Source organism: Massilia sp. CFBP 13721, from assembly GCF_014842025.1.
GTDB lineage: Bacteria > Pseudomonadota > Gammaproteobacteria > Burkholderiales > Burkholderiaceae_D > Telluria.
The window spans coordinates 1-91,838 of sequence record NZ_JACYUY010000025.1 but is presented as its reverse complement, the minus strand read 5'-3'; the positions used below and the strand labels follow the sequence as shown (position 1 = coordinate 91,838).

General features: G+C 64.6%; 81 protein-coding genes, 4 tRNA genes and 1 riboswitch. Of the genes, 47 read left to right on the top strand and 38 right to left on the bottom strand.

What is annotated here, in order from left to right:
- Positions 1-64 precede the first annotated feature (64 nt).
- From IFT60_RS20890 to petA, 7 genes are all read right to left on the bottom strand, one after another.
- Positions 65-1,141 carry a tyrosine-type recombinase/integrase gene (locus IFT60_RS20890; RefSeq protein ID WP_192055261.1) on the bottom strand — a complete coding sequence of 359 codons (1,077 nt, stop codon included), beginning with the start codon at positions 1,139-1,141 and terminating at the stop codon, positions 65-67.
- Between the two features lie 107 nt (positions 1,142-1,248).
- Positions 1,249-1,324, bottom strand: a tRNA-Thr gene (locus IFT60_RS20885).
- A gap of 27 nt (positions 1,325-1,351) precedes the next feature.
- Positions 1,352-1,837, bottom strand: a complete 486-nt coding sequence (locus IFT60_RS20880; RefSeq protein WP_192055259.1) for a ClpXP protease specificity-enhancing factor — start codon at positions 1,835-1,837, stop codon at positions 1,352-1,354.
- 222 nt (positions 1,838-2,059) lie between these two features.
- Positions 2,060-2,671, bottom strand: a complete 612-nt coding sequence (locus IFT60_RS20875; RefSeq protein ID WP_056342583.1) for a glutathione S-transferase N-terminal domain-containing protein — start codon at positions 2,669-2,671, stop codon at positions 2,060-2,062.
- Between the two features lie 96 nt (positions 2,672-2,767).
- Complete coding sequence (locus tag IFT60_RS20870; RefSeq protein ID WP_192055257.1) at positions 2,768-3,529, bottom strand: cytochrome c1; 762 nt, start codon at positions 3,527-3,529, stop codon at positions 2,768-2,770.
- A 26-nt stretch (positions 3,530-3,555) separates the two neighbouring features.
- The gene (locus IFT60_RS20865; RefSeq protein ID WP_192055254.1) at positions 3,556-4,971 is read right to left on the bottom strand and encodes a cytochrome b; all 1,416 of its coding nucleotides are present in this window, start codon (positions 4,969-4,971) and stop codon (positions 3,556-3,558) included.
- A gap of 1 nt (position 4,972) precedes the next feature.
- Positions 4,973-5,587: a ubiquinol-cytochrome c reductase iron-sulfur subunit gene (gene petA / locus IFT60_RS20860; RefSeq protein WP_192055251.1), complete on the bottom strand. Its 615-nt coding sequence runs from the start codon at positions 5,585-5,587 to the stop codon at positions 4,973-4,975.
- A 305-nt stretch (positions 5,588-5,892) separates the two neighbouring features.
- Between petA and mscL the strand changes: the two genes are divergently transcribed.
- The 4 genes from mscL to IFT60_RS20840 are packed head-to-tail and all read left to right on the top strand — an operon-like array spanning position 5,893 to position 8,630.
- Complete coding sequence (mscL, locus tag IFT60_RS20855; RefSeq protein ID WP_192055277.1) at positions 5,893-6,330, top strand: large conductance mechanosensitive channel protein MscL; 438 nt, start codon at positions 5,893-5,895, stop codon at positions 6,328-6,330.
- A gap of 35 nt (positions 6,331-6,365) precedes the next feature.
- Positions 6,366-7,514, top strand: coding sequence for a Do family serine endopeptidase (locus tag IFT60_RS20850; RefSeq protein WP_307729702.1), 1,149 nt, complete (start codon positions 6,366-6,368; stop codon positions 7,512-7,514).
- A 28-nt stretch (positions 7,515-7,542) separates the two neighbouring features.
- A complete protein-coding gene (locus IFT60_RS20845; protein ID WP_192055249.1) occupies positions 7,543-8,235 on the top strand; it encodes a DUF2461 domain-containing protein in 693 nt (230 codons plus the stop codon).
- A 14-nt stretch (positions 8,236-8,249) separates the two neighbouring features.
- Entirely contained in the window at positions 8,250-8,630 is a 381-nt protein-coding gene (locus IFT60_RS20840; protein ID WP_192055247.1) for a cupin domain-containing protein, read from the top strand.
- A gap of 45 nt (positions 8,631-8,675) precedes the next feature.
- On the opposite strand, the gene IFT60_RS20835 is transcribed toward IFT60_RS20840, so the two are convergent.
- From IFT60_RS20835 to IFT60_RS20815, 5 genes are all read right to left on the bottom strand, one after another.
- Positions 8,676-9,689, bottom strand: coding sequence for an NAD(P)H-dependent glycerol-3-phosphate dehydrogenase (locus IFT60_RS20835; protein ID WP_192055244.1), 1,014 nt, complete (start codon positions 9,687-9,689; stop codon positions 8,676-8,678).
- A gap of 25 nt (positions 9,690-9,714) precedes the next feature.
- A complete protein-coding gene (locus IFT60_RS20830; protein ID WP_192055242.1) occupies positions 9,715-10,170 on the bottom strand; it encodes an SH3 domain-containing protein in 456 nt (151 codons plus the stop codon).
- Between the two features lie 136 nt (positions 10,171-10,306).
- Positions 10,307-10,768 (bottom strand): protein-export chaperone SecB, encoded by a 462-nt coding sequence (secB, locus tag IFT60_RS20825; RefSeq protein WP_056342613.1) that lies wholly within the window; start codon positions 10,766-10,768, stop codon positions 10,307-10,309.
- Between the two features lie 191 nt (positions 10,769-10,959).
- Positions 10,960-11,223, bottom strand: coding sequence for a glutaredoxin 3 (gene grxC / locus IFT60_RS20820; protein WP_192055240.1), 264 nt, complete (start codon positions 11,221-11,223; stop codon positions 10,960-10,962).
- 22 nt (positions 11,224-11,245) lie between these two features.
- Positions 11,246-11,647 carry a rhodanese-like domain-containing protein gene (locus tag IFT60_RS20815; RefSeq protein WP_192055238.1) on the bottom strand — a complete coding sequence of 134 codons (402 nt, stop codon included), beginning with the start codon at positions 11,645-11,647 and terminating at the stop codon, positions 11,246-11,248.
- Between the two features lie 159 nt (positions 11,648-11,806).
- On the opposite strand from IFT60_RS20815, the gene gpmA reads away from it, so the two are divergent.
- The 16 genes from gpmA to IFT60_RS20735 all read left to right on the top strand — a co-directional run bounded on the left by gpmA (position 11,807) and on the right by IFT60_RS20735 (position 27,719).
- On the top strand, positions 11,807-12,553 hold the full coding sequence (gene gpmA / locus IFT60_RS20810) for a 2,3-diphosphoglycerate-dependent phosphoglycerate mutase (RefSeq protein ID WP_192055235.1): 747 nt from the start codon (positions 11,807-11,809) through the stop codon (positions 12,551-12,553).
- Between the two features lie 4 nt (positions 12,554-12,557).
- The gene (locus IFT60_RS20805; protein ID WP_374001228.1) at positions 12,558-13,985 is read left to right on the top strand and encodes a murein hydrolase activator EnvC family protein; all 1,428 of its coding nucleotides are present in this window, start codon (positions 12,558-12,560) and stop codon (positions 13,983-13,985) included.
- Positions 13,986-13,993: 8 nt separating this feature from the next.
- Positions 13,994-15,472 (top strand): S41 family peptidase, encoded by a 1,479-nt coding sequence (locus IFT60_RS20800; RefSeq protein WP_192055233.1) that lies wholly within the window; start codon positions 13,994-13,996, stop codon positions 15,470-15,472.
- A gap of 78 nt (positions 15,473-15,550) precedes the next feature.
- Complete coding sequence (locus IFT60_RS20795) at positions 15,551-16,312, top strand: HesA/MoeB/ThiF family protein (RefSeq protein WP_192055231.1); 762 nt, start codon at positions 15,551-15,553, stop codon at positions 16,310-16,312.
- Positions 16,313-16,427: 115 nt separating this feature from the next.
- Positions 16,428-16,880: a type II secretion system major pseudopilin GspG gene (gene gspG / locus IFT60_RS20790; RefSeq protein WP_192055228.1), complete on the top strand. Its 453-nt coding sequence runs from the start codon at positions 16,428-16,430 to the stop codon at positions 16,878-16,880.
- An 8-nt stretch (positions 16,881-16,888) separates the two neighbouring features.
- The gene (locus tag IFT60_RS20785) at positions 16,889-17,389 is read left to right on the top strand and encodes a GspH/FimT family pseudopilin (RefSeq protein ID WP_192055226.1); all 501 of its coding nucleotides are present in this window, start codon (positions 16,889-16,891) and stop codon (positions 17,387-17,389) included.
- A complete protein-coding gene (gene gspI / locus IFT60_RS20780; RefSeq protein ID WP_374001229.1) occupies positions 17,386-17,778 on the top strand; it encodes a type II secretion system minor pseudopilin GspI in 393 nt (130 codons plus the stop codon). Before IFT60_RS20785 ends, gspI begins: the two co-directional genes overlap by 4 nt.
- Positions 17,775-18,380, top strand: coding sequence for a PulJ/GspJ family protein (locus IFT60_RS20775; protein WP_192055223.1), 606 nt, complete (start codon positions 17,775-17,777; stop codon positions 18,378-18,380). The genes gspI and IFT60_RS20775 overlap by 4 nt, the downstream gene beginning before the upstream one ends.
- The gene (gene gspK, locus IFT60_RS20770; protein WP_192055221.1) at positions 18,380-19,525 is read left to right on the top strand and encodes a type II secretion system minor pseudopilin GspK; all 1,146 of its coding nucleotides are present in this window, start codon (positions 18,380-18,382) and stop codon (positions 19,523-19,525) included. The genes IFT60_RS20775 and gspK overlap by 1 nt, the downstream gene beginning before the upstream one ends.
- 17 nt (positions 19,526-19,542) lie before the next feature.
- Complete coding sequence (gspL, locus tag IFT60_RS20765; RefSeq protein WP_192055219.1) at positions 19,543-20,748, top strand: type II secretion system protein GspL; 1,206 nt, start codon at positions 19,543-19,545, stop codon at positions 20,746-20,748.
- Positions 20,745-21,266 carry a type II secretion system protein M gene (locus IFT60_RS20760; RefSeq protein ID WP_192055217.1) on the top strand — a complete coding sequence of 174 codons (522 nt, stop codon included), beginning with the start codon at positions 20,745-20,747 and terminating at the stop codon, positions 21,264-21,266. Before gspL ends, IFT60_RS20760 begins: the two co-directional genes overlap by 4 nt.
- Entirely contained in the window at positions 21,263-22,036 is a 774-nt protein-coding gene (gspN, locus tag IFT60_RS20755; RefSeq protein ID WP_192055215.1) for a type II secretion system protein N, read from the top strand. The genes IFT60_RS20760 and gspN overlap by 4 nt, the downstream gene beginning before the upstream one ends.
- A complete protein-coding gene (gene gspD, locus IFT60_RS20750; RefSeq protein WP_192055213.1) occupies positions 22,036-24,336 on the top strand; it encodes a type II secretion system secretin GspD in 2,301 nt (766 codons plus the stop codon). The genes gspN and gspD overlap by 1 nt, the downstream gene beginning before the upstream one ends.
- Positions 24,337-24,343: 7 nt before the next feature.
- Positions 24,344-25,789 (top strand): type II secretion system ATPase GspE, encoded by a 1,446-nt coding sequence (gene gspE, locus IFT60_RS20745; RefSeq protein WP_192055211.1) that lies wholly within the window; start codon positions 24,344-24,346, stop codon positions 25,787-25,789.
- A 17-nt stretch (positions 25,790-25,806) separates the two neighbouring features.
- A complete protein-coding gene (gene gspF, locus IFT60_RS20740) occupies positions 25,807-27,027 on the top strand; it encodes a type II secretion system inner membrane protein GspF (RefSeq protein WP_192055208.1) in 1,221 nt (406 codons plus the stop codon).
- Between the two features lie 11 nt (positions 27,028-27,038).
- Positions 27,039-27,719, top strand: coding sequence for a type II secretion system protein N (locus tag IFT60_RS20735; protein WP_192055206.1), 681 nt, complete (start codon positions 27,039-27,041; stop codon positions 27,717-27,719).
- A 151-nt stretch (positions 27,720-27,870) separates the two neighbouring features.
- On the opposite strand, the gene IFT60_RS20730 is transcribed toward IFT60_RS20735, so the two are convergent.
- The gene (locus IFT60_RS20730; protein ID WP_192055203.1) at positions 27,871-28,602 is read right to left on the bottom strand and encodes a helix-turn-helix domain-containing protein; all 732 of its coding nucleotides are present in this window, start codon (positions 28,600-28,602) and stop codon (positions 27,871-27,873) included.
- A gap of 356 nt (positions 28,603-28,958) precedes the next feature.
- On the opposite strand from IFT60_RS20730, the gene IFT60_RS20725 reads away from it, so the two are divergent.
- Complete coding sequence (locus IFT60_RS20725) at positions 28,959-30,596, top strand: hypothetical protein (protein WP_192055201.1); 1,638 nt, start codon at positions 28,959-28,961, stop codon at positions 30,594-30,596.
- A 79-nt stretch (positions 30,597-30,675) separates the two neighbouring features.
- Here IFT60_RS20725 and IFT60_RS20720 read toward each other — a convergent pair whose 3' ends face one another.
- From IFT60_RS20720 to IFT60_RS20675, 10 genes are all read right to left on the bottom strand, one after another.
- Positions 30,676-30,876 (bottom strand): hypothetical protein, encoded by a 201-nt coding sequence (locus IFT60_RS20720; protein ID WP_192055199.1) that lies wholly within the window; start codon positions 30,874-30,876, stop codon positions 30,676-30,678.
- A 30-nt stretch (positions 30,877-30,906) separates the two neighbouring features.
- Positions 30,907-32,244, bottom strand: coding sequence for an ATP-dependent protease ATPase subunit HslU (hslU, locus tag IFT60_RS20715; RefSeq protein WP_192055197.1), 1,338 nt, complete (start codon positions 32,242-32,244; stop codon positions 30,907-30,909).
- Between the two features lie 14 nt (positions 32,245-32,258).
- Positions 32,259-32,795 (bottom strand): ATP-dependent protease subunit HslV, encoded by a 537-nt coding sequence (hslV, locus tag IFT60_RS20710; RefSeq protein WP_192055194.1) that lies wholly within the window; start codon positions 32,793-32,795, stop codon positions 32,259-32,261.
- Between the two features lie 96 nt (positions 32,796-32,891).
- On the bottom strand, positions 32,892-34,223 hold the full coding sequence (locus tag IFT60_RS20705) for a hypothetical protein (RefSeq protein WP_192088044.1): 1,332 nt from the start codon (positions 34,221-34,223) through the stop codon (positions 32,892-32,894).
- A 230-nt stretch (positions 34,224-34,453) separates the two neighbouring features.
- Positions 34,454-34,903 carry an RNA polymerase-binding protein DksA gene (gene dksA, locus IFT60_RS20700; protein ID WP_056342667.1) on the bottom strand — a complete coding sequence of 150 codons (450 nt, stop codon included), beginning with the start codon at positions 34,901-34,903 and terminating at the stop codon, positions 34,454-34,456.
- A gap of 207 nt (positions 34,904-35,110) precedes the next feature.
- On the bottom strand, positions 35,111-36,154 hold the full coding sequence (locus tag IFT60_RS20695; RefSeq protein ID WP_192055190.1) for a CobW family GTP-binding protein: 1,044 nt from the start codon (positions 36,152-36,154) through the stop codon (positions 35,111-35,113).
- A 118-nt stretch (positions 36,155-36,272) separates the two neighbouring features.
- Positions 36,273-37,202: a tyrosine recombinase XerC gene (gene xerC / locus IFT60_RS20690; RefSeq protein ID WP_192055188.1), complete on the bottom strand. Its 930-nt coding sequence runs from the start codon at positions 37,200-37,202 to the stop codon at positions 36,273-36,275.
- Between the two features lies 1 nt (position 37,203).
- On the bottom strand, positions 37,204-37,863 hold the full coding sequence (locus tag IFT60_RS20685; protein ID WP_192055186.1) for a DUF484 family protein: 660 nt from the start codon (positions 37,861-37,863) through the stop codon (positions 37,204-37,206).
- A gap of 109 nt (positions 37,864-37,972) precedes the next feature.
- Positions 37,973-39,253 (bottom strand): porin, encoded by a 1,281-nt coding sequence (locus IFT60_RS20680; RefSeq protein WP_192055184.1) that lies wholly within the window; start codon positions 39,251-39,253, stop codon positions 37,973-37,975.
- A gap of 236 nt (positions 39,254-39,489) precedes the next feature.
- Positions 39,490-40,557: a porin gene (locus IFT60_RS20675; RefSeq protein WP_192055182.1), complete on the bottom strand. Its 1,068-nt coding sequence runs from the start codon at positions 40,555-40,557 to the stop codon at positions 39,490-39,492.
- A 468-nt stretch (positions 40,558-41,025) separates the two neighbouring features.
- On the opposite strand from IFT60_RS20675, the gene IFT60_RS20670 reads away from it, so the two are divergent.
- Complete coding sequence (locus IFT60_RS20670) at positions 41,026-42,753, top strand: tetratricopeptide repeat protein (RefSeq protein ID WP_192055179.1); 1,728 nt, start codon at positions 41,026-41,028, stop codon at positions 42,751-42,753.
- A 94-nt stretch (positions 42,754-42,847) separates the two neighbouring features.
- On the opposite strand, the gene dapF is transcribed toward IFT60_RS20670, so the two are convergent.
- The 3 genes from dapF to IFT60_RS20655 are packed head-to-tail and all read right to left on the bottom strand — an operon-like array spanning position 42,848 to position 45,441.
- Entirely contained in the window at positions 42,848-43,711 is an 864-nt protein-coding gene (dapF, locus tag IFT60_RS20665) for a diaminopimelate epimerase (protein WP_192055177.1), read from the bottom strand.
- A gap of 18 nt (positions 43,712-43,729) precedes the next feature.
- Positions 43,730-44,593 (bottom strand): LpxL/LpxP family acyltransferase, encoded by an 864-nt coding sequence (locus tag IFT60_RS20660; RefSeq protein WP_192055175.1) that lies wholly within the window; start codon positions 44,591-44,593, stop codon positions 43,730-43,732.
- Positions 44,590-45,441, bottom strand: a complete 852-nt coding sequence (locus tag IFT60_RS20655; protein ID WP_192055173.1) for a lysophospholipid acyltransferase family protein — start codon at positions 45,439-45,441, stop codon at positions 44,590-44,592. The genes IFT60_RS20660 and IFT60_RS20655 overlap by 4 nt, the downstream gene beginning before the upstream one ends.
- 188 nt (positions 45,442-45,629) lie before the next feature.
- On the opposite strand from IFT60_RS20655, the gene metK reads away from it, so the two are divergent.
- The 4 genes from metK (at position 45,630) to metF (ending at position 49,926) form a co-directional block, all read left to right on the top strand.
- Positions 45,630-46,796 carry a methionine adenosyltransferase gene (metK, locus tag IFT60_RS20650; RefSeq protein WP_192055170.1) on the top strand — a complete coding sequence of 389 codons (1,167 nt, stop codon included), beginning with the start codon at positions 45,630-45,632 and terminating at the stop codon, positions 46,794-46,796.
- Positions 46,797-47,136: 340 nt separating this feature from the next.
- Positions 47,137-47,209: riboswitch (S-adenosyl-L-homocysteine riboswitch) on the top strand.
- Between the two features lie 28 nt (positions 47,210-47,237).
- A complete protein-coding gene (ahcY, locus tag IFT60_RS20645; RefSeq protein ID WP_192055168.1) occupies positions 47,238-48,665 on the top strand; it encodes an adenosylhomocysteinase in 1,428 nt (475 codons plus the stop codon).
- Between the two features lie 93 nt (positions 48,666-48,758).
- Positions 48,759-49,112 (top strand): phage holin family protein, encoded by a 354-nt coding sequence (locus IFT60_RS20640; RefSeq protein WP_192055165.1) that lies wholly within the window; start codon positions 48,759-48,761, stop codon positions 49,110-49,112.
- Positions 49,099-49,926, top strand: a complete 828-nt coding sequence (gene metF, locus IFT60_RS20635; RefSeq protein ID WP_192055162.1) for a methylenetetrahydrofolate reductase [NAD(P)H] — start codon at positions 49,099-49,101, stop codon at positions 49,924-49,926. Before IFT60_RS20640 ends, metF begins: the two co-directional genes overlap by 14 nt.
- Positions 49,927-49,999: 73 nt before the next feature.
- Here the strand turns inward: metF and IFT60_RS26665 are convergent, their stop codons facing one another.
- Positions 50,000-50,599: a 5-formyltetrahydrofolate cyclo-ligase gene (locus IFT60_RS26665; RefSeq protein WP_374001233.1), complete on the bottom strand. Its 600-nt coding sequence runs from the start codon at positions 50,597-50,599 to the stop codon at positions 50,000-50,002.
- Between the two features lie 188 nt (positions 50,600-50,787).
- Between IFT60_RS26665 and IFT60_RS20625 the strand changes: the two genes are divergently transcribed.
- From IFT60_RS20625 to IFT60_RS20595, 7 genes are all read left to right on the top strand, one after another.
- The gene (locus tag IFT60_RS20625; RefSeq protein WP_192055267.1) at positions 50,788-52,839 is read left to right on the top strand and encodes a lytic transglycosylase domain-containing protein; all 2,052 of its coding nucleotides are present in this window, start codon (positions 50,788-50,790) and stop codon (positions 52,837-52,839) included.
- A gap of 41 nt (positions 52,840-52,880) precedes the next feature.
- Positions 52,881-53,843 (top strand): complex I NDUFA9 subunit family protein, encoded by a 963-nt coding sequence (locus tag IFT60_RS20620; protein ID WP_192055158.1) that lies wholly within the window; start codon positions 52,881-52,883, stop codon positions 53,841-53,843.
- Positions 53,844-53,870: 27 nt separating this feature from the next.
- On the top strand, positions 53,871-54,590 hold the full coding sequence (locus tag IFT60_RS20615) for a glutathione S-transferase family protein (protein WP_192055156.1): 720 nt from the start codon (positions 53,871-53,873) through the stop codon (positions 54,588-54,590).
- Positions 54,591-54,592: 2 nt separating this feature from the next.
- Positions 54,593-55,864 carry a multifunctional CCA addition/repair protein gene (locus IFT60_RS20610; protein ID WP_192055265.1) on the top strand — a complete coding sequence of 424 codons (1,272 nt, stop codon included), beginning with the start codon at positions 54,593-54,595 and terminating at the stop codon, positions 55,862-55,864.
- 325 nt (positions 55,865-56,189) lie between these two features.
- The gene (locus IFT60_RS20605) at positions 56,190-56,933 is read left to right on the top strand and encodes a CPBP family intramembrane glutamic endopeptidase (RefSeq protein WP_192055154.1); all 744 of its coding nucleotides are present in this window, start codon (positions 56,190-56,192) and stop codon (positions 56,931-56,933) included.
- A gap of 76 nt (positions 56,934-57,009) precedes the next feature.
- A complete protein-coding gene (locus IFT60_RS20600) occupies positions 57,010-58,587 on the top strand; it encodes a DAHL domain-containing protein (RefSeq protein ID WP_192055151.1) in 1,578 nt (525 codons plus the stop codon).
- Between the two features lie 73 nt (positions 58,588-58,660).
- A complete protein-coding gene (locus IFT60_RS20595) occupies positions 58,661-59,323 on the top strand; it encodes a GNAT family N-acetyltransferase (protein ID WP_192055142.1) in 663 nt (220 codons plus the stop codon).
- Positions 59,324-59,491: 168 nt separating this feature from the next.
- Here IFT60_RS20595 and IFT60_RS20590 read toward each other — a convergent pair whose 3' ends face one another.
- Entirely contained in the window at positions 59,492-60,004 is a 513-nt protein-coding gene (locus IFT60_RS20590; protein ID WP_192055140.1) for an Lrp/AsnC family transcriptional regulator, read from the bottom strand.
- Positions 60,005-60,233: 229 nt separating this feature from the next.
- On the opposite strand from IFT60_RS20590, the gene IFT60_RS20585 reads away from it, so the two are divergent.
- Both IFT60_RS20585 and IFT60_RS20580 read left to right on the top strand, forming a co-directional pair.
- The gene (locus IFT60_RS20585) at positions 60,234-63,794 is read left to right on the top strand and encodes an indolepyruvate ferredoxin oxidoreductase family protein (RefSeq protein ID WP_192055138.1); all 3,561 of its coding nucleotides are present in this window, start codon (positions 60,234-60,236) and stop codon (positions 63,792-63,794) included.
- A 179-nt stretch (positions 63,795-63,973) separates the two neighbouring features.
- Positions 63,974-65,545 carry a S41 family peptidase gene (locus IFT60_RS20580; protein ID WP_192055136.1) on the top strand — a complete coding sequence of 524 codons (1,572 nt, stop codon included), beginning with the start codon at positions 63,974-63,976 and terminating at the stop codon, positions 65,543-65,545.
- Between the two features lie 32 nt (positions 65,546-65,577).
- Here the strand turns inward: IFT60_RS20580 and IFT60_RS20575 are convergent, their stop codons facing one another.
- Positions 65,578-65,979 carry an MAPEG family protein gene (locus IFT60_RS20575; RefSeq protein WP_192055134.1) on the bottom strand — a complete coding sequence of 134 codons (402 nt, stop codon included), beginning with the start codon at positions 65,977-65,979 and terminating at the stop codon, positions 65,578-65,580.
- A 135-nt stretch (positions 65,980-66,114) separates the two neighbouring features.
- Between IFT60_RS20575 and IFT60_RS20570 the strand changes: the two genes are divergently transcribed.
- A complete protein-coding gene (locus IFT60_RS20570) occupies positions 66,115-67,887 on the top strand; it encodes a M14 family metallopeptidase (RefSeq protein WP_192055132.1) in 1,773 nt (590 codons plus the stop codon).
- Between the two features lie 268 nt (positions 67,888-68,155).
- Here the strand turns inward: IFT60_RS20570 and IFT60_RS20565 are convergent, their stop codons facing one another.
- Both IFT60_RS20565 and IFT60_RS20560 read right to left on the bottom strand, forming a co-directional pair.
- Positions 68,156-68,917, bottom strand: coding sequence for a LytR/AlgR family response regulator transcription factor (locus IFT60_RS20565; protein ID WP_192055130.1), 762 nt, complete (start codon positions 68,915-68,917; stop codon positions 68,156-68,158).
- Between the two features lie 3 nt (positions 68,918-68,920).
- Positions 68,921-70,027: a sensor histidine kinase gene (locus IFT60_RS20560; protein ID WP_192055127.1), complete on the bottom strand. Its 1,107-nt coding sequence runs from the start codon at positions 70,025-70,027 to the stop codon at positions 68,921-68,923.
- A gap of 145 nt (positions 70,028-70,172) precedes the next feature.
- Here IFT60_RS20560 and IFT60_RS20555 point away from each other — a divergent pair, with 145 nt between their 5' ends.
- Positions 70,173-72,260, top strand: a complete 2,088-nt coding sequence (locus tag IFT60_RS20555; protein ID WP_192055125.1) for a TonB-dependent receptor plug domain-containing protein — start codon at positions 70,173-70,175, stop codon at positions 72,258-72,260.
- 10 nt (positions 72,261-72,270) lie between these two features.
- Here IFT60_RS20555 and IFT60_RS20550 read toward each other — a convergent pair whose 3' ends face one another.
- Positions 72,271-72,789, bottom strand: coding sequence for a SixA phosphatase family protein (locus IFT60_RS20550; RefSeq protein ID WP_229511049.1), 519 nt, complete (start codon positions 72,787-72,789; stop codon positions 72,271-72,273).
- A gap of 87 nt (positions 72,790-72,876) precedes the next feature.
- Here IFT60_RS20550 and IFT60_RS20545 point away from each other — a divergent pair, with 87 nt between their 5' ends.
- A complete protein-coding gene (locus IFT60_RS20545; protein ID WP_192055123.1) occupies positions 72,877-74,109 on the top strand; it encodes a YbfB/YjiJ family MFS transporter in 1,233 nt (410 codons plus the stop codon).
- 7 nt (positions 74,110-74,116) lie between these two features.
- Positions 74,117-74,626, top strand: coding sequence for a GNAT family N-acetyltransferase (locus tag IFT60_RS20540; RefSeq protein WP_192055120.1), 510 nt, complete (start codon positions 74,117-74,119; stop codon positions 74,624-74,626).
- A gap of 34 nt (positions 74,627-74,660) precedes the next feature.
- On the opposite strand, the gene IFT60_RS20535 is transcribed toward IFT60_RS20540, so the two are convergent.
- The 5 genes from IFT60_RS20535 to IFT60_RS20515 all read right to left on the bottom strand — a co-directional run bounded on the left by IFT60_RS20535 (position 74,661) and on the right by IFT60_RS20515 (position 81,873).
- The gene (locus IFT60_RS20535) at positions 74,661-77,945 is read right to left on the bottom strand and encodes an efflux RND transporter permease subunit (protein ID WP_192055118.1); all 3,285 of its coding nucleotides are present in this window, start codon (positions 77,943-77,945) and stop codon (positions 74,661-74,663) included.
- 7 nt (positions 77,946-77,952) lie between these two features.
- On the bottom strand, positions 77,953-79,146 hold the full coding sequence (locus IFT60_RS20530) for an efflux RND transporter periplasmic adaptor subunit (protein WP_192055115.1): 1,194 nt from the start codon (positions 79,144-79,146) through the stop codon (positions 77,953-77,955).
- Positions 79,147-79,721: 575 nt separating this feature from the next.
- Entirely contained in the window at positions 79,722-80,645 is a 924-nt protein-coding gene (gene ttcA, locus IFT60_RS20525; RefSeq protein WP_192055113.1) for a tRNA 2-thiocytidine(32) synthetase TtcA, read from the bottom strand.
- Positions 80,642-81,040, bottom strand: a complete 399-nt coding sequence (locus IFT60_RS20520) for a dihydroneopterin aldolase (RefSeq protein ID WP_192055111.1) — start codon at positions 81,038-81,040, stop codon at positions 80,642-80,644. The genes ttcA and IFT60_RS20520 overlap by 4 nt, the downstream gene beginning before the upstream one ends.
- 32 nt (positions 81,041-81,072) lie before the next feature.
- Positions 81,073-81,873, bottom strand: a complete 801-nt coding sequence (locus IFT60_RS20515; RefSeq protein WP_192055109.1) for an SDR family oxidoreductase — start codon at positions 81,871-81,873, stop codon at positions 81,073-81,075.
- 54 nt (positions 81,874-81,927) lie between these two features.
- Between IFT60_RS20515 and IFT60_RS20510 the strand changes: the two genes are divergently transcribed.
- The 4 genes from IFT60_RS20510 (at position 81,928) to IFT60_RS20495 (ending at position 87,765) form a co-directional block, all read left to right on the top strand.
- Positions 81,928-83,076, top strand: a complete 1,149-nt coding sequence (locus IFT60_RS20510; protein WP_192055107.1) for a class I SAM-dependent methyltransferase — start codon at positions 81,928-81,930, stop codon at positions 83,074-83,076.
- Between the two features lie 96 nt (positions 83,077-83,172).
- Complete coding sequence (locus tag IFT60_RS20505) at positions 83,173-84,096, top strand: J domain-containing protein (RefSeq protein WP_192055105.1); 924 nt, start codon at positions 83,173-83,175, stop codon at positions 84,094-84,096.
- Between the two features lie 455 nt (positions 84,097-84,551).
- Complete coding sequence (locus tag IFT60_RS20500) at positions 84,552-86,171, top strand: response regulator (RefSeq protein WP_192055102.1); 1,620 nt, start codon at positions 84,552-84,554, stop codon at positions 86,169-86,171.
- A gap of 49 nt (positions 86,172-86,220) precedes the next feature.
- Positions 86,221-87,765: an HDOD domain-containing protein gene (locus tag IFT60_RS20495; RefSeq protein ID WP_192055100.1), complete on the top strand. Its 1,545-nt coding sequence runs from the start codon at positions 86,221-86,223 to the stop codon at positions 87,763-87,765.
- On the opposite strand, the gene IFT60_RS20490 is transcribed toward IFT60_RS20495, so the two are convergent.
- Entirely contained in the window at positions 87,728-90,979 is a 3,252-nt protein-coding gene (locus IFT60_RS20490) for an EAL domain-containing protein (protein ID WP_192055098.1), read from the bottom strand. The genes IFT60_RS20495 and IFT60_RS20490 overlap by 38 nt on opposite strands.
- Positions 90,980-91,221: 242 nt before the next feature.
- On the opposite strand from IFT60_RS20490, the gene IFT60_RS20485 reads away from it, so the two are divergent.
- The 4 genes from IFT60_RS20485 to IFT60_RS20470 all read left to right on the top strand — a co-directional run.
- A tRNA-Tyr gene (locus IFT60_RS20485) sits at positions 91,222-91,306 on the top strand.
- A 38-nt stretch (positions 91,307-91,344) separates the two neighbouring features.
- A tRNA-Gly gene (locus IFT60_RS20480) sits at positions 91,345-91,418 on the top strand.
- Between the two features lie 36 nt (positions 91,419-91,454).
- Positions 91,455-91,529 (top strand) — tRNA-Thr (locus tag IFT60_RS20475).
- Between the two features lie 77 nt (positions 91,530-91,606).
- The coding region (locus tag IFT60_RS20470) for a GTP-binding protein (protein WP_229439571.1) at positions 91,607-91,838 on the top strand (232 nt) is incomplete at its 3' end.

Here is a 91,838-nt window from a genome sequence, read left to right as displayed (position 1 = left end):
CAGCGTCTATGAACGCACAATGGCAGAGAAAGAACTTATCGTCGTGTCCGAAATTACTTGACCACTACATTGTGCCGTAAACGTCGAATACGACAGCGTGAATCTTCCTTAGTCCGTCGAGCTTTGCCACCAGATCCTCCGCACGCAAGTGAGTGTAACGACGAAGCATTTGCATCGATTTGTGCCCGCTAATCGATGCAACCTCCTGGTCACTTAACCCGCCTTCAACGAGGCGGCTGACCGCTTCGTGTCGCAGGTCGTGAAAATGCAAGTCGGTTATAGCCAGCGTAGTCTTGATATCGCCCCAGATTTTCGCAAACTGATATGGTCGGCGCTCCCCGTCTTTGCCAGGCTCACCGAAAAATACGAGGTCGGTGTTCGGGGGGCGCAACGGGTTGTCGACTGCTTCTTTGAGGACTGCCGTGGCAGCTGCCGTTAGCGGTACTGTCCGGGCAGAATTGTTCTTGGTATCGGACAGGCGGACCACACGGCTACGCAGATCAACGTCCGAGAAGCGCAGGTTAAGGATTTCCGACTGGCGCATGCCGGTTTCGATCGCTAGTCTGACGACCCAGCTCAGCATTGGGTTGCTGTGTTGCCTGACCGCGTCGAGCAAACGCTTCTCTTCGTTGACGTTCAGCCGGCGGTCCCGCCCTTTGCCTGGACTGGGCTTGCGAATGGCCGACACCGGATTATGGGTTAAGCCAAGTCCCCATTCTTGGATAGCGACAGTGAACAGGTTGCTCAGCATTGCCAGCTCGATGCGGACGGTATTATTCGACTTGCCTAATGCCAAACGATGGTCCCGGTAGGAGGCAACAAGCTCGCTACTCAAGGCTGCCATTGAGTATTTGCCTAGGAAGGCCCCTAGGTGCCCTGCAGTGACGTTCTCGCTACGTTGGGTAGTCGGCTTCTTTGTTGGCGTGACTTCTGTCAGGTAGCGCTTTAAGGCTTCCTGCGCGGTCATCCGCTCTGAGCCGCTACGCGAGATATAGACGCCACGAACCATCTCGTCTTCAGTCCTGCGTGCCCAATCCACCGCGTCGCGTTTGAGCCGAAAAGTCTTGGAAGTGGTTGGCCAACCCTTCATGCGCACGAGCGCTTTATAGGTGCCGGAAGGGGTAGGAACGATGGTTGCCATGAAGCCTCTGTAATTGCTGAGTGTACTGAAAGTGTACTTTTCGCCGATCACAAAGACAAATGCCTCACGTGCATCGCACGTAAGGCATTGTTTTCACTACTAATTTCTGGTGCCGGCTGCCGGTTTCGAACTGGCCACCTGATGATTACAAATCAACTGCTCTACCAAATGAGCTAAGCCGGCGTAATCTGTACGGCAGGAATTATAGCGCTATTTGATGCGTGTCAGCGTCGGGCGGCCGCCTTTTTTCGGGGGCTCGTTATCGTCGTCGGGCGAATGCGACACCTCTGCCGCAGGCGTTGCGCTCGTCACATCAGGCACGGCCGACAGCGTCGGCGCGCCTGTGGTGGGCTCGTCCGCCGCTGGCGCGATGTCGGCCGCAGTGGTGCTGACATCGAATGCCATGCCTTGGCCGTTTTCGTTGGCATAGATGGCGAGGACGTTTTGCACCGGCACATAAATTTCGCGCGAGACACCGGCGAAACGGGCGCGGAAGTGGATCGCATCGTTGTCCATCTTCAGCCCGGACGTAGCGCCATAGGCGATGTTCAGGATGATCTCGCCCTTTTTGACGTATTCCATCGGAACCGTCGTGGCCGCGTCGACCTTGACTGCGAGATAAGGCGTAAAACCGCTGTCGGTGCACCATTCATACAGGGCGCGCAGCAAATAAGGCTTGGTGGAAATCTCAGACATGTGCAGATGAAATAAACAATGATCCGTCAATGGACTGGCGAACGGATGCGCCACCGCAGCCACACGTGCTTGCCGCGTTAGTCGACGCCGGCGAACGCGTGTGGAACGTACAAATGCAAGGTGCCAGCTTACTGCGGAATGTCAAACGACGTCGCAACACTGGCGCCAGGAAAAGTGTACCAACGGTGCGTCCGCCAAGCGGAGCACCATTGGCGGTGCGCTTTAACGACGCATGACCTTTTCCGATGGCGTCAGCGCTTCGATGTAGGCAGGACGCGAGAAGATGCGCTCGGCGTACTTCATCAGCGGCGCGGCGGTCTTCGACAGTTCGATGCCGTAATGGTCGAGGCGCCACAGCAGCGGGGCGATCGCCACGTCGAGCATCGAGAATTCGTCGCCCAGCATGTACTTGTTCTTCAGGAACAGCGGCGCCAGCGTCGTCAGGCGGTCGCGGATTTCGGCGCGCGCCTTGTCGTGGGCCTTTTCGTTCGTCTTGTTGCGGTCGCTTTCCAGCACATGCACGTGGACGAACAGTTCCTTCTCGAAGTTGAACAGCATCAGGCGGGCACGGGCGCGCATCAGCGGATCGGCCGGCATCAGCTGCGGGTGCGGGAAGCGCTCGTCGATGTACTCGTTGATGATGTTCGATTCGTACAGGATCAGTTCGCGTTCGACCAGGATCGGGACCTGGCCGTACGGATTCATCGTCGAGATGTCTTCCGGTTTGTTGAACAGGTCGACGTCGCGCACTTCGAAATCCATGCCTTTTTCGAACAGGACAAGGCGGCAACGTTGCGAGAACGGGCACGTGGTGCCGGAGTAGAGAACCATCATGATTGGCGTTCCTTAAGAAACAAAGGGGCGAGCGCCGAGCGACTCACCCCGAATAATAATTGCCCGTATTATAGCCAAGCGGGCAATGAAAACGAATTACTTCAGATCTTTCCAGTAGGACGCGTTCAATCGCCAAGCCAGGAAAGCAAATACTGACAGGAAAATCAGCACGATAGCACCAAGTTTCTTGCGCGTTCCTTGCGCTGGCTCAGCCATCCAGCTGAGATAGGCAACCAGGTCGGCCGTCGCGGTGTCGAAATCGGTCGCCGACATCGTCCCGGGCGCTACTTGCTCCCAACCGGCGAACTTGTGGATCTTCTTGGCGGCGTCGTGCGGATCAGTCTCTTCGACCATTTTGACGGTGCGTACGCCCTGTAACTGCCACATCGCGTGCGGCATCGCCACGTTTGGCACGACCATGTTATTCCAACCGGTCGGGCGCGCGTCGTCTTTATAAAAAGTGCGCAGATAGGTGTACAGGTAGTCGGCGCCGCTGCCCGCCGGCGACGATTTTGCGCGCGCGATCACCGACAGATCCGGTGGCACCGCACCGAACCAGGCCTTGGCATCGTCCGGGCGCATCGCCGTCTTCATTAGTTCGCCCACTTTGTCGGCAGAGAACAACAGATTGGTCTTGATCTGCTCGTCGGACAGGCCGAGATCGCGCAAGCGGTTGTAGCGCATCGACGACGCCGAGTGGCAATTCAGGCAATAGTTGACGAACAGCTTGGCGCCATTTTGCAGCGACGCCATGTCGCTGCGTTCCGGCGCGCGGTCCAAAGGAAAGCCGCCTTCGGCTGCGAATACCAGCCCTGGCACCAGCGCCAGGACTGCAATCAGTTTCTTGGTGAAGTTCATGGTTGTCCTTAAGCTTGAGCCTGCGATCAATGCGGATGGAAAGTCACGCGCGTCGGCACCGGTTTGAACCGGCCGGCGGCGCTCCACCACGGCATCAGGAGGAAAAAGCTGAAGTACAACAGCGTGCACACCTGGGAAATCAAGGTATAGGCCGGCGTCGGCAGCTGGGTGCCGAGGTAGCCGAGCGCCACGAACGACAGGCCGAACAGCGCATACACCCACTTGTGCCAGTCCGGACGGTAGCGGATCGAGCGTACCGGCGAATGATCGAGCCAGGGCAGCAAAGCGATGATCACGACCGACGAGCCGAACAGCACCACGCCCCAGAATTTCGCTTCTAGCACCTGCGGCAGCATGCCGATGATCAAGACCAGCGCGATTGCCGCAATCGCGACCTTGGCCTTGAAGGAGAGGCGCGACTTCATCCAGATGAACACGACGTACAGGGCAATCGCCGCCATCAGCACGTACATGAAGTCGGCGGTGGTCGCACGCAGCACCGAATAGAACGGCGTGAAATACCAGGTCGGTGCGATGTGCGGCGGCGTCTTCATCGAATCGGCCGGAATGAAATTGTTGTACTCGAGGAAGTAACCACCCATTTCCGGGGCGAAGAACACGACCGCCGAGAAAATCAGCAGGAACATCGAGACGCCGAACAAATCCTTGGTCGTGTAGTACGGATGCGACGGAATCGCGTCGAGCGGGTGACCGTCGGGACCGATGTGGTCCTTGATTTCGATGCCGTCAGGGTTGTTCGAGCCGACTTCGTGCAGGGCGATCAGGTGCGCCGCAACCAGGCCCAGCAGCACCAGCGGCAGGGCGATGACGTGGAAGGCGAAGAAGCGGTTGAGGGTAGCGTCGGAAACGACGTAATCGCCGCGGATCCACAGCGACAGGTCGGGGCCGATCACGGGAATCGCGCCGAACAGGTTGACGATCACCTGGGCGCCCCAGTACGACATCTGCCCCCATGGCAGCAGGTAGCCAAAGAAAGCTTCAGCCATCAGGCACAGGAAAATGGCAAAGCCGAAGATCCAGATCAATTCGCGTGGCTTGCGGTAGGAACCGTAGAGCAGGCCACGGGTCATATGCAGGTAGACGACGATGAAGAAGGCCGAGGCGCCGGTCGAGTGCATGTAGCGCACCAGCCAGCCCCAAGGCACTTCACGCATGATGTATTCGACCGAACCGAAGGCAAGATTCGCGTCCGGCTTGTAGTGCATCGTCAAAAAGATGCCGGTCACGATTTGCAGTACCAGGATCAGCATCGCAAGCGAGCCGAACAGGTACCAGATATTGAAGTTTTTCGGGGCATAGTACTTGCCCCATTGGTCGTTCCAGAGTTTCGACAGCGGGAAGCGGTCGTCGACCCAGGCCAGTGCCTTGTGGCCGGCCGGCGCGTTGGCCGGCAGCTTCGTTTCCTTGAATGCGGCGCCCATGTTATGCCTCGCCTTTCTCGTCTTTGCCGATCACGATTTTATTGTCAGCGAGATACATGTACGGAGGGATGTCCATGTTCGTCGGCGCAGGCTTGTTTTTAAAGACGCGGCCGGCGAGGTCGAAGGTCGAGCCGTGGCAAGGGCACAGGAAGCCGCCGTGCCAGTCGTCCGGCAAGTTCGGCTGTGGGCCTTCGCTCAGGCGCGAGGAGGGCGAGCAGCCCAGGTGCGAGCAGATGCCGACGGTGACCAGCACCTCTTTATGTTCGGGACGGGCGCGGAATTCGTTCTTCGCATACTCGGGCATATCGAGCTGGAAGATTTTTTCGGACTTGGGGTCGGCGACGAGCGCGTCGTTCTTCGGCAGGCTGGCAAGCATTTCGGGCGTGCGGCGCAAGATCCACACAGGCTTGCCGCGCCATTCGACGACCTTCATTTCGCCCGGCTTGACGTCCGAGATATCCACTTCGACCGGAGCGCCGGCAGCTTTCGCGCGCTCGGACGGCTGGAAGGTACTGACCAGGGCACCCGCCGTGGCCACACCGACGACGCCGCCCGCTGCGCATGTCGCAACGAGCAAACCGCGCCGGCCTGAATCGACCTGCTTATCATTACTCATACCAACCCCACTCCGTGAAATTACGAATCTTGGAAATCAATGAAGAGCTTGCAGCAACACAAAATTATATGTGAATGGCAATCTTTATTGGAGAAAAAATATTGGCTGTGCGAAGGCACCGAAACAGGCTTGCCTTCCGCTAGCGATCCGGTGCCGCGGTGCGTGCATTATTTGCTTCGCGCCGGGGCAGATGGGCAGTGAGCGGCCTTGTGGCGTGGAGCTGGCAAGGACGTGGTGCGCAACGCATAAAAAGCGCTTGCGGTATCATCGACATGGATAATTCGATCCGCTCACGGGGGAAAATAATGTCGATGATGAATGAATTCAAGCAATTCGCGATGCGCGGCAATGTAGTCGACCTGGCGGTCGGTGTCATCATCGGCGGCGCATTCGGACGCATTGTCGATTCCCTGGTGCAGGACGTCATCATGCCGCCGATCGGGAAGATCTTCGGCGGGCTCGATTTCGCGAATTACTATATACCCTTGAATAACCAGGCAACAGGCCTGGCATTGGCGGAAGCGAAAAAAGCCGGTGCGGTACTTGCCTACGGCAATTTCCTGACGATTTTGCTGAATTTTATTATTCTCGCTTTCATCATCTTTCAGATGGTGCGCCTGATGAACCGCATGCGCGAGCGCCTCGCGCCAGCCGAGGCGGCCAAGGCGCCGGCCACGCCGGAAGACATCCTGCTGCTGCGCGAAATCCGCGATTCCCTGCGTAGTAAAACACCCCCACAGTGAAAAACGACGTCATCACCATCCGCCCGGCCTCGCCGCTGCGCCGGCTGTGGCTGTTGTTCGCCCAGGTGGTGACGGTGGCGCTCGCCCTGTATTTCGTGGTCGCGACCATGCGTCCGGACTGGCTCGGGCGTTCTCCGGTCCAGGTGCCGGTGGCCCCCGGGGCGCGCACGGTGCCGGTGCTGCAAGCCCAGTCCGGCGCCGTGGCCGAGAGCTATCGTGCAGCCGCCGGCAAGGCGATGCCGGCGGTGGTGAACATCCTCACAAGCAAGGCTTCGCGCGAAGCCCATCCGATTTTAAAAGACCCGTTCTTCCGCCGTTTTTTCGGCGACCGCGCGCCGCCCCAGGAGCAAATGTCTAGTTTGGGTTCGGGCGTGATCGTCAGCGGAGAAGGCTACATCATTACCAACTTCCACGTGGTCGAAGGCGCCGACCAGATCGAAGTCGGCCTGGCCGACGGCCGCAAGGCAGCCGCACGCATGGTCGGTACCGATCCGGAGACGGACCTCGCCGTGATCCGCATCAGCGAACGCAATTTACCGGTGATGGTGCTGGGCCAGCCGGACGACGCCCGCGTCGGCGACGTGGTGCTGGCGATCGGCAATCCGTTCGGTGTCGGCCAAACCGTCACCATGGGCATTATTTCGGCGCTGGGGCGGAACAACCTGCACATCAACCATTTCGAGAATTTTATCCAGACCGATGCCGCGATCAACTTCGGCAACTCGGGCGGGGCGCTGGTCGACACCAACGGCAACCTGCTCGGCATTAATTCCGCGATTTATTCGCAAACCGGCGGCTCGATCGGCATCGGTTTCGCCATTCCCGTCTCCACCGCGCGCAACGTGCTCGATTCGATCGTCAAGCATGGGCAAGTGGTGCGCGGCTGGATCGGCATCGAATCGCAAGACATCACCCCGGAACTGGCCAGCAGTTTTGGCCTCGGCCGCCAGAGCGGCGCCATCATCGCCGGCGTCGTGCGCAATGGCCCGGCCGACCGCGCCGGCGTGCGCCCGGGCGATATTTTGCTTGCCGTCGAAGGGCAAAACGTCAGCAATACCGGCGAGATGCTGAACCTGATCGCCCAGCTGGCGCCCGGCGCCAAGGCGCGCTTGAGGCTGATGCGCCAGAACCGCGAAGCGACGGTCGATGTCACCGTCGGCAAGCGGCCCCGTCCCTCTCCATAATTCTTACTTTTACTTTTTCGGATTTTCCATGCATCTGCGTGACTTGACGCAATTTCTAAGCGAGCTCAGCGAAAACAACACCCGTCCCTGGTTCATCATGAACAAGCCGCGCTACGACATCCTGCGCGAAGAGTTCCTGGAAGTGGTCACAGAATTGATTCGTGAGCTATCCACCTTCGACCGCCAGGTCGCCGCCGTCGACCCGAAAAAGGCGATGTTCCGCATCAACCGCGACATCCGCTTTTCGAACGACAAGACCCCGTATAAAACCCGTTTTTCGGCCGGCATCACGCCGAACAACCGACGCCGCCCGAGCGAAGGCGGCGGTTCGACCTATTATTTCCAGATCGATGGCAACGGCACGCTCGGTATCGGCGCCGGCGAATACCTGCCCCCGGCCGCGCGTTTGAAGGCGATCCGCGAACACGTGGTCAACGATGCGACAGGTTTCGCAAAAATATTAAAGAATAAACACCTGCGCGCGACCTATGGCGACCTGCTCGACGAAGACAAACTGCAGCGTCCGCCAAAAGGGTTTGACCCGGCGCACCCGCATATCGAGCACATCAAGCTGAAAAGCTTTTTCGTGTGGACGGAACTGCCACTCAAGGTGAACGATCCGGACGAGCTGGTGCCGCGGCTGGCGCGCGGATTCAAGGATGCGTTCGCGCTGGTGACCTGGCTGCGCGACGTGCCCCACATAACCGAAGAGAGTGATTGAATAAAGGAGGCGACATGGCCTTGCAACACGCAGCATCGGGCGAACGAATCGCCTTGCAACGCGGCGAAGACGACATTGCCAATTTCACGTCGATCGCGCTGGCGAAGACCGAGCACATGGAACTGATCCGGCTGATCGTCCCGAAGGACAAGCCGATGCCAGAACACCGGGTCGAGGGAGAAGTGACCTTGTTGTGCCTGGAAGGCGAGATCATCGTCGACGCGCACGGCAACAGTGTCGTGCTGCGTCCGAACGAGATGCTGTACCTGATCGGCGGCGAACCGCATGGCATCCGTGCCAACGAGGATGCGGTGGTCCTGATGACGATTTTATTGGGGCCGGTACGCACTGGCGGGCCGACCCATACCAATGCCGGAGCAGGGCAGGACAAATAACATCGTGAAGCGGGCTCTCCGAGTCCGCTTCACGAAGCGCATACCTTAAGTCAATTCATTGCGCGGATCGCGTGCCAGCAACTGCTTCGCCATCTCCGCCGCGTCATACCCATCGAACAGCACTGCCGCCACCGCATTCGTGATCGGCATGTCCACGCCCAGCCTCGCCGCCAGGTCGCGCACCGCTTTCGAGCAGGGTACGCCCTCGGCCACGTGCCCGAGTTCGGCCACGATCGTGTCCAGCGGTTTGCCCTGTGCCAGCGCCAGGCCGACGCGGCGGTTGCGCGACAGGTCTCCGGTGCAGGTCAGGATCAAATCTCCCATCCCGGTCAAGCCCATGAAGGTGCTGGCCTGGCCGCCGAGCGCCGTGCCGAGGCGGGTGATCTCGGCCAGGCCGCGCGTGATCAGCGCCGCGCGCGCATTCAGGCCGAGACCAAGGCCGTCGGCGGTGCCGGTGGCGATCGCCAGCACGTTTTTCACCGCACCCCCGACTTCCACGCCGACCACGTCGTCGCAGGCATACACGCGCAGGTTGCCGCCGTGGACGGTGGCGACGACGTTGTCGCGCAGCACGCGCGAAGTCGAGGCCACGGTCAGTGCGCAGGGCAGGCCGCGCGCGACTTCCTGCGCGAACGACGGACCCGACAGGGCCGCGCCCGGCACCGCGTCGCCCAATACCTCGCGCACGACCTGGTGCGGCAGCAAGCCGGTGCCGTATTCAAATCCTTTGCAGAGCCAGACGACATTCGGAATCGCGCGCCCCTTCAATTGCTGGAGCAGGGGCCGCAGGCCGGCCACCGGACAGGCGGCGATCAGCAAGGGCGCCTCCCCGGGCTTGGCATCGAGCACGTGCGCCAGCGCTGCTTCGAAGTCGGCCGTCACGCGCAGGCTGTCCGGCAGCAGCTGGCCGGGTAAATAGGTCGTGTTCTCGCGCGCGGCCGCGGTGGTCGCCATTTGTTCGGCGTTGCGGCCCCACAGCAGCACGTCGTGGCGGGCGGCCACCGCGATGGCAACCGCCGTGCCCCAGGCACCGGCGCCGAGAACGGTAATCTTGGTCATGGTTTGAGTTCTTGCATAGTTGGATTCAGATGCCCCAGACCTCGGCCGCGCGCACGAAACCGGCGATGCCGTCCTCGTGCCGTACCCGCACCCAGGCGCCCGCTTGCGGGTCGCTCAATTCGAGCAGCACGCCCTTGTCGGCGGTCATGAGGATGGCGGCATTCTCATCGGGAGCAGCATGGACTCTGGCCGATGCCGCTTTCACCACGACATTGCGGCGCGCCGACAGCCCGTTCGATTCGGTCCAGGCCAGCTCTCCCTCGGCATCGCGTACCTTGACCCAGGCGCCGTAGCGCGCCACGATCTCGACCGGCATGCCGTGCGGCGCGACATAGCGTCTCATCCCTTTTAACGACGGCGCATCGTACAGCACCACCGAGGGCGCACCGATGGAACGGAAGTCGGCGGCGCATACGTGCGCGCAGGCCAGCGTCGGCAACAGGGCAGCCAAGCAGTGGAAAGCGAATCGGGAAGTGGTCATGGCAAGGCCCGGGCTCGAGCGTACAACCAGACGCCAAGATGGCAGGAAGGGCATCCGCACCGCGCTTTTTTGGCCAAAGGCGCGGCAAGAATGCCCATCACAACAATCCAGCCGGACCAGCCGGACTGACTACAGCTTAGTTTGCCGGTGCGGCTGCGGCGGCTTCAGCCATCGCCTGGCGGCGCTGCTGGTAGAACACTTCGAAGTTGATCTCGGCCAGGTGCACTGGCGGGAAGCCGGCACGGGTGATCACGTCGGCGATGTTCGCGCGCAGGTACGGGTACACGATGTTCGGGCAGCCGATGCCCAGCAGTGGGTCCATCTGGTCGGCAGGGATGTTGCGCGCCTCGAAGATGCCGCCTTGCTTGCCTTCGACCAGGAAAGCGACCTTGTCCTTGACCTTGGCGGTCACGGTGATAGTCACGGTCGACTCATAGATGCCATCGGCGATTGCTTCAGCGCCAACATCCAGCGACACCTCGATGGTCGGGGCTTCCTGCTCGAGGAAGATGGCTGGGGAGTTTGGTTGTTCCAGCGACATGTCTTTCAGATAGACGCGTTGGATTTGGAAGACTGGTTGCAGGTTTTCGTCGGACATGGAACGCTTTCGTTATGAAGTAAGAGGGACGGCAAAGCGCCGCCCCCGTGCGGCTTGGAGTCAACGCAGCGGCAATTGTATCAAAATCAATTTGGATGCAATACTCCCGCGGGGCGCCTTTTTCAAAGGCCTCGGGGAGCTTGGGCACTTGTGCCCAGCGGCAGACGCCTGATCAACCCGCATCCACCGCCTTACTCCCCCTTGAGGAGCGGATCGAGGCGGCCCGCCTGGTCCAGCGCATACAGATCGTCAAAGCCGCCGACGTGGGTCTCGCCCACATAGATTTGCGGCACCGTGCGGCGGCCGGTCTTTTGCATCATGATCTGGCGCTGTTCCGGGTCGAGGTCGACACGGATGCGTTCGATGTCGGTGATGCCCTTGGCTTCGAGCAGGCGCTCGGCGCGGACGCAATATGGGCAGCTGGCAGTGTGATACAGAACAACGTGGGCAGTCATGGTTCTTCCTTCCTGTCTTGATTTATTTGGTAACCGGCAAACCGGCAGCCGTCCAGGCGGTCAGGCCACCTTCTAGGCTGAGGGCATCCTCGAACCCGGCCGCCTTCAACTGGCGCACGGCCTTGTCGGAACGGGCGCCGCTCTGGCAGATGACGACCAGGGTGCGGCCTTTCGACTTTTCCAGTTCGCCGATGCGATTGCCCAAGTCTGCCAGCGGAATGTTTTTCGCGTCGCGCACATGACCAGCGGCAAATTCGTCGGCGCTACGGACGTCGAGAAGCGTCGTCTTGCCACGGTTGATCAACTGGGTAACTTGCAGCGCAGTAGCGCGGCGGCCCTTCGGTGCCAGGGCTGGCCACAGCAGCGCGCCACCGGAAACGACGGCAATGGCGACGATGAAGATATTATCGAGGATGAATTTCACAAGGCTTCCAATGGTTGAACACAATCCGCGCATTATAAAATAGAAGCCGGACAGGAATCTTTTGGCGACCTCGGAATCCGCAGCGCCCTGCGGCACAGCCGCCCGGCGCGCACACCGAGGCCCCTCTCGCAGGTTTTTAATTAAAGTAAAGAAGAGCTTATGTACAAAATCGTATTCATGCGCCATGGCGAATCCACCTGGAACCTGGCCAACCGTTTTACCGGCTGGGTCGACGTCGACCTGACCGAGAAAGGCATCACTGAAGCGAAGAATGCCGGCCGCGCCCTGCGCGAGGCCGGTTTCGCGTTCGACCTGGCCTATACCTCGGTGCTGAAGCGCGCGATCCGCACGCTGTGGCTGGCGCTCGACGAGATGGATCAGATGTACCTGCCGATCAAGAACGATTGGCGCCTGAACGAACGCCACTATGGCGGCCTGCAAGGCCTCGACAAGGGGGAGACCGCGGCCAAGTACGGCGACGAGCAAGTGCTGGTCTGGCGCCGCAGCTATGACACGCCACCGCCTGCGCTGGAAGAAAACGATCCGCGCGTATCGTTCAATGACCCGCGCTATGCCGGCTTGCCGAAAGAGCAGATTCCGTTGACCGAATGTTTAAAAGACACCGTGGCGCGCGTGATGCCGGTGTGGGAAGAAGAGATCGCCCCGGCCATCCGTTCCGGCAAGCAGATCCTGATTTCGGCCCACGGCAACAGCCTGCGCGCGCTGATCAAGATGCTCGACAACATCAGCGACGCCGACATCGTCGGCCTGAACATCCCGAACGGCCAGCCGCTGGTCTACGAACTCGATGAACATCTGAAGCCGATCCGCCATTACTACCTGGGCGACCAGGATGCGATCGCTGCAGCGGTCGCCGCCGTAGCGAACCAAGGGAAGGCAAAGTAAGGTCTTGCGCTTTCCTATCAAGAAGGTAGCCGCCAGCGCATTGCTGGGCGGCTTGCTGGCCTTGAGCGCGGCGGGCGCTGTTGCGGCCGCCAAGCCTACCGAACGCAGCCGCCAGAAGGCGGCGGCGGAGGCCCAGCGCGCCGGTATCCAGCAAAAGCTGACGGCGCTGAAAAAAGAAATCAACCGCACCGAGAGCGAAAAGGAAGACGTCGCCGACAACCTGGCCGAGTCGGAAGAAGCGATCTCGAACGCCAACCGTGCGCTGCGCGACCTGGGCCAGGAAACATTGGAAACCAATGTGCGCCTGCAAGACCTGGCCACCGAGCAGGAACGGCTGGCACAAACAATTGTTCATCAAAAGAAACAATTGTCTGCCCTGCTGCGTGAGCACTATGTGGCGGGCAATGAAGACCGCATCAAGCTGCTGCTGTCGGGCGACAACCCGAACCGCATCAACCGCGATCTGCAGATGATGGCTTACGTGTCGCAGGCGCAGGCAAAACTGCTGGCCTCGCTGAACACGAATTTGGCGCAGGTCGAGCAAAACCGCGAGAAGGTCGAGAACGCCAAGATTGAACTCGAGGAAATCGCCGAGGAACAACGCGACCAGAAAGCCGTGCTGGAAAAGGAAAAGGCGAGACGGGCCGCCTTGCTGGGCGAGCTGTCGAGCAAACTGGTAGTGCAGAGAAAACAGGTCGATAGCCTGCAGCGCGACGAACAGCGCATGAGCGGGTTGGTCGACAAGTTGACGCGCCTGATCGCGGAGCAGGCCGAGGCCGAACGCAAGCGCCAGGAAGCGCTGGCCGCGGCACGCGCCAAGGCCAAGGCCGAAGCCGAAGCCGCCGCCAAGGCGCGGGCACTGGCACGCGCCGCCGCGAAAGCCGAGCGCGACCGCCTGGCGCGCGAAGCGGCGAAAGCCGGCAAGCCGGCGCCAAAACCGTTGCCGCCGGAGCCGGAAGAGCCGAAAGTGGCCGAGCAGCCGAAGCAGGAAGAGCGCACGCTCGACATTTCGCTGGCGCCCGCCGCGCCGGCCGGCGCCTTTGCCGCCATGCGCGGGCGCCTGAACGCCCCGGTCAGCGGCACGGTCGCCGCGCGCTTCGGCGCCAAGCGCGGTGGCGATGGCCCGAGCTGGAAAGGCATGTTCATCAAGGCGCCGGAAGGCACCGAAGTGCGCGCGGTGGCGGTCGGCCGCGTGGTGCACTCGGGCTGGATGCGCGGCTTCGGCAACCTGATCATCGTCGACCATGGCGGCAGCTATTTATCGATCTACGCCAATAACCAGACGCTGCTGAAACGGGCGGGCGACGCGGTGCGCGCGGGCGAGCCGATCGCGAGCGCGGGCAACACCGGCGGTAACGAGGAATCGGGACTATACTTTGAGCTCAGGCATCTCGGTAAAGCCTTCGATCCCGCAAGCTGGGTCAAATTCTAGGGGCAGCGATGGGTAACAAAGTAAAAAGCATGGGGCTGGTCGGCCTCGGTGTGGTAGCCGGCGTGGCGCTGACGGTGCAGGTATCGGCCTGGGCGCAGAAGGGCGAAGCGAGCCCGCTGCCGCTGGACGAACTGCGCCAGCTGGCCGATGTCTTTGGCCTCATCAAAAGCGATTACGTGGTGCCGGTCGAGGACAAGAAACTGCTGTCCGACGCCATCGGCGGCATGGTCGCCGCGCTCGACCCGCATTCGGTCTACCTCGACCAGAAGGCTTACCGCGAGATGCGCGAAAGCGTGCAAGGCAAATTCGTCGGCGTCGGCATCGAAGTCGCGGCCGAAGATGGCTACGTCAAAATTGTCTCGCCGATCGAGGATTCGCCCGCCTACCGCGCCGGCATCAAGGCCGGCGACCTGATCACCCGCATCGACAATGTCCCGGTGAAGGGGCTGTCGATCGACGACGCCGTCAAGAAGATGCGCGGCAAGCCCGGCAGCAAGGTGACGCTGACGATTGCGCGCCGCGGCGAGGACCGCCCCTGGGTAGTGCCGGTCACGCGCGAGGAAATCCGCGTGCTGAGCGTCAAGGCCAAGATGGTCGAGCCCGATTACGCCTGGGTGCGCATCAGCCAGTTCCAGGAAGCCACGCTCGAGGAATTGGCAAGCAAGACGCAAGCGTTGTACGCCACCAATCCGAACATCAAGGGGCTAATCCTTGACCTGCGCAACGACCCGGGTGGCCTGTTGCCGGGCGCGGTCGGCGTGTCGACGGCCTTCCTGCCGAAGGAAGAACTGATCGTCTCGACCAAGGGCCAGTTGCCGGATTCGAACCAGAGTTACTATGGCCGCCGCGAATTCTATGCGCCGCGCGGCGCCGATCCGCTAGCGAAACTGCCGGCAGCCCTGAAAACGGTGCCGATGGTGGTACTGGTCAATGGCGGCTCGGCATCGGCGTCGGAAATTGTCGCCGGCGCCCTGCAGGACTACAAGCGCGCCATCGTGATGGGCAGCCAGACCTTCGGCAAAGGCTCGGTGCAGACCCTGCGCCCCTTGTCCGCCGACACCGCTATTAAACTGACCACGGCGCGCTACTACACGCCCAAGGGACGGCCGATCCAGGCCAGCGGCATCGTGCCCGATTTAAAAGTCGAGGAGACGGCGGAGGGCGATGGCCTGAACGCATTGCGGGTACGCGAAGTCGATTTGCAGCGCCATCTGACGGGAGAAAACGAAAAGCCGGGCGCGGCGGCCGCAAAAGAGGCGCGCGACGGCGCCGAGCAGAAGCAGCGCGCGCTGGCCCTGATGAAAAACCGCCAGCCGCTCGAACTGGGCGGCAAGGACGATTTTCAACTGGCCCAAGCCCTGAACCATTTTAAAGGGTTGCCAGTAAAAATCGCCCAGCCGGAAGCGATCGAAGTCACGCCGCCGGCGCCGAAGGAATTGCCGGGTAGCGAGACGAAACCGCCGGAACTGAAGGGCTCGAAAAAATAATCTGCATGGTGGGACACGTGATGGAGGGCACCGGCCTCCATCACGTGTCCCACGCCCGCCGCATCAAATCCTCTCTCCATGAACGACCAGCAGCTCCTGCGCTACTCGCGCCACATCATGCTCGACGACATCGGCATCGAAGGCCAGGCCCGCCTGCTGGCCGCGCACGTGCTCGTCATCGGCGCGGGCGGTCTCGGTTCGCCGGCGGCGCTGTACCTGGCCGCCAGCGGCGTCGGCCGGATCACCCTGGTCGATGACGACGACGTCGATCTGACCAATCTGCAGCGCCAAGTGATGCACACGACCGGCCGTATTGGTACGCCGAAAGTCGAGTCTGGCCGCGTGGCTTTGCGCGAGATCAATCCCGAGGTCACTGTCACCGCCCTGTGCGAACGCGCCACTGGCGAACGCCTGCGCGAACTGGTACAACAGGCATCGATCGTGCTCGACTGCAGCGACAATTTTGCCACCCGTCACGCCGTCAATCGCGCCTGCGTGGCAGCCGGCGTGCCGCTGGTGGCGGGCGCGGCGATTCGCTTCGACGGGCAATTGTCGGTCTTCGATATGCGGCGCGCCGATTGTCCCTGCTATGCCTGCGTCTTTCCGGAAGATAGTGGTTTCGAAGACGTTGCCTGCAGTACGATGGGGGTGTTCGCACCGCTGGTCGGGATCGTCGGCGCCGTGCAGGCGGCCGAGGCTTTGAAATTGATCGTGGGCATCGGCACACCGCTGGCAGGGCGTTTATTGATGCTCGATGCGCGCGCCATGGAGTGGACCGAGATCCGGGCGGCGCGCAATCCGGCTTGCCCTGTCTGTGCCGAAAGACCTGTACACACTTGATATCGCCTGCGGCTTTGCTCTGCAATACAATGGGGCACGACGGTGAGTGGCCGCTGGCGCCATTCGGCCTTATACTAGTTCGATTGTTTCCGATCCACCTTTTCAAGATTTGACTATGCAGATCGTTTCACACCGCGCAGTTGGCCGCCGTCTCGCACGCGGCTTCACCCTCGTTGAAATCATGGTTGTCGTGGTCATTATCGGTATTCTCGGTGCGCTGGTCGTGCCGAAACTGCTGGGCCGTACCGGCGAGTCGCGCGTGGTCGCGGCCAAGACGGACATCGCCACCCTGATGCAAGCCTTGAAACTCTACAAGCTGGACAACCAGCGCTATCCGACCACCGAGCAGGGCCTGCAAGCCTTGACCACCAAGCCGACTTCGGGCCCGTCCGCGAACGGCTGGAAAGAAGGCGGCTATGTTGAGAAACTGCCGAAGGACCCGTGGGGTAATTCGTACCAGTACCTGTCGCCCGGCCTGCATGGCGAAGTCGACATCTTCTCGTTCGGCGCCGATGGCCAGGCCAGCGGCGAGGGCGAAGACGCCGACGTCGGCTCCTGGCAGCAGTAAGGCCTGTCATGGCTGGCGTCGCGCCGCCGCGCCGGGCCGCGGGCTTCACTTTAGTGGAGATCCTGGTCGTAATGGTCATCATCGGCATCACGCTCGGGATGGCCTCGCTCAATGCGATTCCGAGCCCGCGCCAGGACCTCGAGAACGAAGCGAAGCGCCTGACCTTGCTGTTGCAACTGGCGCGCGACGAAGCCATCGTGCGCAACCGGCAAGTCGCCTTCGAAGCCACCCCTGAGCGCTACCGTTTCCTGGTACGCAACGACACCGGCTGGACCGCGATGAACGAAGACGATTTATTGCGCGAGCGGCCCTTCAAGAATGCGCCGGTGCGCCTGCTGCTCGACCCGCCCGCGGCCGGCGTCGGCGGCGAGACCATGCGCGTCACCTTCGGGCGCGAGCCGGTCGACAAGCCGTTTATTTTGACCCTGGCCAGCGGCAACAACAGTGTCGGCATCCGCGCCGATGGCGTCGGCCATTTTACGGTCATCGAACCGGGAGAGCCGCAGTGACCCGCTCAGCGACCCGCTTCCCATCCTCTACCGGCTTCACCCTGCTCGAAGTGCTGGTAGCGCTCGTCATCGTCGGCACCGCACTCGCCGCCGGCCTGCGCGCCGTCGGCAGCCTGGCCGCGAACGGCGCCGGCCTGCGCGCCTCGATGATGGCGACCTGGTCGGCCGAAAACCGCCTGGTGCAGATCCGCCTGAACCGCGAGTTTCCTGAAGTGGGCAAGCGCAGCTACGCCTGCGGCCAGGGCGACTTAAAGCTGATGTGTACCGACGAAGTGCTGGCCAGCCCGAATCCGCAATTGCGCCGGGTCGAGGTATCGGTGTTCGACATGGACAATCCAAACCGGCGCATTCTGAAACTGGTGCAACTCGTCCTGAGGCCGACGGCATGAAAACGGCGCGCGGGTTCACCCTGGTCGAATTATTGGTAGCGATCGGCATCCTCGCCATGGTCGCCGTGCTCGGCTGGCGCGGGCTGGACGGCATCGTACGCGCCCGCGTCGCCCTCACCGACCAGATGGAAATGACGCGCGGCATGCAGCTCGCGTTTGCCCAAATGCAAAGCGATTGCGAGCACGCGGCCGACGCCACCATGCTCGGACGCCGTCCCTTCCTGCTGCAAGCCGATAACCGGATTACCCTGGTGCGCACCGTGTTCAACGAAAACGAACCGGCCCGCCTGCAAGTGATTGCTTACCGCCTGGTCGACGGCCAGCTAATGCGGCGCGAATCGAATACCACGCGCGACCTGGTCGAACTCGACGCACTGTGGCAAGCCTCGGTCAGCGACACCGACCCGACGCCGCCGGTGACGCTGCAGGGCGGCGTGGCGTCGATGGCGGTACTCGTGTGGCAAAACAATGCCTGGAAAAAGCAGCCGGACATGACGCCGGGCGGCCTTCCTACTGCCCCGATCACCGGCGTGCAGGTGGAACTGGCGGCGCGCAGCTATCCGCAGCCGCTAACCAAGTCTTTTCTGTTGGGCAGCATCTGATGCGGCGCGCTTACCAACCTTTCCGGCGCCAGCGCGGCGTGGCCGTCATCACCGCCTTGCTGCTGACCACGCTGGCGATATCCATCGTCGCCAGCCTGTTCTGGCAGCAGCAGGTGCAGGTGCGCTCGATGGAAAACCAGAGATTGCACCTGCAGACGCGCTGGATCCTGCGTGGCGCACTCGACTGGTCGACGCTGGTGCTGCGCCAGGATGCCTACGACAATCCGAACTACACCGCACTGATCCACGTCTGGGCGACCCCACTGGCGGAAACCCGGCTCGACCAGTACATTGAGCGGGAACGGATCGAAGGCGAAAACTTCGATGCTAGTCTTTCCGGCAACATCGTGGATGCCACCTCGCGTTACAATCTGCGCAACCTGGCGCGCACCACGGCCAGGGGCGGCGCGATCGATGCGGACAACCTGGCGATCTTCCAGCGCCTGTTCACGAACTTGCAGATCAACCCGGCGCTGGCGAAAACCGCAGCCAACCTGATTGCGGGCAGCCAGCCGGCGATCGTCGCGACCGGGACTGTCGATCCGATCACGGGCCAGGAAGTGGGCGGCCAGGAACGCGATCCGAGCGAGGGCGGCAATCCGGATGCAGGCGCCTTGCCGGGCGGAGCCGGCACGGGCGCGCGTGCGGACGCCGCCGGCGGCGACGGTAGCGGCGATGGCGTCGATCCCGAGCTGGCCGGCACGATCCCGGTGGTACGCACCGGCCTGGGCACGCCGATCAAATTCCTCGAAATCGAGGATTTATTGGCGGTGCGCGGGATCACGCCGGACATGCTGGAAAAGCTGCGCCCGTATGTCATCGTGTTGCCGGAACGCACGCCGATCAACGTCAACACGGCGTCGGCCGAAGTGCTGGCGGCGGTAATTCCGAATTATTCGCTGTCGGAGGCGCAATCCCTGCTGGCGCGCCGCCGCAACGTGCCGTGGAACGATCTCGCCAAGTTTCAGACCGAGATCGGTGGGCGCGCGACGGTGGACGATTCGCTCAGCGTGAAAAGCAATTGGTTCCTCGTGAACAGCCGCATCCGCCTCGACCGCGCCACCCTGAATGCGCAGTCGCTGATCCAGCGTAGCGCCAATCCGGTCGGCGGTGGCGTCAAGGTGGTGTGGGTTCGTCAAGACTAACAAGAAAGCGAGACGGTTTGACTACACTTTATATCCGGCATCCGGCGCGCGCAGAAGGAGAGGGCGCGCCATGCCGCTTTGCCGTCGTCGGCGACGGCGGCACCATCGAACAGCAGGGAGAAGGCGCGCTGCGCACGCTCACCGACGTCGTCGCCAACCGCCGCGTGGTGCTGCTGCTGGCCGGCACCGACGTCAACCTGCTGTCGCTGCGGATGCCGCCGCTGACCGGTGCGCGCCTGCGCGCTGCGTTGCCGGGCCTGGTCGAAGAACACATCCTCGGCGACCCGGCCGATTGCGTCCTGGTCGCCGGTCCGCCCACGGGCGAGGGCGTGCGGCCGGTTGCGGTGGTGGCGCGCGACTGGCTCGAGCCGCTGGTGCGGACCCTGCTGGCGCAGGGCGCGCGCGCGGTGACGGCGGTGCCGGCGCAGCTGTGCCTGCCCCTGCAGCCGGGCGGCGTCAGCGCCGCCCTGAACGGCGGCGAATTGCTGCTGCGCCAGGAGCAATTCGGCGGCCTTGGCCTGGCGCTGGACGCCAATCCGGCCAGCGCCCTGCAGACGGCGCGTGCGCTGGCAGGCGACGCGCCGCTGACCTTGTACCTGCCGCGCGAGCAGCTGGGAGAATACGGCGTGCTGCTGGCCGAGGCCGGCCCCGGCACGGTGCTCGAGGCCGATGACTGGGCCCATTGGGTCGCCGGCGCCAGGAGCATCAACTTCGACCTGGTGCCGGGCCTGGGCAGCGCCGGTGCGCGCCAGACCGACTGGCGCCGCTGGCGCGTGCCGATCGCCCTCGCCTTTCTCGCGGTCGTCGTCAACCTGGCCGGCATCAACATCGAATGGCTACGCCTGCGCGGCGAAGCGGCGGCCGTGCGCCAGCAGATGGCGCAAACCTTCCAGTCGGTGTATCCGAACCAGCCGATGGTCGATCCAGTGGCGCAAATGCGCCAAGGCATCGCACGCGCCCAGGCCGGCAGCGGCCAGATCGGCGCCGACGAATTCATCTACCTGGCTGGGGCGCTGGGCGACGCAAGCCGCGAATTGATGCGTCCGCCCGGAATTAACTCAATCGAATACAAGGAACGGACGCTGCGGGTGCGGGTCAAACCGGAAACGGTCGACCCCACCGCGTTGCGCCAGCTGCAAGCGGCGTTGTCCGCGCGCAGTTTGTCACTGGAAGCAGCCGCACCCGATAACTGGCTGGTGCGCAGCACGGGAGCCAAGCCATGAGTCTGGTCAGCAGCTACGGCCGGGTGCGCGAACGCGCCACCGGGTATTGGATCGCACGCACCGAACAGGAACGCCGTTACCTGGGGGCCGGCTTCGCCGTCGTCTTGCTGGCGCTGGTGTACATGGGCCTGGTCGAGCCGGCGGTCGAGGGCCGCGCGCGGCTGCAGCGCTCGCTCCCCGAACTGCGCCAGCAGGCCGCCCAGCTCGCCAGCATGGCCGACCAGGCGCGTGCGCTGGCGGGGCAGGCGCCGGTGCCGGTGTCGCCCATGACGCGCGAAAGCCTGATGGCAAGCCTGGCTGCGCGCAGCATCACCCCCGGGTCGCTCACGCTGACCGGCGAGTTCGCGCGCTTGCAGGTCACCGGGGTGTCGTTCGCCAACCTGGTGTCCTGGCTCGACGCCCAGCGCCGCGAGAATCGCATCGCCGTACAGGAAGGCAGTTTTACCGCGCAAGATCCGGTCGGGCAAGTCGACGCCAACCTGACGCTGCGCCAGGATAACGGGACCGGCGCCCGATGAGGCGCGGTATCGGTTGGCTGGTCGTGGTCGCCCTGGCGATCGCGCTGACGGTGTGCGCCTTCCTGCCCGCGAGCTGGCTCGGCACGATGGTCGAGCGCCAGACCGGCGGTCGTTTGACTCTCGGGGATGCGCAGGGTACGCTCTGGAGCGGCTCAGCCTTTGTGGGCGGGGCGCCGGGCCTGGGCGGCTCGGTGACGCCGCTGTTGCCGGGACGCTTTACGTGGCGATTGTCCCCATTGGTGCTGGTCGGGCGCGTCGACATGGCGCTCGAGAATCCGCTGGCGCTGGCAGGACCGGTACAGGTCACCGGCAGCTGGTCGCAGTGGCAGGTGAGCGAAGGACAATTGCTGTTGCCGGCCGAGGGACTGGCCGGACTGGGCGCACCCCTGAATACGCTGGTGCCGTCGGGCGTGATCCGGCTTTCCTGGAACCGCCTCGACCTGGCGCGCCTGCCCAACAGCGTGGCGGTAACCGGACGCACGACCCTGTCGATGAGCGATATGGGCTCGCGTATGGCGCCCGTCAAGCCGCTGGGCAGCTACGAGATGATGATGGACTGGCGCGGCCAGCAAGCCGACCTGGTGCTGCGCACGGTGCGCGGCGCTTTGCTGTTGTCGGGAAATGGGACGTTGCAAAATGGGCGCCTGCGCTTTTCAGGGCAAGCGTCGGCCGCCGATGGCTACGAGGAAACCTTGGGCAACATGCTCAATCTCCTCGGCCAGCGCCGCATGGTGAACGGTAAAAACATAATCGCATTAGAGTTCAGATAATGAAAACATCCTTCCGTAGCACCTCCGAATTACCTGCTTTGCGCCGCATCGTTGCCGGCGTCATGCTGTGCTGCGCGATGGCGACCACGATGCCGCCCGCCCTGGCCCAGGAAAATTCCGCCGCCCTCAGTTTCGTGAACGCCGACATCGAGTCGGTCATCAAGGCCGTCGGCCATTACACCGGCATGACCTTCATCATCGACCCGCGTGTAAAGGGCACGCTGACCCTGGTGTCGGAAAAGTCGCTGACCAAGAGCCAGGCCTTTGGCTTGCTGACCTCGGCGCTGCGCCTGCAGGGCTTTGCGGTCGTCACCACCGGCGAGGGTTACGCCAAGGTGGTGCCTGAAGCCGAAGCGAAGCTGCAATCCTCGCCGACCCAGGTGGGTAAACGCGGCACCCGCGTACAGGGTGACCAGATCGCCACGCAAATTTTCCACTTGTCGTACGAATCGGCTGCCAACCTGACGGCCGTGCTGCGCCCGCTGATCTCGCCGAACAATTCGATCATGGCCAATCCAGGCAACAATAGCCTGGTCATTACCGACTACGCCGACAACCTGCGCCGCCTGGCGCGCATCATCGCCGCGCTCGACGCGCCGGTGGCGGCCGACCTCGACGTGGTGCCGATCCGGAACGGCATCGCCAGCGACATCGCCACGCTCGTTTCGCGCCTGATGGAACCGGCCGCCGGCGGCGATTCCGGCCGCGTCACCATCCTGGCCGATGCGCGTACCAATTCCGTGGTCGTGCGCGCGCCCTCGCAGGCGCGCGCCAACCTGGCCAAGTCGCTGATCGCCAAGCTCGACCAGGCGACCACGGAGAAGGGCAATATCCACGTTGTCTACCTGAAGAATGCCGACGCCAGCAAGGTGGCGCAGACGCTGCGCGCCGTGGTCTCGCAGGATGCCTCGGCGGTGCCGGTGCAGCAGCAGGGCACGGCCGGCGGCTCGATCCAGGCCGGCTCCCAGGGCGGCGCCAACACCGGCAGCGGCGGTCTCGGCAGCCAGCAGGGCCAGCAAGGCGGGATCGGCGCCGGCGGCAGCAGCAGCAACTACAGCCAGCAAGGCCAGGCGACCGCGGGCGGCGCCGGCGGCGGCGCGGGATCCGGTTTCATCCAGGCCGATGCTTCGACCAATAGCCTGATCATCACCGCGCCGGACGCGATCTACCGCAACCTGCGCGGCGTCATCGACCAGCTCGACGTGCGCCGCGCCCAGGTGTACATCGAGGCGATGGTGGTCGAGATGAACGCAAGCAAGGCGGCCGAATTCGGCGTCCAGTGGCTCGGTTTGTCAGGTAGCGACACCAGCAAATACCGCATCGGCGGCATCCAGTCGTTCAACTCGGGCGCCAGCAACAACATCGTCAACCTGGCCGCCGCCGCGCGTGCCGGCGTCACCGGGGAAAGCGGCGTGCCCTCGCTGCCGGGCCTGACGCTGGGCATCTTTAAACAGATCAACGGCGAGCTGGGCCTGGGCGCGGTCGCCAGCGCCCTTGAAAACGAGGGCGCCGCCAACATCTTGTCGACACCGAACATGATCACCCTCGACAACGAGCTGGCGACCATCAAGGTGGGCCGGAATATCCCGATCCTGACCGGTTCGTTTACGACCGGAACGAATGGCTCGAACAACCCGTTCCAGACGGTCGACCGCAAGGACATCGGCCTGCTGATGAAGGTGCGTCCGCAGATTTCCGAGGGTGGCGTCATTAAACTGTCGATCTACCATGAGAATTCCGACATCGACAACACGCTGGAGCGGCCGGAGGGCATCGTGACCACCTTGCGCGCGATCGAAAGCAATATTCTGGCCGACGACGGCCAGATCATCGTGCTTGGTGGCTTGATTTCAGATAACGAAAACCACCAGCAAGAAAAGGTGCGCGGCCTGGGCGACATCCCGGTCGTCGGCAACCTCTTCAAATACCGTACCCGCACGCGCGAAAAAACCAATTTGATGGTCTTCCTGCGTCCGGTCGTGGTACGCAGCAAGGAGCAGAACAACAGCATCTCGCTCGACCGCTACGAATACATGCGCGCGCTGGGCGCAACCACCCGTCCGCAAGACGACACCGTCCTGCTGCGCAACCTGGGCGCGCCCGAATTGCCGCCCCTGATCAATGGCCAGCCGCCGGCCGGCGGCACCTTTGCGACGATGCCGCCGCCGGCTCCGCCGCCAGTGCGTCCGGGCGCCGCCACCGGCCCCGGTGTCAGCCAGCCGGCCGCGCCGCAATCGACCCAACCGTATCAGGCGCCGGTGCCGGAATTCCGTCCGGTACAGCCGTCGAACCAGAAGTGATCCGATCATGACCAATTTGTTGCCTTATGCCTTCGCCCGCGACCATGGGGTGTTGGCGCGTACCGGCGACGCCGCTGGCCTCAGTACGGGGCAAAGCGCGGGACAAAGCGTGGAAGTGCTGGTGTCGAGTGCGACCAAGCCCGCCGCCATTGCCGAAGTGTCGCGCCGGTTCGGACGCATTGCCCTGCGCCGCATGGAACGTGGCGAGCTCGACGATGCGATTGCAGCCGCCTATGCGTCGGCCGGCGGCGACGCCAACCAGGTCGCCGACGAATTCGACGCCGACCTCGACCTGACGCGCCTGCTGCAGGACGTGCCGGCGATCGAAGACTTGCTCGAATCGTCCGACGATGCCCCAGTGATCCGCATGATCAATGCGCTGCTGACGCAATCGCTGCGCGAAGGGGCATCCGACATCCACATCGAACCTTTCGAGCAAACTTCGGTCGTACGTTTTCGCATCGATGGCGCCCTGCGCGACATCGTGCGGCCCCGTAAAGGCATCCACGCTTCGCTCATCTCGCGTATCAAGATCATGTCGCAACTCGACATCGCCGAAAAACGCCTGCCGCAGGATGGCCGCATCACGCTGCGCGTGGGCGGCAAGCCGGTCGACGTGCGCGTGTCGACCTTGCCGACCGGGCATGGCGAACGCGCCGTGCTGCGTCTGCTCGACAAGGAAGCCGGCCGGCTCGACCTGTCCCATCTCGGCATGAGCCCTGACCTGCTGCCGCAGTTCGACAAATTGATCAACCAGCCGCACGGCATCGTGCTCGTCACCGGCCCGACCGGTTCCGGTAAAACCACGACCCTGTACGCGGCGCTGTCGCGTTTGAATGCCTCGACCACCAACATCATGACGGTGGAAGACCCGGTCGAGTACGACCTGACCGGCGTCGGCCAGACCCAGGTCAATGCGCGCATCGACATGACCTTTGCCAAGGCCCTGCGCGCGATCCTGCGTCAGGACCCGGACGTGATCATGATCGGCGAGATTCGCGACCTGGAAACGGCGCAGATTGCCGTGCAGGCATCGCTCACCGGCCACCTGGTGCTGGCGACGCTGCACACCAACGATGCCGCCGCCGCCGTTACCCGCCTGCTTGACATGGGCATCGAACCGTTCCTGCTGTCCTCATCGCTGCTGGGCGTGATGGCCCAGCGCCTGGTGCGCAAACTGTGTCCGCAATGTAAGAAGAGCGACGGCACGCACTGGCATGCGGTCGGTTGCGAGCGCTGCGGCCATACCGGCTACCAGGGCCGCGTCGGCGTCTACGAACTGCTGGAAACGGACGAGGGTATTCGTGCCCAGATCCACAACCAGGCCTCGGAGGCCGAGATCCGCAAGGCCGCCCAGCACAGCGGCATGCGCACCATGCGTGAAGACGGCGAACGCTGGCTGCGCGACGGCACCACCACGCAAGCAGAATTGCTGCGCGTGACCAAGGATTGAACATGGAGATGAACTAAGTGCCGGCATTCCGTTACGAAGCCGTCGATGCCGGCGGCGCCACCCGTAAAGGCGTGGTCAATGCCGACAGCCCGCGTGCGGCGCGTGCTGACCTGCGCGTGCAGGGACTGACGCCGCTGAACGTCGAGGCCATCGCCGCCCAGGTCGACGCCAGTGGCGCCACCCGCTCGCGCGGTTTCGGCGAACGCCTCTCGTCGGTGGAACTGGCGCTGTTCACGCGCCAGATGGCCAGCTTGCTGGAAGCCGGGCTGCCGCTGGAACAGGCATTCACCGCCTTGCTGGAACAGGCCGAAAAGCCGTATTTGCGCGATTTGATCGCCTCGATCCGCGCCGAAGTCATGGGCGGCATTTCGTTCTCGGATGCACTGTCGCACCATCCACGCGACTTCGACCAGATTTATCGCGGGCTGGTTTCGTCCGGCGAGCAGATCGGCCAGCTGGCCCGTGTACTGTCGCGCCTGGCCGACTACATCGAGCGCCGCAATTCGCTGGTGCAGAAGGTGCGCCTGGCGTTCACGTATCCGGCCATCGTTACCGTGGTCGCGTTCGCCATCGTCATCTTCCTGCTCACCTATGTGGTGCCGCAGATCGTGTCCGTGTTTGCCAACACCAAGCAAAAGCTGCCGCTGCTGACGGTCATGATGCTGGCCGTTTCCGATTTCATGCGCGCCTGGGGCATCCTGCTCGGCGTGGCGCTGGTGGCCGCCTGGTTCGCCTGGCGCCGCGCGCTGTTGAACCCGGCCTTGAAACTGCGCTGGCATACCTGGCTGCTGACGGCGCCCGTGTACGGCAAGTTCGAGCGCAGCCTGAACACGGCGCGCTTTGCCAGCACGCTGGCCATTACCACCGGTTCCGGCGTGCCGATCCTGCGCGCGCTCGACACCAGCCGCGACACCCTGTCGAACGTCGCCATGCGCGACCTGGTCGAACAGGCCACTGCCAGCGTGCGCGAAGGCATCAGCCTGGCGCGCGCGCTGTCCGTGCAAAAACATTTTCCGCCGATGCTGGTGCACATGATCCGCGCCGGAGAAATCACCGGAGAATTGCCGGCGATGCTGGAGCGGGCCGCCAATTCGCAGCAGGCCGACCTCGAACGCCGTACGCTGACCATTGCCGGCCTGCTCGAGCCGGTGCTGATCCTAGCCATGGGCCTGGTGGTGCTGCTGATCGTGCTGGCGGTCCTGATGCCGATCATTGAAATCAACCAGCTGGTGCGCTAACAAGGAAACCGATGAAGCGTCTGCCTCTCCTATTTACCCTGCTTGCCCTGGTGTTCCTGGCGGTCTCCGCTACCTACTGGGGCATGCAGCTGTATAAACCGCAGCAGCGGCCGATCGCCGCCGCCGCGGCCGCCAGCCTGCCCGAACCATCGCCCGATGCCGCCGCCACCCTGTTCGGCGGCCAGCCGGTGGCGAACGTCGCCACCAACTACCAGCTGACCGGCATCGTTGCCGCCGGACGCGACAGCGTCGCGATCATCGTCGCCGACGGCCAGCCGCCGAAAGCGCTGAAGGTGGGCCGTGAACTCGCGCCCGGGGTCAGCATCAGTGAAGTGCATGCGCGCTACGTGATGCTCTCCGAAGGCGGTGTCATGAAGCGCATCGACCTTGCCGCCGACACCAAACCGGCGATTCCCCTGTCGGGCGGTGCCGCGGCGCCGATGGCCATGCCGGCGCAGCAGATGGTCGCCCCGGCCGGCGCCATGCCGCCGGGCGAGCCGCAAACGGCCCCCGGCGCCGTCCAGGCCCAGCCGCCGCCAGGCGAGGTCAACCCGGTAGTGCCGCAAGACCAGGAGCCGCCCCAGGAGAGCCCGCCGCCCGACGCCGCCCCGCCGCCGAACCAGCCGCAAATGCCGCCGCCGACGCGCACCATGGGCAGCCCGGTCAGCGGCGACCAGCCGGTCGCACGCTAGCAGCAATGATGTAGGGTGGTCGGCTCCACCACACCGCGCGAGCTCGACGCGGCACATGCGCCGCCCACGCGTTCAACGTACTCATGCATGACCGGCATCAAGTAGCGGGCACATGCGCCTTGACCCCTGGTGAGCAGCGTTGAGCCGTGTCTTAGCGCCGCAACTTCGTAAACGCCGCAAATTCCCACGACCTGAAGCCCACCAGCAAGGTCATCCCTTCGCGCTCGTCCGCCGGCAGGCGCCGGTCGTTGCGGTGCATCCGCGTCAATTCTCCCGCCAGCTGATGGATTTTCTGCGCCAGCTCGGCCGCGCTGCTGGCGGACAGCCGCGCAGGCAGGCACATCAGTGTTTCGCCGGCGCCATCGAAGCGGCCGGCAAAATAATCCGGCACGATCTGCTCGCGGAAATAATGCTGCACCGGTCCATCCGGCAGCCAGTGAAAAGCGTTCGAGACGCGCAGCGTGTAGCGGTTCAACGGGCGCAGTTCGATGATCCCCAAGCGGTCGAGTTCGGCCAGGCAGCCGATGCATTCAGCGTCGGTCAGGCGATAGGTCTCGACGATCTGCTCCATGTTCCAGTAGCCGAGGCAGCAAATCGCCACCAGCAGCAGGCGCGGCTTGGCGACCAGCGCCGTTTCTTGAGGTAAGGTCAGCGCATCAGGCTGGGCCCGCGCATCGGTCGCGCCGCGCAACACGTCTTCGAAGGCGATGCCGGCGGCCTGGCAGATTTGCGCCAGGCGCGACAGCGGCATGTCCTTCTGGCCGAACATGCGCTTGACGCTCGACTCGCTCATGTCAATGCGTTCGGCCAACGTTTTATAGGTCAAATTGGCTGCACGCAGCTCGGCGCGCAGCACCTCGACGATCAGCTCGGGTGAGCTCATGGAATTCCTGTACTCGACAATGGGCGGCGACCAATGTACAGGCGAATGGTCAAAGCAGCAAGATGGCGCGCATCCGCTACTGCGGCAAACCTCCAATTAACGCTAGGAATACGCCTCAGGCAATGGAATTTCCCCAAGGTCTGCATATTGAAGGTGCTGAGAAAATTCAACCTCCAGCCGCTTTACCCTTCCACAACCGTTTGATGTAAACGAGCTCAGCCGTAAAAAACTTGAATTAGGCTCTCAGAGGTCCGGTTATGGCGAGCTGATCTGTTCAGGTTTCTGCAGAGATGATCCCTTCGCCGACTGGCGCTTCACGGACACCATCGCTTAACGGCGTGTACAAGGAGAGGGTCATGTCAAACAATCAGCTGCAAACACCTGAAAATATTTCCTCGGCCATTCCGGCCGCCTTTGCGGACGCGCGCCATGAGGTGCAGCAAGCCGCGGTACAGCCGCTGTACGGTGCGGCTTCACCCCAGCCCGAACTCAGCGGGACTGGTTTTACTTACCGTCATGACTGGGGGCCGCGCCGTGGCCAGTGGACGCTGCGGCTCAACTGGAGCGACGTCAATCCGCGCTCGCGCGTGTTCGTGTCGATCGCCGAAGGTGTCGGCGGCGGGACGGATGCCGGCAAATTTGTCGGGGGCGCGCGGTTTACCCTCCACAACGTGGCCCCGCGCGCCGGCGGCGTCGATATCTGGGTGAATATCGAATGGGCCGCGGATCTGCCCTTGTACGTCGATTACCTGGTGATCAATCCCGCCGATGCGCCACCGCCGCCGCCGCCAATCCGGACGGTGCAAGTCACCGTGCAGCGCCACAGTACCGTCGCCTTGAGCGATGCCGAGGCCGACCGCATCCTGGGCGACATGGGCACCATCCTCCAGAGCGACGATTCTCCGGCGGACGTGGCGACCCCGGTTCGGTTCGTACGCAACGGGGCCGTCCAACTGCTGCCGGCGAACGTACCGGCGACGATCCAGACCGAGGCCGACTTGCTGGCGCTGCTCAATGCCGGCACGGGGATCAAGATCGTGCAAGCCATTCGCTGGTGCGGTGGTCCCGGCGGCTCGATCATCGGCTGCGCTCCGGTCGGCAGCCCGACGGTCAACCTGGCTGCCGTGCGTTTTACCGCCGCCCAGGAGGGGCTGATCTGGGTGCACGAGTATGGCCACAACACAGGGCTGCCGCACCGCACCGACGACCTCCGGGCCGTCATGTATCCGAGCATCGGCGCCGACCATAACGTGGTTAACGCCGCCGAGTCGGCCAGCTTCCTGGCCGGCCCGCTGGCCGTCAGCGCCGGCGCACCCATGGCATCGAGCTGCGCGCTGGCCATGGCGATCCAGCCACCGAAGGATGTGCGCGAGTTCGTGTCCCAGCACTGGATCGCCGGCGTTCCCTATCAGGCGGCGGCGCAATATACCGAAGCCGACGCCAGGGTGCTGCTGGAATGGCTCATGAACGAACCGGAAAAGCATGACGAATTCCTGCCCGAGATCGTGACCACGCTCGGCTTCATCGGCAGCGAACTGGCGGTCCAGCCGCTGATCGACTTCGTGCACAGCCCGCGTGCCAACCGTACCGTGTTCAATGCCAAGAACGCCGCCCTGATCCACTTGGGCGACCTGATCAACAAGTCGGAAAGCCAGGTTGCCCTCGACTTTTTGACCAAGGTCGCCAGCGACCAGGAAACGGCGAAAACCGTGGCGGTGCCGCGCTCGGCCATTGCGGCGGCCGAGGCGGCGGTGGCCGGCGTCGACGCGCCGAAGCTGGAAACGCTGGCGGCCGAACTGGCCGTGTCGGCGACCTTCGGCCTGGCGCTCGCGGGCAAGGCCGAGGCGGAACAAACCCTGATGGGCTTGATGAAGAACGCGACTGCCTTTGCCCCGGTCAAGGCGGCGGCAATGGAAGCGGCCGCGCTGTCGCAAAAGGTGCGCAGCCAGGGCCAGGCGGCGTATTACAGCAGCAAATGTGAAGGAGGCCAGTAGCCGTAACTGGTCAAGCCGCTCGGCTTGAGGCGGACAAGGGCGGGGCAGGTACCATTCAGAACGGCGCCTGCCCCGTTTATTACTCGTCCTCGGGAACCAGCGGCACCTTTTTCAGCAAGCGTTTACTGGCTTGCCGTTCATTCGAGAGCGGCTTGGCATGCGCACCCGCCGAGCGCGCCTTGGCCAGGGCCGCGATCGGGTTGCGCGGCTTGCCGATCTGCTGGGCCGGCATGGCGCGCAGCATCATTTTTTGGCGCGTTGCGAGTGCCTTGTTTGCCATGGTGCTCTCCTTGCCAATTACAACACCGAATTACAATACATACCGCGACAAGTCTTCGTTGGCCGACAGCACGTCGAGCCGTTCGTTGACATACGCAGCGTCGATCGTGATCGCCTTGTCTTGCGTGTCGCTGGCGTGGAACGAGATTTCCTCGAGCAACTTTTCCATCACCGTATATAAACGGCGCGCGCCGATGTTTTCAGTACGTTCGTTGACGGCATATGCGATCTCGGCCAGGCGGTGGATGCCGTCTTCGGAGAAGGTCAGTTGCACGCCTTCGGTGCCGAGCAAGGCTTCGTACTGGGTCGTCAGGCAGGCGTCGGTGCTGGTCAGAATGCGTTTGAAATCGTCGATCGACAGCGATTCAAGTTCGACCCGGATCGGGAAACGCCCCTGCAGTTCGGGAATCAGGTCCGACGGTTTAGCCAGGTGAAACGCACCGGAAGCAATGAACAGGATGTGGTCGGTCTTGATCATGCCGTACTTCGTGTTCACCGTCGTGCCCTCGACCAGCGGCAGCAGATCGCGCTGCACGCCCGCGCGCGAGACGTCGGCGCCGCCGTGCTCGGAGCGCGTCGCGATCTTGTCGATCTCGTCGAGGAACACGATGCCGTTGTTCTCGACGTTGTGGATCGCCTTCTGCTTCATCTCGTCTTCGTTGATCAGGCGCGCCGCTTCTTCCTCGGCCAGCACCTTCATCGCTTCCCTGATCTTCATCTTGCGCGCCTTCTTGCGCGTGTTGCCGACGCCGGCGAACATCGACTTGATCTGCTCCGTCATTTCTTCCATGCCGGGCGGGGCCATGATTTCCATCTGCGGCGCAGCGTCCGCTACCTCGATTTCAACCTCGCGGTCGTCGAGCGCGCCCTCGCGCAGGCGTTTACGGAACGTCTGACGCGTGCTATCTCCTTCTTTCGCTTCGGCGGCGGCGCTGACGTTGAAACCGAAGTCGCGCGCCGGCGGCACCAGGATGTCGATGATGCGGTCTTCAGCCGCGTCCTCGGCGCGTTGTTTCACCTTTTTCATTTCGCTGGCGCGGGTCTGTTTCACGCCGATGTCGATCAGGTCGCGGATGATGGTGTCGACGTCGCGCCCGACATAGCCGACCTCGGTGAATTTGGTCGCTTCGATTTTAATGAAAGGAGCGTCCGCCAGCTTGGCCAGGCGGCGCGCGATTTCCGTCTTGCCGACGCCGGTCGGGCCGATCATGAGGATGTTTTTCGGGGTGATCTCGTGGCGCAGGGGTTCGTCGACCTGCTGGCGGCGCCAGCGGTTGCGCAGGGCAATGGCGACGGCGCGCTTGGCCTTGCCCTGGCCGACGACGTGCTTGTCCAGTTCCGAGACGATTTCGAGGGGAGTCATGTTCATGGTATGCGCGCCGGTCAGTCCAGCGTTTCGATGATGTGGGACAGATTGGTGTAGATACACAGTTCGCCGGCGATGGTCAGCGCTTTTTTCACGACCTCGCTCGGCGGCAGTTCCGTGTTTTCCTGTAGCGCCTTGGCCGCGGACTGGGCATAGATGCCGCCAGAGCCGATCGCGCCGATGCCGTCTTCGGGTTCGAGCACATCGCCATTGCCCGTGATGATCAAGGTCACTTCCTTGTCGGCTACCAGCAGCATTGCCTCGAGCTTGCTCAGCATGCGGTCGGTGCGCCAATCCTTGGCCAGTTCCACCGAGGAACGCAGCAGGTTGCCCTGGTGCTTTTCCAGTTTCGCTTCGAAGCGGTCGAGCAGGGTAAATGCGTCGGCGGTGGCGCCGGCGAAGCCGCACAGGACTTTGCCTTGATAGAGTTTGCGCACCTTGCGAGCCGAGCCCTTCATGACGACGTTGCCCAGGGTAACCTGACCGTCGCCGCCGAGGGCGACTTTCTCGCCGCGGCGCACGCTCACAATGGTGGTGCCGTGAAATTGTTCCATATCTGCCTCATGATTAACTAGCCCTCCGCAAGTGGGGGTGTTGCACAAAATTGCAAGACAGTGGGGCGGTAACGCGGCAGTAAGGTATGCAGATGCTCAATATTTGTGCGCGTACAGGCGCGCGCAGTCTTGATAGTTCAATAAACGCAGCAGCGCCGTTACCAGGTGGTTCAGTTCGCGCAATTCGATGCGGCGTTCGTCGGCAGCCAGCCGCTGCAAGGTGGTATGTAACTGGCTAGCGGCGCCAAAACCGATGCGCACCAGCCGTGTGCAGTCGAGCACGATTGGCGCGGCGGGATCTGCGGCCGCATACGATGCGATCGCCGCCAGCAAGTTGCCGATATCGCCGTCGACGACGGCGGGGAGCAGGAAGCGCTGGTCGGAGGCCATGGGAACAGCACTCGGCGGCGGCGTGCTGCCGCCTCCGGGCAGGGTTTCGAACGAGGGGGGCGATACCTCGAAGGTGACACAATAATCCATTGCCGTTTCTTCGAAATCCTTTTCGCGTCCTGACAATTGCAGCAGTTCGAGCAGCAGCAGCCAGGGCGCTTCCCCGCCGCTGCGCTCGCCGATGGCCAGCATCGGCCGTAGCAGCCCCAATAAGGTATCGGCGCCCACCAGCACGATTTCGCGCCTGGCCGCGCGCAAGTCTTGCAACGCGGCCAGCAGGGCCGCGCAGCCCTCGCCGGTGATGCCGCTGACGGCGGCGACGTCGATGCGCACCGGCGCGCCGCCGCTTGCGCACAGCGCGTGCAGGCGCAACACGGCGTCGGCGCCGAGGGTGCCGGTCAAACGCGCGGCCGGTGCGACACCAGAGTAGCTACCGTGCGTAGCGCCTTGCGCAGCAGCGGGCGGCGAGCGGTCGACGTAGGCCGGCGGCGAGGTTTCGAAGTGACTCGCGTAATCGATCGCGACGCTGTCGAAGTCGCGCTCGCGGCCTTCGGCCTGGTACAGGTCGAACAGCATCCACCAGGGCTGGCGTTCAGTGCGGCCCAGTTCGCGCAGGCACTCCTGCAACATTTGCTCGGCAAGCGCACCCTGGCCGTTGGCGTACAGGATCGCGCTTTCTTCGACTACCGGGGCGCTGGCCGGCGCCGCGGCGGCATCGGGCTGGTCGGCCAGGGTGGCGAATTCGGCGTCGCCGGGTTTATCATGCGCGGCAGCAGCGCCAGCAGCGCCAGCAGCGGCGGCGGGGGCACGCCGGGTATGGCCCCAGCGCGCTTCGGCGTCATCGAAGAAATCGGTGGTCATCGCCAGTTCGATGGCGTCGATCTTGGCGGCGGTGGCACGCGCGACGTCGCGCTGGCGCGCGCGCTCGGCCTCGCGCTCGGCCTCGGGCGACGGGCGCGCCGCTCCGTCGGGGCGCAGCGGTGCCGCCGGCAGCGCCGCCGGGTCGGGTTTTTTCTTGAGGAAGGAAAATATGCCCACGTCATCCCTGTCAATCATGCGGCGCAGCGGCAGCCGCGGCGCTCAGCCATGACGGTAGCATGGCGCCGCGCGCGGCGTCCTGCGCACACGTGCGCCCGCGCAAAGCCTGTGCGGGTTAGCATCAGTGTATCTCATGGGAAAGTTTCTAACCGCACGGAGGGGGCAACAAGGTAGAAAACAAAAAAGCATGCGACAGGCGCATGCTTTTTGCAGGGAACTAAAAAAGTAAATTAGTCGCCGTAGAGCTTTTGCTTCAGTTCGCGGCGCTGCTGGGCTTCCAGGGACAGCGTGGCGGTCGGGCGTGCGATCAGGCGCGGAATGCCAATCGGCTCGCCGGTTTCTTCGCACCAGCCATAGTCGCCACCGTCGATGGCGGCCAGCGATTGCTGCACTTTTTTGAGCAGCTTGCGTTCGCGGTCGCGGGTGCGCAGTTCGAGGGCGTGTTCTTCCTCGATGGTGGCGCGGTCGGCCGGATCGGGAACCAGCACGGTCTCGCGCAGGTGCTCGGTAGTCTCGCCGGCATTTTTCAGCAGTTCCTTCTCGAGCTGCTGCAGGCGGTCCTTGAAGAACGCGAGCTGGGCCGGGTTCATGTAGTCCTCTTCGCCCATCGCCCGAATTTCTTCTTCCGTCAAGAGTCGGTCTTCGGCCTGAGCGGCATTCGGTTTCGTTGTTTTAGTCATGACTTCACTTACCTTCGATACGACAGAGGTTTTCATTTTATCAGCTAGCTCAGCCGTAGCACCCCGAACTCAAGGGTGCGCGCCCTTGCTGCTGCCATGACGGCCCGTACGATCCGCCGTCCTCGCTGTCCGGGAGGACAGCGGTCCATCATCAATACCTGCCGTGTCTTGCCACGGGCGCGACCGGTACTGCTAAACCGGGATAGTTTATACCAAACATTGTTCCAAACCGCGGATAAATACGTCTTTCGGTAAATTTTTACCAATAAAAACCATTTTGCTGCCACGCGCTTCGTCAAGCCCCCACTTTGCCCCCAGGTCGCTGCCCATGATTTGATGCACGCCCTGGAAGACAACCTTGCGCTCGGCGCCCGCCATCGACAGTACGCCCTTGTAGCGCAGCATGCTCGGTCCAAAGACTTGCACCATGCTGCCGAGGAACTGGTCGAGCCGTTCCGGATCGAAGGCGCGCTCGGATTTGAAGACGAAGGCGGCGATGTCGTCGCTGTGATGGGCGCGATGGTGATCATGGCCGTGATCGTGCTTGCAGGCGTCGGTGTGGACGTGATCGGGATGGTCATGATCATGTTCCTCGGCGAGCAGGAAGTCCGGGTCCAGTTCGAGCTTGTCGTTCAAATTGAAACCGCGCAGGTCGAGCACCTCGGCGATCGGCGCCCGGCCGAAGTCGGAGGTCGAGATCGGCGCGCGCGGGTTAATGCGGCGCAAGCGCATTTTCAGCGTTTCGAGCTGGTCTGCATCGACCAGGTCCAGTTTGGAGAGCAGCATCTTGTCGGCAAAACCGACTTGTCTCTGGGCTTCTTCGTGGCGGTCGAGCTGATCCATCGCATGGCGTGCATCGACCACCGTCACCACGGCGTCGAGCATGTAGTAGGCGCCGACTTCTTCGTCGACAAAGAAGGTCTGGGCCACCGGACCGGGATTGGCCAAGCCCGTCGTTTCGATGACGACGTGGTCGAACTGAAGCTCGCCCGCTTCGCGCTTTTGCGCCAGGTTATTCAGGGCCACGACAAGATCGCCGCGGATGGTGCAGCAAATGCAGCCATTGTTCATTTCGACGATCTGTTCGCCGCTGTCTTGAACCAGGATTTCGTTGTCGATGTTTTCTTCGCCGAATTCGTTCTCGATGACGGCAATGCGCAGGCCGTGCTCCTCGCGCAGGATGCGGTTGAGGAGGGTGGTCTTGCCGGCGCCAAGGAAGCCGGTGAGGATGGTGGTCGGGATCGGTGACATGGTTATGCGCAGTGCGGGCGGCTGCAAGAAGCGTGAAGAAGCCGAAGATTATGCCGTAATTTGCAATCTGCCACCATCAACCGCACCAGCCTTTGCGCCAGCGCAGGCGAACCCTTGTCTACTTCGCTTTCGCGCGCGGATGGGCTCGGTCATACACGGCGGCAAGATGCTGGAAATCGAGCGCGGTATACACCTGGGTCGAGGTGATGCTGGCGTGGCCTAATAGTTCCTGCACGGCGCGCAGGTCGCCCGAGGATTGCAGCAGGTGCGAAGCGAACGAGTGGCGCAGCACGTGCGGGTGCACGTGCACCGGGGAACCGGCCTGCAGCGCATGGGTCTTCAGTCGTTGCTGCACCACGCGCGGGCTGATGCGGGTGCCGCGTTTCGACAGGAACAAGGCGGCACTGCCGTCGGCGGCGGGCGGACGCACCGCCAGCCAGGCGGCCAGCGCCGCGCGCGCGGGGCCGCCGACCGGCACCCGGCGCATTTTATTGCCCTTGCCGGTGACCACGACTTCGGCGGCGGCGGCATCGTACCAGCCCAGGGATGCCTGGCCGTCGGCGTTCGTATACGCCAGGTCGAGCCCGGCCAGTTCCGACACCCGCAACCCGCTCGAATACAGCAGCTCGAACATAGCGCGGTTGCACAGTTCGGCCGGCTCCGGATGACCGTGCTGCTTCGCTTCCAGCAATTGGACGGCGGCATCGACGGCCAGCGCCTTGGGCAGGGTTTTTGGACGGCGCGGGGCGCGCACGCCCTCGACCGGATTGGCGGGCAGTGCCATCTGGCGCGACAGCCATGCATAAAAGCCGCGCCAGCCCGACAGTTTGCGGGCGATCGAGCGCGCTTCCTGGCCGCTGGCGTGCAGGCGCGCGGCGAAGCGGCGCATGTCGGCATGGGTCAGCAGCGGCCAGTCTTCATGGCCGGCCAGTTGGCGCAGTTCGGCCAGGTCGCGCCGGTAGGCGGCAATCGTGTGCGCGGACAGCTGGCGCTGGGTGGCCAATTCTCCCAGGTAGCGTTCGGCCCAGTCCGTGCGCGCCGCGTCCATGCTACGCCCGCAGCGGCGCCAGCGCGGCGCTGGCCGACTGGCCCAATTGAACCAGGAAGTCGGTCGCCATCAGCGCGCTGAAGCGCTCGGCGTCGGGCGAGCCCAGCACCAGCAAGCCGAAGGTGGCGCCATTCGCCGTCAGCGGCAACAGCGCGGTCGAGCGCACCGCGTCTGCGCCGTCGAGCCAGCGCACGGCTTCGAAATCCTTGTTCGGCCCGCAATAGGGTACGCGCAGGCTGGATGCGAACAGGCGCGCATCGCCGGCATCGGCGGCAAACCAGGTGTCGGTATGCTCGGCTTTGACATTCCACAGGCGCAGCGCCGCTTGCGGCACGGCGAGATGTTCCTTCAGGCCGTCGACCAGGTCGCGCGCCATGGCCGCGCCGCCGGCCGATTTCAAGAGCGCCACATGCCAGGCGTGAAAGCGGTTCAGGATGACGGTGTTGTCGGTGGCGGTGCGCAGCAGGTCGGCCATGCGCAGTTCGAGCGCCTTGTACTTGGCGCGCATGACTTCCATCTGGCGCTCCTGCAGCGACACGGTTTTCCCGGTCAGCGTGCTCGACAGTTTGACCTCGCCCAGCAGGGCGGCATGTTCTTCGAAGAAGCGTGGGTGCTCGGCCAGGTAGTGGGCAACGGCGGCGGAGTCCAGGGAAACGGTCATCGGTAATCTTGCAAAAAGTAGGGTGTGCGCAATTTTACCGCAGCACCGATCGGCAACGATGAAAAAGGGCGCCCGCAGGCGCCCTCGTGGCTAGCCGATCCTCGTGCGATCAGAAGCGGTGACGCACGCCGATCTGCATGGCGCGGCCATCTTCGCCCGGGGCGCGGGTGAAGCCGCCCGGCGAACCCGAGATGCCGGGTGTGTATTGCGCCTCGTTGTCGTTCTTGATCACGGAAGCAGCAATGTAGACGTCGGTGCGCTTCGACAGGAAGTGGTCGTAGCCGAGCGCGAACATGTCGGCATCGCTGTTGGACACCGTGCGGTCGTTCTGGTGCGCATACGACGCCATGACGCGGCCGTTGCCGAGCTTGTAATGGGCGCCGACCTGGTAGCTGTTCGCATCCTGCAGCGTGTTGTTGCGCATGATGCCTTCGAAGGTATCGCGCGCGGCGGTACGCACTGCCAGCGGCGCCGCGGCCAGTGCCGGGGCGATGCGCTGGTCCCAGGCGCCCAGGTAATCGGCGATCAGGGCCGAGTTCTGGTTACGCTGGCTATGGAAACCGGCGAAGAATTTGAAGGCGTCCATGGTGTACGAACCGCCGACCGTGGTCGTGCGCAGGCTCGGACGGTCTTGCTGGTCGTAACCGTGGTTGTAGCCGATGCCGATGTCGAAGCCGTTTGCCTTGTAGGTGATGGCGGCGGCGCGGAACTTTTCGTAACGGCCGAGGTAACCCGAGCCGCGTGGGCCGTACATGAGCGAGCCGCCCAGGCCCGACGGATGGGCGATACGGTACTGCACCGCTTCCTGCGAGCGGATGTCCGCGCCCAGCGCAGTAAAGCCGGCGGTGCCGCCGGTGACGTGGCCCCAAGTGCCGACCATGCCCGATTCGAAGGCATCGGCAGCGGCGAACACTTCATAACCCGGGGTGTACATGCGGCCCAGCAGTACGGCGCCGACCGGGGTGATCAGGCCGACCATCGCGGTACGGTCGAACAGCGCGCGCTCCTGGTTGACGGCCGGTGCGCCCGGCTGGTACAGCGCCGCGCGCAGGCCTGGCGCGATCGCCGGGCTGAACCTGTCGAGTGCATTCAGGCCGCGCTCCAGGTACAGGCCGCGGTTGTCGTTGATCAGGGTCGGCTGCTGGGTGCCGGTGTCGAGTTCGACACGTGCTTCCAGGTTAAAGATGGCCTTGAAGCCATTGCCCAGCTCTTCAGTACCTTTGAAACCGATACGCGAGCCGTCGGCACCGCCGCTGACGATCTTGGTCGGGCCGCCCTTTTGAAACAGGACGCCAGCATCGGCCACGCCATAGATCTGGACGCTGGTCTGGGCCAGGGCCGGGATTGCGAAGCACGAGCCGATCAGACCGGCGATCAAACATTTGTTCATTGAATCTCCACTATTGTTCGTTTTCGGAAGCTAAATAATTCCGCAACGCAAATATGCCATCCGTCCTGCGCGCTGTATACACAACTGCCCAAGCATGACGGGGGTAGTGGCAGAAATACAACAGGGGGGGTACAGCTCGAATGCCGCGCCAACGTTGCGGACGTAAAAAAGGCAGGGACCGTTGCCGGATCCTGCCCTATCAGCGTCAAGCGTGGCGGACTTGCGTCCGCGTCAGCTTAGAACGAGTGGTTCACGCCGATCGTGTAGAAATTGACGGTCTCGTCCGGAGCAGCAACGCCGGTGAAGGTGTTGAACGAACGCTGTGGGCCGTCCTTGCGCGATGCATCGACGTACACGTAGGTACGCTTCGACAGGCTGTACTCGTAACCCAGCGACATTTGCTTGGTCTTGATGTAGTTTTCTGGATCTTTCTGGCCATAGCCAGCCAGGAACTTGCCTGCGCCCATGGTGTAGTTGGCGCCCAGGATCCAGGCGTTGGTACGGGTGTTGAAGAAGCGGGTGTTGTCCTGCTCCTGGCGCGATGCCAGTGCCATCAGTTTCAGTTCAGGCGTGACGTTCAGCGAAACGCCGACCGACATGACCTTGCTTTCGATCGCATTGCGCTCGTAGCCGACCATCAGGGCTGCCGGACCGTTGTTGTAGGTACCGGTGACCGAGAACGGGTTGGCGCTGGCTTCCGCGCCGGCAGCGTACTGCGGTGCAGCGGCGGTGCCACGGCCAATGATGGCTGGTGCGCCGTTGTTTTCTTTGGTAGCGATTGCGGTGTTCAGCTGGAAGCCGCTGATGACCGGGCTGTTGTACCAGAAGGCGTTCGCCCAACGGTTGTTCGAGTTGATCGCCGGGTCCAGCGGGGTCGAGGTGTAACCGGCGACGGCCAGGTCGGTGTAGAAACCAGCCTGGTGCGGCAGCGAGTGGAACGGCTCGAAGGCGCCCACGGTTTCCTGGTACGGGGTCAGGCCGCGACCGATGCGGACCATACCGAAATCACCCTGCAGGCCGACGCGGCTCTGGCCCTGGAACAGCGGACGGCCGTTGCTTTCGGTGGTGCCGGTGTCCGGCTCGTAACGGATTTCCAGTTGGAACAGCGCCTTCAGGCCGTTGCCCAGATCTTCCGTACCCTTGAAACCGAGCGTGTTCGATGCACGCTTGCCGATGCTTAGGGTCTGGCCCGAGCGCTTTTGTACGCCTGCATCGATCGTGCCGTAGATTTGAACGGCGGTCTGTGCGTGGGCAACGCCGGCGAACGCGCCGACGAGGGCAACTGCCATCAGAGATTTTTTCATTTATTCGTATCCTTAGAAGTGAATCGGAATCCAAAGAGCGTTGAGACTTTCATTGCTGAACACTCGGACGAGTGAACCTTAAATGCTTAACGCGTCAAGATTGCCGGATTGGTTAATTATGGCGGTTCGAGTTGGTGGAAAGCCAATTTAACCAATCGTGCTGTTGTATTTTCGAAACGCCTGAGCCCGTCTGACGCCCGGTTTTGTGCTTGATGCACTGCAAGGTGGCAGAGTTCCGCATCGTTTTGGGGCGCTTGTGCGATATCAATCTTCGAGCGGTTCGGGACGTTTGGCTCCCCCTGCTGGCTTAGACTTTCCTTAAACCGATGGGTGCGGGCGCGATTCGGGAACTTCTTGTATATTGGCAACTTTGCCTGCGACAGCCTTCTCGTCGCGGTCTTCCGCCGATCCCGCCCCGCAGTAGCACGCCTCCAATGCACGCCCCTAATCAATTGACGAAGACGACCGATGGCTAATCGTGAAGAACTGGCGATCATCCGTGGCGCCCGCAGTGGCCGCGCCGACGCGCAACTCGAATTGGGCAAGCGCTACCTGTTCGGCAGTGCCGGCTTGCCCCGCAGCCTGCCCACGGCGCTGCACTGGCTCGACCGGGCGGCGCGCCAGGATTGTGCTGAATCCTGTGAGCTGATCGGCAGCCATATCCCGCTCGACCTGGCGCGGGTCCACGCGACGCCGCTGGCGCCCTGGTACGAACGCGCCTATGACGGCGGCAACGTGCGCGCCGGGCTGGTGCTGGCCCAGCTGCTGCTCGAGGATGGCCGCGCCGCGCCCGATGCGCTGCGCAACAAGGCCTTGCGCGCGCTCGAGGAAGCGGCGCGTGCCGGCTTCGCGGAAGCGCAGTGGCTGCTGGCGCGGCGGCCCGACATTGCCGCCAGCGTCAGCGCCGCCTGCGCCGCGCAGGGTCCCGCCAAGCAGGAAGCCGTTGCCGCAGTGCGGGGCACCGCGCCCTTACGCGAGCGGGCCGGGCAGGGCGAGCGGCGCACGGCCGGGCGTCCGGGTGCCGGGGCGCTGGACGCACAGCCAGCCCCGGATCAGCCGTGGCTGCGCCGCGCCGCCGACAACGGCCTGGCCGAGGCACAGTTCGCGCTGCTCGAGCAAAGCTGGGCCGCCGCAGCCTGGCAGGATTACCTCGCGCGGGCGCTGCCGCTGGCGCGCGCGCTCGTGGACAGTGGCGGCGGCAAGCAGATCCGGCGCCTGGCGCCGGGCGAGGTCACGCTGCTGTCGCGCACGGCGCGGCTGCTGGCCGACGGCAAAGACGGCGCCGCTGCCGGCGAGGATGTCGGCAATGAAGAGGTGCACGCCTTCTGGGAACTGGCCGCCGCCGAGCACGACCGCCACGCGCAGCTGGCGATCGGCTTGTGGTATGCGCGCATGCAGGTCGACGGCGCCCGGGTGCAGGGCGGTAGCGGGGCGGCGAATTTTAAAAAGGCGATCCGCTGGCTGCTGCTGGCGGGCGAGCAGGGCCTGGCCGAAGCCTGGTATGCCTTGTCGCGCATCTATCTGAAACCCGAGTTCTCGCAACGCAACGTCGCCGATGCCCAGCGCTACCTGGAAAAGGCGGCCGAAATGGGCTACCAGATCGCGCAACTGGAGTGCGGCAACAATGCCTGGCGCGCGCGCCGCGAAAACGAAAGCAACGATGTGCGCGCCGTGTTCTGGCTGCAGCAGGCGGCGGCGCAAGGCAACGCCGAGGCGGCGGCAGCCATCCGCAGGATCGCGCCGCGTCCCGAGGATGCCGCGCACACCGAAACCGGCGCGCTGCTCGGTTGTGTCGGCGACCTGACGGCGCACCCGCTGCTGGCGGCGCGGCTGGAACTGGCCGCGCTGTTCGGCCTGACACGTGCCGAAACCCTGCTGCTCGACGTGGCGGCGGCGGACCAGGGGCATTGCCTGGTGGTCGATATCCGCGCCAGCTATGGTCGCAGCAAGCGCCGTCTGGTCATGGTCGACACGGCGCAGGAGCGGCAAACGCTCGACCGCATCGTGCGCCTGTTCGAGAATGTCGATTGCGGCCCGGGTGGACCGGAAGGAAATTACCGCCAGCGCCTGTACCGGCTGCGCACCCTGATGGCGGATGCGGCGATGGCGGGCAGGCTGCTGGACAGCAGCGATGGCAGGATGGCTCCCGCCGGCAAGCCGGAGCGTGGAAATGCCGCGTATGGCATGGCTGCCTGAGCGCGTCACTGAACAAAGTTGCGTCGCCGTGCAGCACGTTGCCCACGCCTGGCCCAAGCGGTACGGGCAAGATTCACGATCGTGCGAACACGCTTTACAGCGTAATTTCACCCTCGAACACGGTAACGGCCGGGCCGCTCAAATAAACCGGTTCGCCTTCGCCAGCCCAGGCAATCGATAATTCCCCGCCGCGCGCCGAAACCCGTACCGGCGAATCGACCAGCCCGCGCCGGATCCCGGCCACGACAGCGGCGCAGGCGCCGGTGCCGCATGCCAGGGTTTCGCCGGCGCCGCGCTCGAAGACGCGTAGTTTGACGTGGTGGCGGTCGACCACCTGCATGAAGCCGGCGTTGACACGCTTCGGAAAGCGCGGATGATGTTCGATTTGCGGGCCCAGTTCCGCTACCGGGGCGGATTCCGTGTCGTCAACCGTCTGCACCGCATGCGGGTTGCCCATCGAAACCACCGAGATCGGGATGCTGACCGACGCGCCGGCAAGCTGCAGGTTCAACGGCCACAGCGTATCGCGCCCCTGCGGCACGCCCTCCAGCGCCGCGTTGTCGAACGGGACCGCGGCCGGCTCCAGCACCGGGGCACCCATGTCGACCGTCACGCTGCCATCGTTTTCCAGGCGTGGCGCGATGATGCCGGACATGGTCTGGACGCGGATGCTGCGTTCCTTGGTCAATCCCTGGTCGGCGACGAAACGGGCAAAGGCGCGGGCGCCGTTGCCGCATTGTTCGACTTCGCCGCCATCATTGTTAAAAATGCGGTAGCGGAAATCGGCGCCAGGGACGGTCGGGCGTTCCACGATCAGGATCTGGTCGGCGCCGACGCCGAAGCGGCGGTCGGCCAGGCGTTGCCATTGTTCGGTGCTGAAATCGATTTGCTGCGAAATGGCGTCGATGACAACGAAATCGTTGCCTGCGCCCTGCATCTTGGTGAACTTGAGTTTCATAGAATTAACTGTAAGGCCTTAGTCGTAGAGCGAGGGCTCACCCGGCGGGCGGGTTTTGAAGCGTTTATGAGTCCAGAAATATTCGGCCGGCGCTTCGCGCACCCGCTCTTCGATAAACGCGTTCATGCGCCGGGTGGCTTCGAGCATGTCGGTACCAGGATAATTTTCCCAGGCAGGATAGAAGCGCACGCGCCAGCCCTGGTAGTTCGGCAGGTAAGTCGCCACCACCGGAATCACCTTGGCGCCGGTGGTGCCGGCGATCCGGCCCAGCGCCGTCAGCGTGGCCGCCGGTACGCCAAAGAAGGGCACGAACTCGGCATCCTTTTCGCCGAAATCCATGTCGGGCAACATAAAGTAGGGCAGACCGTCGCGCAGCGCGCGCAGGATCGGCTTGATGCCTTCCTTGCGCGTTACCAGGCGCACCGGACCGTAGCGTTCGCGGCCATGGCGCAGCAGCTTGTCGAAGGCGGCGTTTTTTTGCGGCACATACATGCTGCAAACTGGAATCACGCGCGAAGCAACGCCTGCCACGTCGAGGCAAACAAAATGCGGGCACAACAGGATCGTCGGCCCGGCTTCCATCGCCGCCTGCGGCACCGCGCCGTCGACGTGGATCAGTTGACGGACCCGCGCTTCCGGCGCCCACCACAGGATCGAGCGCTCGAAAATGCTGCGCGCGTAGGCGCGGAAGTGTTGACGGGCCAGGTCGCGCCGTGCAGACTCCGACAGTTCCGGCATGCACAGGCGCAGGTTGGTCAGGGTGATGTGGCGGCGCTTGCCGAGGACCAGGAACAGCAGGCTGCCAATGGCTTCGCCGAAGCGCCCGAGCACGGGCAAGGGCAGCCAATGCAGCAGCCACAGGAAAGCGATCAGGATCCTCATGCCACGGCCTCGGCCTGTGGCGCGGCCACCCCCTCGGGTTGTTTATAGCGGTTATAGCTCCAGAAATACTGGGCCGGACAACGTGCGATCAGCGCTTCCATCGCGCGGTTGATGCTGGCCGCCTGCTCGGCAGCGCTGCCCGACAGGTCGCCCTCGAAGGGCACGAAGCGCACGACATAACCGCGCCCCTTCGCCAGCCGTTCGGCATACACCAGCAAGATGTCGGCGCGTCCGAGCTGGGCCAGTTTCGCCGGCAGCGTCATCGTATAGGCCGGCCGGCCGAAGAAGGGCGCCCACACGCCTTCACCTTCCTGCGGAACCTGGTCGGGCAACAAGCCGATCGGCTGACCGCTTTTTAAAGTTTTTGCCAGGATGCGCACGCCCGACAGGTTGGCCGGCGCCAGGTGCAGGTTATGGCGCGCCCGCGCGCCTTCGACCAGTGGTTTCAGCGCGCTTTTCTTGGGCGGGCGGTACATCACCGTGAGCGCCGTGTGCAGCGCGATTTGCTGGGCGGTCATCTCGAAACAGCCCAGGTGTGGCGTCAGGAACACAATGCCGCGGCCGGCGTCGAGCACGCGCTGCACCACCTCCCAGTTTTCCACTGTGGCATGACGGGCAACACGCTCCGGCTTGCCGCACCAGACAAATGCCAGCTCGACGATGGCTTTACCGGCCTCGGCGACGGCGGCGCGGCGCTGGGAACGATAGCCTGCCTGGGCCAGGTTGGCATCGAGACGGCGCCGGTACGAAGGCGACAACCAATACACCAGCCAGCCCAGCATGCTGCCGAGCGCATGCAGCATGCCTAGTGGAAAGACGGACAATACTCTGAATAAAATAACTAGCATGCGCTTGATCGGCATCGATGCACAAAGCGTGCCCCTCAGCCAGAATTTCTTAAAGGAGCGTAAAATACCACTTTACGCAGGATCCGCCGAGTTAATAGACAACTTGCGAAGCGGAATATAAATGTCGCTAAAGCGTCGCAGGCACAGGTTGCTGCGGCAGTTTTTTGATCACAGTAACTGGAGCCTTCATGTCCAACGATTATCTCTTTACTTCCGAATCCGTCTCGGAAGGCCATCCCGACAAAGTCGCCGACCAGATCTCGGACGCGATTCTCGACGCCATCCTCGAGCAAGACCCGCGCGCCCGCGTCGCTGCTGAAACCCTATGCAACACGGGTCTCGTGGTGCTGGCCGGCGAAATCACGACCCACGCCAACGTCGATTATATCGGCGTTGCCCGCGATACCATCAAGCGCATCGGCTACGACAACACCGACTTCGGCATCGACTATAAAGGTTGCGCCGTCATGGTCTGCTACGACCGCCAGTCGCCGGACATCGCTCAGGGCGTCGACGAAGGCGCCGGCCTCGACCTCGACCAGGGTGCGGGCGACCAGGGCTTGATGTTCGGCTATGCCTGCGACGAGACCGCCGAGCTGATGCCAGCCGCGATCCACTACGCGCACCGCCTGGTCGAGCGCCAGTCGCAGCTGCGCAAGGATGGCCGCCTGCCATGGCTGCGTCCGGATGCGAAGAGCCAGGTCACGCTGCGCTACGTCGACGGCCGCCCGGTCTCGGTCGACACCGTCGTGCTCTCGACCCAGCACCATCCCGACGTGTCGCATTCGCAGATCGAGGAAGCGGTGATCGAGGAAATCATCAAGCCGACCCTGCCGCGCGAATGGCTGCAAAACACCAAATACCTGGTGAACCCGACCGGCCGCTTCGTCATCGGCGGCCCGCAAGGCGATTGTGGCCTGACAGGCCGCAAGATCATCGTCGACACCTACGGCGGCGCAGCCCCGCACGGCGGCGGCGCGTTCTCGGGCAAGGATCCTTCGAAGGTCGACCGCTCGGCCGCCTACGCCGCGCGTTACGTGGCGAAAAACATCGTCGCCGCCGGCCTGGCGCGCCAGTGCCAGGTGCAGGTCAGCTACGCCATCGGCGTCGCGCGGCCGATCAACATCACGGTCTACACCGAGGGCACCGGCGTCATTTCGGACGAGAAAATCGCCCAGCTGGTGATGGAACATTTCGACCTGCGCCCGAAAGGCATCGTGCAGATGCTCGACCTGCTGCGCCCGATCTACACCAAGTCGGCCGCCTACGGCCACTTTGGCCGCGAAGAGCCGGAGTTTACGTGGGAGCGCACCGATAAGGCGGCGCTGCTGCGCGCCGAAGCAGGCTTGTCGTAAGGCAGTAAAGCGGCCATCAGTTTAGAAGGCTGATGGCCGCTTTTGTAGGGGCCGTTGAGGTCAATGGCCTCAACGGCGGTTTCACCGGGCTCTGCCCACGCAGTCGTGCTGATGCATTCCGCACATCGTCCGCAAATTGCAGCCGTCGCGTTCCGATAATTTCGCTGCCACTCTTCAAGCGCTGCACCGCGTGGGCAGAGCCCACCCTACGTATCGCGTCACCCATACCGATCAGCCCACGCATACAATCCGGCGCTGCTCCGTTTGTTGCAACCGCACAAATCCCCCTCAGCATGATCTGCGTCCGGTACGACGCCGCGCCAGACGTGCTACACTAGCCCGTTCCGAGGAGCGTTGCGACGAAAAATTCTTTTTCGCCAGGCTCGGATATCTCAACACTGCGCTCACGTTACTTTTTTCTTAACTTGAAAGGAGGGCGTGATGAGCGCCGTACTGAAAACCACCCAAGACTTCCACATTGCCGACATCTCCCTGGCCGCCTGGGGCGAGAAGGAAATCCGCATCGCCGAAACCGAGATGCCGGGCCTGATGGCAATCCAGGAAGAATTCGCCGCCGCGCAGCCATTGAAAGGCGCGCGCATCACCGGCTCGCTGCACATGACCATCCAGACCGCTGTGCTGATCCGCACGCTGGAAGCGCTCGGCGCGCAAGTGCGCTGGGCGTCGTGCAACATCTATTCGACCCAGGACCACGCCGCCGCCGCCATCGCCGCGGTCGGCACGCCAGTGTTCGCCGTCAAGGGCGAAACGCTGGACGAGTACTGGGAATACACGCACCGCATCTTCGAGTGGCCGAACGACGCCGCGGGTAACGCCGTGTACTCGAACATGATCCTCGACGACGGCGGCGACGCCACCCTGCTGCTGCACCTGGGCGCACGCGCCGAGACCGACATCTCGGTACTCGACAAGCCGGGTTCGGAAGAAGAGATCTGCCTGTTCAACGCCATCAAGGGCCGCCTGAAAACCGATCCCCAGTGGTACTCGAAGCGCCTGCCGCAAATCCTCGGCGTGACCGAAGAAACCACCACCGGCGTGCACCGCCTTTACCAGATGCACCAGGAGGGTAAACTGGCCTTCCCGGCGATCAACGTCAACGATTCGGTGACGAAATCGAAGTTCGACAACTTGTACGGCTGCCGCGAATCGCTGGTCGACGGCATCAAGCGCGCAACCGACGTCATGATCGCCGGTAAAGTCGCCGTCATCGCCGGTTACGGTGACGTCGGTAAAGGTTCGGCGCAAGCCATGCGCGCCCTGTCGGCGCAAGTCTGGGTCACCGAAATCGATCCGATCTGCGCGCTGCAGGCGGCGATGGAGGGTTACCGTGTCGTGACGATGGAATATGCGGCCGAGCACGGCGACATCTTCGTTACCTGTACCGGCAACTACCACATCCTGACCGAACAGCACATGCTGCGCATGAAGGACCAGGCAATCGTCTGCAACATCGGCCACTTCGACAACGAGATCGATGTTGCCTCGCTGAAGAAATATCAGTGGGAAAACATCAAGCCGCAAGTTGACCACGTCATCTTCCCGGACGGCAAGCGCATCATCCTGCTGGCCGAAGGCCGCCTGGTGAACCTGGGCTGCGGCACCGGCCACCCGTCGTACGTGATGAGCTCCTCGTTCGCGAACCAGACCATCGCCCAGATCGAGCTGTTCGCCAACACCGAGCAGTACCCGGTCGGCGTCTACACGCTGCCGAAGCACCTGGACGAAAAGGTCGCGCGCCTGCAGCTGAAAAAGCTCAACGCCCAGCTGACGGAGCTGACCGACGAGCAGGCCGCCTACATCTCGGTGAAGAAGGAAGGTCCATACAAGCCGGACCATTATCGTTATTGATTCAACCCTGGTTGAAGCGATAACGCAGGTTGCCCACGGACGCAGGCGTCCGTGGGCCCTCCCTAACAAGAAAACGCACCACGAAAGCTGAACATGCGCCTGCTTCTGACTTGGCTGATCAATGCCGCCGCCTTGATGGCATTGCCTTACCTCATGAATTCCGTGTCCGTCAGCAATGTCGGCACCGCCCTGATCGCCGCCCTCGTGCTGGGCCTGGTCAACACGCTGATCCGGCCCGTGCTGGTGTTGCTGACCTTGCCTGTCACGCTGCTGTCGATGGGGCTGTTCATCCTGGTGATCAACGCCGTCCTGTTCTGGCTGGTATCGCACTGGGTCGACGGGTTCGCGGTGGCGGGGTTCTGGTCGGCTTTCCTGGCAGCCATCTTGTACAGCGTGATTTCGTGGGCGCTTTCGACCTTGCTCCTCAAAAACGATGGAAACGCATAATTTCAGCATCGAGTTTTTCCCGCCCAAGACGCCCGAGGGCGCGGACAAGCTGCGCGTCACGCGCCGCAAACTGGCCGAACTGAACCCGAAGTATTTTTCGGTCACCTTCGGCGCCGGCGGCACCACCCAGCAGGGTACGCTTGACACCGTGCTCGACATCATGGCCGACGGCCACCTGGCCGCGCCCCACCTGTCGTGCATCGGCGCCACCCGCGACTCGATCCGCGCCATCCTCCAGCAATTCCAGGCCCAGGGCATCCGCCGCCTGGTGGCGCTGCGCGGCGATTTACCCAGCGGATATGGTGGCGCCGGCGAGCTGCGTTACGCCAATGAGCTCGTCGAGTTCATCCGCGCCGAAACCGGCGACTGGTTCCATATCGAAGTCGCAGCCTATCCGGAAGTGCACCCGCAGGCGCGCTCGCCGCAGGACGACCTGCTCAACTTCGAGCGCAAGGTCAAGGCCGGGGCGAATGCCGCGATCACCCAGTATTTCTACAATGCCGACGCTTACTTTCAATTCGTCGACAATGCACAAAAACTGGGCATCGATGTGCCGGTCGTGGCCGGTATCATGCCGATCACGAACTACACGCAACTGATGCGTTTTTCGGATATGTGCGGCGCCGAAATCCCGCGTTGGGTGCGCCTGAAACTGGCCAGCTTCGGCGACGACAGCGCCTCGATCAAGGCGTTCGGTCTGGATGTGGTGACTGGCCTGTGCGAACGCTTGCTGGCGGGCGGCGCCCCGGGCTTGCACTTCTACAGTATGAACCAGGCGGTGGCGACCACCGCCATCTGGCAGCGCCTGGTGTAAGCGGGCGGCAGCGGCCGCCAACGATCCCGGCACGCGCAGGCATTGCCGGGATTTTTTTATATCGGCGCGGCCGTTATTGCACGTCCGTCGCTTCGGTCACGACGATATCGAGCGGCACGTCGTGGCTGTCGCCCGCGAACAGCGCCTGCTGGCATGCATAGGCGATGCCCAGCGTGAACGGCCGTGGTGGCGCGGCCAGGGTGCGGTCATAAAAACCGCCGCCATAGCCGAGCCTGTAACCGTGCTCGTTGAAACCGAGGCAGGGCACCAGCAGTGCCGGTGGCCGTGCCACCGTGCGCAGTTCGGCCGGCACCGCGATACCCATCGGATCGAGCGCCATCGGCTCGCCCGGCGTCCAGGCGGCAAAGGCGAGCGCCGCGTGGCGCTGCACTACGACCGGCAAGGCCAGTACGGCACCTTCCTGCGCCAGTTGGAGGTAGGTGTCGTGCAAGTCCGGCTCGCCGCTCAGCGGCCAGTACACCGCCAGCAGGGGCGGGCGGGTGCGGCGCCACCAGGCTAGCACTTGTGCGCCGATGCGCTGGTCGTGCGCGCGCTTGCCGGGACCGTCCAGGCTGGCGCGCGTGGCCTTTAGATGGCGCCGCAGCGCCGCCTTGGCCGCCTTGGCCGCTTTGGCATCCAGGACGGCAGCGCCGGCAACAGTGTCTGCAGCCACGCTTGCCGCTACTGTTTGTTGTTTCCGCGCATCTTCGTGTGCGTGCAGCGGCGCGCCGTCATGATCCGTCGCCGGGGCCTGCGCCACACTCGCAACAAGGGTGCCTGCGGCGTAGCGGGCGCCACCCTGGAGCTCCGTTACGCTAGCCTCTGGTTCTGGTCGCGCAACGGATGCGCATGGTATTCTTGATGTGCCGGTCATGGTTCGATGAAGGGTTGTCATTCGTGTTTTTGCTTCCGAAGAATTTCTTAGCCGGCGCCGTCCTTGCCGCAGCCAGTGCCTCAGTGTTCGCCGAGCCGCAGGCCGAGGCGCCTGCCCCCACGGTAGCGCCAGTACCGGGCGCCACTACCGTTCCCGCAGCCCCCGGGGCCGCTCCCGCCACCGACACCGCGCGCGCCGAGGACGAGACTTTCCTGCTGCTGCGCGAAGCGGCGCGCCAGAACGACAGCGCGCGCGCCACCGCATTGGCTTCGCGCCTGCCGAACTACGTGCTGGCGCCGTATGTCGACTATTATCGTCTCAAACCGCGCCTGCGCGACGCCGGCGCCGACGAAATCCGCACCGTGCTGCAGCGCCACCAGGGCACAGCCGTCGCCGAGCGCCTGCGCACCGACTGGCTGCTCGAACTCGGGCGCGTGCGTGACTGGAACAATTTTGACCGCGAACTGGCTGGGGCGGCGCGCAGCGACGACCTGCAAGTGCGCTGCTATGCGCTGCTGGCGCGCGCCGCCCACGGCGAACGCGTGGTCGACGAGGCGCGCACTTTACTCGTCAATCCTCCCGCCTACGGCGAAGGCTGCGCGGCGCTGATGGCGCAGCTGGCGCAAACCGGTCAATTGAGCCAGGAAGAATTGCTGGCGCAACTGCGCCTGGCCGGCGAAATGGCCGCCACCGGCCCCTCGCGCCGCATCGCGCTGCTGCTGGGTGCTTCCGACACGCGCGCGGCGCAGGCCGTCGACGTGCCGGCGGTCGCCATGGCGCGCGGCATCGGCACCACCCGCGCCGAACGCGAAATTTATTTGGTTGCCCTCGGCCGCATGGCGCGCACCAGCCTGAAACTGGCGACCATCGCGCTCGACAAGAACAGCAGCAAGCTGACGCCGGACGAACGCGCGATCGGCTGGGCCAACGTGGCGCTGGCCGCCTCGATCGTGCTGGCGCCGGAAGCATCCGAATACTGGCGCCGAGCCGAAGGCGCGCCGCTGACCAATTTTCAGCGCGAATGGAAAGCGCGCATGGCCCTGCGCCGCGGCGACTGGCGCCAGGTTTCCGCTACCATCGACGCCATGCCCGCGCCGCTGCGCGACGAATCGGGCTGGGTTTATTGGCTCGGCCGGTCCTATGCGCAGCAGGGACGGCGCGAGGATGCCGATGCCCTGTATCGCCGCATCGCCACCCCGAACAATTTTTACGGCCAGCTGGCGCTGGAAGAACTGGGCCAGCAGATCGCGACGCCCCCCACCGCGCTGCCGGTGACGCCGGACGAAGTGAACCAGGTGGCGCAACTGCCGGCGCTGCGCCAGGCCATGAAATTCTATGAACTGCGCCTGCGCGCCGAGGGCAACCGCGAATGGAACTGGGCCACGCGGGGGATGAGCGAACGCCAGCTGCTGGCCGCGGCCGAGTATGCGCGCCGCAACGAGCTGCTCGACCGCATGGTCGAAACCTCGCTGCGCACCCGTACCGAACTCGATTTCAACCAGCGCTTCCCGGCGCCGCACAATGACATCCTGCAGCCGACCGCGAAAAACCTCTCGCTCGACACGGCCTGGGTATATGGCCTGATCCGCCAGGAATCGCGGTTCATTACCGATGCCCGCTCCGGGGTCGGCGCCTCCGGCCTGATGCAGGTGATGCCGGCCACCGGCAAGTGGGTGGCGGCCAAGATCGGCCTGACCGACTTCGTGCACAGCATGCTGAGCGACCTGCGCACCAACATCACCCTCGGCGCCAACTACATGAACATGGTGCTCGAAAATAACGACGGCTCGCAGGTGCTGGCTACTGCCGCCTACAACGCCGGTCCGGCCCGCTCGCGCACCTGGCGTGGAACGCTCGAGACGCCGATGGAAGGCGCGATCTTCGTGGAGACGATTCCCTTCTCCGAGACGCGAACCTATGTACGCAATGTGATGTCGAACGCTACCAACTACGCGGCCCTGTTCGAGAAGCGCCCGCAGTCGCTCAAGGCGAGATTGGGAACCATCACGCCGCGTACCGGCGGCGCCGGCCTGCCGTGATAGGGCTCCCGACGCGTTCCGTAAGGTAAAAGGAGAGCCCCATGCGCGATCCGAACGTGGTGGTATTCGGCGGTTCCGGTTTCATCGGCAGTCACTTGCTGGCATTGCTGGCGCAAGAAGGCATCCCGGCCCTGGTGCCGGTGCGCCATGCGGCGCGCGTGCGCCACTTGACCACCTTGCCCGGCGTCGACGTGGTGGAGGCGGACATCCACGACGACGCGACGCTGCGCCGCCTGTTGGCAGGGCGCACGGCGGCCTTGAACCTGGTCGGTATCCTGCACGGCAGCCGCGCCCAGCCTTATGGTCCCGAATTCCGGCGTGCCCACGTCGAACTGCCGCAGCGCATCGTCGACGCCTGCCGCGCGAGCGGCGTGCCGCGCTACCTGCACATGAGCGCGCTCGGCGCGAACGTCAACGGGCCGTCGATGTACAGCCGCTCGAAAGCCGATGGCGAGCTGGCCGCGCGCAGCCACCCCGAAGTGGCGGCGACCATTTTCCGGCCGTCGGTCGTGTTCGGTCCGGGCGACCATTTTCTGACCATGTTCGCGAAACTGCAGCGGCGCCTGCCGGTGGTGCCGCTGGCGGGCGCCGCGGCCACCTTCCAACCGGTGTACGTGGGCGACGTCGCCACCGCCTGGCTGCACGCGCTGCGCGATCCGCACGCCGCGCACCAGGTCTACCAGCTGGGCGGTCCCGGTATCTACACGCTGGCCGAGCTGGTGCGCCTGGCCGGACGCTATGCCGGCTGCGAACGGCCGGTGATCGAGCTGCCGGCAACGATGGCGCGGCTGCAGGCGCGCTTCTTCGAGCTGTTGCCGGGCGAGCCGCTCCTCACGCGCGACAACCTCGACTCGATGAAGGTCGATAACGTGCTCGCGCCGGGCATGGGGGACTTGACAGCGGCTTCGCTGGGAATCAAGCTCACCCCGCTCGAAGCGGTCGCGCCGCACTACCTGGCGTCCGGCGAGCCGCTCGACCGCCTGCGCACCCGCGCCGGGCGCTAATTTCGCCACCACCCAATCAGGAACGCCATGCAGACCATCGAACTCGACCCGACCCTCTCGAACACGCTCGACAATGCGCGCAAGCCCGGCCTGACGCTTGTCATCGGCAACAAGAACATCTCGTCGTGGTCGATGCGGCCCTGGGTGGCGGCAGTCGCGTTCAACATCCCGTTCACCGAAGTGCGCCTGCTGCTCGACCAGCCCGACACCGCCGCGAAAATCGCCGCCTATTCGCACGCCGGCCGCGTGCCGGTGCTGCTGGCAGGCGAGATGACGATCTGGGACAGCCTCGCCATCTGCGAATACCTGGCCGAACAGTTCCCGGATAAACACCTATGGCCGCAGGACGTGGCCGCGCGCGCCATGGCGCGCTCGATCACCGCCGAGATGCATTCTGGCTTTGCGTCGCTGCGCAACGACATGTCGATGAACATCCAGGCCCGCTTGCCGGGACGCGGGCGCACGGCCGGCGCCCAGGCCGACATCGGCCGCATCTGCGAAATCTGGGAAGAGTGTTTATCGCGCTTCGGCCACCACGGCTTCCTGTTCGGCGACTTTTCCATCGCCGACGCCTTTTATGCGCCGGTGGTGATGCGCTTTAAAACCTATGGCGTGGCGCTGGCGCCGGCGCTGCAGGGCTATTGCGAGCGCATGCTGGCGCATCCGGCGGTGGCGCGCTGGGTCGCCGAAGCGATGCGCGAAACCGACCTGACCCCGCTGCACGACGCCGACCTGCCGCGCGCATGACGATGCAGATCTACGTTGTCGGCGGCGCCGTGCGCGACGCGCTGCTCGGCTTGCCGGTCCAGGACCGCGACCATGTCGTCGTCGGCGCCACCCCGGAGGCCATGCTGGCAGCGGGATTTCGCCCGGTCGGCAAGGATTTCCCGGTGTTCCTGCACCCCGACACCCAGGAAGAGTACGCGCTGGCGCGCACCGAACGCAAAACCGCGCCCGGCTACCACGGCTTCGTGTTCCACACCGCGCCCGAGGTCACGCTGGAAGACGATCTGGTCCGGCGCGATTTGACCATCAACGCCATGGCGCAGGGCGAGGATGGCGTCATCGTCGACCCCTATGGCGGCCGCAGCGACCTGGACGCACGCGTGTTCCGCCACGTGTCGCCGGCGTTTGCCGAAGACCCGGTACGCATCCTGCGCCTGGCGCGTTTCGCCGCGCGCTTCCCGGAATTCACGGTGGCGCCCGAGACGCTGGCGCTGATGCAAACCATGGTGGAAGCAGGCGAGGTCGATGCCCTGGTGCCCGAGCGCGTCTGGCAGGAGCTGGCGCGCGGGCTGATGGAAAACCACCCGTCGCGCATGCTGGCGGTGCTGCGCGACTGCGGGGCGCTGGCGCGCATCATGCCCGAGCTCGATGCTTTATGGGGCGTGCCGCAGCCGCCTAAACATCATCCGGAAGTGGACACCGGTGTCCACATGATGCTGGTGATCGACGTCGCCGCCGAGGGGCGCCACACGCTGGCGGTGCGCTTCGCCGCCCTCATGCACGACCTCGGCAAGGGCGTCACCCCGGCCGACAAATGGCCATCGCACCACGGCCACGAAGGCATGGGCACCAAACTCATTGCCGCCCTCTGTCAGCGTTTGAAGGTGCCTAACGATTGCCGCGACCTGGCGCTGATCACCGCGCGCGAGCACGGCAACGTCGCGCGCGCCTTTGAGCTGCGCGCGAACACCATGGTCACCCTGTTCGAGCGCTGCGACGCCTTCCGCAAGCCGGAGCGCTTCAATGACATGCTGCTGGCCGCCGAATGCGACGCGCGCGGCCGCGGCGACCCGACGCATCCCATGCGCACGCGCCCCTATCCGCAGCGCCCGTATCTCGAGCGGGCGCTGGCGGTAGCGCGCGCCGTGAATGCCGGCGAAGTCGCGGCCAGTTGCGGCGACAACAAGGCGCAGATCCCCGAAGCGGTGCACCGCGCGCGGGTGACGGCCGTGTCGCAGTGGGTGTACAGCGCAGAGGGCGCGCAGGCGTATGCCGAAGGCCAGCACCCGGGATAATCATCGGCACGAACGCGCGGGCATGCCCGCCCTACGGTGCACCACCACCGGTAGCAAGTTCATGGAACAGTGGCGTAACGTAGGGCGGGCATGCCCGCGTTCCCCCCTCTGCATCGACGCAAAAGTGGTCCCGGCCACCACCCCATGCATGAAAACTGAACGCCACCACCCCTTCGTCCTTTACCCGGGATAATCATCGGCGGGCATGCCCGCGTTCCACCTCCTGCACCGACGCGGCGATGATCCCGGCTACCGCCCATGCATGACAACTGGACAACACCATCCCGTCCTCCTATAGTCGAGCATCCCTAACTCGGCAGACCCCATGCACCGGATCGACGTCAAACCCTCCTGGCAGGCGCTCCCCGTCGGCATCGCCGGCCTGACGCTGGCCTTCGTGCTGGCCTCGTCCGCCGGGCGCGCCGCAGCGATGTTCGGCCCGGCCAGCTGGCGCGGCCTGTTCGCGCTGGTCTGCATCGCCATGGCCGCCTTGCCCTGGCTGGTGCTGGACCGCGAAGGGCGGCGCCAGATCGGCCTGAAAAAGCCGCGCCACGCCGCCTGGCTGCCGCTCGCCTTGCTGCTGGGCGTGCTGGCCGCGAGCGCCTGCTACCTGCTCGGGGTCACCCTGTATGGCGCCAGTGCCGATAACTGGTTCGTCAGCGTCGCCCGCAACTACCAGCTGCAGCCGAGCGCCGGCTGGAGCTTGCTGCGCCTGCACCTGACGTTCACCATCGTCGCCTGCCTGTTCAGCCCGATCGGCGAAGAGATCTTCTTTCGCGGCTTCCTGCAAAAGGTGCTGGAAGACCGCCACGGCCGTACCCGCGCGACCGTCATGGAGGCAAGCCTGTTCGCGCTGGTGCACCTGTGCCACCATGGCATCCTGCTGGGCGCGGCCGGATTCCAGTTGCTGCCCGTGTCCGGCGCCTTGTGGGTAGGGCAGATGTTCCTGCTCGCGCTGCTGTTCGCCTGGCTGCGCCGCGGCAGCGATGCGATCCTGGCGGCGATCCTGGCCCACGCCGCCTTCAACGCCGCCATGAACGGCTGGATCTTCGCCAGGCTGTGGCCCTGAGCATGCCAACACAGCCATAATTGTTACAAGACGTACATAGTCGGTGTGACGAAGGCAGTTTTGCTATGCTCATAGCATGAGCAGATTGTTACAGCAGACGGACAGGGTTTTCGCGGTGCTGATGCACCGTCTCGAGGCGATGGGACCGCGCCAGCGCCTGTGCTACGGCACGCTCGCCGCGCTGGCCCTGGTCGCCTTGCTCGCCTTTCTGTACACGCGCACCACCGGGGTCGACGTCGATACCCAGAACCGCGTGATGTTCGACCTGCACGAACTGCAGCAGGTCGACGCCGAATGGGACACCAACCTGCTGCGCGCCCATATCGGCAGCAACGTCGCCGATGCGCGCCTGGCCGCGCCGCTGCCGCAGATCGACGAATTGAGCGCGCGCCTGGCCGAGGCGCTGCCGATGGCACGCGGCAACGGTGCGCGCCATGCGCATGAAGCGCTGCTGGCCTCGCTGCGCACCAAGACCGAACTCGTGGCGCAATTCCGCACCCTGAATCCGCCATTGCGCGCGGCGCTGCTGTCGCTGCCGCCGGCGCTGGCCGACCTCAAAACGGAACTCGGCGGCATCGAAGGCGCACTGGCGCCGGGCCGGGTCGTGGTGCGGCTCGACGCGCAACTCAACGATTTACTGGCCGATACGCTGCGCTACAACCTGGCCCCGAATCCTGCGTTGGCCGCCCGCATCGCGGGCAACCTGGCCCAGATCGAAGCCCAGAAAGACCGTTTTTCGCTGGCCGTGAACGAGCAGATCGAGGCCCTGGCGCGCGATACCCGCACCATCCTCGCCAACCGCCCGCGCGAAAACGACATCGAAGCGCGCATCGCCGCGCTCGACACCGGCGAAGCGATGGCGCGCCTGGGACGCGAACTCGACCGTTCGTTCCAGGCCGAAGTGCTCGAACGCCAGCGCTACCGCGGCTTCCTGTTCGGCTATTCGATCCTGCTGCTGGCGTTACTGGCCTACGCCGGCTGGCGCCTGCGCCGCAGTTACCGCATCATCAACGACGTCAACCGCCGTCTGAGTGCCGCCAACGACACCCTGGAACACCGCGTCGCCGAACGCACCGCCGAGCTGGAGGCGCAGTCGACCAAGCTGGCGCGCCTGGCCCAGCACGACAGCCTGACCGGCCTGGTCAACTACGGCCAGCTGACGCGCCTGCTGGAGCTGGCGCTGGTGCGCGCGGCGCGGCGCGACAGCGTGGTAGTGGCCATGTTCATCGACCTCGACGGTTTTAAAGGGGTGAACGACACCTGGGGCCACGCCACCGGCGACCTGGTGCTGCAACTGGTGGCGCGCCGCGTGCAAAAAGTGCTGCGCGCCGAAGACATCCTGGCGCGCCTGGGCGGCGACGAATTCGTCGTCATGCTCGAGGGCGTCGGTTCGCCCGACGGCGCGCTGCGCATCGCCCGCCTGGTGCTCGACCAGATCGAAGGCATCGTCGAGGCCGACGGCAACCCGGTGTCGATCTCGGCCAGCATCGGCATCGCCAGCGCACGCGGCCGCGCCGGCGCCGAGTGGGGCGCCGCCGCCTTGCTGGCGGATGCCGACAAGGCGATGTACGCCGCCAAGCAGGCCGGCAAGGGCACGTTCATCATCAGCCCGAACGCGCACTGGGCGGGAGACAGCGCGCCTGGCGTGTCCTGAACTGCGCAACGTCAGGCGGGCATTGACGCTACAATGACGGCATGGTGCAGCGCACAAAAAACGGACCGATTCCATGCCTGACAATTCGATAAGCAACTGGTTTGCCAGCCTGGCCGGCACCAGCGCGCGGCCGTCGGTGCTGGTCAAGGCCTTAAGCAGACGCGACCGCCGCCGCATGCTGAAGCATTTTCTGGCGCTCGACGCCGCCGACCGCCTGCTGCGCTTCGGCACCGTGCTGCCGGACCCGCAAATCCACGCCTACGTCGACAAGATCGATTTCAAGCGAGACATCGTGTTCGGCGTCGTCAGCCGCGGTTTTCAACTAGTCGGCGTCGGCCACCTCGCCTTTGCGCCGCCGGAACCGGGCCGCGCCGGCACCACGGCCAAGCAACGGGTGGCGGAATTCGGCGTGTCGGTCTCGACATCGGCGCGCGGGCAGGGCGTCGGTTCGCGCCTGTTCGAACGTGCGGCGATCCACTGCCGCAACAACGACATCGACACCCTCTACATGCAGTGCTTGTCGAGCAACCGCACGATGATGCACATCGCCAAAAAGGCGGGCATGGAGATCAAGCGCGAGTACGGCGAAGCCGATGCCTATCTGCACCTGCCGCCGCCGAGTCCGGGCAGCGTGATGCGCGAGGCGCTGGAAGAGCAGTTCGCGGTGATCGATTACACCGTCAAAGCCAACGCCCGTGCGGCAGTTAAATGGTTTTTACCAAGAAAGAAAGAATAGACCCGTAGGGTGGGCGGGTTTCCCGCCCACGCGGTGATAGTTATCGGTTCTAATGCCGGGCTCGATGATCTTGCTGCCAACAATCGACGCGTGGGCGGCAAAGCCGCCCACCTTACGGGTCAGCGCGTCTATTGCGGTAGGATCAGTCCGGCAATCAAATAATAATAATTACCGCCCCGACTCCCCAATCGGCAACGCCGTCGTCTCCTTAATCCGCTGCAACGCAAAACTCGACTTCACATCCAGCACCGACGGATGGCGCAATAAAGTCGCCATCATGAAGCGCGAGAAATGGTCCATGTCTTCCACATGCACGCGCAGCAGGAAATCCATCTCGCCGGTCATCGCATAACAAGCCACCACTTCCGGCCAGGCCGCCACCGCCTGGGCGAACTCGAAGCGGGGAGACGTGGCGGGCACGCGCGAATTGGCCGGCCCTTCGCTGTGCTTTTCCAGGCGCACGTTCACATACGCCAAGAGCCCCAGTCCAATCTTGTCCGGGTCGACCAGCGCCACGTATTGGCGAATGACGCCGGCTTCTTCCAGGCGCTTGATGCGGCGCAGGCAGGGGGAGGGCGACAGGTTCACGCGCTCGGCCACATCCTGGTTCGACAGGCGGCCGTCGGCCTGCAAAATCTCCAGGATCTTGCGGTCCGTTTTGTCCAATTCTACCTTTGACATAAATTTCCCTTGTGCTGACCAGAGCCGCAATTTTATTGCGCAACTGGTGAGTTGGGGGGAATTGATTGGTATTTAATGCCGGAGCCACAAGCGTATAGTGTCGCCAATCACGGAGGAGACATCTCCGTCGCCGCGCCAACAACAATAACAAGGCGCCGCACCCATGAAAAATGCATACCGCTGCGAGAAATCTCGCAGCGGTCGTGCACAACATAACGGAGACTCACCAATGAACGCACCCCTCGACCGTTCCCAGCTGCAGCCATCCCAGCCAGGGCACGAGATCACGCTCGACGACAAGTGGACGCTCGAGCGCGGCCGCGCCTTCATGACCGGCACGCAAGCGCTGATCCGCCTGCCAATGCTGCAGCGCGAGCGCGACCTGCAGGCTGGCCTGAACACCGCTGGCTACATCACCGGTTACCGCGGCTCGCCCGTCACCGCCGTCGACCAGACCGCGATGAAGGCGAAAAAACACCTGGAAGCGCACCACGTCAAATTCCATCCGGGCATGAACGAAGACCTGGCGGCGACCGCCGTCTGGGGCACCCAGCAGACGAATCTGTACAAGGATGCGAACTACGACGGCGTGTTCGCCATGTGGTACGGCAAGGGCCCGGGCGTCGACCGTTGCGGCGACGTGTTCAAACACGGTAACAACGCCGGCTCCGCCAAGCACGGCGGCGTACTGGTGCTGGCCGGCGACGACCATGCGGCGAAGTCCTCGTCGACCGCGCACCAGTCCGACCACATCCTGACCCACTGCGGCATCCCGGTGCTGTACCCGTCGTCGGTGCAGGAATACATCGATTTCGGCTTGCATGCCTGGGCCATGAGTCGCTACACCGGCCTGTGGGTGTCGATGAAGTGCGTCACCGACATCATCGAATCCGGCGCCGTGGTCGACCTCGACCCGGACCGCGTGCAGATTCAACTCCCGACTGACTTCGAGCTGCCGGAAGGCGGCTTGAATATCCGCTGGCCGGACGCCGTGCTCGACCAGGAAGTCCGGATGAGCAACTTCAAGTGGTACGCGGCGCTGGCGTATGCGCGTGCGAACAAACTGAACAAGATCATCTGGGACAGCCCGGCACCGAAGATCGGCATCATCACCGCCGGCAAAAGCTATGTCGACACGCGCCAGGCGCTGGCCGACCTCGGCATCGACGAACAGGCGGCGCGCGACATCGGCCTGCGCCTGTACAAGGTCGGCATGACCTGGCCGCTCGAATCGGAAGGCGTGCACGAGTTCGCGCGCGGCCTGGACGAGATCCTGGTGGTCGAAGAAAAGCGGCAAGTGATGGAATACGCGCTGAAGGAAGAGTTATATAACCTGCCGGACGGCGAACGTCCGCGCGTGGTGGGTAAATTCGACGACACCGGCGAGTGGCACAACAAGAACCGCACCGGCCACGGCGACTGGCTGCTGCCGGCGACGTATGAGCTGAACCCGGCGCAGATCGCACGCGCCATCGCCAGCCGCATCTCGCACTACTGCGCCGGCCACCCTGTCGCCGAGCGCGTAAAAGAACGCATCGCCTTCCTCGAAGCGAAAGAGCTGGTCCTCAAGAATATTCCAGCCAAGGCCAATCCGGATACCGACCGCATCCCGTACTTCTGCTCGGGCTGCCCGCACAACAGTTCGACCAAGGTGCCGGAAGGCTCGCGCGCCATGGCCGGCATCGGCTGCCACTACATGGTGCTGTGGATGGACCGCGAAACGTCGACGTTCACGCACATGGGCGCTGAGGGCACGACCTGGATCGGCCAGGCCCCGTTCACCAGCGAAAAGCACGTGTTCGTCAACCTGGGCGACGGTACCTATTTCCACTCGGGCATCCTGGCGATCCGCGCCGCGGTCGCGGCCAAGGTGAACATCACCTACAAGATTCTGTACAACGACGCGGTCGCCATGACCGGAGGCCAGAACGTCGACGGTCCGCTCGACCCGGGCATGATCAGCCGCCAGATCGCGGCCGAAGGCGTGGGCCCGATCATGGTCGTCACCGACGAGCCGGAAAAATACCCGAGCGATTACGCCTGGGCGCCGGGTGTCACCGTGCATCACCGTTCCGAGCTGATGGACGTGCAAAAAGCGCTGCGCGAACTGCCGGGCGTGACCGCCGTCATCTACGACCAGACCTGTGCCTCGGAAAAACGCCGGCGCCGCAAAAAAGGCGAATTCCCCGACCCTGCCAAACGCGCCGTCATCAACGAGGCCGTCTGCGAAGGTTGCGGCGATTGCTCGGTGCAGTCGAATTGCCTGTCGGTCGAGCCGCTGGAAACGGAACTGGGGCGCAAGCGCCAGATCAACCAGTCCTCGTGCAACAAGGATTTCTCGTGCGTCTCCGGCTTTTGCCCATCGTTCGTGACGGTGGAAGGCGGCGGCCTCAAAAAGCCGAAAAAGGCGAGTGTCGCCACCGATAAGGCGCCGCCACCGCTGCCCGAACCAACGATCCCGGCGATCGACAGCCCGTTCGGCATCCTGGTCGCCGGCGTCGGCGGCACCGGTGTCGTCACCGTCGGCCAGATCCTGGCGGTCGCCGCCCACGTCGAAGGCAAGGGCGCGATCGTGCTCGACCAGAGCGGCCTGGCGCAGAAGGGCGGTCCGGTGATGTCGCACGTGCGCCTGGCGCAGCACCAGGCCGATTTGCACTCGACCCGCGTCGGCACCGGCAGCGCCGACCTCGTGATCGGTTGCGACCAGATCGTCGCCGCCAGCCGCGATGCCCTCTCCCGCATGGGCGAAGGCCGCACCTGGGCCGCCGTCAACGGCACCGGCTCCACCACCGCGGCCTTCGTCAAAAACCCGGAGTGGCAATTCCCGGCCGAAGGCTCGCGCGCCGCCATCCAGCTCGCCTGCGGCACGGACAATGTCGATTTCGTCGACGCTGGCCAGATCGCGACCACGCTGATGGGCGACGCGATTGCCACCAACATGTTCATGCTCGGCTACGCCTTCCAGAAGGGCCGCGTGCCACTCACCGAAGCGTCCCTGATGCGCGCGATCGAACTGAATGGCGTCTCGGTGCCATTCAACAAGGCCGCCTTCAACTGGGGCCGCAGCGCCGCGCACGACCTGGCAGCGGTGAAAAAGCTGACGACGCCGGCCAAGGTGGTCGAGTTCAAGCGCACCCAGACCCTCGATGACTTGGTCAAGCGCCGCATGGAACTGTTGACGGCTTACCAGAACGCCGGCTACGCGGCCCAATACAAGGCCTTCGTCGACCAGGTGCGCGCCGAAGAGGCAAAACTCGGACCATCGACGCGCCTGACCGAAGCCGTGGCCCGTTATTTCTACAAGCTGATGGCCTACAAGGACGAATACGAAGTGGCGCGCCTGCACACCGATCCGGCCTTCAAGGAAAAGATCGCCAACATGTTCGAAGGCGACATCACCGTCAAATACCACCTGGCGCCGCCGCTGCTGGCCAAGCACGACAAGGAAGGCCGCGCGATCAAGCAGGAATACGGTCCATGGATGTTGAAAGCCTTTGGCGTGATGGCGAAACTGAAGGGCTTGCGCGGTACCCCGTTCGACGTGTTCGGCTACACGGCCGAGCGCAAGACCGAGCGCGCCCTGATCGGCCAGTACCGTGACACCGTCGCTGCGCTGCTGCCGAAGCTGTCGAGCGAGAACCTGGCGCAAGCCGTGGCGATCGCCAGCATTCCGGAAGACATCCGCGGTTATGGGCACGTGAAGGAACGCCACCTGAAAGCGGCCAAGGCCAAGGAAGCCCAGCTGTTGTCGGCTTTTGACCAACCGGCAGGTCTCAACCACGCAGCCTGATCGTCGTTTCACATTGCCTTTAGCGCCAGGCCCGGCTTCCAGCTGGTCCTGGCGTTGTTGTTTCGCGGCACTAAAACCGCTATTTCAAAAAAAGGCTGGGGTAGCAAACGTACCGCCTTCTCAAAGCGGCAGGCTTGTCTTACTCTTTCCTGACAAATTTGTCCTCCAAACTATTTCCTATGAATTCGCCCACTTTCCAGCACGGCCGCCTGGCCACTTCGCTTCGCCTGATCGGCACCGGCCTGATCGCCGCGCTGACGCTTGCCGCCTGCGGTGGCGGCGGCGGCGGTTCCGTCGGCACCATGACGAGTTCACCGCAGGCCAGCGGCGGGGCCGAACCGGACGTCGCGACCCTGGGCGATGCTTTTAATACCTACTGGAACCTGTGCGCCAAGCCGCGCAGCGGCATCGATCCGTACACCGGCAAAGCCTACCCCGACAAGCAGGGTACCCTGCGCGACGAGCTGACCTTCCTGCGCGCCTGGACTCACCAGAACTACCTCTGGTACAACGAAATCCCGGCCACCATCAGGATGGCCGATTACACCAACCCGATCGACTATTTCAATCGCCTCAAAACGCCGGCCGTGACCGCATCGGGCACGCCCAAGGACCAGTTCCACTTCACCTACGATTCGGCCGATTGGGACAAACGCACCAATTCGGGGATCGAACTCGGCTATGGCATCACCTGGAGCAGCGCCGGTTCGACCGCGCCGCGCACCTGGAACGTCGCCATCGTCGAACCGGGTTCGCCGGCCGCCGCCGCCGGCCTGCGCCGCGGCGACCAGCTGACCCTGGTCGACGGGGTCGACTTCGTCAACGCCAGCGACGCCGCCTCGGTCAACCGGATCAACGACGCCCTGTTCCCCGACACCCCGGGCGAATCGCACAGCTTCAGCCTGCGGCGCGGCGCGGCGAACGTCGCCGTCGTCATGCCGGCGCAGGACGTGACGGCGCTGTCGGTGAAAGGGACCAAGGTGATCGATACCGCGGGCGGCAAGGTCGGCTACCTCAGCTTCGAGAACCACAATGCGGTGGCCGAGCGCCAGCTGATCGACGCTTTTACAACCCTGAAAAACGCGAACGTCAACGGCCTGGTGCTGGACATGCGCTACAACGGCGGCGGCCTGCTGCACGTCGCCGCCGAACTGGGCTACATGATTGCCGGCCCGGTGTCGACGGGCCGGGTGTTCGAGCGCCTGCAATACAACGACAAGACCCCGGTGGACCCGGGCGACACCATCGCGTTCCCGGCGACGGCGGTCGGCTTCAGCGCCGGCCCGGGTACCGTCCCCAAGGGCACGGCGCTGCCGACCCTGGGCCTGAACCGCGTCACCATCTTGACCACCGACGGCACCTGCTCGGCCAGCGAGGCAGTGATCAATGCGCTACGCGGCATCGACGTCCAGGTCGACGTGATCGGCGCCCAGACCTGCGGCAAGCCCTACGGCTTCACCCCGGTGCCGAACTGCGGCACGACCTATTTTTCGATCGAGTTCAAGGGCGTGAACGCCAAGGGTTTCGGCGACTACAGCGACGGCTTCGCGCCCACTTGCGCCGTGGCCGACGACCTGACGCGCGACCTGGGCGATCCGAACGAAGCGCTGCTGTCGACAGCGCTGAGCTACCGTGCCAGCGGCGTCTGCCCGGCGCAAAACCGTACCTCGGCGCAGGCGATGGCGATCACGGTGCGCACCGCGGTGCGGCCGCATGTGTCCCAGATTGCGATTCATAACAGGGCGCGATAGCACGCCGCGTTCGTAGGGTGGACCGGGCCACCCTACGTTTTATTCACCAGCACCGCCGCCAGTACCATCACCAGTCCCACCAGCGACACCCCCCACACCAGCGAGCGCAGCACCGGCACGCCGAACGCGTACAGCGGTAAATAAACCACGCGCGCAAGCAGGTACAGCCAGCAGCCCCACAGCGTCACCGTGCTTTCCTCGTTCGCCACATGCGCGATCAGGACCGCGGCGGCGAACAACGGCAGCGTTTCGAACAGGTTCGCTTGCGCCCGCTGAAGGCGCGCCGTGATCGGGCGCGGCGGCGGCGCCTCGCCGTCGCGCGCGCTCATGTTGTACTGCAGGCCGGTTTCCTGCGTACGCAGCTGCGCCGTCAGCATGATCTGCACCAGCGCCAGCACCAGGGTCCAGGCCAGGATCGTCAATTCGGTCGTCATCGGTATTCCCCTCACGCTTGTCAATACGGCCGAGCATAACAAAGGGCTGGGCCGCAAAGCGCTCGTCTGCACGGGGCCAAACCCGACTATAATTTTCCGCTTTGCCGCCTCCCTTTACCTGCCGGAGCTTCACCGATGATTCGTTCTGCATTATTGCTTGCACTGCTTGCCGCTTCGCCCCTGTCCGCCCATGCCAATACGGCCGCTTCCAACCTGACCACGGTCTCGGAGCGCTCCGGCTTCCAGGCCACCGGCCGCTACGACGAAGTGATTCACCTGTGCGCAGCGTTTGCCAAGGCGTATCCGAAGGAAGTCAAATGCATCGAATTCGGGCGCACCCCCGAAGACCGGCCGATGCTGGCGTTGGTCGCCACCCGCAGCGGCGCCTTTACGCCGCAGGCGGCAAATAAACAGGGCATTCCCGTCACCCTGATCCAGGGCGGCATCCACGCCGGCGAGATCGACGGCAAGGACGCCGGCTTCCTGGCGCTGCGCGAAGTGCTGGAAAATCGCCTGGCAAAAGGCGCCCTCGACAAGCAGGTGCTGCTGTTCGTCCCGGTGTTCAACGTCGACGGCCACGAGCGCTTCCAGCAGTGGAACCGTCCCAACCAGCGCGGTCCGGTCGAAATGGGCTGGCGCACCACCGCCCAGAATTTCAACCTGAACCGCGACTACGTGAAAGCCGACGCGCCCGAGATGCAGGCCATGCTGAACCTGGTGAACGCCTGGGACCCGCTGACCTATGTCGACCTGCACGTGACCGACGGCGCCAAGTTCCAGCACGACGTCTCGATCCAGGTCGAACCGGTCTATTCGGCCGATCCCGAGTTCCGCAAGGCCGGCCTGGCGCTGCGCGCCAACGTCATCGCCGACATCGCGAAACAGGGCTCGACGCCGCAGTCCTACTACATGTCGTTCGCCAAAACCGACGATCCGCAATCGGGGTTTGTCGACGGCGTCTCCGACCCACGCTTCTCGACCGGCTACTTCCCGCTGCGTAACCGCATGGCGATGCTGGTCGAAACCCATTCGTGGAAGGACTATCCGACCCGCGTGCGCATCACCCACAACAGCGTGATCTCGGTGCTGGAGCAGGTGGCGCAGCACGGCAAACAGTGGCAGCTTGCCGCCGCCGCAGCCGATGCCCGCGCCGCGCGCCTGGCCGGCACGCCGGTGGCGCTGACCTATAAGACCACCGAGAAATCGACCATGGTCGATTTCAACGGCTACGCATACACGCGTACGCCGTCCGACGTCTCCGGCATCCTGATGACGCGCTACGACGAAAACAAACCGCAGGTCTGGCGCGTGCCGCTGCGCGACGAGGTCGTGGCCGACCTGCAGGTGGCCGCGCCGCGCGCCGGCTACATCGTCCCCGCTGCGCATGCCGCCATGGTCGCGGCCAAACTGACCCAGCACGGCATTGGCTTTCGCAAGCTCGACAAGCCGCTGGCGCGTTTCGCCGGCGAGACCTTCCGCGCCGACAAGGCGACGTTTGGGACCAAATCGCTGGAATCGCACCAGCGCCTGACGGTGGAAGGCAGCTGGAAGAGCGAAGCGCGCGACGTCGGCCGCGGCGCCCTGTTCGTGCCGATCGCCCAGCCCAAGGCGCGCCTGGTGATGGCGCTGCTGGAGCCGCAGGCGCCCGATTCGCTGCTGGCCTGGGGCTTGTTCAACAATGCCTTCGAGCCGAAGGAATACATGGAAGAGTACGTCGCCGAAGACGTCGCGCGCGAACAGATGGCGGCCGACCCGGCCGTGGCCGCCGAATTCAAGCGCCGCCTCGAGAGCGACCCGGCGTTTGCGAAAAACCCGCACGCCCGCCTCGAATTCTTCGCCCGCCGGCATGCGTCGTGGGACGAGCGTTTGAATTTGTATCCGGTGCTGCGCGCGAACGTTGCGCCGTAATCCGTGGTGCTGCTGACGCCGCGTTGACGCAGGCGGTGATCGGCGGGCATGCCCGCCCTACGGTCGGCGTAAGCCCGCGATGTTGCTGACGCCGCGTTGGCGCACGCGGTGATTGGCGGGCATGCCCGCCCTACGGTCGGCGTAATCCCGCGATGTTGCTGACGCCGCGTTGGCGCATGCGGTGATTGGCGGGCATGCCCGCCCTACGGTCTACGGCGTAACGTAGGGCGGGCATGCCCGCCGGTGGCACCGATGAACATTCGCGCCATCACGCTCCCAGCAGCTCCCGCACTGTCGCGACATACCGCTCGCTGACGGTCACCTCGACCCCGCAGCGCAAGCGCAGCAGATAACTCCCATCTCCCACCACACTCAAGCCCGCCGCCTGCCCACGGCGCACGATCGCACCGCGATGCACCCGCAGGAACTGCGCCGGATCCAGGTGCTCTTCCAGCCGGCTCAGCGCCACCCGGTGCAGCGGCGAGCCCGTCGCCGTATGCAGCGCCACGTAGTTCCCCTGCGCCTCGCACCAGAGGATGTCGGCCACCCGCACCTGGTCGATGCGTCCGACCGAGCGCACGCTGATCTGCGCGAGGTAGGCCGGCCCTTCGGTATAAGCCTGCAAGGCGCGCCCGTAGGCGCCGCGCTGGCGTCCGGCCAGCAGTAGCGCGGCCCGTTCCACCGCCTGCGCCAGGCGCGCATCGTCCAGGGGTTTGAGCAGATAGTCGAGCGCGTGCACGTCGAAGGCGTCGATCGCGTATGTGTTGTGGGCGGTGACAAACACCACCAAGGGCGGCTCGGCCAGGCGACCCAGTTCGCGCGCCAGCAGCAGGCCCGATTCGCGCGGCATCTGGATGTCGAGGAAGAGCAGGTCGATGCGGCAGCGCGCCAGCCCCGTGCGTGCGCGCGCCGCGCTATCGGCCTCGAACACGAGCCGCCAGCCGGGATGGGCCTCCATCGCCAGGCGCAGGTTGTTGCGGCCGGGTTCTTCGTCGTCGACGATCGCGTAGTGAATGGGTGAAGTCTGCATAGGTCAGTCGCGCAGCGCCAGCGGCAGGCTGATCTCGGCGAGGAAGTGGCTACCCTGCTGTTCGGTGCGCAGCGTGGCGCGCGGGTTGGCCAGGGCCAGGCGCGCGCGCGTATTCGCCAAACCGAGGCCGGTGCCGGGATTGGGAGAACTGTAGGCGCTGACCGGGTTCATCACGCGGATCAGGAGTTCGTCGGCGCTGCGCTCGAACGAGAGGCGGATGTCGCCGGCGCCGTCGTGGCAATCGAGGTCGTGGCGCAGCGCGTTCTCGATCAGCGGCTGCAGCAGCAAGGGCGGGCATTCTCCGCGCCGCACCCGCTCGTCGTCGCCGTCGATGCGGATGCGCAGGCGTTCGCCGTAGCGCAGTCGCTGCAGGGCGAGGTAGTCGCGGATAAAACCGAGTTCTTCGTCGATGGTCGCCTGTTCGCGCTGGGTGGCGGACAAGGCATAGCGCAGCAGATCGGACAGGCGGCCGATGCCGGCCAGCGCATCCGCCTTGTCGCCGGCGCGCACCAGGGCGCTGATCGCGTTCAGGGCATTGAAGATGAAATGCGGTTCGAGCTGCGCGCGCAGGGCCAGCATGCGCTGCTGTTCGAGGGCCAGGTGCAGGTTCAAATTTTCCGCCTGGGCCTTGGCGAAGGCTTCGCTGCGGGCACGTGCTTCGCGGTGGTTGCCGATGGCGACCATGGCGATGAAGGTGCCGGTGGTCCAGGCGGTCTCGCCGAACCAGGTCATCTTGCCCATCTGCGTGAATTCGCGCCAGCCGCTGGCCAGGGTCAGCACCTCGCCGCGCAGCAGCACGTCGGCGCAGGCGAGGAACCACCATTCGAGCGGCAGGAACAGTAGCACGATGCCGGCATACACGCGCAGCGTCGTGCGGCGTTCGACGAACAGGGCGGGGCGCCGCACCAGCGCCAGGCTGAGCGCGCTGCTGAGGGCCATGACCGGGATGTGTCCGACCCACCATTCGCGCAAGATAAGGGCATAGATCGCTTCGCGGCCGAGCTGGACGCGGTCGGTGTACACGCCGAGCGCGCCGGCGGCGCACAGCGCAGTCCAGAAGGCGACGTGGTGGGCGATGGTGCGGACAATCTTGCTATGCTGTGGCTGCATGGTGGGCCGAGTATAGCAGCGCCGGCAGGGGCAAAAAACGACGGCCGGCGCCGCTCGTCACGCCCCGGCGGCATTTCGTCACACGGCTGGTACTGTGCATGGGGCAAGCCCTAGAATCGCCGCTCCATTTCACTCGTTCACGTCCATGCATCGCCTGTCCCTGCTCCTGCTGCTGTCCCCGTTACCGTATGCCGCCGCGCAGGAGGCGCTGGCGCGGGTCGAGGTCAAGGGCGCGGTCGATCGGCCCGACACGGCGGCCGCCAGCAAGGTGGTCGGCCGTGCCGAAATCGCCGCCTACGGAGATAACAACCTGGCCGACGTCCTGAAACGCCAGGGCGGTATCTCGGTGGTCGGCAATGAGGTGCGCATGCGCGGCCTCGGCAACGGCTACACGCAGATCCTGGTCGATGGCGAACCGGTGCCGCAGGGTTTTAGCATCGATGCGATCGCCCCCGAACTGGTCGAGCGCATCGAGATCGCGCGCAGCCCGACAGCCGACCGCAGCACACAGGCGGTCGCCGGCAGCATCAACATCGTGTTGCGCAAGCGCAGTGGCGGGCGGCGCGAAGACAAGGTCTCCAGCGGCTACCAGCACGGCGAATGGAGTCCGTCAGCCTCGACGCAAGTGAGCGGCAAGCGCGGCAACCTGGCCTGGTCGGCCGGCGCCGCCTTCGAGCGCACCGTGCGCATCGACAGCGTGCTGACCGACGAGACGGTCGCGGAAGCGGGCGTCACGACCGAAGCGCGCCGCTTCATCGAATCGGGTCTCGCCCGCATCGACCGCCTGAACCTGACGCCGCGCCTGAACTGGACATTCGAGAATGGCGAAACCCTTGGCTGGAATGCCCTGCTTGGCCTGGTGCGCTCGCAGGGCGCGACGGCGGCGGACGAAGCGACGCTGCGCGGCCCGCCGACCGACTACCCCGCCAGCAGCGCCGGCATGGGTTCGCGCGTCGCCAACCTGCGCAGCGACCTGGCCTGGGCCCACCGGTTCACGGGCGCCGGCAAGCTGACCGTGAAAGGCGTCGTCGATACGAGCCGGCGCCGCGGCGACTACCTGTTCCTCGGTACCCGCCCGAGCGGCGAACCGGGCCTGGCGCGGGCGGTGGCTTCGGGCGCCGACGAGCGCACGGCCAGCCTGAACGGCAAATACCTGGCGCCGTTGGGCGCCGCGCACAGCCTGGGCCTCGGCTGGGATGCCAGCCGCACCACGCGCAGCGAGCACCGCAACCAGACCGATACCCTGGGCGGCGTCCCCAACGCGGCGCTGCGCCTGCAGGACTACACGGCGCGGGTCGAGCGCCTGGCGCTGTTCGCCCAGGACGAGTGGACCATCTCGGATGCCTTCGAAGGGTATGCCGGCTTGCGCTGGGAGGGCCTGCGCACCGGGACCGATGGCGCCGACCTGGCGCGCGTGGCCACCAGCAGCAGCGTGGCCAGCCCGATCCTGCAGCTGCTGTGGAAGCTGCCGGATAAAAACCAGCTGCGCCTGGCGCTGGCGCGCACCTACAAAGCGCCCTTGACCAGCAACCTGGTCCCGCGCCGCTACACGATCAACAACAACAACGGCCCCGCCAATCCCGACGCCGAGGGCAATCCGGACCTGCGCCCGGAACTGAGCTGGGGCCTGGACCTGGCCTGGGAGCGCCCGCTCGGCAAGGGCGGCACGGCCACGTTGTCGGGCTACGTAAAACGTGTGAGCGACGTGACGACCGGGCAGCTGTACCGCGACGGCGCCAGCTGGGTGGCGCGGCCCATCAACAATGGGGATGCCGACCTGGCCGGCATCGAGGCCGACCTGAAGTCGCCCGTGAAATTCGGCGCCATGGCCTTCGAGCTGCGCCTGAATGCGGGCCGCAACTGGTCACGCGTGCGCCATGTGCCCGGTCCCGACAACACCCTGGCCGAACAGGTGCCGTTCACGGCGAATGCCGGCATCGACTACCGCGGCGCCGGCTGGGACGCGGGCGCGAACGTGAATCTGCGCGCAAGCGCCCGCAGCCGCTCGAGCGATGGCGTCACCACCTGGGCCGACCGGCTGGCGCTGCTCGACCTGTACTGGACCCGCAAGCTGGATGCGCAGTGGCGCGTGCGCGTGAGCGTGGTCAATGCGCTGGGCCAGGTGCGGCGCGCGGGGACGGTGTACCTCGGCGCCGATGGCAGCAGCGTCACGCGCGCGCTCGCCTGGGATGGCATGGCCAGCATGCGTCTCGGCCTCGAGCGCGCGCTGTAAGGCCCAGGGCTCAGGGCGCCGGGCCGGTCGCCGGCAAGGAGGTGAACACCACCGTGGTCATGGCGTCCGCAGCGGGAATCAGCTGGTAGACGCGGTCGTACTCGTTGTCGGCAATCTCGGCGCCTGGCTGGCCGCCGAACAGACGCACCAGCTCCGATAACGTGTTCGAGTGGCCGACGACCAGCACCGGTCCGGTTAAACCCTTCACCTTCTCGACCAGCGTTTTGGGAGCACGCGGATCGTATTCCTGTACCGGCAAGCCGCGCGCTTGCGCCAGCGGCTGCGCGGTCTGGCGCGTGCGGTTCGTCGGCGTGCTGAAGACGTGGGCGATGCCGGCTTTATTCAGCATCGTGGCGATGTTCTGCGCGCGTTGACGGCCCTGCGCGGTCAGCGCAGGATCCTTTTCGTCGGACGTCTTTTCGCCGTGGCGCACGAGATAGATCATGTCGGGAGCGGCAAGGGCGATGGTGGGCGAGATCATGGACAGGAGGAGCGCAAGGAGGGTCAGCAGGCGTGGCAGGGGGGACATGGGAGCGGCTTTCTCGGATTGAACCAGGATTGTAAACCTGCTACCGGAAAATGCCGGCGGGCCGGGTTTTGAATCTACAATCATGCCATGAGCAGCCATGCGAACAGCGCATCGAACACCTCGCCCGGTCCGGCCTCGCTGGCCGCGCGGCGGCCCTTCATGACGGCCTTTGCCCTGTCGCTCGGCGCCGCCGTCTCGCTGGGACTGACGCGCTTTTCGTATGCGCTCCTGTTGCCGCCCATGCGCGCCGACCTCGACTGGTCTTACTTCCTGGCGGGCGCCATGAATACCGGGAACGCCCTCGGCTATTTTCTCGGCGCCCTGGCCACCCCCGCCCTGATGCGGCGCTACGGCGCGCAAGCGGCACTGGCCGGCGGCGCCGTGCTGGCCAGCCTGTTCATGCTGCTTTCCGGCTTCGTGGTCGACGCCGGGGTGCTGATCGGCCAGCGCGTCCTGGCCGGCATCGCCAGCGCCTTCATCTTCATTTCCGGCGGCCTGCTGGCGGCGCGCCTTGGTTTGCTGCATCCACAGCGCGCCGGCCTGCTGCTCGGGATGTATTACGGCGGCACCGGCCTGGGCATCACTGCCTCTGCCTTGCTGGTGCCCCTGGCCATGGATGCCGCCGCTGCCCAGGGCGCAGAACACGCCTGGCAATGGGCCTGGGTCGCGCTCGCGGCATTGTGCCTGCTGGCGACGCTGGCGATGATTTATCCGGCGCGACACGTCGACGGCGCACCCTCGCCGGCGGGCGCGCAGGGCGGCTTCCGGCTGTCTCCCTTCGGCTTCGGACTGGCGGGCTACCTGATGTTCGGGGTCGGCTATATCGGCTACATGACCTTCGTCATTGCCTTGCTCAAGGAGCAGGGGATGGCAGGCAATATCATCACCCTGTTCTATGCCATGCTGGGCCTGGCCGTGATGGCTTCCTCGCGCATCTGGGCACGCATGCTCGACCGCTTCAAGGGCGGGCAGGCGATGGCGATCCTGAATGCGTTATTAGGCGTGGCAACGCTGCTGCCGGCGCTGACGGCGGTACCAGGCCTGATGTTCGTCTCGGGACTGCTGTTCGGCGGGATTTTCCTATCGGTGGTGGCGTCGACCACCGCCCTGGTGCGCCACAACCTGCCGCAGCACGCCTGGTCGGCCGGCATCAGTGCGTTCACCACCGTGTTCGCGCTGGGGCAGATCGTCGGCCCCTCGATGATCGGCTGGATCGCCGACGGTCCCGGCGGCCTGCAGCGCGGACTGGTGTTGTCGGCGCTGGCGCTGTTCGCCGGCGCATTGCTGGCGTCGCGCCAACGCCCTCTTCAAACCCAATGAGCCTTTGATGATCGTCCTGCAAACCGAACGCCTGCGCCTGCGCCACATGACACCCGGCGATGCCGCATTCATGCTCGGCCTGCTCAACGACCCCGCCTGGCACCGGTTTATCGGCGACCGCGGCATCCGCACCGTCGAAGGCGCGCGCGAGTACATCCTCAACGGACCGATGGCGATGGTGGCCCGTCACGGCTTCGGCTTCCATGTCGTCGAGTTGAAGGAGGGCGGCTGCCCGCTTGGCGTCTGCGGCCTGGCCAAGCGCGATTTCCTCGACGACGTCGACATCGGCTACGCCTTCCTGCCGCAGTATGGCGGTCAGGGTTATGCGCTGGAGGCGGCGCAGGGCGTGCTGGCGCATGCGCGTGCGCTCGGCTTGAAGCGCCTGGTCGCCACCGTCGTTCCCGAGAACGCCGCCTCGATCCGCCTGCTCGAAAAACTGGGCCTGCGCTTCGAGCGCAGTTTCCAGGCGCCGGACAGCACGCGCGCGCTGCAGCTGTTCGCGCTGGCCCTCGCTTGATGAAACAGGACCCTGCGTCGGAGCACGCACCACATCAGGACGGATTCTTGCCGGCAGCGGACTCTTCCCCGGGATGGTAGGGATGCGCGCAGGCGTCGACCTCGGCCTGCACCGCGGCCGCATGGGCACGCCGGCGCGCCGTGGCGCTGCGCAGCAGCATGTAGAACACCGGGGTCAGGAAGATGCCGAACGCCGTGACCCCGAGCATCCCCGAGAACACCGCAATGCCCATCGCGCGCCGCATCTCACTGCCGGCGCCGCTGCCGACGATGAGCGGGATGACGCCGGCGCAGAATGCGATCGAGGTCATCAAAATCGGGCGTAGCCGCAAGCGCGCCGCTTCGATGGTGGCGGTGTATGTATCGCGGCCCGCCCCCTCCAGGTCCTTGGCGAACTCGACGATCAGGATCGCGTTCTTGCAGGCCAGCCCAACCAGTACGACCAGCGCCACCTGGGTGAAGATGTTCAGGTCGCCCGGCTGGGCGAAGGGAGGCAGGCTCGACAGCCAGACGCCGAACAGCGCCGACAGCGTACACATCGGCACGATCGCGACGATCGCCAGCGGCAGTGTCCAGCTTTCGTACTGCGCGGCCAGCACCAGGACCACGAGTATCAGCGACAGCGCCAGCAGTGCCGCCAGCGTCGGCACGCGCGCGCCCGTGCCGGGCAGCGCGACGTCGCGCGTGAGCCGGTCCTGGTACGACAGCTCGGTCCATTCGTAGCCGATGCCGCGCGGCAGGGCCGCCAGCAGGCGCTCCATTTCCTGTTCCGCCTGTCCGCTCGATACGCCCGGCTTGGGCGCGCCGTTGATGTCGGCCGCGGGGATGCCGTTGTAGCGGGTCACGCGAGTTGGCCCGAACGTCGGCTCGACCTTGATCAGCCCGCCGAGCGGCACCATTTCACCCAATGCGTTGCGGGTCTCGAGCCGGGGAATGTCGTCGGCGTTGGCGCGGAACGGCGCGTCGGCCTGCACGATCACCTGGTAGGTTTTGCCGAAGCGGGTGAAGTCATTCACGTACAGGGAGCCCAGGTTGATTTGCAAGGTGTCGTAGATGTCGCCCAGCGCAATGCCCATCTGCTTGGCTCTGGTGCGGTCGACGTCGGCCAGCAGTTGCGGCACGTTGATGTCGTAGGTGGAGTAGGGGGTACTAATCGGCGACTGCGGATTGGCATAGATCTGGCCCAGCGTGCCCCACGCCGCTTCGTACAGGGCTTTCTCGCCGAGGCCGGCGCGGTCCTGCACCTGCAGCTTGAAGCCGCCCGCGGTGCCCACCCCCTCGACCGCCGGCGGCGGCACCACGAACATGCGCGCGCCCTCGATTTGCTGGATCGCGCCATTCACGCGCCCCAGGATCGCGTCCTTGGACAGGTCGGCGCCCGTGCGTTGCTCAAACGGCGCCAGGCCAAAGAACACCAGGCCCTCGTTGGGCGCGGCCGAGAAGCCGGCGATCGACAGGCCCGGGAAGGCCACCGCATCGACGATGCCGGGCACCTCCAACGCAATGTCGCTCATGCGCCGGATCACGGCGTCGGTCCGGTCGAGCGAGGCGCCGGCCGGCAACTGGGCCACGCCGATCAGGTATTGCTTGTCCGGCGCCGGCACGAAGCCGCTCGGCACGCGCGTGAACATGAACGCGGTGACGCCCAGCAGCGCCGCGTACACCAGCATCGCGGCCAGCTTGCGTCCCAGCAGGCGCGCGACGCCGCGCTGGTAGCTTTCGCTGGCCTGGTGGAAGCGGTGGTTGAAGCGCCGGAACAGCGGCCCGAACAGGCGGTCGATCCCGCGCTCGAGGCGGTCTTTCGGGGCATCGTGCGGGCGCAGCAGGATCGACGCCAGCGCCGGCGACAGGGTCAACGAGTTGAATGCCGAGATGAGGGTCGAAATGGCGATGGTCACCGCGAACTGCCGGTAGAACTGGCCCGACAGGCCCGGCACGAACGCGAGCGGCACGAACACCGCGCACAGCACCAGGGCAATGGCGACGATCGGCCCGCTCACTTCCTGCATGGCCCTGATCGTGGCGCTGCGCGCGGTCAGGCCGTTCTCGATGTTGCGCTCGACGTTTTCGACCACCACGATGGCGTCGTCGACCACGATGCCGATCGCCAGCACCATCCCGAACAGCGTCAGCGTGTTGATCGAAAAGCCGAACGCCAGCAACACCGCAAAGGTGCCGACGATCGACACCGGCACCGCCAGCAGCGGGATGATGGAGGCACGCCAGGTCTGCAGGAATACGATCACCACCAGCACCACCAGCAGCACCGCCTCGATCAGGGTGACCACCACCTTTTCGATCGAGGTCTGCACGAAGCGCGTGGGGTCGTAGACGATGCTGTAGGCCACCCCGGGCGGAAACGTCTTGCTGACGCGCTCCATGACCGCGCGCACGTCCTGCGACAGCGCCAACGCATTGCTGCCCGGCGCCTGGAAGATGGCGATCGCCGCCGCCTCCTTGTTGTTGAGCAGGCTGCGCAAGGCATAGGTGTTGGCGCTCATCTCGACCCGCCCCACGTCCTTGATGCGCACCAGCGCGCCCGTTCTCGGATTGGAGCGCACGATGATGTCACCGAATTCCTCCACGGTCGTGAGCCGGCCCTGGGTATTGATCGGCAGCTGGAAATCGCTGCCGGCCGGGGCCGGCGGCGCGCCGACCACGCCGGCCGCGACCGAGGCGTTTTGTTCGCGCACCGCCGCCACCACGTCGCTGGCGGTCATCGCGTGCGCCGCCAGTTGCTGCGGGTTGACCCAGATGCGCATCGCGTAGTCGCCCGCGCCGAACAACAGCACGCTGCCCATGCCGCCGATCCGCAGCAACTCGTCGCGTATCTGCAGCTGTGCGTAGTTGCGCAGGTAAAGTGCGTCGCGGCTGTTGTCCGGACTGATCAGGTGCACGACCATGGTCAGGTTGGGGGCCTGTTTCTCGGTGGTCACGCCGATCTGGCGCACGATGTCGGGCAGGCGCGGCAGCGCGCGGTTGATGCGGTTCTGGACCGCCGTCTCGGCCACCTCGGGATCGGTGCCGATGGCGAAGGTGACGGTCAGGTTCATCGCGCCATCGGCGGTCGACTGGCTTTCGAAGTAGAGCAGGTGATCGATACCGTTGATCTGTTCTTCCAGCGGCGTGGCCACGGTCTCGGCGATCACGCGAGGATTGGCGCCGGGGAATTGCGCACGTACCACCACCTGCGGCGGCGCCACGGCGGGATACTCGGAGATGGGCAGCAGGAAGATCGACAGCGTGCCGACCAGGAAAATGAACATCGATAGCACCGTTGCAAAGCGCGGCCGGTCGATGAACTTGCTCGCGATATCCATCGGCGTCCTAGCCTTTTCTGGCGGCAACTGCGGGGCCGGCCGGCGCGCCGGGTGCGGGCATTGGCACGCCGCGCGGGTCCAGCCTCACCAGCCTGGGCGTCACCGGCGCGCCGGGCATGGCCCGCTGCAGGCCGTCGATGACGATGCGTTCGCCCGGCTTGACCCCGGTCACCACACGCATGCCGTCGATCAAGGCGCCGGGCTTGACCTCGCGCGCCTGGACCACCTGCCCGGGGCCGACCACCAGCACGATCCTGCGCGTCTGGTCGATCGTGATCGCGCGCTCCGGCACCAGGGTCGCCAGGTAGGGCTTGCCGGCGCCCACCCGCACCCGCGCCGACAGGCCCGGCGTGAAGCGGCCGTCCGGGTTGTCGAACACCCCGCGCAGTTGCACGCTGCCAGTGGCCGGGTCGAGCCGGTTGTCGACGAAGTCGATCGTGCCGGCGTGTGGAAAGCCCTCCTCGTTGAACAAGCCCATCCGCACAATCGGCGCGCTCTTCTGGTTGGCCGCGGCCTGGCCGAACTTGAGGAAGGCTGCCTCGCTGGCATCGAAGTAGGCATACATGCGGCTGGTCGACACGATCGAGGTCAGTACCTGCTCATTGGCGCTGACCAGGTTGCCTTCCGTGAGTGCCGTGCGCGAGGCGCGCCCACCGATCGGCGCGCTGATCCGGGTGTAACCCAGGCTCAGTTGCGCCGCCTCCAGCTGGGCCTCGGCCGCGGCAAGGCTGCTGTTGGCGTTGCGCGCCGTGGCGCGGCGCTGGTCGGCTTCCTGCTGGGAAATGGCGTTCAGCGGCAACAGCTTCTCGGCGCGCGCCCACTCGATGCGCGCCAGTTCGCCCTGGCTGCGCGCGGCCGCCACCGCGGCCGTCAGGCGATCGACCTCGGCCTTGAACGGGCGCGGATCGATGGTGAACAGCATATCGCCCTTGCGCACCACCTGGCCGTCGCGGAAATGCACCCGTTCAAGCGGGCCCGCCACGCGCGCCCTTACCTCGACCTGCTCGACCGCCGCCAGGCGCGCGCTGAACTGCTCGAATTCTTCGACCGTGCGGCTCTGCACCTCGGCCACCGAAACCTGCGGCGGACCGGCCGCCCCCTGCGCCGGCTGGGCTGGCGCCTCGCGGCTGCAACCGATACCGCTCACGGCGATGGCAGCCAGCACGGCCAGCAATCGTATGGTTCGAAGGAGTCCGCGCATGGCTCCTCCGGCGGCGTGGACTGAATACCCACGTTGCGGGAGCGTCGGACCAGGACCGATTGTGTAAGCGAGCTGCATGTTCCACCTCGCCGGCGACCATTGCCAGGTAACGTTGCGTGCCGGATGACGCATCGATTCGTTGGAGTCGAATCGCGCGCAGTGGTTCAGTGAGACAGTGGTGAGGCGCCGCAGAGAGCGGGTAGGCGGGCAGGCAAAAAAAAGCAGCGTCGCAACGCTCATGCCGTTCAGTCAAACAGTTTGCCACGCCTTCGCACTAATACCAAGCCTGGTCGCGCATGCCGAGTGGCGCGATATGTAGGGTGGACTTTGTCCACGGCCTTTCTCATGCATATCGAGATGCACCACGTAACCCGGAGCACGCACGTACGTGCTTCCCCTGGCATGAAGGAGTGCAACGAAACGGCCGTGGACTGAGCGGTTCGCCGCCCGGTCCACCCTACGAAGATCGACACTCAGCCTGTGTGGCCTGGCTCACCGCTGGCAGACAGTTCGCCCAGGCTTAACTGAACGGCATTAGCGTCGCAACGCTGCCTTTCGAGTGCGTCCCGAACGATTTACAGCTGCGTCAGCGAAATCGTATTGCTCGCCGGCGTCGAGCACGGCTCTTCGTCGAAAGCGATGTCGCCGTTCGGATTGGCGATGCCATCCGTTTTCAGGTCCATGAACCCGAACAGGTTGCGGTCCTGCAGGTGCGACGGCACCACGGTGGAGAGCGACGAAAAAATGTTTTCCACGCGCCCCGGATGCGTCTTTTCCCAGCCGCGCAGCATGGCCTTGATCTGTTTACGCTGCAGGTTTTCCTGCGAGCCGCACAAATCGCACGGAATGATCGGGAAACCTTTGACTTCCGCATAGCGCTCGGTATCGGCTTCCTTCACATACGCGAGCGGGCGGATCACCATGTGCTTGCCGTCGTCCGACACCAGTTTCGCCGGCATGCCTTTCAGCTTCCCGCCGAAGAACATGTTCAGGAAAAAGGTTTCGAGGATGTCGTCGCGGTGGTGGCCGAGGGCGATCTTGTTGCAGCCGAGTTCGTCGGCGACGCGGTACAGGATACCGCGGCGCAGGCGCGAGCACAGCGAACAGGTGGTTTTGCCTTCCGGGACCAGGCGCTTGACGATCGAATACGTGTCCTGGTTTTCGATGTGGTAATCCACGCCGAGTTTATCGAGGTAGGCCGGCAGCACGTCGGCCGGGAAATTCGGCTGCTTCTGGTCGAGGTTGACGGCGACGATATCGAAGTGGATCGGCGCGCGTTCGCGCAGCGTCATCAGGATGTCGAGCAGGGCGTAGCTGTCCTTGCCGCCGGACAGGCAAACCATCACCTTGTCGCCGTCTTCGATCATGTTGAAATCGCCAATCGCCTGGCCGACCAGGCGGCACAGGCGTTTATGCAGCTTGCCGTTTTCGTAGGCGATCTTTTCCAGTTTTTTCGCATCCGCGCCGTCGGCGGAAACGTCGTTCAATACCGCGCTCATGCTTCTTCCTTGATCTGAAATACTTCCACGCCGACGCCTTCGCAATCGGGATACACGTCCGGCTTCATGGTCGACACGCGTGCGGCGCGCACGCGCGGATGCGCCAGCATGGCGCGCACGACGTCGTCGCACAGGGTTTCCTGCAAGTGTACGTGGCCTTGCGCCATGCGCTGGGCGATAGTCTCGCGCATGAAATCGTAGTCGACGACTTCATCGAGCTGGTCAGTGTGGGGGGTCGATTCGGCCAGCGGGATGTACAGGTCGACATTGATCAACACACGCTGTTCTCCCTTCTTTTCGAAGTCGTGCACGCCGATGTTGATCATCACTTCGTAATTGCGCAGGAACAGCCGGCGGCAATCGCGCAAGCTCGGGTGGGTCAGGGCGGACAGCATAGGAAAACTTTCTTCAGTGTTGACTGGGTTATTTATTTCGTAAGGAACATCACGTCGCGTGCCAGCGGCACCAGGTGCTGGCCGCCGTCGACCACCAATGTGGTGCCGGTGAGCGCGCGTGCCGCAGCCGCGTACACGACGGCGTCGGCAATATCCTGCGGCGTCGACGAGCGGTTTAATGGGGTCTGCATATGGGCTTGCGCAAAACCATCTTCGCTCTGGTCGCCCGACACCAGCGTGATGCCGGGCGCGACGCCGACGATGCGCAGCCTTGGCGCCAGCGCCTGCGCCAGCATCTTGGTGGCCGCCTCCAGCGCCGCTTTGGACAGCGTGTACGACAAAAAATCCGGGTTGAGATTGTACAGTTTCTGGTCGAGCAGGTTGATCACCACGGCTTGCTCATTTTCCGGCGTGGCCGCGTGCAGCGCCTGGGCCAGCAGGAGCGGCGCGGCCAGGTTGGTGTGCATGTGCGCAGCCAGTAAACTTGGCGAAAAGCTGGTGGCGCTGTCGTATTCGAACAACGAAGCGTTGTTGACGATGCAAGTCACGCGTCCGAGCGCTTGCGCGGCGCGTTCCGGCAGCGCGCGCACGGCCGCTTCGTCGCCGAGGTCGCAGGGCAGCAGGGCGGCGCGCCGGCCGAGGGCGCGGATGGCGTCCGCCGTCTCGATCGCGTCGCGCTCGGAATGGCGATAGTGCACGCCGATGTCCCAGCCGGCGGCGGCCAGGCCGAGCGCGATCGCGCGCCCGAGGCGGCGGCCGGCGCCGGTGACGAGTGCGACCCGAGGCACAAGGTAAGTCGGCGCGTCGGTGGCGGGAAGCGTGATGTGCGTCATGGTCTGCGGTTGAGCAAAATTGTTGATCCCTGCCGATCTGGCTACAATGCCGGAATGTCCTTACCCCTTCCCGACAGCGACGCGCTGGCCGCGTCCCACGCCTTGCAACAGGAAATTGCCGCCCATATCGAAGAGGCGGGCGGCGCGATTCCCTTTTCGCGCTTCATGGAGCTGGCGCTGTATGCGCCCCGGCTCGGCTACTACAGCGGCGGCGCCGCCAAGCTGGGCGCGAGCGGCGATTTTACGACCGCACCCGAGATTTCTCCCCTGTTCGGGCAGGCGCTGGCGCGCGCGGCAGCCGCTATTATCGCCCAAAGCGCGCCCAACATCATCGAATTCGGCGCGGGCACCGGCAAGCTGGCGCGCGACGTGCTGACCGCCCTGGCCGAAGAGGGTGTGCAAGTTAACAGCTATACCATCATCGAACTGTCGGGCGAATTGCGCGCGCGCCAGCAGGAAGCCCTGAAAGACTTTCCGCAGGTCGAATGGCGCGACGGTTTCCCCGACGCGTTCAACGGCGTGGTGCTGGCCAACGAAGTGCTCGACGCCATGCCGGTCGAACTGGTGTTAAAGACGGACGATGGCTGGCGCCGCCAGATGGTGACGATCGAGGAGGGCCGCTTTGCTTACGTGCAGGCGCAACTGGACGACGCGCTGGCGGCGCAGCTGGCGCGCCAGATACCAGATGCCGACACCCTGCCGGCGGGGTATCTGACCGAACTGCACCCGGTCGCCTGTGGCTTCATGGGGTCGCTGGCGACCATGTTCAAGGGTAACAAGGGCGCGGCGATCCTGCTCGACTACGGTTTCCCGGCGCACGAATATTACGTCGACCAGCGCAGCGGCGGCACCCTGATGTGCCATTACCGCCACCATTCACACCCCGACCCGTTCTTCCTGCCGGGACTACAGGACATCACCGCCCACGTCGATTTCACGGCGATGGCGCTGGCGGCCCAGGATGCCGGGCTGCCGGTGCTGGGTTACCTGAACCAGTCCGGCTTCCTGCTCGCTTGCGGCATCGGTGACCTGCTGCTACGTACGGATCCTGACGACGCTGTGCGTTATTTGCCACAGTCGAAAGCCGTGCATAAACTCGTGGCGCCGAGCGAAATGGGAGAATTGTTCAAGGTGCTGATCGTCGGCCATGCGGTGGATCTGCCGGACGCGATCATGCGGGCTGATCGACGTCATCGCTTGTAGACTTGATAACTTGCGCTGGGGATACAAACCCGGCTATGCTGTATCGGTTGGGTTGCCGATATCCAACCCGAACCTGCACGCGGCATGCCGCCAACTATGGCCAAGATTCACACCCATTACGATAACTTGAAGGTGGCGCGCGGCGCGCCGCAGGAAGTCGTGCGTGCAGCCTACAAGGCGCTCAGCCAGAAATACCATCCCGACAAGAACCAGGGCGACGAAAAGGCCGCCCGCATCATGGCGATCGTCAACACCGCCTACAACATCCTGTCCGACCCGACCCGCCGCAAGGAGCACGACGAGTGGATCGCGGCCGAGGAATGGGAAGTCGAGTGGCTCGAGAGCAGCAGCGGCGAAGAAGCCGCGCGTCCGCGTGGCGAGAACTGGGAAACGCCGCCACCGGCGCATAACCGGCGCCGCCGGCGCCTCTGGCGCGACCCGCGCTGGTGGTTCGGCCTGTTCGGCGGCGTCACCGTCGGCGCCGTCTGCGCGCTGCTGCTGGTGAAGCAGCCGCGCCTGCTGCCGACGGCGCTGGCATTCAACAAGCCGGAAACTATCGCCCCGGTGACCTCGGTGCCGGCGCCCGATCCGGACGCCTGGGCGATCCCGACCGGCGCCAATTCACCTCCCGCGGTCGTCAAGGCACTGGCCGTGACCCAGCTGGTGGTGCCGGCGCGCCAGCCCGAATGCGACACCGACCTCGCCACGCCGGCCGCGCCCAACGGCGAACCCTGGCCCGACCAGTCCGGCTACATTCCGGGCTACCCGCTGGGCAACAATGGGCGTGAAATGACGGTGGTGGTCGACAACAGCGCGAATGCTTCTCCGGTATTCGTGAAAATCTTCGACCTCGAGCGCCGCTCCAACGTGCGCCATGCGTATGTGCTGGCCAACAATATGCTGACCATCGATGGGCTGGCGGCAGGCAAGTACGAAGTGCGCTACCAGAACGTCGTCGGCAGTGCGGCGCATGCCGAGTGCAGCAAGCAGGCGGCGCGGCGGGCAGACGCGGGGGTTTAATTTTTAAGCTCAGCGTTCGTGGGGCTGTTGCCTGTGACGATCGTGGCTCTTCAATCCGCATGGGCTCGAGAGCCCATCCTACGGGTAACTGTCGTGGCGAGCGCATGCAAGACCGTAGAGTTTGTGAAAAAATCGTCAGGGCAAGGGATACGGCCGCCCGGCGCGTCGTCGAAGACAGTACGAGGGTACGGCGAGACGATGCAACGCCGCCATGGCGTTTTTTTCACACACTCGTAGGGTGGGCGCCCTGTGCCCACGCGAAACGTAGCATACCGATAACGCCGGGCTGATGGTCCCCTGCGCCAGAATACTCACCAACTGTTGCTTTTTCCCACCTGCAACCGGCTTTTCCGCAAGTCCCTACCTAATTCCTCTGATTTGTTCCCTCAGCGTAATATACTCCCTCGGCAGCGGCCAGCGTCGCCGCGCATTGCCGCCGGCCTGAGGAAACAGCCATGAACGAACTAGACGGCCTCACCGCCCTGCTCATCGAGCCCCATGCGGGCATGCGGGCGAATCTCCACAGCATGCTCAACATGTGCGGCCTGACCCGCATCGAGCACGCCAGCAGCGCCAACCAGGCGGTCAAACAACTGAGCCTGCGCAGCTTCGACCTGGTGTTGTGCGAATACGACCTGGAAGGCGGCCAGGATGGCCAGCAGCTGCTCGAGGACCTGCGCCACCATAAACTCATTTCGCTGGCGACGATGTTCTTCATGGTCACCGCCGAGGGCGATTACGGCAAAGTGGTTAGCGCCGCCGAGCTGGCCCCGACCGACTACATCCTGAAACCGTTCACGGCCGACCGCCTGCTCGAGCGCATTGCCCGCGCGCTGGAAAAGCGCAACGTCTTCCTGCCCGTGTACCGCCTGATGGAAGCGGGCGCCCAGCACGAGGCGATCGAGGCGTGCATCGCGGGCGAGGCGGCGCACCCGCGCCATGCCGTCGATTTCCTGCGCCTGCGCGCCGAACTGCACCTGTTCTTGGGCGAGACCAGCCTGGCCGAGCCGATCTACCGCCAGCTCGCGGAAAGCAAGGCGATCGCCTGGGCCCGCCTTGGTTTGGCGAAAACGCTGTATTTGCGCGAACAGTACGAGGAAGCCGGCAGCCTGCTGACCGAACTGGTGCAGACCAACACGAATTTCGTCGACGCCTACGACTGGCTCGCGCGCACCCACACGGCGATGGGCGAGCTGACTCAATCGCAGCAAGTGCTGGCGAAAGCGGTCGCAGTCTCTCCGCATGCGGTGCGGCGCCTGCGCACGCTGGGCGAAGTCGCCTTCGAGGCCGGCGACGACGAGACCGCCGAAAAGGTTTTAAAACAGGTGGTGGCGAAGGCCAAATATTCGGAATTCCGCGATCCCGAAGACCACGTGAAACTGGTGCGCACGTTGGTGAGAAAAGGCGATCCGGTGGCGGCGGCGTCGGTAATCCGCGATCTTGACCGCTCGATGGGCGGCAAAAGCCATGCCGACGCCTGCAGCGCGATGTCGTCGGCGCTGCTGCACGAATACACCGGCAACGACGAGCGCCTGCTGGCGTCCTTGAACGCCGCGGTGTCCGCCAGCCGCGACCTGCCCGCGATGTCGCCCGATCTGAAACTGGAACTGGCGCGCAGCTGCCTGGCGCACGACATGGCCGATGGCGCGGCCGGTCTCGTGCGCGACGTCATGCGCAATGCCGCCGACGCCAGCGCGATGGACCGCGCGATGAGCGTCATGGCGCAAGCCGGCCACGCCGAACTCGGCACCACACTGGCGCAGGAAACGCGCCAGCACGTGGTCGACCTGGTGGCGAATGGCGCCGAACGCGCCAGGAGCGGCGATTACCAGGGCGCCGTCGGCCTGATGCAGGAAGCGGCGCTGCGTATGCCGGGCAATCCGCAAGTCGCCTTCAACGCGGCGCTGGCGCTGCTGCGCTGCCTGGAGCACACCGGCTGGGACGATAAACTAGGCCAGCAAGCGCTGGCCCAAATGGCGGCCGTGCGCCGGCTCGATCCGCGCAACCCGAAGCTGGCCGCGCTCACGGCGCTGCACCAGGCGGTGCTCAAGAAGTACAAGAAGGTCAACAAATGAAGCTCAACAATTGAAGCGCCCAGGCGCCAGGAAAGCCGGGTAATCCCAGATGTCGGAAGCACACCACCCCCCCGATGAGGGCGCCACCCGCCGCGTGCGTGCGGCCTTGATGCAGAAAGTGAACGGCGACGAAGAGATGTTCGCCCTCGGCGGCTCGATCGCCCGGGTGATCGAACTGGCCGACGCCGACGAAAAGGGGCCGCACGATCTCGCCTATTTCGTGCTTTCCGACGTGGCGCTGACCCAGCGTATCCTGCGCCTGTCGAACACGGTCCGCTATCGCACCGTGTCCGGCACCGCGGTGACGACGGTCTCGCGCGCGATCGCGCTGCTCGGTTTCGACAACGTCAAAACCACGGCGCTGGCGATGCTGCTGGTCGATACCCTCGACAACGGCGCCCACGCCGGCAGCGTGCGCATCGAGCTGGAGGCCTCGCTGTGCGCCAGCCTGGTCGGGCGCGAAATGGCGAAACTGTCGTTCTACCAGGGCGCCGAGGAAGCGGCGATCGGCGCGCTGTTCAAGAACCTGGGCGCCTTATTGGTCGCTTCGCACGAACACGCACGCTACCGCGAAATCAATCAGCTTTCATCGGGTGCAAGGCACACCCCGGCGCAAGCGTCGCAGATGATCCTCGGCTGCAGCTACGACACCTTGTGTGCCGCCGTGCTGTCGGAGTGGAAGATCCCGGAAGTGATCGTGCGTGCCCAGGCCGCGCTGCCCGCCGGCGCTTTAAAAACGGCCGCCAACCGCGCCGAATGGATGCGGCAAGTCGCGTCCTTCAGCCTGGAGGTAGCGCGCCTGCTCGCCAAAAGCACCGACCCGGCCGCCACCCCGGAAGCCCGCGCGCTGCTGGCACGCTACGGCGCCGCTTTCGAGATGGATGCGGCCGGCCTGGAGCGCCTGTTCGCGAACGTGGGAGAAGGTATGCAGGGACTCATGGAAAGCATGAACCTGCAGCCGCTGGCGAAAGTCGAGATGGAGCACGGCGAGGGCCTGCCCGAGGTGCTGATGCTGGCCACCCTCGACGCCGGCGAAGAGGAAGAGGGCGCCTGGCCGAGCGGCAAACCGAAGAACGCGCGCGAACTGCTGCTGGCCGGGGTGCAGGACGTGACCCAGCTGCGCGCCGGCGCCAACACCCGCGTCAACGACGTCATCCTGGCCGTGCTCGAAACCCTGTACCAGGCGCTGGGCTTTCGCTTCGCCACCGTCTGTCTGAAGGATGCGCGCGCCGGCCAGTACCGCGCGCGCGTCTCGTTCGGTGCGCAGCAGGCACGGGTACAGGCCGGCTTCCTGTTCCCGCTGCCGCCCCCAGGCGCGCGCGACCTGTTCGCGCTGGCGATGGAAAACGATGCCGACCTGATGATTTCGGATGCGGCCAGCCCGAAAATCCGCGACCTGCTGCCGCCCTGGCACCGCGCGCTGCTGCCCGACGCGAAGAGTTTCATCGTGCTGCCGCTGGTGGTCGGCAAGGCGCAACTCGGCTTTTTCTATGCCGACCGCGCTGTGACCGCGCCGGAGGGCGTGCCGCCTGACGAAACCGCGATGATCCGCGCCCTCAAGCGTCAGGTACTGGCTGCGCTTGCCGCCGAATGAATTCGCGGAATTCGTGCGCCGGCATCGGCCGCGCAAACAGGTAGCCCTGCGCTTCGTCGCCGCGCTTGTCGCGCAAAAAGCCCCATTGCGCTTCGGTCTCGACGCCTTCGGCCACCACCGTCAGTCCAAGCGAATGGGCAAGTCCGATGGTGGCGGCGACGATCACCGCGTCGTTCGGATTGTGCTCGATGTCTTTGACAAAACCGCGGTCGATCTTGATGCGGTCGATCGCAAACAGTTTCAGGTAAGCGAGCGACGAATAACCGGTGCCGAAGTCGTCGATCGCCAACTTGAAACCGCGCGTGCGCAGCTGGCGCAGCAGCTGGCGCGTCGCTTCCGGGTCGCGCATGGCGGCCGTTTCCGTGATCTCGAGTTCCATCAGCGAGGGGTCGATGCCGTGCTTGGCCACCAGTTCGTCCAGGCGCGACAACAGCGACGAGCCGGAGAACTGGCGCGCCGACAGGTTCACCGCCAGGCGCAGTTCATCGAGGCCCTCGCGCTGCCACTGCGCCAAGAGCGCCATGGTCTGGCCCAGCACCCAGTCGCCAAGCGGCACGATCATGCCGCTTTCCTCAGCGACGGGAATGAACCGGCTCGGCTCGACGCTGCCCAGTTCCTGGTCGTTCCAGCGCAGCAGCACTTCGGCGCCGATCACGCGCCCGGTGTCGAGTTCCACCTGCGCCTGCAAATAAAGTTCGAAACCCTCGGCGCTGAGTGCGCTCCACATGCGGTTTTCCAGCAGCAGGTGTTCGTGGGTGGCGGCGTTCATCTCGGGCGAGAAGAATTGAAAATTGCCGCGCCCCTCGCGCTTGGCCGCGTACATCGCCATGTCGGCGTGGCGGATCAGGGTCGAGGCGTCTTCGCCGTCGTCCGGGAACAGCGCCACGCCGACGCTGCAGCCGCTGTGGGCGGTCGCGCCATTGAGTTGATACGGCTGCGACAGCGATTCGACCACCCGCACCGCGACGCTGGTGACGCTGTCGGGGGTGAGCGGCCCGGCCAGCACGATGATGAACTCGTCGCCGCCCAGGCGCGCCAGGGTGTCGACCTCGCGCAATAAATCCTTCATGCGTTCGGCCGCGCCCACCAGCAGCTTGTCGCCGGCGGCATGGCCGAGCGAATCGTTGATCTTCTTGAAGTGGTCGAGGTCGATGAACAGCACCGCCACCGGGGCGTTGTGGCGGCGCGCCGCGGCCAGCTGGTGTTCCAGGCGCACGTTCAGCGCAAACCGGTTTTCCAGGCCGGTGAGGGCGTCGTGGTGCGCGAGCCGGTAGATGCGTTCCTGCGCGCGCTGCTGTTCGGTCAAGTCGCGCAGGATGCAGACGAAAAAGACTTCGCGTTCGAGGTCGACCGGCGCCACCGAGATCGCCAGCGGGAACGGCTCGCCCTGGGCATTGAACCCCTCCAGCACCGCTTCTTCCGGCGGCGCGCTCGACAGCCGCCCGAGCTGGGCGTTGGCGTCGCTGTGGGCGCCCGCGGGCACCAGCGTGCCGAAGGGCAGGCCGATGAGGTGTTGCGGCGGGTAGCCGAACAGGCCCGCGGTGGCGGCATTCGCCGACACCACCATCCCTGCGGCATCGACCGTGATGATGGCGTCGGCGGCGTTGTCGAGGATCGCCTGCAGCCGTGCTTCGCGGTCGCGCAGGCGTGCGGTGCGGTCGGCCACCAGCTTTTCGATCACGTCGCGCTCGCCGCTGATGAGCAGCAGCAGCGCGCCCAAGAGGCCGGTCAGCAGCAGGCCGGCCGACAGCACGGTCCAGCTGGCGGCGCCCGTTTCGGCATCCATGTAGGCGGCAGTGGGGCGGAAACTGACCACGTAGCTGCGCCCGGCGAACGACAGCGGCACGCGGTAATCGTCGCGCCGCGGCGTGCCGAGCGCGCCCGCCACCGGCAGCGCGGCGCCGTCGGTGACGTCGACCAGCGCCGCATTGAAACCGTCGAAGCCGGCGCGCCGGATCGCCTGGGCAAGCAGCAGGCGCGCGTTCAGCACAAAGGCGACCACCCCGGCCGGCGGCCCGGTCGGGTCGCCCACCGCGCGCATCAGGGCGATACCGGGGCCATCGCGCTCAAGCAGCCTGAACGGTTCGGTGGCGAGCGGCGCGCGCGAGACGAGTACGCGCGCCGCCACCGCTGCCCGCCCCGGCGCGGCGAGATAGTCGACGCCGCGGACCACGTTGTGCGAGGTCGGCCAGGCGTACAGCACCGGCAGGTAGCGCTCGCGCTCGGCGGCCGCGATCAGGCGCACCCCGTCCATGTCGCGGATGCCGGCAAACAACGGGTCGAGCGTGCGCTTGACCCAGTCCTCGAAGCCGGGACGCTCCAGGCCCGTGACCGGCACCATCCAGTTCATGGCCTCGATCTCGGGGCGGCCGTCGGCATAGCCGGCGGCGATGCGCAGGAACTTGTCGCGCGCCAGAATGTGTTCGGTTTCGGCCAGGGTGCTGGAAAAGGTGCCGACGAAGCGTACGTGTTCGTTGAATTCGGACTGCAGCAAATCCGCCGTCTGCTGCGCCTTGAGGCGGTAGGGTTGCAAATGCTGTTCGTGCTCCCAGCCGAGCGCCAGGCGGTAGATGACGAGCACCGCGGTACTGGTGATCAGGAGCGGCAGCGCGACCAGCACCGCACGGCGCCGCCACAGCCGGCGCGGCGAGCCGCACACGATCCAGCACAGCGGCGCGGCCAGCAGCACGCCGAGCGTGTCCCCGGCCCACCAGGCGAACCAGACATGCCAGCGATCGGCGGCGCTGACAGCGCCCAGTGCCGACAGCGCCGGCACCACGATGCTGGCGCTGGTGAGACAGACCAGCGGCGTGATGAGCAAAAAGGCGATGACGTCGCGCCCGGAGTCGATCGCCGGGCGCATGCGACGCCGGAACTGGCGCGCGCCGAGCCAGGCTTGCAGCAGCGCGCCCAGCAGGCTGGCGCAGGTTGCCGCCAGTGCCGCGCCGGCCGTGAACGCCGGGTTGGCCTGGTGCAGCGGCAGGTTGGCCAGCGCCGCGCCGAGGGCGACCCCGGGCAGCACGCGCATGCCGCCCGCGGTGGCCAGGGCGAGACCAATCCCGGCCGGGGGAAACAAGGGCAATGCATAGCCCGAGGGCAACGACAGCGCGTCGAACAGCAGGCCCGTGCCGAAGTAGGCCGCGACGATCGACAGGTTGGCCAGCAGGATGTCCTGCCAGCTCCAGCGGGGATAACGGAAGGCGTGGCTATCCATATGCACAGTATTTACATGCCTGAGGCATACAGTAACGCAGCGCGCTGGTGGGCGGCGCGCAAGTAGGCGGCCAACAGTTTGGCAAACGCGTGGCAAGTTCTTGAAAAAATAGCCTTGCAGATCCTACCCCCGGCGGTTACAATCACGCCCCGAAGCAACGCTGCTGTTTGAGCCAGGTTGGTAGTCAAGGCAAAAATAGTTGACAGTATGTTGAGCTTGCTTCATACTCTGCGGTTCTTCGCGGTGGGGTGGCCGAGTGGTTAAAGGCAGCAGACTGTAAATCTGCCCTCTCTGAGTACGCTGGTTCGAATCCAGCCCCCACCACCAAATGAAGAAGTCGTGAAGTCGAATTGAAGTTGTACCTCGCGGGTGTAGCTCAATGGTAGAGCAGAAGCCTTCCAAGCTTACGACGAGGGTTCGATTCCCTTCACCCGCTCCAGTAAATTGTGTCGCAGTATGTGCGGCGCAAACATCAGCCCTTTTAGCTCAGTGGTAGAGCACTCCCTTGGTAAGGGAGAGGCCACGTGTTCAATCCACGTAAAGGGCACCAGAATTTAAAGCGGCAGTGCGTTGTACTCGTCCGTCAGGTGTGCCTGGTAATTCTCAAAATATCGTTAGGAGTCTCAAATGGCAAAAGGTAAATTCGAACGGACCAAGCCGCACGTCAACGTCGGCACCATCGGTCACGTTGACCACGGCAAAACCACCCTGACGGCTGCAATCGCAACCGTTCTGTCGAAGAAATTCGGCGGCGAAGCTAAAGCATACGACCAGATCGATGCAGCTCCAGAAGAAAAAGCACGCGGCATCACCATCAACACCGCGCACGTCGAGTACGAAACGGAAAACCGTCACTACG

What these genes read in the sequence shown, in the direction of transcription:
- IFT60_RS20890 (WP_192055261.1), bottom strand. Translation starts at nt 1,141, where the DNA reads ATGGCAACCATCGTTCCTACCCCTTCCGGCACCTATAAAGCGCTCGTG.
- IFT60_RS20880 (WP_192055259.1), bottom strand. Translation starts at nt 1,837, where the DNA reads ATGTCTGAGATTTCCACCAAGCCTTATTTGCTGCGCGCCCTGTATGAA.
- IFT60_RS20875 (WP_056342583.1), bottom strand. Translation starts at nt 2,671, where the DNA reads ATGATGGTTCTCTACTCCGGCACCACGTGCCCGTTCTCGCAACGTTGC.
- IFT60_RS20870 (WP_192055257.1), bottom strand. Translation starts at nt 3,529, where the DNA reads ATGAACTTCACCAAGAAACTGATTGCAGTCCTGGCGCTGGTGCCAGGG.
- IFT60_RS20865 (WP_192055254.1), bottom strand. Translation starts at nt 4,971, where the DNA reads ATGGGCGCCGCATTCAAGGAAACGAAGCTGCCGGCCAACGCGCCGGCC.
- petA (WP_192055251.1), bottom strand. Translation starts at nt 5,587, where the DNA reads ATGAGTAATGATAAGCAGGTCGATTCAGGCCGGCGCGGTTTGCTCGTT.
- mscL (WP_192055277.1), top strand. Translation starts at nt 5,893, where the DNA reads ATGTCGATGATGAATGAATTCAAGCAATTCGCGATGCGCGGCAATGTA.
- IFT60_RS20845 (WP_192055249.1), top strand. Translation starts at nt 7,543, where the DNA reads ATGCATCTGCGTGACTTGACGCAATTTCTAAGCGAGCTCAGCGAAAAC.
- IFT60_RS20840 (WP_192055247.1), top strand. Translation starts at nt 8,250, where the DNA reads ATGGCCTTGCAACACGCAGCATCGGGCGAACGAATCGCCTTGCAACGC.
- IFT60_RS20835 (WP_192055244.1), bottom strand. Translation starts at nt 9,689, where the DNA reads ATGACCAAGATTACCGTTCTCGGCGCCGGTGCCTGGGGCACGGCGGTT.
- IFT60_RS20830 (WP_192055242.1), bottom strand. Translation starts at nt 10,170, where the DNA reads ATGACCACTTCCCGATTCGCTTTCCACTGCTTGGCTGCCCTGTTGCCG.
- secB (WP_056342613.1), bottom strand. Translation starts at nt 10,768, where the DNA reads ATGTCCGACGAAAACCTGCAACCAGTCTTCCAAATCCAACGCGTCTAT.
- grxC (WP_192055240.1), bottom strand. Translation starts at nt 11,223, where the DNA reads ATGACTGCCCACGTTGTTCTGTATCACACTGCCAGCTGCCCATATTGC.
- gpmA (WP_192055235.1), top strand. Translation starts at nt 11,807, where the DNA reads ATGTACAAAATCGTATTCATGCGCCATGGCGAATCCACCTGGAACCTG.
- IFT60_RS20800 (WP_192055233.1), top strand. Translation starts at nt 13,994, where the DNA reads ATGGGTAACAAAGTAAAAAGCATGGGGCTGGTCGGCCTCGGTGTGGTA.
- IFT60_RS20795 (WP_192055231.1), top strand. Translation starts at nt 15,551, where the DNA reads ATGAACGACCAGCAGCTCCTGCGCTACTCGCGCCACATCATGCTCGAC.
- gspG (WP_192055228.1), top strand. Translation starts at nt 16,428, where the DNA reads ATGCAGATCGTTTCACACCGCGCAGTTGGCCGCCGTCTCGCACGCGGC.
- IFT60_RS20785 (WP_192055226.1), top strand. Translation starts at nt 16,889, where the DNA reads ATGGCTGGCGTCGCGCCGCCGCGCCGGGCCGCGGGCTTCACTTTAGTG.
- IFT60_RS20775 (WP_192055223.1), top strand. Translation starts at nt 17,775, where the DNA reads ATGAAAACGGCGCGCGGGTTCACCCTGGTCGAATTATTGGTAGCGATC.
- gspK (WP_192055221.1), top strand. Translation starts at nt 18,380, where the DNA reads ATGCGGCGCGCTTACCAACCTTTCCGGCGCCAGCGCGGCGTGGCCGTC.
- IFT60_RS20760 (WP_192055217.1), top strand. Translation starts at nt 20,745, where the DNA reads ATGAGTCTGGTCAGCAGCTACGGCCGGGTGCGCGAACGCGCCACCGGG.
- gspN (WP_192055215.1), top strand. Translation starts at nt 21,263, where the DNA reads ATGAGGCGCGGTATCGGTTGGCTGGTCGTGGTCGCCCTGGCGATCGCG.
- gspD (WP_192055213.1), top strand. Translation starts at nt 22,036, where the DNA reads ATGAAAACATCCTTCCGTAGCACCTCCGAATTACCTGCTTTGCGCCGC.
- gspE (WP_192055211.1), top strand. Translation starts at nt 24,344, where the DNA reads ATGACCAATTTGTTGCCTTATGCCTTCGCCCGCGACCATGGGGTGTTG.
- IFT60_RS20735 (WP_192055206.1), top strand. Translation starts at nt 27,039, where the DNA reads ATGAAGCGTCTGCCTCTCCTATTTACCCTGCTTGCCCTGGTGTTCCTG.
- IFT60_RS20730 (WP_192055203.1), bottom strand. Translation starts at nt 28,602, where the DNA reads ATGAGCTCACCCGAGCTGATCGTCGAGGTGCTGCGCGCCGAGCTGCGT.
- IFT60_RS20725 (WP_192055201.1), top strand. Translation starts at nt 28,959, where the DNA reads ATGTCAAACAATCAGCTGCAAACACCTGAAAATATTTCCTCGGCCATT.
- IFT60_RS20720 (WP_192055199.1), bottom strand. Translation starts at nt 30,876, where the DNA reads ATGGCAAACAAGGCACTCGCAACGCGCCAAAAAATGATGCTGCGCGCC.
- hslU (WP_192055197.1), bottom strand. Translation starts at nt 32,244, where the DNA reads ATGAACATGACTCCCCTCGAAATCGTCTCGGAACTGGACAAGCACGTC.
- hslV (WP_192055194.1), bottom strand. Translation starts at nt 32,795, where the DNA reads ATGGAACAATTTCACGGCACCACCATTGTGAGCGTGCGCCGCGGCGAG.
- dksA (WP_056342667.1), bottom strand. Translation starts at nt 34,903, where the DNA reads ATGACTAAAACAACGAAACCGAATGCCGCTCAGGCCGAAGACCGACTC.
- IFT60_RS20695 (WP_192055190.1), bottom strand. Translation starts at nt 36,154, where the DNA reads ATGTCACCGATCCCGACCACCATCCTCACCGGCTTCCTTGGCGCCGGC.
- xerC (WP_192055188.1), bottom strand. Translation starts at nt 37,202, where the DNA reads ATGGACGCGGCGCGCACGGACTGGGCCGAACGCTACCTGGGAGAATTG.
- IFT60_RS20685 (WP_192055186.1), bottom strand. Translation starts at nt 37,863, where the DNA reads ATGACCGTTTCCCTGGACTCCGCCGCCGTTGCCCACTACCTGGCCGAG.
- IFT60_RS20680 (WP_192055184.1), bottom strand. Translation starts at nt 39,253, where the DNA reads ATGAACAAATGTTTGATCGCCGGTCTGATCGGCTCGTGCTTCGCAATC.
- IFT60_RS20675 (WP_192055182.1), bottom strand. Translation starts at nt 40,557, where the DNA reads ATGAAAAAATCTCTGATGGCAGTTGCCCTCGTCGGCGCGTTCGCCGGC.
- IFT60_RS20670 (WP_192055179.1), top strand. Translation starts at nt 41,026, where the DNA reads ATGGCTAATCGTGAAGAACTGGCGATCATCCGTGGCGCCCGCAGTGGC.
- dapF (WP_192055177.1), bottom strand. Translation starts at nt 43,711, where the DNA reads ATGAAACTCAAGTTCACCAAGATGCAGGGCGCAGGCAACGATTTCGTT.
- IFT60_RS20660 (WP_192055175.1), bottom strand. Translation starts at nt 44,593, where the DNA reads ATGAGGATCCTGATCGCTTTCCTGTGGCTGCTGCATTGGCTGCCCTTG.
- IFT60_RS20655 (WP_192055173.1), bottom strand. Translation starts at nt 45,441, where the DNA reads ATGCTAGTTATTTTATTCAGAGTATTGTCCGTCTTTCCACTAGGCATG.
- metK (WP_192055170.1), top strand. Translation starts at nt 45,630, where the DNA reads ATGTCCAACGATTATCTCTTTACTTCCGAATCCGTCTCGGAAGGCCAT.
- ahcY (WP_192055168.1), top strand. Translation starts at nt 47,238, where the DNA reads ATGAGCGCCGTACTGAAAACCACCCAAGACTTCCACATTGCCGACATC.
- IFT60_RS20640 (WP_192055165.1), top strand. Translation starts at nt 48,759, where the DNA reads ATGCGCCTGCTTCTGACTTGGCTGATCAATGCCGCCGCCTTGATGGCA.
- metF (WP_192055162.1), top strand. Translation starts at nt 49,099, where the DNA reads ATGGAAACGCATAATTTCAGCATCGAGTTTTTCCCGCCCAAGACGCCC.
- IFT60_RS20625 (WP_192055267.1), top strand. Translation starts at nt 50,788, where the DNA reads ATGTGCCGGTCATGGTTCGATGAAGGGTTGTCATTCGTGTTTTTGCTT.
- IFT60_RS20620 (WP_192055158.1), top strand. Translation starts at nt 52,881, where the DNA reads ATGCGCGATCCGAACGTGGTGGTATTCGGCGGTTCCGGTTTCATCGGC.
- IFT60_RS20615 (WP_192055156.1), top strand. Translation starts at nt 53,871, where the DNA reads ATGCAGACCATCGAACTCGACCCGACCCTCTCGAACACGCTCGACAAT.
- IFT60_RS20610 (WP_192055265.1), top strand. Translation starts at nt 54,593, where the DNA reads ATGCAGATCTACGTTGTCGGCGGCGCCGTGCGCGACGCGCTGCTCGGC.
- IFT60_RS20605 (WP_192055154.1), top strand. Translation starts at nt 56,190, where the DNA reads ATGCACCGGATCGACGTCAAACCCTCCTGGCAGGCGCTCCCCGTCGGC.
- IFT60_RS20600 (WP_192055151.1), top strand. Translation starts at nt 57,010, where the DNA reads ATGAGCAGATTGTTACAGCAGACGGACAGGGTTTTCGCGGTGCTGATG.
- IFT60_RS20595 (WP_192055142.1), top strand. Translation starts at nt 58,661, where the DNA reads ATGCCTGACAATTCGATAAGCAACTGGTTTGCCAGCCTGGCCGGCACC.
- IFT60_RS20590 (WP_192055140.1), bottom strand. Translation starts at nt 60,004, where the DNA reads ATGTCAAAGGTAGAATTGGACAAAACGGACCGCAAGATCCTGGAGATT.
- IFT60_RS20585 (WP_192055138.1), top strand. Translation starts at nt 60,234, where the DNA reads ATGAACGCACCCCTCGACCGTTCCCAGCTGCAGCCATCCCAGCCAGGG.
- IFT60_RS20580 (WP_192055136.1), top strand. Translation starts at nt 63,974, where the DNA reads ATGAATTCGCCCACTTTCCAGCACGGCCGCCTGGCCACTTCGCTTCGC.
- IFT60_RS20575 (WP_192055134.1), bottom strand. Translation starts at nt 65,979, where the DNA reads ATGACGACCGAATTGACGATCCTGGCCTGGACCCTGGTGCTGGCGCTG.
- IFT60_RS20570 (WP_192055132.1), top strand. Translation starts at nt 66,115, where the DNA reads ATGATTCGTTCTGCATTATTGCTTGCACTGCTTGCCGCTTCGCCCCTG.
- IFT60_RS20565 (WP_192055130.1), bottom strand. Translation starts at nt 68,917, where the DNA reads ATGCAGACTTCACCCATTCACTACGCGATCGTCGACGACGAAGAACCC.
- IFT60_RS20560 (WP_192055127.1), bottom strand. Translation starts at nt 70,027, where the DNA reads ATGCAGCCACAGCATAGCAAGATTGTCCGCACCATCGCCCACCACGTC.
- IFT60_RS20555 (WP_192055125.1), top strand. Translation starts at nt 70,173, where the DNA reads ATGCATCGCCTGTCCCTGCTCCTGCTGCTGTCCCCGTTACCGTATGCC.
- IFT60_RS20550 (WP_229511049.1), bottom strand. Translation starts at nt 72,789, where the DNA reads ATGTCCCCCCTGCCACGCCTGCTGACCCTCCTTGCGCTCCTCCTGTCC.
- IFT60_RS20545 (WP_192055123.1), top strand. Translation starts at nt 72,877, where the DNA reads ATGAGCAGCCATGCGAACAGCGCATCGAACACCTCGCCCGGTCCGGCC.
- IFT60_RS20540 (WP_192055120.1), top strand. Translation starts at nt 74,117, where the DNA reads ATGATCGTCCTGCAAACCGAACGCCTGCGCCTGCGCCACATGACACCC.
- IFT60_RS20535 (WP_192055118.1), bottom strand. Translation starts at nt 77,945, where the DNA reads ATGGATATCGCGAGCAAGTTCATCGACCGGCCGCGCTTTGCAACGGTG.
- IFT60_RS20530 (WP_192055115.1), bottom strand. Translation starts at nt 79,146, where the DNA reads ATGCGCGGACTCCTTCGAACCATACGATTGCTGGCCGTGCTGGCTGCC.
- ttcA (WP_192055113.1), bottom strand. Translation starts at nt 80,645, where the DNA reads ATGAGCGCGGTATTGAACGACGTTTCCGCCGACGGCGCGGATGCGAAA.
- IFT60_RS20520 (WP_192055111.1), bottom strand. Translation starts at nt 81,040, where the DNA reads ATGCTGTCCGCCCTGACCCACCCGAGCTTGCGCGATTGCCGCCGGCTG.
- IFT60_RS20515 (WP_192055109.1), bottom strand. Translation starts at nt 81,873, where the DNA reads ATGACGCACATCACGCTTCCCGCCACCGACGCGCCGACTTACCTTGTG.
- IFT60_RS20510 (WP_192055107.1), top strand. Translation starts at nt 81,928, where the DNA reads ATGTCCTTACCCCTTCCCGACAGCGACGCGCTGGCCGCGTCCCACGCC.
- IFT60_RS20505 (WP_192055105.1), top strand. Translation starts at nt 83,173, where the DNA reads ATGGCCAAGATTCACACCCATTACGATAACTTGAAGGTGGCGCGCGGC.
- IFT60_RS20500 (WP_192055102.1), top strand. Translation starts at nt 84,552, where the DNA reads ATGAACGAACTAGACGGCCTCACCGCCCTGCTCATCGAGCCCCATGCG.
- IFT60_RS20495 (WP_192055100.1), top strand. Translation starts at nt 86,221, where the DNA reads ATGTCGGAAGCACACCACCCCCCCGATGAGGGCGCCACCCGCCGCGTG.
- IFT60_RS20490 (WP_192055098.1), bottom strand. Translation starts at nt 90,979, where the DNA reads ATGGATAGCCACGCCTTCCGTTATCCCCGCTGGAGCTGGCAGGACATC.